Origin of the sequence: Dasania marina DSM 21967, from assembly GCF_000373485.1 — a bacterium.
Lineage (GTDB): Bacteria > Pseudomonadota > Gammaproteobacteria > Pseudomonadales > Dasaniaceae > Dasania > Dasania marina.
Window position 1 is genome coordinate 519,043 of sequence record NZ_KB891576.1, and the last position, 115,343, is coordinate 634,385.

The following is a 115,343-nucleotide window of genomic DNA, read 5'->3' on the forward strand; positions in this document are numbered from 1 at the left end:
TGCGGCCAATCGATACGTAGCGCTTCAGCTTTTTCTTTTAGGGCGGCAACAAATTTGTCAAAGATAGGGCGCTGCACATAAACCCGCTCGGTACACAGGCAAACTTGACCACCGTTAGTAAATACCGATTTAGCGGTGCCGGCGACTGCCGCCTCAAAATCGGCATCGTCAAAAATAATCGCGGCGTTTTTGCCTCCCAACTCAAAGGATAAGGATTTCACATTATCCGCCGCCGCTTTCATAATCGCACTACCAGTACCCGACTCGCCGGTAAAGGTTATCGCATCTATGCCGCTGTGCTGGCTTAAAAATTCACCCGCCGAGTTAGGGCCAAAACCGTGTACTAAATTAAAGGCACCGGCAGGCACCCCCGCTTCGTGCATTACTTCCGCTAATAAAGTGGCGGTAGCTGGGGTATCTTCCGAGGGCTTGGCGATAACGGCATTGCCCACCGCCATGGCCGGTGCCAGCTTCCAGGTTAATAATAGTAAGGGTAGGTTCCAGGGGGCGATAACCGCCACTACACCTAGCGGCTTATTCACCGAGTAATTTAAGGCTTGCTGGCCATCGGCGGTATCGGTTTTAAAACACTCCCCCGAACGCGCCTTGGCTAGGTCGGCAAATACGCGAAAGTTAGCCGCACCGCGGGGTATATCGATATTACTAGCCTGCCACAGCGACTTGCCGGTATCGGCCATCTCTGCCGCCACAAACTCATCAAAGCGGGCCTCTATACCATCGGCCACTTTGTGCATAAGCGCACTGCGCGCATTATCACTAAGCTGGCCCCACTCGCCGGTTAAGGCAGCTTTGGCTGCCACTACCGCCTCATCGACCAATCCTAAGGTTGCTTCAGAGACGCGGTTAATTTCACTGCCATCTACCGGATTAATATTGGCAAAGTGCCGGCCAGAATCGACAAAGCGACCGCCTATGTAATTTTGTAACACGCCACCTAGGTGCGGGATTTGCTGTTTATTGCTTACTGACATACTGTGCCTATATTGCTAATTCTAGGGCTAGCACGGTGATGGCTGGCCTGTGTAACCGTGTTGCCACGGAGGAATTGAACAAACTCTAAGCCAGATACCCATAATGTAAAAATAGTTTTTTATAGATTTGATATATACTTTTTTATATATCTCTGCATAAACATAAAAAACACTTAAATATATTGAATAAGCGGTTGCTATAACTTTTAAATTATACTTAAATCGGTCAAATTATAAGCTGATAAGTCGCCGAGCAGCAGCTAACCTTCCTCTACAGAGATTCTAAAGAGATCCGCCATGACCCCCGACAGCCTAGAAAGACACTTCGTTTCTCGCTTAAAAATCAAGCACTTACGCTTGCTAGTCACGGTAGGCGAGCAAAAAAATATCTTTAAAGCGGCGCAAATCATGAATATGGCGCAGCCTGCCGCGACCAAGACCATACGCAATATAGAGACCGCCTTGGATATGTCGTTATTTGACCGTTCTTCGCGAGGGGTCTCCCCCACCCCCTATGGCGAAGTCATCATCAAACACGCCAAGCTAATACTGTCGCAAATAAAGCATGTCAGCGAAGAGCTAATATCCATACAAGAGGGTATCTCCGGCAAGGTCAGCATAGGCACACTACTAGCCGCCAGCCCCACCCTGCTGCCCAAAAGCCTAGCCACCTTAAAGCGGGAACGCGGCAATATTTCAATTTCAGTGATAGAGGGCACCAATGATATGCTGTTGCCCAGTTTGGAAATGGGCGACATAGACATAGTGGTAGGCCGCCTGCCCGAAATACAAGAGAACGAACGCTTAAAATCAGAAGTGCTGTACTACGAGCCCATAGCCATCGTTGCCCGCAAAGACCACCCACTAAGCAAAAAAGAAAAACTATCGCTAAAAGATTTAGTGAACGAGCAATGGATACTGCCCTCAGAAGGCACCACCCTGCGCCGGGAAATTGATAATGCCTTTCACAAAGAAGGCCTTAACGTGCCGCAAAACTGCATAGAGTGCGTGTCTATATTAACCAACCGCACCTTGTTATTAGAAACGGATATGGTCGCCGCCATGCCCTACCAAGTGATACGCAGTTATGAGGATATGGGGCTACTCACCCAGCTGCCCATTAAAATACAGGCGGCACTGGGGCCGGTAGGTTTTACCGTACGTGCCAATATCGAACTAACTCCTGCAGCCAATTATTTTTTAACTATTTTAAAAAGTACCGCACAACAATTAGAAGACGACAAAGACATCACTCACTAAAGGCCTATTATGACTCAAACTGCGAACCTACCCTTTAACGCAATCGTCGCCGAAGAAATTGACGGAAAACCCCGCTCCGCACTCATAAGCATTAGCCTTAACGAGCTACCCGACGAAGACGTGCTGGTGCAAGTCGCCTACTCCACCCTCAATTATAAAGATGGCTTAGCGGTATCCGGCAAAGGCCGCATCTGCCGCAGCCTGCCCTTGATTTGCGGCATAGACTTGGCCGGCACCGTCGTAGAATCAAAAAATTCAAGCTTTAAAGCCGGCGATAAAGTACTGGTAAACGGCTTTGGCTTATCCGAAATACACAACGGCGGCTACAGCCAATTTCAACGTCTAAAAGCCGAGTGGCTGGTGCGCGTGCCTGCGGCCTTTACCCTAGAACAAAGCATGGCCCTAGGCACCGCCGGTTATACCGCCATGCTCTGCGTGCAAGCCATACAAGATCACGGCATCAAACCTGAACATGGACCAATACTCGTCACCGGCGCCGCTGGCGGCGTAGGCTCGGTGGCCATTAGCCTACTCAGCAAACTGGGGTACTCGGTGACAGCCGTTACCGGCCGTGTAGAAAACAGTAGTGAATTTTTAACAGCGCTAGGTGCCAGTAGTATTCTTAGCCGCGCCGAATTTGTCCGCGACTGTAAACCGCTGGAACGCGAAACTTGGGCCGCTGCCATAGACACCGTAGGCGATAAATTACTGGCCACGGTACTCAGCCAAATAAAGTATGAAGGCCTAGTAGCGGCCTGTGGCTTAGCGGGCGGCATCAACCTACCCACCACGGTTATGCCCTTTATTTTACGCGGGGTAACCTTGCGCGGCATAGATTCAGTCATGGCCTCACAACCACGCAGGCAACGGGCCTGGGATACACTGGCACAATTAACTGATATTGCCGCGCTAGAAAAAATTTACCGCATAGAGCCTATGTCAAAGCTGCCTGAATTAGCCCAGCAAATTATCGCCGGTGAAATTCAAGGCCGCATTGTTATAGATGTAAACCAATAAACCCCAATAAAACTACAGAGGGAGATAACATGAGCTGGACTGTTTACTTATCCGGAGAGATACACAGCGATTGGCGCGAGCAAATTATTGCTGGTGCCGAAAAACTACAACTACCCATTACCTTTACCTCCGCCGTTACCGACCACGATAGCAGCGATGCCGCCGGTGACCACCTAGGCAAAACCGACAGCAACTTTTGGCGCGATCATCAATCCGCCAAAGTGAATGCCATACGCATTAAAAACCTTATTGAGCAGGCCGATATTGCCGTCATCCGTTTTGGCGATAAATACAAACAGTGGAACACCGCCTTTGATGCCGGTTATTGCGCCGCCTTGGGCACGCCCTATATCACTCTGCACAGCGAAGATATTATTCACCCCTTAAAAGAAGTGAATGCCGCTGCGCAGGCTTGGGCGCAAACACCCGCGCAAGTAGTAGAGATTTTACGCTACAGTACCATCCAATAAATCATTAAGCACAATAAGGACGGCTTATGCACACGTTTATATCACTATCGTTAAGCTTACTGCTGCTAGCTAGCAACGCCGTGAGCCAAACACAAAATAAAGATTACGAACGGCAAAAAATTAACGAGAAAAAATTAAAAACGGTATTAGCACAGCAAAGTGATGCCGTAAAAGCGCGCTATACCTATAGACACCCTTTTGAAACGCTGATGTTTTTTGGCATTAAACCCGGTATGACTGTTGTCGAAGTGTTACCCTATAGCGGTTGGTATAGCAAAATATTAGCCGCTTACCTGGGTAAAGAAGGGCATATTATTGCCGCAGATTACCAGCCAGCACTATGGCAGCACTTTTCATGGGCAGATGCGGAATATATACAACAGCGCCAACAAGACACCTTAGAGTTTACCAACAGGATTACGCAATGGCAGCCGCTTAACACCCCTAAAGCCAGTGCTTATACCTTTGACGCTATGCCGGCAAACTTATCCAATAGCGTCGATGCAGTATTGTTTATACGCGCCCTGCACAACCTTGCCCGCTTTAACGCCGAGTTTCACTACCTAGATCAAGCGTTCAGTGAATCCTACCGCATACTCAAACCCGGCGGCATAGTGGGTATAGTGCAACACGAAACATCACAGGCGAATGCCGATGGCGGCAATGGTTATTTAAACCGCATGCAAGTGATACGGACTATGGAAAAAGCCGGCTTTACCCTGCAGGCGGAAAGCAATATTAACAGCAATCCCAAAGACCAACCCTCGGCCAATGAGGAAGTTTGGCGTTTACCGCCCAGCTTAGACGTAAAGGATGAGGCCTTACGGCAGCGTTACCTGGCGATAGGGGAATCTAATCGTATGACATTGTTGTTTAAAAAATAACTCACTAAATTTTATTTTAAAATAACGGCTAATATAGATACAAAAATAGTCTAGCCCCTTTATCAAGCGGGGCTACAGTTTTACCTTTCATCAGGCCTTGCCCATGTCCTCACCTAAACCTTCATCGGCCAACAAACCCGGCATGCTGGCAAAGATTCGCCCACTATTATCGCTAAGCGATCATAAGCGCCCTTGGGGCGCCCATGTAACGGTCGCTTTGGCTGTAGGGCTACCGGTAATTATAGGCGCTTGGTTTGATAATTTTGCAATAGGTAGCGCGGCAAGCATAGGTGGCTTAGCCAGCCTCTATCTACGGCAAACACCGCTATCACATCGAATGATCACCATGGCGCTGGTAAGCTTTGGCTTCTGCGCCAGTTTTACTCTGTCTCTGCTAGCGGGATTCAACCCGTGGACAATAGTAGCAGCACTAGGCTTTGTGGCCTTCTGGGCAACCTTTATCAGTCGCTATTTTGCAGTGCCGCCGCCAGGTAGTTTCTTTTTTATCACGGTGGCCTGTATAGCCAGCGCAATACCGTTTGATCTCTCTTTATTACCGCAGCGAGCAGGCCTGCTACTATTTGGCTGTATGGGCGCAAGCGTACTGACCTTGTCGTACAGCCTTTTACAATTGCTGAGCGGCCACACCAGTGGCATACACTCAGCTGAGCCCACCGAACCCAGAGTCGTCGCCATTTTATTGGAGTCAGCGACTATTGCGGTTTTTATTGCGGCCAGTTATCTATTAGCGCTGTGGCTGGGCTTCGACAAGCCCTACTGGGCACCTATCTCTTGTGCCGCCATTCTGCAAGGCGCGAGCTTTCGTGCTATTCGCCATCGCAATATACATAGAATTATGGGCACCGCGATAGGTTTGGGGCTAACCTGGGGACTGTTCTCGCTAAGCCCAGGGCCATGGACATTAGCGCTGTCAATTATCGTACTGATTTTTATCATCGAACTATTGGTAACCCGCAATTATGGTTTCGCCGTTATTTTTATAACCCCGCTCACCATTATTTTAGCCGAATCGGAAAGCGCATCATTGCACATAAACCAATTAGTACTACAGCGCATGACTGATGTAATACTGGGCTGCTCGGTTGGCTATGTAGGCGGCTGGTTTTTGTATCACCAAAAAGCCTACCGCCTCCTAGAGCAGCATTTACTGCACTTGTTTGAAAAATAATTCATCGTGCGTCGCAAGCCACGCCTTTTTCTAGTTTTTTCCCCAAGCTTGCTTAAAGTTTAAAGCTCCCGTAACACTACTGCCGGAGGCACTGATATCACTTTTCGACAAGCATAAACACCAAAGCCGCCAACGGTAACAGCACTAAGCAAAGGCACAAAAAACCAAAGATAAAAATGAAACGTTACCGACTGCTTAAAAACTAGTGTTTGCAAAGCGATTAACAAGGCCTCACCGCCAATCACTGCTAGTAAACCTGCAAACAATCCCAAGACAGAAAACTCTACCCAAAGGCTTCCCATAATTAAACGTTTGCCACTGCCTAAAGCTCGTAACAAACCAGTCTCTTGTAAGCGCGTGTAAATGCTGGCGTTAACAGCCGCAGCCAACACAAAAAAACCACCCACTAACACCAGCCATAAAATTAACTCTATTACCCGGCTAACTTGTTCAACAATACTTCTTATGCGCTCAATAATCCGATCAGCTTCGATCACCACAATAGTCGGGTAATCTCTAAGTAATTGGTTGAGTATGGTTTTTTTATCGCTAGGTATATACAAGCTAGTCATAAAATTAGGGGTAAATTGATTAAGCGCACCCGGCGAAAATAAAAAATAGAAGTTAGGCCGCATGCTCTCCCAATCTAAAGTTCTAATGCTGGCAACCTCTGCCTGCAACTTTAAACCCCCTATGCTAAAGCTTATTTTATCACCTAGTGTCAGCTGCATATCTTCGGCTACACTCTGCTCAACCGAAACACCCGCTAAACCCGATTGCGTGGGGCTTTGCCAGGCATCCCACCACTGCCCCTTTATTAATTTATTATCTGCAGAAAGACTCTCAGCCCAGCTTAAATTTAACTCCCGCTGTAAGGCATTGACTTCACTACGTAGCTGCTCACTAATAGGCTCATTATTCACTTCGGCTATGCGCCCCAAAACCATAGGGTAAAACGGTTCTAGCTTAAATGACTGCTGTTTAAAAAAATGTTCTATCTGTTCACGATCCTGCATAGAGACATTGACAATAAAATGATTAGGCGCATCAGCAGGGAGCTGCAACCGCCACTCATCAATCAAACTGGTACGTAAAGTTACTATCACCATCAGCAACATAAACGCACAGGCAAAGACAATAATCTGGGTTACACTTTGACCTTTATGCCTTTCTAAACTAGCCAAGGCCAAGCGCCAAATACTCCCGGCCTTCATGCCTAACTTGCGGCCCGTTTTAAGAAAAACTACCGACATCACTGCAGAAGTACTGATTAAAACCGCCAAACCTGCAACAACGGCCAAGGTCAACGTGATACTGCGACTATAAGCAAATACGAGTAATACGATGGCGCACAAGCCGGCTAAACCACGAGCCCATAACTGAACTGTGTTCACAGGCATCTCGCGCCTCAGCACCTTCAATGGCGAAACTGTCGGTAAATGCCAAAGGGGCGGCAACGCAAAAAACAATAAACAAATAAAACCGGTAGAAACGCCGGTAGCATAACTCCATAGATTGGCCTCTAACAACTCCACCTTAAATAAGCTGATAATCGAAGAGGCGATAATTTCTTGCAGTACATTGCCAATAAATAAACCAATCACCGAAGCAATAATAGCCAACGCAGCCATTTGCATAAAATAAAGTTTTCTAATCTTCCAGGCGCTAGCACCTAAGCTTTTTAACAAGGCAACTTGATCAACATGGCGTTCAGAAAACTGCTGGGCAGAAATAGCAATGGCAACACTGGCTAACAACATCGCAATCATGCCTGCTAGTAATAAAAAATTACCGCCTCTATCTAGAGTAGAATTTATATTCTGCTGTGAATCACGAACATTGCGCAATCGATAATGCTCACCCAACAAGGGCAACAGTTCTTTTTCAAAGTCTGCGATATCTTGAGCCTCGCCAGCCAACAACCACCGATAGCTAATACGGCTGCCGGGAAGAACAACCTCGGTAGCAGCTAGGTCAGCAACATTCATCAACACCCGCGGCCCCATCACCGAAAAACCACTGGTTTGATCGGGTTCTCGAACAACAACGCTTGTTACTCGAAAATCAGATTCACCTACCGCCAAGAAATCGCCTAGCTGAATACCCAATAAGGCTAATAACCTTGAGTCCACCCAAACTTCACCCTGAGCAGGCACCTTATCAGTAACCACCACGTCCTCGTTACTGGCGAATGCTGTTGCGCTAACCTCCAAACGGCCTCTTAGGGGGTATTTTTCACTCACGGCTTTAACCGCAGCCAGATGCATTTCATCGCCCGCAAAAACCATGGAACTAAATGAAACCACCTTTGCCTGCTGTAAACCATATTGCTCAGGCATAGCGAGCCAAGCTGAAGGAATATCAAAGCGGCCACTAACCACTCGGTCTGCAGCCAGAAAGCTATTGCTCTGGCGCTCTAGCGATAACTCCATACGGTTAGCAAAAACAGTTATGGCCGTTACCACTGCCACAGCCAAAATCAGCGCTCCAGAAAGAATCTTTACCTCGCCGCCACGCCAATTGCGCAGTAATAAACGCATAGCAAGCATCTACACGTTCTCCGTAGCAGTATCAACGGATAAGCTAGAACTAACGACACGCCCTGCATCTAGTTGCAGCGTATACTGGCAGCGCTGTGCCAAGCGCTGTTCATGAGTTACTAGTACCAAGGTGGTATCATTCAGCTCGTTTAAACCAAATAATAAATCAATCACCTTGGCACCCGTTACGCTATCCAAATTACCCGTTGGTTCATCGGCAAATAACACTTTAGGCTCGCTGGCAAACGCTCGTGCAATAGCTACACGCTGCTGCTCTCCGCCCGATAATTGCTTAGGGTTATGATGCAAGCGATGCGACAAACCGACACGCTGCAAATACATTTCGGCCTTCTCTTTTGCATCCGCTACCCCGTGCAGCTCTAATGGCATCATCACGTTTTCCAAGGCATTTAAGCCCGGCAATAACTGGAATGACTGAAAAACAAAGCCCACTGATGTTGCCCGTACTCTGGCACGCCCCTCTTCATTCATAGTAGACAAGTTATTCCCCGCCAAAATAACCTCACCCGAGGTTGGCACATCAAGCCCCGCCAGAATACCCAGCAATGTTGATTTACCTGAACCCGAGGCTCCCACAATCGCTAAACTATCACCTTTATTTAACGCCAATGACACTTGAGATAAAATAGTTAATTCGCCATCGAGTGTCGGGACGGATTTAGTTAACTGACGTGCTGCTAATATCATGTTCTTTATGCCGTGTTTTATGGGTAATTAGTTACAAGCCGATATGATTGAATGGCCACTATAAAAGAATATTATCTAGACACTGCTAGCCAAAAAACGTTCATAAAACATCTTTTATAAAACATCGTTCGATAAATACTGACTCATCCGATAAGATACCTATAGTGCACCGGAAGATATTAGCATTTTCGCAACTAAATAACTTTTTATCTATTAGCTCTATTAACAATACGAGTACATTTTTTGGATATTAAATCAGCATCATCAAAATCAACTTTGGCATTTATATTGATAATCGCTGGGCTGGTAACAAGCCTTGCCCACGCAAACGATGACAAGCAGCCAACCTTGCTAGTGTTAGGTGATAGCCTGAGCGCCGGCTATGGCTTCGATGCCAGTAAAGGCTGGGTACAATTACTACAGCAACGCATCACTAAAGAACATTTAGCCTATCGCGTTGTTAATGGCAGCGTTAGTGGCAACACCACGGGGGATGGCTTAACTCGGCTACCGGCCCTAATAAAGCGCCATCAACCGGCTATTATCATTATAGCCTTGGGGGCTAATGATGGCTTGCGAGGCTACTCAATAAAAAGCATGCAAAAGAATCTCGTTGCCATTATTAAAAAATCTAGAGAATCTGGCGCCAAAACACTCATCACTCATATGGAAATACCGCCAAACTATGGTCGGCGCTATACCGAAAAATTTAAAAATAGCTTTGCCACAATCGCCGCACAAGAAAACGTGAACACCTTGCCATTTTTTCTTTACCAGCTGGTAAGCAATCCACAATTAATGCTAGCCGACGGCATACATCCTAACGCCAAGGCACAAGACCTTATTCTTGAAACACTGTGGCCGTCAATAAGAGAGCTTTTGTAAAGCCTGATCAAGGTGATCGAGGGGGAAGAGTCATTGAAAAACTAACCTCAACTAATAACCTTCGCTCTACTCACCACAAAACCGACTACGACCCCTCGGGAGGTTTATATGAACACCATCAACCCAAAAAAATTACTTAACAGTAAGTGGACAGCCGTTAAACCTACGAACAAAGAAAAACACTTCATCGTGACTGAAGTTGAATACGATGAAAATGGTACTGTTATTGTTTGTGCTATCGAAGCTGTCATGTCAAAACGACCTTTTCCTATAAATTGGCATGATTTAAAAAATGACGATGTTTGGCTGCATGGCTGGAAACAATAGCGCTGTTAAAAAAGTAACCACCACTAATAACACCCTCCCCCACAACAAAACCAACTACGAAGCACCCAAACTCCCCCTGGAAGTCGCCGAGCAACGGAGATTTTTAACGGGACGACCGTTAATTGTGAGTAGCGCAGGCTTACTTATAAATAAAAGGCGCGTAGCCGACGACGACAAATTGGCAGGATAGCCAATTTGCACAGCAGAAAGTGCTGCCTTTAGGTGAGGCACATGGATGTGCCGAATGAAGTAGGGGTGCCCTTTGGGGTTAAGGGGCCTTTGATTCAAAAATGCTATTGCATTTTTTCACCCTTCGGGCGCCTTTAGAAAAAAGGCGTTAGCATGCCCCGCGAAGCGCTTTGGGTACCAAATTGCGGTGCAATTTGTGGGCACGCAAAGGCCCCTTAACGCCCGGCAAGGCGAAACAAATGCCAAGGAATAAATCTATAAACAAGAAGAAACAAAATCCCATGGATTCCGGCCTGCGTCGGAAGAGCCTACCCCATAAGCAAAGCGAGAGCCTTGGGTATAACTAAGCAAGACTGGCCCATAGATGCCGGATCAAGTCCGGCAAGACTAATAGCACCAAAAGGCTAACAATTACTTATTCCAATGGGTTTTATTTTCCTTACCCGTACGTCTAGCCCGCGCTTCAGCCAATACACAAAACTGCTCAAAGGCGATACCCGCAGCCAAACAGGCCGACATACCGGTGGGGTCGTAAGGCGGGCTTAGCTCCATTAGATCTGCACCCACTACGTCCATGCCTCTGGTGCCGCGTATGATGTCGCGTACTTCTATACCGCTTAAACCAAAAGGCTCGGGCAAGGTGGTGCCGGGCATGCAGCTGCAGTCAAACACATCGGTATCTATAGACAGGTACACAGGGCTATCGCCTATGACTTTTTTGACCTGTTCCATCACCCAAGGAACGCCTTTTTCTTGTACATCGTCGGCATAGATAACTGTCATACCTGATTTGTGTGAGAAGTCAGCACGGGGTACACCGCGGCCGCGTAGGCCTATTTGTATAGTTTTTTCGGGGTCAATAAAACCATCTACCGCCGCTACCTGAAACAAGGTGGCATCGGATACGCGGGTGCCGCCAAAGTTGGTGGCGGTATCGGCGTGGGCATCTAAATGGATTAGCGCTAAAGGCTCAGCACCATTATTCGATAAGCCTTTTAAGATGGGATAGGTGCAAGTGTGCTCGCCGCCTATGGTTAAAGGCACGACATTATTGGCCTTAAAATCTAGGTACACTTTTTCAAAAGCATTAAGCCACGACGCTAAGTTATAGGCATCTTCTTTGGGCTCTATGTCGCCGTAGTCAATGACATTACAAATTTCAAAGGGGCATATTTTGGTGGCGTAATGCACCATGTTTCTATCCAGCGACCAATAGCGTACCGCCTCTGGCCCTTTGCGGGTACCGGGGCGCGGGTTGGGCACACCTAAATCACAGGGCGTGCCTACTAAGGCAATATCCACACCGCTTAAATCGCGAGAGTGCGGCGCCCTAAACATACCTAGAGTATTAAAGTTATTACTAACCGTCTCTACCCCTTCCGCTATGGTGCGCTCAAAAAAAGGCACAAAGGCGGGATCGGCATTTTCATACAGGCTTTTATTGGATAACGCTTGCAGCGCTAGTAAACGCTCTTGCGGCATAGGCTTATTGGCAGACATGCTTAACTCCTCAGTCACACGGTGGATTAGGGCTAGGGTTGTAACTCACAAACAATCACTAACTCATTGCATAGTAGCGCGTTGTTTAGCAATAAATAATCAACTTAAACTGACAACAAACAAGAGAAAAACTAGCCAATAATACCGCCAATCGCCTAGCTCCCCTCGCCTCTTGCAAGAGTATGTGCAAGCCTTGTTATTGCAGGAAGACCAGGAAATCAGTGTCATTAAGAAGTAACCATAACTAATAACACCCCCCCGTCCCCACCACAAAGACCAACTACGAAGCACCCATATTCCCCTTGGAAGTCGCCGAGCAACGGAGAAAAATAACGGCGCGAAGCAGCGAGCACTGTCCGAGCAAAAAACGATTGAGTATCGTTTTTTGTGAGTTGCGCAGCCGCCGTTACTTTTTTGAGTAGCACAGGGTATCGGCGTAGCCGACGGCGGACTAGGGGTGCCCTTTTCTTTGGTTAGCTTTCTTTTGGGCAAACAAAAGAAAGTAACCCGCCCAGCAGGGCGGAAAAGATGCCAAGTACAACCCCATAAATAGGAGCATCAAAAAACCATGGATTCCGGCGTTCGCCGGAAGGGCCTGCCCCATGAGCAAAGCGAGTGCCTTGGGTATGACCAAGATCAGATTGACCCATGAATTCCAAATCAAGTCCGACAGAGCCTGCCCCATAAGCAAAGCGAATGCCCTGGGTAAGACGGAGTCAAACCTAATCCAACACCACCCCCGCCTCTCGCAAAATCTCCTGCAAGCCTTGCAACTGCGGATACCGCCGCCAACGCTGCAACGAACTTTGATACATTTTTTGCCTCACCTGCACCGAGCTAGCCGTGGCCACCCCACTATCACTACGGTGAAAATCCAAGCAAGCTGGCTGCCAAGGCAATTCACAAAAGGCCAATAGCTTTTTGCTTTCCTGCTCTTGATGCTGCACTAGCTGTTCGTAGTGTAGGTTGTAAATACGCTGGGGCATTAGGGTTTGCCAGTGCTGCATGAGGTCGTGGTATAGCAGATAAAAATGCGCGGTATCTTCTAGGTTATAGGAGTAAGAATACATAGCGCCAAACAGCTGTTTAAAATTACTCCAGCAGGTATCCATGGGGTTGCGTTGTACATGAATAAATTTTGCTTTGGGCAAAGCTTTGGCGATTAAGCCTAGGTATAAAAAGTTTAAGGGCAGCTTATCGGTAAAGCGTGCAGTGTTGCCGGTGCGCGGCCTGGTGCTTGCTATATAGTGCTTACCCAACTCACTGGCATCTAAAGCCTGCGCCGCGTTAATTGCCGCTGGGCTTAATACACTGTCGGGATTCACCGACGCCGCCTGTGGGTTTAGCAAGGCAGTGATGGCCATAGGGAATTGGCGCAACTCACCGGCCGCGAACACCTCACTATGGGCGCCTATGATGCGCTCCACCAAGGTGGTGCCGGTGCGTGGCATGCCTATGATAAAAATAGGCTCGGCATTGTCATAGCCCGCAGCCGTTTCAAGGTTTGAGCTGCTGTGTTTGATAGCGGAAAATAATTGCTCTGTGGCCGCTCTATCATAGGGCAAGACTTTGCGGCGCATGGCCGCGCCTAATTGAAAGTGCTGGTAGGCCTGTGGCCACTGCGCCAAGTCTTCATGCTGTTTGGCTAGGGCATAGTGTAAGTAGCAGCTATCCATGGCGGCTAGTTTTGCGTTTTTATTTCGACCTGACTGCTGCGCTAACTGCAGCTCTAATTCGGCTTGCATATTGTCTTCAGGTTGAACGCTAAGCAAGCCGCTCAAACTCCACAGCGCTTTACTAAAGTTAGGTTTAATTGCGATGGCAGCGCGCAAGTGTTGCGCCGCTGCACTTAACTCACCGCACACTCTTTCAGTGCTGGCGAGGTTATATAAAAACTGGGGGTTATTGGGCTGCTGCTCACAGGCTTTAGCAAATAAGGGCAACGCTAGTGCGTGTTCATCCAAGGTGGACAGCACCACCCCCAAGATATCCTGCGACCAGGCATCCTTAACTCCCAGCGTGAGAGTTTTCTCAGCCTCTAACAAGGCCTGGCTAAAATTACCTAGCTTTAATAATAGGGCGCAACGTTGAGCGCGGTAATGCACACAGTTGGGTGCTAGTAATAAAGCTCGGGCGATTATTTGCAGGGCATCGCTAGTGCGATCTAGGCGTTGGTAAATGAGCGATAATAAAAACCAGGCATTATCAAACTGCGGGCATTGCGTTAGTAAAGCCTCCGCCAGTTGCTGCGCTTCGCTAATGCGGCCAGCTAGCATGGCCTGTTCGGCCTGCTGGTATTGGCGTTTATGGCGATGGCTAATCGTTATAGTGCTATTTTGTTGATCACTCATAGTCTACTTTTTATCAGTGTTTGCCTGAGCATTAATCACTTAAGCATAGAAGCAAAACAGGGCAATAACAGCCAGTAAATCATTACCGCTATTATTGCCCTGTAGCAGCATGGGCTATTGCTAGCACACGCTTGTTTTAACAGCCTAAGCTAGGCGCTTAGAAATCGTACGATAAAGCTATGCCTACCGTGCGAGGACGGGTTAGGTAGTAAAAACCACCCTGATCACCGTAACGCTCAAAGCTGCGAATACCGGTGTAGGCGTATTCGTTAGTGATGTTATCGGCAAACAAACGTGCACTCCATTGGTCACCACGCAGGGTTAGGCTGGCGTTGGTAATCATGTGGCTGTCTAAGGTTTCGTTATCGCGGTTAACGCTAGCACCTATGCTGGGGTCTAGTTGATTGATTTGGTTGTCATTCAACTGTGAGTCCATTTTAGCTTTGTAGAAGCTGTCGACATGAGCGGTTAGCTCGTAGCCGCTATCCAGCAACCAAAAATAATCTACCGCTAAGGCGTAAGTGGTTTTGGGTATGCCGGGTAGCTTATCGCCTTTTTGGCCATCTATCTCTGGCGTGCTAACGGTATCTTCGGTTAGCTCGGCATCGGTAAAGGCGGCGTTAAAGGTAATGGTTAGGTCGTCAGTGGGTAGCGCTTTAACTTCTAGCTCTACACCTTGTGAGCGAGCATCGTCACCGTTAATAGTTACCGGTATACCACCTTCCGGGGTTACTGTGCTCAGCTGCACACCTTCCCACTCTATGTAGTACAGCGCACCATTGACTTGCAGGCGACTCTCTAACCACTCGCTCTTGGCACCCAATTCCCAGTTAGTCACAGTATCAGGGTCGTAGCTTTTATAGCTAGCCGGGAAGTCTACTTGGCCACCGGCAGGAATACCGTTAGCACCACCGCGGCGGAAACCTTCGGCCCAGGTGAAGTAAACCATCTTGTCATCATCGAGATCATAAGAGGTGTTTAACTTGAAGAAGGTATCGCTATTATCGCCACCGCCCACTGAGCAGTGATCGGCCTGGTTAATAGGCAAGGCGCTACCGGCCCAACCGGGTTCACCGATTTCAGCAAAATACACGGGGAACACTATGCAAGTATCGGTATCGGTTTTTAAATCGAAGCTGCGCACACCGGCGGTAATTTGCCAGGCTTCAGAGGCGTGGTAAGTCACTTCACCAAATACCGCTTTTTCAGTAATGTCTTCGTTATAGCTTTCGTTATATTCCAACTCATCGGGGCGGTCTATGCCTGCCCATGCGGGGTAACCCGGCACATATTCTTGCGCTAAGTAGTCGTGGCTTTCGTTAGAGTAATAAACCCCCACTACCCAATCGATATCGCCATCACCGTTAGAGGTTAAACGCAATTCTTGGGTAAAGGCATCGCGCTCGTCATAGGTGGGGGCGATGGCTGAAAACTCGGGATAGTCTAGGTAAAAATCTAAGCCTAGGCCTACGGTGAGTAAGTCGGTTTGATCTCTTTCATCTTGCTCAGTAATTTCATAGTAAGAGCTGGATGAGCTTAGGCTGGCAAAATCTAATTCCCAGTTAACTTCTAAGGTGTATAGGTCGCTGTCGCGCTCTAATACTTCTTTATAACGAGTGCCTGAGCTGTACTTGTCACCGGTAAAGTCAGGGGTAACCGCTTGGCGGCCGCCTACGTATTGATCCTGCATAAAGTACGTGGCTGTGATGTCTAGGTCGGCAGTGGGTGCCCACAACATGGCAACGCGGGCAAAGTTGGTGCGCTCGTTGTCTACGTCTTCAGCGGCGCCGGCAATAATATAGTCGGCATCGACAAAACCTTGTTGATCAACATGACCGCCCACAATGCGTAAGGCTAGCCTATCATCTAATAAAGGCAGGTTAAGCATAAAGTCGGTATCGCTGCTAATGCCGTCGCTTTCTTCAGTGCTAGATAAGGTGGTGTTCACTTTCGCGGCAAACTCGGCGGTGTCGGGCTTGTTAAGCACATAGCGTATGGTACCGCCCATGGCGCCAGCACCGTATAAGGTACCCTGTGGCCCACGCAACACTTCTATGCGCTCTAGGTCTTTCATTTTCATGTCTAGCAGTAAGGGGGTATCGCCTACATAGGTAGATACCGTGCCGCCGTAGCCGCCGCCATCATTGGCGCTAAGGCCATCTACTGATAAGCCGCGTATGGCCATGGGGCTAACATTACGAGCACCTGAATCGACACGGGTAATACCGGGCACGGTGCGTACGAATTTTTCTAAGCCCACGATGCCATTACTGCTAAGCTCATTGCCGCTGGTTACTGATAGGTTAATGGGCACGTCTTGGGCGCTGGCCGACCGTTTGGTGGCTGTTACCATCACTTCTTCTAACATGGATGCTGCCATAAGCTCGCTAGCTGGCATAGCCGCAGCGACTGCAAAGGCTAAGGTCTTGAGCCTAAACGCTGTTGATTGTTTATTCATTGTTTGTCCCCGATTTTGTAATGGCTTAGTTTGCAAGTGCTTAGCTGTTATTAGCGCGCTAGGGCTAGGTTTAGGGCACTTGCAAAGTGGCAGGCATATTAGCAAAGTAAAAAAACAGTCAAGGCTGAATCACTGGCCAAAATGGGGTTTAAATTCTGAACAGGGCGGCAAAACCAAATTCACTGCGCCAGCCCTTGCTAAATCACAGATTACTAGGGCACCGGTTAGTTTTAAGGTATAGAATTAGGCCTATAGCGCATAACACAAGAGAAAAACTCACTCATAATGAAAGACTTTCAACGTCTACCCTTAAATGCCCTTAAAGCCTTTGAGGCCGTTGCCCGGCTGGGCAGCTACCGCGCCGCCGCCAGCGAGCTGTTTGTCACCCACGGCGCGGTTAGCCAGCAAATTAAAAAACTAGAATCGCACCTAGGCCTCACCCTGCTAAGCAAGCAAGGCCGCGGTATAGGGCTGAGTGCCGAGGGCCAGCAGCTGTATCAGCAGTTACAGCCCCTGCTAATGGGGCTAGGTGAGTTAAGCCGCAATCTAGACCCGCAAGCCCAAGCCGGGCCACTGCGCATAGCCTGCAGTAGTGATACCGCCGTGCTCTGGCTAGTGCCCGCCTTGCCCAGCTTTTGCCGCGAGCACCCCGAGATAGCCATAGACATACGCCCCATTAGCGATAACGAACCCAACCCTATCGATGTGGATATTGCCATACTCAACCAACTACCCGAGGCCAGCCCCTACCACTGGACGCTATTGAGCGATCAATACTTCTTCCCCGTGTGCAGCCCTGAGTTAGCGAGTGAAGTGGCACTGAGTTCCCACCACACACCCCTGTTACACGCTGATAGGGGCGGGCTGTGGGCGGCTTGGTTTAGGGAGTCCAACACCCCTTATTTAAACCAGCGACCACAACTGTATTTACCCGGCGGCGCGGCAGTGCTTAGCGGCGCCCTAGCCGGGCTGGGCATAGCACTGGCTCATCGCTTAGAAGTGCACCGAGCCCTACAAAGGCAGCAGCTAGTAGTGCTGGGGGATTATCAAATTAAAGCAGCACAGGCTTATTTTATTAGCAGCACCCATCAACCGGTTAGCCAACGAGCACAACTGTTTATCGCTTGGTTAAAGCGCTATTGCGCTACGGCTGCCGAATAAAACATCGCTAAAAAGCCCTTATTAACACCCTTAAAAGCGCAGACGCCAGTAGGGTTTTATAGGTCACTGCTGTATAATTTTTCTTTTTCCATTTTATAGACTCGCCATGACCCCATTAAATATTTCAGACCATATCACCGACGACGTTCACATAGCCAAGCTGCGCGCCCTAATTGCCCCGGCCATTTTAATTGAAGAGCTGCCGTTATCTAAGCAAGCCGCCAGTATGATTTGCGACGCCCGCCTAGCCATAGCAAACGTTTTTAGCGGCGCAGATGACCGCTTAGTGGTAGTCGTCGGCCCCTGCTCTATACACGACACCAAAGCCGCCTTGGAATACGCCCAGCGCCTAAAAGGCATTATGAGCCAGTTCCAATCTGAACTCATTATTGTGATGCGCACCTATTTTGAAAAGCCGCGCACCACCGTGGGCTGGAAAGGTTTAATTAACGACCCCTACATTGATGGCAGCTTTAATATCAATCACGGTTTAAAAGTGGCGCGACAATTACTGGTAGATGTTGCCGATATGGGTATACCCACGGGTTGTGAATTTCTCGATACTATTTCACCGCAGTTTTTTGCTGACTTAGTCTCTTGGGGTGCCATAGGCGCGCGCACCACCGAAAGCCAAATTCACCGCGAACTAGCCTCGGGCTTATCGATGCCAGTAGGCTTTAAAAATGGCACCGACGGCAACTTACAAATTGCCATAGACGCCATAGGTGCTGCCTCGCACCCCCACCATTTTTTATCGGTGACCAAGCAAGGCACCTCCGCCATAGTAGAAACCCGCGGCAATAAAAACTGCCATATTATTTTGCGCGGTTCCAGCAAGGGGCCTAATTACGAAACAAAATTTATAGAACAAACCACCACCCTAGTAGAAAACAAAGGTTTAGCGCCTTACATCATGGTGGATTGCAGCCACGGCAATAGCAATAAAGATTATGCCCGCCAAAGCCTAGTGGCCGACAACCTAGCCCAACAAATTAGTGCTGGTAACAAAGCCATTAGCGGCGTCATGTTAGAGAGCCACTTGGTAGAAGGTAATCAGAAAAATCCCGAGGTTTATGGCCAAAGCATTACCGATGCCTGTATCTCTTGGGATACTACCTTAGAGATTTTAAATGGCTTAGCTGACGCGGTTAAGGCTAGACGTTTAGCCTAAGCAGGCTTACCAAAATACGCACAAAAAAAGGGCGCAGAGTTAAGACTCCTGCGCCCTTTTTTATTGCAGCCGTGTTGATGTATAAAGCTAGCGCACAAAGCTCAATACATTAGCCGAAAAATCTTTTTTAAGTGTCGCTACGGTTTTTTTAATTTCTGAAAAACTAAACCCCAACGTCATCATTTTTTTACTAAAAGACGATTTACTACTACGACATGGGTCGATAACAATCACTTCGCAATGCGGATTGGCGTGTCTGTCTATAAAAGCAGAGAGCTTATCGCTATGGTTTCTTTCATAGAGTAAGTCGGCACCGATAATAACGTCGAAGGTACCTAAGTTATCGGTATCCAGATCCCAGTTGGTGCGTAAAAATGGAATGCCTCTACCGTGATTGAGTTTTACATTTTCAGCTAAATAAGTCCCGGCTTCAGGATGGTAATCCGTGGCGGTAATATCGGCATGCCTGGCATTCAGCAGCAAACTGGGCAACGCCATACCACAACCCACTTCCAATATACGCTTGCCTTGTATTTCAAAGCTCTGCATTTCGCGAGCTAACATTTCCCCCGACTCCCACAACACACCAAACAGCGACCACTGCGCAGAAGAAATACCTAAAGCCTCGGCCACACCAAAAGGATCAGAAAACTGCTGTTTATCAAGTAGCGACCTAAGATGTATATCCAGATGATCAAACTCTATGGTTTGATAGCGTATGCGGGCGGGGATCATAGATGGCTCTGTGCAGGTATAGACGCAACAAGCTCTCTCACTAAGGATTCGCTACGCAGGGTAGCCACTATAACCCATATCAGCCCAATAGCGAATAAACACTGGCGCTGCTAAGCCACTCGCTACTCATCCACGGCGGTTATATTTACCCAGTCTTCTAGGCCATATTTACGCAACAACACTTGTAACTCACCACTGGCACGTAACTGCTGGGTGGCATCGCTAATTAACGCGACATACTCGGCAGAAGATGCCAGCACCGGAGAACAAGCTATATAGGATTTACTGGCGTGATTAAGAAAACCCGCTGGCGCTACCTGCCCCTGCAGCTTTAATTTTTGTAAGGCCGCAGTCACCACCGGTACCGATTCAATAATAATATCAATCTCAGCATTCACTAAAGCACGTAGATTATACTCTAAAGAAAACTTACCCCTACGCAGCAGCACCCTATCGGTATCTTGATATTGCTGTATGTACTGGCCAATATCATCCCTATAGTCATAACCGTCTATTACACCTAAACGCTGCTTGGCCAAAGAAGATACATCGGTAAATTGCCACTGGGAGTCCGCCCGGCGATAAAAAGCCAGGCGATCAACCCCTTGGTGCTCCGCAGGAAACAACAAGTTATCGGCATCGTTTTTATAGGTAGCCACTAGACAGTTTTTTTCACCCTTGCTTACCTGCTCTATAGCTTTATCCCAAGACATAAGCTGATACTTAACCGTATGACCAGCGCGCACCATGGCGTACTCAGCCAGCTCTATCATATAGCCAGGCATAGGAGAGTTAGGTATGCCGTTATAGGGGTAATACCGATCCGCGACCAAGGTAACTTCGTCGGCATAGGCCGTTTTTATGGCCAGTAAAACCATAGGCACAGAGCACAACAATAGGAATTTATTCAACAGAGCGATCACAAGCTAACAACTTTTATTAGTTTCTTATTATAGGTGGCTACTATAAACGAATCTAATAGTGGTTTATAGCCAGCATCGCGCAGAACCTCTAAGAATCAGCTTTTAGCTGTCGAAGTCTGACTGTTTTCGTCTAAAGGCAGTATTTTAAAGTTGATATAGCTATATAAAAGAGCAATGAGTGGGTTAATTAAGTTGAAAAAGGCAAACCAGAAATAGGCGCCGGTGGCCACACCCAAGGTGGCGGCCATAAAAGCACCACAGGTATTCCAGGGGATTAGCACCGAGGTAACCGTACCGGAATCCTCTAAATTACGCGACAGGTTTAAAGCATGTAGGCCGCGTTTTTTAAATTCTTTTTGAAACATGCGGCCGGGCAGTACGATAGAAATATATTGATCGCCGGTCACTATATTAGTGCCAATACAAGTGAAGATCAGCGAGCGTATTAAACCACCGGAGCTGTGCGCCGACGCTACCATCATCGCCACTAAGCGGTTAAGCAAACCGGTTTTTTCCATCACCCCGCCAAAGGTCATGGCGCTAACAATTAACCATATGGTATTGAGCATACTGCTCATACCGCCGCGAGTCAGCAGGCCGTCTATCATCTCGTTACCGGTATTAGAAACATAGCCATTAAAGCAGGCCATCCATACGCCTTTCAGCATAGGCAACACACCCCCCGTAGCCATATCGGCCAAACGCAGCACCGCCTCACCCTGAAATAACAAGGCAAATAGCACACCGGTTAAACCACCGATAACAATGGTGGGTATGGCCGGTACTTTTTTAAAAGCCAGCGCCAATAACACCGCCACCGGCAACAACATATACCAGGCTATGTGAAACTGATCTTGTAAAGTATTGCGCAGGGTTAGCAGCTCGGTTTCGGTGACGTCACTCTCAGCACCTAACGCTAAAATCGAAAATAAAATTAAACTGATGACAAAGCTGGGGATGGTCGTCCACATCAAATTTTGTATATGGGGGAATAACTCACTGCCCGCCACGGAAGGTGCTAAGTTGGTAGTGTCCGATAAGGGCGACAGCTTGTCACCCAAGTAGGCACCCGAAATAATGGCGCCGGCGGTAATCTCTACCGACAAACCCATGCCCTGCGCCACACCGATTAGGCCTATGCCTATAGTGCCCGCTACCGTCCACGAGCTACCTATGCTCAAGGCCACAATGGCACAGATTAAACAGGCCGCTGGGTAAAATACCGCGGGCGACAATAGCGCCAAGCCGTAGCTAATCATGGCCGGTACGGTGCCCGCTAAAATCCACGTACCTATTAACATACCCACGGCTAGTAAGATTAATACCGCCACCATGGCCATCATAATGCTGTCGACTATGCCATCTTGTATGGACTGCCAACTGAGGCCATTTTTTAAACCCACAATGCTGGCTATGCCCGCCGCCATGATTAAGGCAATTTGATTAGCGCCATAGGAAGAGTCGCTACCAAACAAATACACCGAAGTAGACAACATCACTATCAAACAGGCTACGGGTATAGCAGCATCAACCAAGGTGGGATTTTTTACGGCTTGCTGTGTCATCGTTACGGGCCTTTTTTTATTGCTATGGCGATGATAATTAGGCGTCTATTTCTTCAAAGAGTTTGTAGTGGGTTTCTGCCATGCCCACCTGCTTATAGGTTTGCTGGGCTATGTGGTTATCTTGCTCTACGTATAACCTAAAGCCACAAACATCACCCTGCTGCTGCGCCAACTGTTTAACCTTGTTATACAGCCTAGTGTACAGCCCCTGCCTACGCCATGCGGCTTGCACATAAACACTTTGCACCCACCAAAATTCGCCGTTGCGCCAGTCGCTCCATTCGGTGGTGACCATTAGCGAGGCTACCACTTTATCCTCTACCTCAGCCACCAAATAAAAGCCGCGATGCGGGTTAGTAATTAAGTTGCGCACCCCCGCCAAAATCACCTCGGGGGCCAGCGTCATGTGTTCCGTTTCCATGGCCATAGCGCTATTAAAATCAGCTAAGGCCTGGGCATCGTTTAGGGTGGCTGGGCGTATTGCTAGAGTTTGTTCAGTCACGGGCTCTCCCTTGTTATTTCTTATCTATTATTTTAAGGCTACGACGCCGCTGCCAGCAGCTCGCCCACCGCTAAAATATCACCGCAGCGGTCGCTTTGGTAACCGGGCAGCTTAGCGACCGCCTGATGAAAGGCCTCACTCTGTATTTCATTAATAAAACGAATCAGGGCCACATCGTTTAGCGCCTTACGATTACACACCATAATATAGTCTTCGCTGGCGATGGGGATAAACTCCAAACCAAACTGCTTAGCGGCCGCCTTGACCCCAAATCCCACATCAGCCATGCCCGCCGCCACATAAGCGGCAATGGCGCCATGGGTAAACTCTTGATCGCTATAACCCTGTATACCCGCCACCGCTATGCCTTGGTTTTTTAACAGCTGATCTAATAGCGAGCGGGTGCCCGAATCTTTTTGTCGATTAATAAACTTTAAGCCCGGCCGCAATAAATCGGCAAAGCCCTGCACTTTTTTAGGATTACCCGGCTGCACCATTAAACCCTGCTCGCGGCTGATAAAGCGTATCGCCACATGCGCCTGCGGTTTAATTAAGGTGCTATAGGCCTGCATCAACTCGGGTATCACCACGCCAGTGGGTATATGAAAGCCCGCCACATCACAGGCACCGCGGTTAAGTGCCGACAGCGCATCCAAGGGGCTTTGATACTGTAAATCTAATTGAAAGTCGCTGGCAAAATCCGGCAGCAGCGCCACCGCATAGCCGTGGCTGGCATGCAGGCGCAATAACGGCGCCACATCGGACAAGGCCCGGTGCAGCTCTATATTAATTTCTGAGGCTAGGTTATCCATTTGCGGCTTTAGCCGCGCCATGACCCGTTGCTCGGCCCACACCAACTTTTCACCCAAAGGCGTTAACGTAGCGCCCTTACCCTTCTCTAATTTCACTACCTCGGTGCCAAAAAAACTGGCCCACTTATTTAGCAAGTTCCAGCCGTGCCTATAGGACACCCCTATGGTTTTGGTGGCCTGGGTTAATTTGCCGTGCTCGCGTATGGCCTGTAACAGCTTAAACAGCAGAGGGTCTATGTGATTACCCGCATCGTCGTGGAAGGACCAAGCCGGGTCTATATGGATACGTTTTATGCTCATAATCACCACTACACTTAGGCTTATTATTACCCCATTGGTTACCCTAAAACTACCTATGTACTTACGTACATATTTGGGGATTACAGGGGCGATGGTACTATACTTCAACGGTTACAGACCATTAATTCCTTTAAATATGCAAAGCATTACATAACTTGAGTGTAATTTAATGACCCAAACTAGCAATGGCAGCGAATTGGCAGCCACCATTAACAGCATTATTGCCGAGCACAAAACACTGGAAGGCCCGCTACTGCCCATACTGCACGCCAGCCAACAGGCGCTGGGGTATATACCCAGCGAGGCGGTGCCCATGATTGCCGAACAGCTGCAACTCACTAAAGCCGAGGTGCACGGGGTGATTAGCTTTTACCACTTCTTCCGCAGCAGCCCCGCGGGCAACAACACTATACAAATTTGCCGCGCCGAATCCTGCCAATCCATGGGCAGCCGCGAGCTAGAAGCCGAGATCAAACAACGCTTAAAAGTGGATTACCACCAAACCACCGCCGACGGTGAAATCACCCTAGAGCCAGTTTACTGCCTAGGCAACTGCGCCTGCTCACCGGCAATACGGGTTAATGACGACATACATGGCCGCGTTGATATGAACAAATTCGAAAATATTGTAGACGAGCTACTCACCGTCGCCGTGGAGTTAAAACTATGAACCACTCTTCTAACTCCCCCACGGTTTACATACCCCGCGATACCACCGCACTGTCTTTAGGGGCCGACAAAGTCGCCAGTCAACTGCACAGCCAGCAGCCAGACATCAATATCGTGCGCAACGGCTCGCGCGGCCTGTTTTGGCTAGAGCCCATGATTGAAGTTACCACCCCGCTAGGCCGCGTTGCCTACGGCCCGGTGCAGCCAGAAGACGTGGCCAGCCTGTTAGCCAACGACTTTTTACAGGGCGACAGCAGCCACCCGCTGTATTTAGGTCTTACCGAAGAGATACCCTATTTAGCGCAACAACAACGGGTAACCTTTGCCCGCGTCGGCATTACCAACCCCGTATCACTGGCGGATTACCGCGCCTACGGCGGCTTAGTCGGCTTACAAAAAGCCTTAACCTTAACCCCACAAACCATCGTCGACGAAGTCAAAACCTCCGGCCTGCGTGGCCGTGGTGGTGCCGCCTTCCCCACCGGCATTAAATGGCAAACCGTACTAAATGCCCCCAGCAACAAAAAATACATAGTCTGCAACGCCGACGAAGGCGACTCCGGCACCTTTGCCGACCGCATGCTAATGGAAGGCGACCCCTACTGTTTAATAGAAGGCATGATCATCGCCGGCTTGGCGGTAGGTGCCGACCAAGGCTATATCTACCTGCGCGAAGAATACCCCGTAGCCCACCAAATATTGAACGAAGCCATAGCCACCGCCGAAAGCGAAAACATACTGGGTGATAATGTGCTGGGCTCGGGCAAAGCCTTTAACTTGCAGGTTAGGCTAGGAGCGGGCGCTTACATTTGCGGCGAAGAAACCTCGCTGCTGGAAAGCCTAGAAGGCAAACGCGGCATGGTGCGCGCCAAGCCGCCACTGCCCGCCATTGTCGGCTTATTTGGCCAACCTACCATCGTTAACAATGTGATTTCACTGGCCAGCGTGCCCGATATTATGGCCAACGGCGCCGAGCAATATCAGGAGTTTGGCACCGGCCGCTCACGCGGCACCCTGCCCTTTCAATTGGCGGGTAATATCAAACAGGGCGGCTTAGTCGAGCTAGCCTTTGGCGCCACCCTAAAAACCCTGCTAGAAGATTTTGGCGGCGGCACCCGCAGCGGTAAACCCATGCGCACGGTGCAAATAGGCGGGCCTTTGGGCGCATACTTGCCAGAGCATTTATGGGACACCCCGCTAGATTACGAAGCCTTTCTCGCCATAGGTGCCGGTGTGGGCCACGGCGGCATCGTCGCCTTTGACAACAGCGTTAACCTGTCGCAACAAGCGCGCTTCTCTATGGAGTTTTGCACTATTGAATCCTGCGGCAAATGCACCCCTTGCCGCATAGGCTCTACCCGCGGCGTGGAGGTAATCGATAGAATCACCAACAACGAACAACGCGAAGAGAACCTTGAGCTGCTCGAAGAGCTATGCGACACCATGGTGCACGGCTCACTTTGCGCCATGGGCGGCATGACCCCCATCCCCGTGACCAGTGCACTCAAGCACTTCCCTGAAGACTTTTCACCCGCTGAAGGCGCAAACTCTAGCAGCCAACAGCAAGGAGCCGAACATGCTTAATCACTGGACACCTAATAGCGAAAACCGTGATCGCTGGAGCCCCAAAGACCTAGACATCAACAAAGATTACGGCACCCCGGCTCCCTTCCCCGAATACTCCGAGGAATACGCCAGCCTCAAACCGGTAACCCTCACCATAGACGGCCAGGAAGTTACCGTGCCCGAAGGCACCTCGGTCATGCGCGCCGCCGCCATGAGCGAAATACATATACCCAAGCTCTGCGCCACCGACTCGCTGGACGCCTTTGGCTCTTGCCGCATTTGCTTGGTAGAGATAGAAGGCCGCCGCGGCTACCCGGCCTCCTGCACCACCCCTGTGGAAGCGGGTATGCAAGTACTTACCCAAACCGGCAAGCTGGCCAAGCTGCGCAAAAACGTGATGGAGCTATACATCTCCGATCACCCCCTAGATTGCCTCACCTGCCCCGCCAATGGCGACTGCGAACTACAAGACATGGCCGGCACCGTAGGTCTGCGCGATGTGCGCTACGGTTTTGAAGGCGAAAATCATTTAGACGCCGAAAAGGACAAATCCAACCCCTACTTCACCTTTGATGCCAGTAAATGCATAGTTTGCTCGCGCTGCGTGCGCGCCTGTGAAGAGGTGCAAGGCACCTTTGCGCTCACCATCGATGGCCGCGGTTTCGACTCTAAAGTCGCTGCCGGCCAAGATGAAGATTTTATGGACTCCGATTGCGTGAGTTGTGGTGCCTGCGTGCAAGCCTGCCCCACCGCCACACTAATGGACAACTCCATTATCGACCAAGGCCAACCCGAACACAGCGTCATCACCACCTGCGCCTATTGCGGTGTGGGCTGCGCCTTTAAAGCCGATATGAAAGGCGACCAAGTGGTGCGCATGACGCCCTACAAAGGCGGTGCCGCCAACCGTGGCCACTCCTGCGTAAAAGGCCGCTTTGCCTTTGGCTACGCCACCCACGGCGACCGCGTCACCGAACCGATGATACGCGACCACATAGATCAACCTTGGCGCACGGTAAGCTGGCAAGAAGCGGTAGACTTTGCCGCCCAACGCATACGCGGCATACAAAGCAAATACGGCCAAAATAGCGTGGGCGGTATTACCTCATCGCGCTGCACCAACGAAGAAACCTACCTAGTCCAAAAACTGGTACGCGCCGCCTTTGGCAACAACAACGTCGACACCTGTGCCCGGGTTTGCCACTCACCTACCGGCTATGGTTTAAAACAAACTTTGGGCGAATCCGCGGGCACACAAACCTTTGACTCGGTAGAAAAAGCCGATGTGATTATGGTGATAGGTGCCAACCCCACCGATGGCCACCCGGTATTTGGCTCACGCCTGCGCAGGCGTTTACGCGAAGGCGCATCACTGATAGTGGCCGACCCCCGCGAAATTGATGCACTCAAAACCGCCCACGCCAAACACACCGCGCACCTACCGTTGCGCCCCGGCACCAACGTGGCCTTTATTAACGCCATGGCCCACACCATTATCGAAGAAGGCTTAGAAGATAAAGCCTTTATTGCTGAGCGCTGCGAAGGCCCAGCCTTTGAAGAGTGGAAGGCGTTCATCATGGAGGCCAAAAACTCACCCGAGGCCAGCGCCGACATTACCGGCATTAACGCCGCCAAACTGCGCCAGGCCGCCCGCGATTATGCCAACGCCCGCAACGGTGCCATTTACTATGGCCTAGGCGTAACCGAACACAGCCAAGGCTCCACCATGGTGATGGGCATAGCCAACCTCGCCATGCTTACCGGCAACATAGGCCGCGAAGGCGTGGGGGTAAACCCACTGCGCGGCCAAAACAATGTGCAGGGCTCTTGCGATATGGGCTCGTTCCCCCACGAGCTGCCCGGTTACCGCTCGGTGAGCGACGATGCCGTGCGCGGCAGCTTTGAACAAGCCTGGGGCGTAACCCTGCAAGCCGAACCCGGTTTTCGCATTACCAATATGCTCAATGAAGCCGTGGCCGGTAACTACAAAGGCCTGTATTGCCAAGGTGAAGATATCGCCCAGTCCGACCCCAACACCCATCACGTTGAGGCCGCGCTGCGCAATTTGGAATGCCTAATCGTGCAAGACATCTTCTTAAACGAAACCGCCAAGTTCGCTCACGTGTTTTTACCCGGCTCATCGTTTTTAGAAAAAGACGGTACCTTCACCAATGCCGAGCGCCGCATCTCACCCGTGCGCAAAGTCATGAAGCCCTTAGGCGGTTTGGCCGACTGGGAAGCCACCGTGTTGCTATCCAACGCCCTGGGCTACCCTATGAGCTACGCTCACCCATCAGAAATTATGGATGAGATAGCCAGCCTGACCCCCAGCTTCGCCGGCGTAAACTACCAACGCTTAGATGAAGAAGGCTCTATACAGTGGCCCTGTAATGACGCAAGCCCCAACGGCACACCCATCATGCACACCGATGAGTTTACCCGCGGCAAAGGTTTATTTATTAACACCGAGTACGTGCCCACCACCGAAAAAGTCACTAGGCGCTTTCCGCTGCTACTCACCACGGGCCGCATCTTGTCGCACTATAATGTGGGCGCACAAACTCGCCGCACCGACAATGTGGCCTGGCATACGCAGGATATTTTAGAGCTACACCCGCACGACGCCGAAGACCGCGGCATACGCGATGGCGACAAAGTAGAAATCGCCAGCCGCGCCGGTAAAACCGCGCTCACCGCAAAAATATCGGAACGCATGCAGCCGGGTGTGGTATACACCACCTTTCACCACCCAGAAAGTGGTGCCAACGTGATTACCACCGACAACTCCGACTGGGCCACTAACTGCCCCGAGTATAAGGTAACGGCGGTGCAGCTCACTAAGGTGACGCAAAAATCACAATGGCAACAAGAGTTTGAAGAGTTCACTGAAAAACAGTTAAACTTTTTAGACCAACGCATAGCCAGCAACAGCGACGAGAGCCTTAAAAGCTAATGCCCGACTCTAGCGACAACAACGCCAACGATAAAACCCAGACTATCCGCGGCGCTGTTACTCGCCCAGTTACGCCATGGCCAGAGCTACAACAGCAAGACGACTGGGTGATAGAAGAAGTGCCCGTCGCCCTAGCCTACAACGGCATCTCCCATGTGGTGATGATGGCCTCGCCCATATTGCTCAAAGAATTTGCCCTAGGCTTTAGTTTTAGCGAAGGCATAATCAATAGCGCCGCGGATATTTACGACTGCGACATACAGCAACACACTAACGGCATAGAGATTAAGCTAGAGATTAGCCAACACTGCTTTAGCGCCTTAAAAAATCGGCAACGACAACTCAGTGGCAAAACCGGCTGCGGTATTTGCGGATTGGAATCACTGCAAATGCTAGAGCGCAGCTTTAAGCCCATACACAGCGAGCTACAGTTTCAACACCGCAGCTTACAAAAAGCCATTAGCAGCCTAAAACAAAAACAACCCCTGCAAACGCTCACCGGCGCCGTGCACGCCGCCGCCTGGTGCGACCCACAAGGCAACATACTACACATCGCGGAAGACGTAGGCCGCCACAACGCTTTAGACAAACTGATAGGTATTTTACTAGAGCAACAAATAGATAGCCGACTAGGTTTTATCAGCATCTCTAGCCGAGTCAGTTTTGAAATGGCGCAAAAAACCATCGCCATAGGTGCGCCTTTATTAGTCGGCGCTTCCGCCGCCACCTCGCTAGCTTTAAGCGAAGCCGATAAATATGGTTTGTGTGTGGTAGGTTTTGCTAGGCCCGGTAGGCAGGTGGTTTATAGCCAATTGGATAGAGTGGTTGAGGGTTGAGGGTTGAGATCCTAGCTTTAACCCGCAGTTACATTCTTTAAATATACCCGGCAAAAAATATCTCCCCTTAACCCCCCCTAAAATAAGAATAAGACACCCACTTTAAGAATCCAAAAAATATAACAAATTTGGGCAAGTTCGCCCTTCGGGCTGGACAATCGGCTGCGCCGCTTGCCCCTGCCAAAAGCGTCATGCTTTTTTGTGCAGTTAAGGGCATGTCATATCGATCTCAGCTTGGAATTCCACTGACTCTAAGAAAAAGGTAGACTGATACAAGTTTCGGTTTCATAAATAGAGGAGACAATGCAATGCTGAGTCACGTAATGATTGGTTCAAACAATATTGAGAAAACAAAGGATTTTTACAATGCTACCCTTGGGGTTCTAGGTGCTGGAGATCCCATGGAGCACGTGAATGATACAGGGCAGACTCGCCTTTTCTACATTCATGAAGACTCTACCTTTTGCATAAGCGAACCGATTAATGGAGAGCCTGTCAGTATCGCTAATGGCTCCACGATTGGATTTGCCTGCAATTCTCCAGAGCAAGTGAAAGAGTTTCACGATGTTGCTGTAGCAAATGGTGGCACTAGCGTGGAAGAATCTCCAGGTCCACGTGAAGGCACGATGGGCGTTATGTACCTATGCTACTTTTTGGACCCAGACGGTCATAAGATATGCGGTATTTACCGACCAAGCTGAGTTTGACGAAGCGATATTTCACATCATTCCAATTCAGCGCATAACAAATAAAGGCATTGGACGTAGCAAAAGCTGCGCCCATGCCTTAAGCGCTATGCCCCACCCATAATTACCGGCTAACCACATGTCAACAAACGTCACTTTTAGACCATACTCTCCCACCGGTAAGTTGACCTGCCTAGGCCTCTTTGACGCGAATTGCCCGGAGTTCTTCGCACCAAATGAACGGCTCGACTATATGAGCTTTCTTGACTCCAGCCCACTCAGCTACGAACTATGCTTAGCTGAAGCAAAGGTCGTGGGAGCATTTGGGTTGGCCTAGTTATCGCTCGAATGCTTTTGGCCAAGCGTCAAAGCTCTGGACTCCACATCAGGCGTATTTGTCGCTAGGTAAGGCCATTGCTTTGAGGTGTAACAACTACCGATCTTTGTTTCTACATGAAATTGAGACATTAAATCATAGAAGGCAGCGACTGATGAAGCGAGGCCCAAAAATAAGAGAGTAGTTTTTACTCTGACCCTACTGAGTGTTGCCGTTTTATTTATTATAGCGACATTTTTAGTCAGTAGGCCCGAGCCCAGTAATAAGTAATCATAATTATACCTGCTATGGCATTACCCACTAACGCCTGCACGGCTATAGAATCTCAAAATAATTAGCCATGCTATTTTATTACACACAAACAAGATAAATCACCGCCTCCCTATTATGACAAGATTTATTAGGTGGCTATTATGAAGCAGATTAGGCTTTTATTACTCTATTTTTACCTTCTGACTTTGCTTGATATAAAGCGCTATCAACTCGCTTAAAAATATCATCGATATGGTCATCATTCTTAATTGAGGTAACACCAAAGCTTGCCGTAACGGGGAAATCAACCAAGCTCTGTAATGACTCACAGCTTTCGATAACAGACCTTAACTTCTCCGCAATTAAGCTAGCATTATCGACATTGGTATCTGCCAACATAATAATGAACTCTTCTCCGCCCCAACGAGCTACAAAATCACTACTACGCACTGTTGCGTTTAATAATTTCGCCAATTTCTTTAACACCTTATCGCCAACATCATGCCCTTTAGAGTCATTGATATTTTTAAAGTTATCTACATCAAGAAAAACAATAGACAAAGGAGATTTATTACGTTTAATAAGCAGTAAAAAATACTCCAACTTGTCATTGAAGGTTCTACGATTTGGCAGACCAGTTAAAACATCATTATTAGCCAAGTCATTTAAACGTCTGTGCATTTTTCTAACGTAAACCAAAACAATAATTGTAATAATTAATGTAAGAAGAAGCGTGACAGCAATATTAAAATAAAAGGTTTCTTCTAGCTTTGAGGTAAAATCATCTATTTTTGCTTCAACGATCAAATACAAATCTAACTCTGGTATGTATTTTCTATTCAACAAATACATATCATTATTCTTTGTGTATTCATATATCTGGCTACCATTACTAACAAAACTCAGCCCTAGCTGCTTTAAATCAGGCATTTTATCGAGATAGCTAGGTGAGTTTTCACGTTTTTCAGAAATAATAAGTTGACCAACATCATCAACAAAATAGACATTGAACTTATAATCCTGCCTGAAACGTTTGAGCATGTCGTCTATATACGAAGTCTTTAAACCAACTCCTATCACACCTAGAAGATGAAAGTCTTCATCGAATATTTTGTGATTGATAAACATAAATAAAGACGTACCCATAAACTCATTATGATCGATATTAATCTCATTGACTTCTGGGATGTTTTTAAAATCGAAATACCAAGCATTATTTGGATTATCCGATTTTATTTTTTCAATTAAACCTTTTGCCGTGTAGTAATTCATGGTTTTTTCAGAGACAAGAAAGGTAGTCGACATTTTATACTTGTTTTGAATGGTATCTAGATACCTAGCAATTTTGTCGGTTTCGCCCTCCTCATGGGACAGCCAGTCCTTCATAAAGGTGTCATTCGCCATCATCGATGAAATAAGATTAGGCTCAATAATTTGCTTTTGAATAACGGTGTAAATATTATCGACCGTTAAAGGCAGAGAGCTATCTTTTAACTGTGAGCGGATATTTTCTACCGACACAAAGTAATTAACCACTGTCAAACTAGTCGACAGCGTAAAAAGTAACCCTGTAATAATAAAGACGATACGGTAATCGAAACGCATAATTTATTTCATCTACGAGCAACAGTTATAAACATAACGTTGCATTCACTAATTAATCGGCTAAAAAAACGTTAAGCATCTGGTTCACCAAGGCAAAACCCAAATACCTACTTTATGTAGAAATCTATATATGGCCATCCATTCAAGCCCCATACCGCAACAATATAGGCATGGTAAATACACAGCATGCCCCCAATTTTAAAGAGTCTATGGCTGTAAATCCATTAATTACAACCAATCTCACACATAATGCTGTACTTAATTTGACCAGTTGATTTGCTGTAGCTTTAACGCCAACCAGTCAGCACTGACGTTATCTTGTAATATCTTGTAATAGTAACATTTAGGGAACATTTAGGGTCAGAGTAAAAACGCTCAACATGGTTTTTGTTCATGGTTGATACCCGCCCTCAGCTTTAAGAGACCAGTAAACAACATCCATTTGTTCAAGAAAGAACGATATGGCACGGCTTGGACGATATAGCCCTGTAGGCATACCTCAGCATGTTATACAGCGGGGCAATAATAGGCAGGTTTGTTTTGCGACTGAGGAGAAGGTGGCAGCTTATGCACATTGGTTGTTTGAAGGGCGATTCAAATCTGCGCTGTTGAGCAAGATGACTATTATCTAATTGACCAACGCCATATTGAACTAAACCCTGTTAGGGCGGGAATGGTTGCTGACCCGGCAGATTATAGTTGGTCTAGTTATCGCTCGAATGCTTTTGGCCAAGTGTCAAAACTCTGGACTCCACATCAGGCGTATTTGTCACTAGGTAAGGCCATTGCTTTGAGGTGTAACAACTACCGATCTTTGTTTCTAGATGAGATTGCTGGTAATTTACTCAACGACATACGGCGATCTGCGAATAAGGGATTGGCCCTTGGTTCAGAAAAATTTAAGGATGAAATTTAGGCCTTAGGTCATAGAAGGCAGCGACGGATCAAGCGAGTCCCAAAAATCCGAGAGTAGTTTTTACTCTGCCCCTACTGAGTGCACACTTAACCTTCCACAGACTGATGGAGAAACACAATGGCACATCTTAAACCGCTTGAATATTGTGATATTGAAGATCAAGACGTTCGACAATCAATCGAAAAGTATGAAGAACTGCGAGGCTTCGTACCCAACAGTATTCGGACTATGGCACGTCGACCTGAGATAGTTAAAGCCTTTATGGCTCTTAACCAAGCAGTGCTATATGACGGCACGGTGCCCGAAGCAACTAAAATGCTCGTTAGCCTGGCTACCAGTTTATCGTCAGGCTGTTTGTACTGTCAGTCACACATGACGAATCTGTCATCAATTTACAATGTTTCAGATGAAAAGATTGCCGATTTACTTAACTATCAAGAGAGTGAGAAATTTAGCGCCGCAGAAAAAGCGGCGTTGACGATTGCATTTAAAGCGGCAGGCGTGCCTAACGAAGTTGAAGAAGCTGACTTTACGATACTAAAACAACATTATGACGACGGCCAAATTGTAGAAATCGTAGCAACAATAGGCTTGTTCGGTTACTTAAATCGTTGGAACGACACCATGGCTACACAAATTGAAATGGTCCCAAGCAACACCACAAAGCGCATCCTCACGGATTGGCAAGAAGGCAAGCACGCTTAGACACCGGCGAGTTAGCATATCTGCCTAGTCAGGCGGTTAATCACAGCTTGCTTAGTGCTAACGGCGACTTTGTTTTAGCAACTACCAAAATCGTCATAAGCTTATAAAATGTGGTTCTTAGACAATTATGTAATAAGCAAATATGATGGCCGCCATTAATAGCCGATGAACATAGCATCGGTATTCATTGTGGGGGTTATCGTGAAAGTGATTAACAAAAAATTATTGGCGGCCGCTGTTTTGGCGACACTGCCTTTGTCTGCCTTTGCCACTAACGGCTATTTTCAGCATGGCTATGGCATCATCGCACAAGGCATGGGTGGCGCCGCAACGGCTATGACTAAAGATGCCATGGGTGGCGCTAATAACCCTGCATCTATGGTTTGGGTAGGCAATCGCATAGATCTAGGAGTCACAGTTTTCAGCCCTAAGCGTGAAGCTGAGCGCAGGGACAACGCCATGGGGCTAAATGGTTCTAGCGAGAGCGGCAAGAACTACTTTTTACTGCCCGGTTTTGGCTATAACCGCCTGGTAAATGAAAAGGTCTCACTCGGTGTCACGGTTTACGGTAATGGTGGCATGGATACGCACTATGCAAGCGGTACGCTGTTCGGCGGAAACGCTAACTTGTTGGCTGGCCAAGGGCGACTGGGAGTGAATCTCGAGCAAATCGTGTTTGCTCCGACTGTTGCCTTCAAACTGGGTGAGCATCATTCCATAGGGGTATCACCGCTGCTGACCTACCAGCGCTTTAAAGCCTATGGCCTAAGTGCATTCAAGGGCATGTCGGCTAGCCCCAACAATGTTACTGATAAGGGGCGTGATGATTCTACTGGTGTCGGTGTACGCATCGGCTGGCTGAGCAAGATAAACGATAGCGTTAGCCTGGGGGCAAGTTATTCCCCACAAACACGGATGAGCAAGTTTAATGATTATAAAGGCTTGTTTGCTCAGCAGGGGCGCTTTGATCTGCCTGAGAACTACAGCCTAGGGCTAGCTGTTGCTGTTACGGACACACTGAGCTTCGCCTTCGATTATCAGCGTATCAACTATTCCAATGTTCGTGCGGTGGGTAATGCCAGTTCCATTCTCGCGCCTTTGGGCTCCGATAACGGCCCTGGTTTCGGCTGGCATGATATCAATATCTACAAGGCCGGCGTCGAGTACGCCGTTGATACACAATTAACTCTGCGTGCCGGTTACAGCCACAGTGATAACCCGATTCATGCCGATGATGTGACGTTCAATATTTTAGCGCCTGGCGTCATAGAGGATCACGCTACGCTGGGGGCGAGCTGGAGCTACGACAATAACAGTGAGTTAAGCGTGGCTTATACCCATGCGTTTTCTAACAGTGTATCGGGTACTTCCATATTCGGTGGTACAGAAACCATCAAGATGTATCAAAACTCAGTAGGCATCTCTTATGGTTTGCGCTTCTGAAGCCCTACTCTTTGGCGTAGAATAGATCAGACACTTGCAAACAATGTAGAGGCAGCATGACTATAACCACTTTTACCCCTTGGACTGGCCTCCTTGGCGGCATACTCATAGGCCTTGCCGCAGTAGCTTGGCTATGGCTTTACGGACGTGTTACCGGCATCAGCGGCATACTGGGTGGTTTAACGCTTGATCGACAACCCGGTGAGCGCAGCTGGCGTGGCTGGTATTTGCTGGGGCTCATTGTGGGCGCCGTCATTTACCAATGGCTGGCATCAGCAGGCCTGCCGGGCGAGCATTACCAAGTCGATTTGCAGGTGGGTTGGCCGTTAACCATTGTGGCGGGTCTATTAGTAGGCTTTGGTACTCGCATGGGTAACGGCTGCACCTCAGGGCACGGTGTTTGCGGGCTGGCAAACACCTCTGTTCGATCGTTGGCAGCAACAGCTACTTTTATGGCCACCGGCTTCCTTACCGTTTTTATCGTCCGCCATGTTGTGGGAGCATAATATGAAACACAAACTTCCCCATGCGTTTATTGCTCTGTTAGCGGGTAGCCTATTTGGCCTTGGCTTGGGTGTATCTGGCATGATTAGCCCGGCCAAGGTACTCAACTTTTTAGATTTAGCCGGTCATTGGGACCCGTCTTTGGCCTTTGTCATGGGCGGCGCTGTGCTGGTGGCTTTTCCCGCCTTTCAATTGGCCAAGCGTGGTAATCGTCAGCCGCTGCTAAGTGACGGCTTTCAATTGCCCAGCCGTAAAGACATCGATGGCCGTCTGTTGGGCGGCGCTGCCATTTTCGGTATAGGCTGGGGGCTGGGCGGCCTCTGTCCGGGGCCGGCGATTGCCGCTCTCTCTAGTTTACAGTGGCCGATAGTGGGTTTTATTTTGGCCATGATTGCAGGGCAATGGCTGGCTGACCGCTGCAGCTAAAGCGTTGTTATCCTTTTTTGCGAATTTTGTGAAAGTCGATCACCAGCCATAACGCCTGCTTGGTGAAAAACTTTCCTCTTCGCAAGTCGTTATGCCCCTTGTTCACACCATTGAGTAAATCTAAGTCATTAACTACTTTATGCATAATAATGATAAATAATAGGTTGTTCATATGACGCGTTTACTGGCTTTAATTCTTGCCTATTTTTTCTTGGCTTTGGCGATAGTAGGCGTATTTCTCCCGGGTTTACCCACGGTTCCTTTTTTGCTTTTAACAGCGTGGTTTGCCGCTAGAGGTTCTGACCGTTTACATGGTTGGCTATACGCACATCCACATTTAGGTAAGTTACTTATTGATTGGGAGCAACAAGGGGCGGTGTCGCGCACCAGTAAAGTAATCGCCGTATTGATGCTGATTATTAGCTGGGCTGTAATGCTTAATCGTTTAGATAATATTTGGCTACTAACAGCTATCGCCATTTTATTTATTACCATAGCGATGTATTTAATCAGTAGGCCAGAGCCCCATAAAGCGGGGTAGTTTATATGCCTGAAGAATATTTATACTATTTCAAAAAAACGCGAAAACAACGATCTGCGCTGTTTATTAGAATGGGCGTGGCTGCTTTAGGCTATATAGCCGCACTTTATTGGGTTGAATATTACACGGACTTTACTGTACCTGAGGATTTTCACACTATAGCTGTTATCGCATTCTCATTAGCATCCCTCATCTTATTTTATATTGCATGGTGACATATCAAGCACCCAGCAACCTATGAGGCATACATTACCAGTAAAGAACTTTCAGTAAGCTACCCCGAATCTCTGTCATGGTCTTTCAAGGTGAACGTTGCAGATATTAAACGTATTGAACATAGACAAACCCATGCTAGCGGTGGGAAATCTATTGTAAGGACAGGGGCGCTGATGAAAAACAGGGATTTTCATCAGATAAGTATGAACTATGGCAACAACGTTAATGAGATGTTTAAAGTTCTTCAGTCTATTAATCCAGAAATAACCTTCCCTAAAACCATCAAAACAACTTTTCATCTGTTTGGTAAAAAATAAAGTAATACCTAACAGCTGCTTAAACAACATAGTTGCCAACAGACAAGACCTACCGGATGCGTTAAAGCCCGCTATTTAGCCACCCGTTCGCTACTGAGGTGCTTAGTCTGTTAAACCAGCTCACGCTTCTCACGTCGGGCAGCTCGAATGTCTTTCACTGTGGCCACGCCAATAACCGCCAGCACGGCCAGCGACACCAACGGCCAGATAAGTACATATAACGCCAATATAAATGTTTCCATATTTATTCCTCTTTCCTAGTTGCTGCGCAAGCAGCGCAGCAACGGATGGATTGAATGCAACTCAAGCCTGAACGGCCGGTTTAACCGGGTCGTAGTTAATGACTTGCTGATCGATCTGGGAGAAGTCAAATTTGCTAGAACTCAGCAGGCTAACAACAACGCAGACTATGGTGCTGACACCATAAGCCATTAACGATGCCAGCAACACGGTGTAGTCCCGCAGAAACCCGACGCAAAAAATCGCCAAACCTATAGCACCGAGCGCGCCGATAATTAGCCCTACACGGCGCCCGCAAAAACCAAATGCCATTAAGCCCAGCACTACCCCGCCGCCTACGGCTGCCAGTAACTCGAACAGTACCGGGATTACGCTAACCATTGGCAGCAGCTCAAAACGGGCGATGCAAAACATCACCAGCCCGGTAACAACCGATGAGGTGAAGGCTGCGTTGGTGACTCGATTCCAGAAACAGCTGGCGATTACCGGGAAAACAATCGCACCCCAGAGTGCGCCAACAAAGACTAGTAAGATCAATATATCCATTGAAAAGCTGGCGAGAATCACCCCGATCAGCGTTGCAACTATCATGGTTAGCCTACCAATGAACAGCATTTTGGTGGGGTCAGGTTTGTTTTTGGCAATATTCTTGCCATACACATCGGCCATCACAATCGCCGACATGGCGGAAAGATCCGAGTCGGCGGTTGAGGAAAGTGAACCAATAACCAAAATAAAGAACATCCCAATAAACACCGGGGATAGGTACATTGAAACCATTTGTGGTATCAAGTTGTTCATGTCGCCATCAATAGGCTCCATGCCGGTCATCAGGGCCATCAAGCCAATCATACCCAAGCCAATAACAATGGCGCCGTAGCCAATAGTAGCGGTGATAAAGGTCGGTTTGATATGGTCTTCACGCACGGCGAATAGACGCTGGGAGATGGTTTGGTTGCCTATGGCATAAGCCAGCACCGCAACAAAGAAAGGCGCACCCTGATTGAGGATGGCGTCCATAGAGAATAAATTCGCCTGCTCTGGCGTGAGCAGGCTCATGCCGTCCGCTAGTGTTTGTGGCCCGCCTAGCGAGAATAGCACTGCAGGAATAATCAGAATCGCAACTGCCATCATGGCCATTAGCTGGGCAAAGTCCGTGAGTACCGAGGCGCGAAAGCCCGACCACAACGTGTAGGACAACACACCGACCCCAGCAACTATTACCCCAGTTTGAAAGGACAAGGGCGACAGTACTGAGACCAATGCACCTGAAGCGGTGAAGTTGACCATCAGGCTAATGATACTGCCCAAAATATTGGACGATGCGAGTATCAACTGGCTGGATGAGCCATGCCGGGCATGGATAAGCTCACCTAGGGTGTGCGCATTGGGTGCCAGCTCACGGAAGCGGCGACCAAAGGGATAAATAAATAAAATCATCAGCGCGCCCCACAAGCCGTAATGCAAGGGGCCGGAAATACCGTAGGTATAACCCGAGGTGGCGGCACCATAGAACGAGGCTGCCCATATCCAGGTAGCTGTCATACTGGCGGCACCGAGACCAAAGCCGATCTGATGATTGGACACCATGAAGGCGTCAGTATTTTCCTTTTTCTTCTTGATCAGCAAGGTTAAAAGATAAGTGCCGCCGTAAAAGGCGACCAGTAAAACGATGACTGTTAACGTCGAGAACTGATAGAAACTTTCTTCGTTCATTGAATACCTATAGGCTTTGCAGCCCGATCATTCTTTACAGCAACCAGTATTCCATGTGCGAAGCGGCCACTAAAAGACGTAAAAAACAGTACATCTTTCTAGATATATCTGTAGTGAGATGACGACCGCGATTGGCGGCCTATATACTAAAAATGCAAGAGTTCGGCGTTGCAAACGCCGTGGTAACAGCGGACCAGATTAACGTACACCGTGAATAGTAATAATGCACTGGCACGGCTGATCCGGTGGTGTACCCTACACTTTCAAGCTAGTTCCGTCCACACATGCCCCCAATAGGCCCGGCATGCGTACATAAAAATAAGTACTCTGTATTGCTGCAAATTCGTTAAATAATGCTATTTATTAAGTCACTGAATGGCTTATGTCGTTATACTAAAAAACAAACTACTAGAAAAATATATGTTAATAATATCTGCCACAGCTACGCTATTCATTGTGATAGCCACTGCACTACCGCTGCTGAAACACACCCATTGGCTAGTCAGGGGGATGGATTTTCCGCGCCTACAAATTGCGTCAATTGCTATGGGCGTGCTTATTGTTGAGTTTATTTTTCTCGACCTGCAAAGGCCTATCACTGGGTTGCTAATCGCTACCACAGCCTTATGCTTTTTTTGGCAGCTATGGTGGATATTACCTTATACCCTGATCTGGCCTAAGGAGGTTAAAGCCACCAACGCTCTTGACCCTAACAGCCAGCTTAGCGTCATCACTGCCAACGTACTGAAAACAAATCGCAATAGTGATGCGCTAATTGATATTGTTGCAGCCTATAAGCCCGATATTCTGGTAACTTTAGAATCAGATACGTGGTGGCAAAACAGGCTTAAGGTATTGGAAGCTGATATGCCTTACAGCGTTAAGTGCCCGCTGGATAATCTCTACGGCATGCACGTTTATTCTAGGCTGCCTTTTAGCGAAGAAAAAATATCTTATCTGGTTGAAAAGGATATTCCATCCATACATTTAGCGCTGGAGCTACGCACAGGTGATAAAGTGCGTATGCATTTTGTCCATCCGGCACCACCCAGCCCAACTGAAAACGCTGAATCGACAGAGCGAGATGCTGAGTTGATTACCATTGCTAGAAGTATCGCGGAAACCGCACAAGCCGTTATCGTAACGGGCGATCTCAATGATGTTGCTTGGTCCGCCACCACCAGACTTTTTCGTAAAATTAGCGGCCTACTTGACCCTCGCGTAGGTCGCGGTATGTTTAATACTTTTCATGCAGCTTATCCTTTTTTGCGCTGGCCATTGGATCATATCTTTCACAGCTCGCACTTTACGGTAAAAAATATACAGCGGCTGCCATCAATGGGCTCCGATCATTTCCCATTATTTACCCTGCTTGTGTTTAACCCTGCAGTGGAAGGAAGTCAAAAAGGATTAACCGCTAATCACGTGGATCATGCTCAGGCTAAAACTGTCTCTGAAGAAAAAGGCGCACGTAAGCAAGATGTGCCAACGCCAAATAAATAAAACCCCTTGAAATTTTATTGCTTAAACTGAGATTATATATGTGCTGCAACCATGTCTCGCAATCGCATATCGCCAGATAGCAAAACACCAACAATTACCTACTGTTAAAAATTTCTGCAAGCGCATCATTCTGGGCGGCTCTGCCCTTAAAGGTTTTCCAACAAACCAGGACGGCGCTTATATAAAACTGCTCTTGCCTGATAATCACCAGCATTCAGCGGCGACACGAACATACACTGTTCGCAACTACCGAGAAGCCATTAATGAGCTAGATGTCGATTTTGTGCTGCACGGCGACGGCGGGCCGGCTTCAGCCTGGGCTGGAAGGTAACCCTTCAATTTGGGCTGCTTGTGAATTTAGCGAAATGCGTGCTCTGCGCCGCTATTTTAAACAGCAGAAAGAGGTAGCGAAAAAAGCACTTTATGTCTCCAGTTACTGGAAACGCGGGCTGAGTGAAGAGCTGCATAAAAAGGTGAAGCGCACAGGCGCCGAATCATCTGGCTGAGCGCCGTGTTAAGCAATAACCGTAATCGACCTCTAGCAACTACACCTAACAGCTACACCGGGATTATCTATTAAGTAGATAATAATCAATATTTAGAACGTAGAGCTAACCGTGAGAGTGATGCTAAAGGGCTACCCGCTACATGCAATGCCGCTGTTATCTGCAGCTTCGAGTAGATATTTCATCTTAACGGCACCCATAACGCTTTGCATAATACATGCGCACAAAGCAAAAATAACAATATACTCACTGCTTGTTACCCTAGGTATAGCGGCCTATTAACCCTAAGCAGACTCCTAATCTATAGGCTATGCTTAACAAATGGCTTATATGAAATAGATATTGCCTAAATAGTAAGCATCTGTGGTATCGTTGGGTACGCTAAGATGAAAGGCCAAAAACGTGTATAATAGCGGCGATATGTTGTTGTATACCCGCCACATGTCTTTCTCCAAGATTTTAGCTTTATATTCGAACTGGTGAATTCGGATGTAATTTTTATATTTCACCAACAATTATGAGTAAAGAAGATGAGTAAAGGTACAGTTAAGTGGTTCAATGCCGATAAAGGTTTCGGTTTTATTACACCTGAAGATGGCAGCAAAGATTTGTTTGTCCACCATTCAGAAATTCAAGCTGGCGGCGGTTACGCAACATTGAATGATGGCCAAGCTGTTGAATTTGAAGTTGGCCAAGGTCAAAAAGGCCCATGTGCTAATAAAGTGGTTCCAATTTAAGCTCCGGAACATTACTAACAAAGGCAGTCGGGCGGTTTTTCGTCCGCTGCCTTTGATTTTAAGCTAGCCCCCCCTCCTCATCTCTACCGAGATTCGCTTGCTGATACTCAGCAGCACTTGCAACATATCATAAAAAAATAGTCCTATTGGCGAACAGGGTAATTCGTTGATGCAGTCACACCTATTGGTTTTTAAACATAAGTAACGACGAGATGAATACCTCAACTGTAGGCGTTATTGGCACGTCAAGAAAAGAGGATGAACGACGCTAGCTTATCCATCCTGAGCATTTGCTACGTATTCCTGAAGCGCTACGCCACCAACTCATATTTGAGCAAGGTTACGGCCTCCCCTTTGGTATCACCGATTCGGAAATTGCGGCCCTGACCGGCGGTATTGCCACCCGCCACGCGTTACTGGCCGATATAGGCATGGTTTTATGGCCAAACCCGTATTAGCTGATTTACATCAGCCGTGGTGCCATATACGCGTCCAAGGCCCATGGGCTTCTTTTTTGCCAAACCCACTACCTTCAAGCACCCTATGCTCACCTATGATCACCTATGAAACCACCGATTACTACGCCGTGGATCATGCCCCTAGCTATTTTTAGGAAAGCGTCACACGGTCAATTTCTGCGGCGTTCATTGTAAATTTACCGACGGTACTAGCGGGCCGTGATAGCTGGCATGAAGATGACACTATTCGACAGGCTATCAAGATTAAAGATGGTGTAATTCAAAACACCGCTATACTGTCATTTCAAAATCGTGCAGCGACTTACCCCCATCAGTTGGTAGGCCCAACGGATATTATCCCCCCTAAGCATGTTGCATGATCACTATCAGCCGCCACTAGGGCTTGTGGCTGAAACCTCTATTAGAGATTAACCAACGGTAGCCATATGAAAAAAGTATTCGTCGTTGGCGCCAGTGGCGCTACCGGTAAGCTACTCGTTGCGGACTTACTGCAACAAGGCTTGCAGGTTGTGGCTATCGTCCGCCCTTGCAGCTCTTTAATCAGCGCCGTTGAAAATCATGCTAACTATTGTGAAATACCCGCCAGTATTACCGAGCTATCAGAGCAACAATTGCTTAGCCACCTTAACGGTTGTGATGCGGTATTTTCCTGCTTAGGCCACAACTTAACGCTCAGAGGTATATTTGGCGAGCCACGGCGCCTAGTCACCGACACGATCAAAAAAGTGTCTCGTGCTATTGAATCCTTAGCGCCAGCTACGCAGCTTAAAATTATCCTGATGAGCAGTTCAGGGAATAGTAATCGTGACATCCCCGAAAATCCTCCGCTATCGCAGAAGCTTGTTATCGCAGTGTTACGTGTATTGCTTCCCCCTCATGTTGATAACGAGCAAGCGGCTGATTTTTTACGGATCAGTATTGGCCAGAATCATCCGTATATAGCTTGGGCAGCAGTAAGGCCTGACAACCTTTGCGATGAAGTAGCGGTGTCTGCTTATAGCATTCACGCCTCCCCAACCAAAAACGCCATTTTTGATTCAGCGCCCACCAGCCGTATTAACGTCGCCAACTTCATGGCTAACTTAGCCACTAACACTGATTTATGGGCAGCATGGAAAGGCAAGATGCCCGTAATTTACAATGATGTATAAAAATGAGGCCGCATCGTCATGAGAGGACAATTATTTAAGCTCTGGGACCGCATTCGCTCCAGTTTCTGGTTTATTCCAGCGCTGATGGCCGCTGCCGCAGTGGCGCTGGCCTGCTTGAGCGTCATCATAGACGAGCCAATAACTCAGTGGCTGGCGCTCCATTTTAGCTGGACCTTCACCGGTGGCGCAGAAGGGGCTAGCGCCGTACTAGGCGTTATCGCCGGATCGATGATTACCATCGGTGGCGTAGTTTTCTCAATGACGCTGGTCACCCTCTCCTTAGCCTCATCACAATTGGGCCCTCGCCTACTGCGCAGCTTTATGCGCGATACCACCACACAGCTTGTGCTTGGCACGTTCATCTCCACCTTTTTATACTGCCTGATTGTCCTCCGCACCATCCGCCACGGGGAGGATATCCTTTTCGTACCTCACCTATCGGTCACCCTAGGCGTGCTACTCGCGGTGATGAGCGTGGGGGTATTCATTTACTTTATCCATCACGTATCCGTATCTATCCAAGCCAATGAGGTGGCTGGGCGTATTGGTAGCAAATTGATCGAGGGCATAGACTCGCTGTTCCCAAGCAAATCCGGACAAGAAGAACCACAGCCGCCGGTGAAGCTTCCCGATGCAGCCTTCTTCGAGGCGTTCGATCAGGAAGCTCGGCCTATCAGTGCTTGTGGTGACGGCTACCTCCAGTTTATCGATGCGGAAACCTTGCTTGCGCTGGCCATAGAGGAGGACCTCATCATTCAACTGCAGCAAAGGCCGGGAAACTTCGTCATCGACAGCTGCCCGCTGGCGCTAGTTTGGCCGGGACACAAAGTAACCGATAAGCTCATAGGGCAGATCCAGCTTCTCTTCGTTCTGGGACGCCAGCGGACTTCGGGCCAAGACATAGAATTTGAGGTAAACCAATTGGTAGAGATTGCCGTTCGAGCCCTCTCCCCAGGCATAAACGATCCGTTCACCGCAATCACCTGTGTAGATCACTTAGGGTCCGCGTTGTGCCGCTTGATATCACGTGATATACCGTCACCTTATTTACACGACCACCAGTATCAGCTACGGGTGATCACAGCTGTCGACACCTTTCCGGGGATAGTCGCTGCCGCCTTCGATCAAATCCGGCAATATAGCCGCTCTAGCGCCGCGGTAAGCATACGCTTGCTAGAAGTTATCGCTGTGGTCGCAGGGTTTGCACAGCGAGCCGAAGACCGTGCCACGCTCTTACTGCACGCTGATATGATTGCCCGAGGCGCTAGTGAGGGTTTGCCCGAACCACAGGATAGGCTAGCAGTGGAGCAGCGCTACCAAAAGGTAAAAACCTCATGCCGTGAACAGGCTTAGCGCTGCCACCGAACAGCAACGGATACAGCACCACTGTAAAAACCCTATCACTTTGCCGTTACCCAAAAAAATTTATTATCAAAAAAACGTAACGCTATAATCAGTAATATTAAACACCACACAACGGTCAATAATTATGAAACATTTCTTCCTATTATTCGCCTTAACCCTTTTCAGCCTCTGCAGCTACGCCCAAAACGAACACAGCGCAGCCAGCGCTTATGTCAGCCAAGCCAGTGACGTACAAGTTAGCGGCAGCGGTGTGGTGATAAAACTATTGGCCGACGATACCGTAGGCTCACGCCATCAACGCTTTATACTTAAACTGCCCGATGGTCAGACCTTATTAATTGCTCATAATATTGATTTAGCGCCCAAGCTTAGTAGCCTTGCCATAGGTGACCACGTTGAGTTTTACGGCGAGTACCAATGGAACCGCAAAGGCGGCGTTGTACATTGGACTCATCACGACCCCGCAGGCCGCCACCCCAATGGCTGGCTAAAGCATAAAGGCATGACTTACCCTTAGCACCGTTTATATAGCTGCCACCGTCGCAACTAGCGCGCCCATAAACGCACTAGGTATTTCTCTAGCTCTACAATAATTAACACCGGCAAAGCCGATAAAATAATGATTAACCAGTCAAAGCCACCAATGGATGCTAGGCCGAATAATTGTTGGGTATAGGGCAGGTAGGTAAAGGCAACTTGCAACACTAACACGGTAACAATGGCGTATGCCGCAGGCTGTATACCCTTCAAAAAATGCTTATTAAAAATAGATAGGCTGAGAAAGCGGCAATTAAGCAAGTAATATACTTCTATCATCACTAGGGCATTAATGGCGATGGTTCTCGCGAATTCTATAGTCACACCTTGGCTGCGATAATAATAAAATAATGAGAACACCACTGCCGCACCCGCCACCCCCACCAACAACATACGCCCCAATAAACTGGCACTAAAAAACCCTAGCCCATAAGGCCTAGGGGGGTTATTCATAATATTAGGTTCTGAACGTTCGAAGGCTAAGGCCAGGGCTAAGGTGACGGTGGTAATCATATTAACCCACAGTATTTGCGCAGGCGTAATAGGCATGATGCTGCCCAGCATAATAGCGCTAATAATCACCAGCGCCTCAGCCAAGCTGGTGGGCAATATAAAAATAATGGACTTAACGATGTTGTCATAAACGGTGCGCCCCGCTTCAACAGCGCGGGTAATGGTGCTGAAATTATCATCGGTTAAAATAAAATCTGCCGCCTCTTTTGCGGCATCGGTGCCTTTGCCACCCATGGCAACGCCTATATTCGCTTTTTTTAATGCGGGCGCATCGTTAACACCATCACCCGTCATTGCCACTACATGCCTATTGCGCTGCAAGGCTGCCACCAGTTGTAATTTATTGGCTGGGCTGGTGCGCGCGAACACATCGGTATTTTCTACTGCTAGGGCTAGGCTGGCATCGCTGAGCTTATCGAGATCACTACCGGTCAGCACCTTAGTGGCGTTTAAGCCTAGCTCATTAGCGATGGCGGCGGCGGTAACGGGGTTATCGCCCGTTATCATTTTGACCTGTATTCCCGCCGCCCGACACAAGCGAATGCTGGCGATAGCTTCCGGGCGGGGCGGATCACTAATCCCCACTAACGCCGCCATCACTAAACCCTGCTCTACATCTTGCGGGCACAAAGCCTCGGGGCGTTTGTTGCAATCTTTATACGCCAAGGCCATAACCCGCATACCGCGCTGCGCCATATCATCGATAGCCTGCTGCCATTGCTCGCTAGCTATCGCTACCAGCCCCTGCGGCCCTAACTCTTGTGTGGCATAGCTAAGCAGACGTTCTGGCGCACCTTTAACCATTAAACGGTTCAGGCCGGCATTATTATGATGCAGCGTTGCCATGTAACGGCGTTCACTATCAAAGGGCAGTATATCGAGGCGCGGCCAATCATTGAGCGTCTGCTGTAACTCCAGGCCGTGCTTCATCGCCATCACTAATAAGGCGCCTTCGGTGGGGTCGCCGTGCAGTAACCACTCACCCTGCTCGCATAACACATTGGCATCGTTACAGAGCATGGCAATTACGCTGGCTAGTGTGAAACTGCTAGCGTGATCCAGTGACAGCTTTTGCTGTGTATCAGCGTTAGCTATGTCTCCTTCCGGCTTATACGCCTCACCGCTGATGAGGTAGCGTTGATGTTGGCAAACCGCTACACGTGCAGTCATTGCATTGGCGGTTAAGGTGCCGGTTTTATCGGTACAAATTACATCCACCGAACCCAACACCTCTACCGAAGGTAGGCGCCTCACCAAGGCATTGTTGGCGGCCATACGCTGCACACCTATAGCTAGAGCAATCGTCACTATGGCTGGCAAACCTTCGGGTATAGCAGCAACGGCAATACCTATGGCCGCCTGAAACATATCGTCAAGGCCATAACCATGTAGATACACGCCCCAGCCTACCGTGACCAGCGCCACCAACACGATGACTACGCTTAGCTGCCGGGCAAAAACGCTGAGTTGTTTTTGTAGTGGTGTCAGCGGCATTTCTACTTGCCCGACTAAATCGCTAATAGCACCAATTTCTGTTTGTAAACCGGTGCGGGTAACCACCGCTCTTGCTAAACCAAAGGTCACCATGGTGCCCATATAGGCCATGTTTTTACGCTCGGCCAAGGGGGTTTCTACCGGTAGTGGTTGCAGATGCTTATCCACCGGTTGCGACTCACCAGTTAACGCTGACTCATCGCAGCGTAGGTCTTTGCAAAAAAACAGGCGCATGTCGGCAGGCACTCTATCCCCCGCCTGCAGCATCACCACATCACCCGGCACCACATCGGCACTATCTATAGAAACTAACACCCCTGTACGCATCACCATACAACGGGTTTTGGCCATGGTCATAATGGCCCTAAGGGCATCTTCGGCTTTACCCTCTTGAATAAATCCCACCAAGGCATTAACCACTACCACCGCCACAATCACCCCGCAGTCAACATAGTGCTGCAAGGCGGCACTCACCAGCGCACTCACCATCAGCACATAAATAAGTACATTGTGAAATTGTAATAACAAGCGTCGCCATGCGGGGTTGGCAGCGGCTAAAGGCAAGCTATTGGCACCGTGTTGCTGCCTACGCCGTGTTGCCTCGGCATCGGTTAAGCCCTGCTCTGAACTTTGCTGCACGCTAAGAACTTCAGCCGCTGGCTGGGCATGATCGACTAGCTGGTTTAACTGACTATCGCTGTGCATACGCCCGCCTATAGACTGTAATGAATATACAAGTTTAACCATTGCACCAAAAAAATAGTTTGATGAGAAACAAATGACTATCGAAATGTGGGCTTAAGCAATAAGCCCTTACCCAGCTATAACAGTGCTGCTAGGTTTTTAACCGTAACCGACTATTGCCACCACTGATATAACTATAAAATAGCGCAGGCCAAATTGCCTATGCACAAACTTGAGAGTACTTCATGATTAGCGCTTCCACACTAGCCGTTTTTATACCGACATTTTTCGTGGTGTCAGCCACCCCCGGTATGTGTATGGCGCTGGCCTTAACCCTGGGTATTAGCCTAGGCCTGCGGCGCACCCTGTGGATGATGTTGGGTGAGTTAGCGGGTGTGGCAATAGTGGCTGTTGCGGCGGTGACTAGTGTGGCCTCTATCATGCTGCTATACCCCATGGCCTTTGCCGCGTTAAAAATACTAGGCGGTAGTTATTTACTTTTTTTGGGCTGGCAATTTTGGCGCGCCCACAGCAGCGTTGCTATACAACTTGATGGCAGCAGCAGTAACTTAAGCGCAGGCAGCTTAATGATGCAGGGCTTTGTTACCGCCATAGCCAACCCCAAGGGCTGGGCTTTTTTTATTGCCCTGCTACCGCCTTTTATTAATCAAGATCTGGCTCTGCTACCGCAGCTGAGCATACTGGTGGCCATTATGTTGAGCATGGAGTTTATCTGCATGATGCTTTACGCCTTGGGCGGCAAAACCCTACGCCAAGTCTTAATGAAAGAAGGCGGCCTAGACTGGCTTAACCGCATAGCCGGTAGCCTAATGCTGGCGGTTGGCATTTGGCTAATGGCCAGCTAGGCTTTTATAGGCACAACTATAGATGCAACGGCCTAGGCCCTATTAAGGCAGCAAGTTTAGCGATAAAAAAATTAGGCAAGGATGCTAACAATGAGCTTACTCCCCTCCCCTTAAACCGATGAATGAATGTAAATACGCAAGCTATAACCCTGGCCATAAATAAGGTTATAGCCATGACATTCGCTGACTAAGTGCACATCCCAATTGCAAAAAACTTTGCTATTATAGGCACTGTTTTTATGTGGCGTTTTTACTAATAAGGAATAGGTAGCTCTGCAATGATCAAAAGAATGACCCTCATGTTAGTTGCTGTCACCATTATCTTTGGTGGCATTTTTGGATTTAAATGGTATCAAGGGGTCATGATGGGCCAGTACTTTGCCAGTTTTCGCCCCCCTCCGGTTACCGTTTCTACCGCTACCGCGCAGCAACAAAGCTGGCACCCCTATCTTACCGCCATAGGCACACTGCGAGCCCGTTACGGGGTGAATATCAGCGCCGAAGTTGAAGGCATCGTTAAGGCTATACGGTTTAACTCTGGCCAAGAAGTTGGCAAGGGCGAGCCCTTACTAGAGCTGGACGATGAAGTAGAGCAAGCCAACCTGCGTATTTTTCAAGCCCAGTTAAAACTCAATCAATTAAATTACGAGCGCGATAAAGCCCTAATCAAAAAACAGCTAGTGTCCCAAAATCAATTTGACCGCAGCTTTGCCGAATACAAAGAAACCCTAGCCAAGGTTGAGCAAACCAAAGCCAGCATCGCCAAGAAAAAAATTCTCGCGCCCTTTAGCGGCCGCATGGGTATTTTGCAGGTGGACTTGGGCCAATATATCGATTCAGGCACTAGCATAGGCTCGCTGCAATCTGCGCAAACCATGTACCTAGACTTTAGCCTGCCCGAAAAAAACCTTACCCATCTTTTTATAGGCCAAACGGTGAAGTTTGCGGTGTCGGCTTACCCTGGCGAAATATTTGAAGCGCAGCTAGCGGCGATAGATTCCAAGGTGGATATTAATACCCGCAGCCTGCAAGTGCGCGCCCATGTCGATAATAGCCAGCAGCAATTAGTGCCAGGCATGTTTGCCGATGTCACCCTAATACTAGAACCTGCGCAAGCGGTGGCCGTGCTACCCGCCACCGCAGTGAGTTACTCGCTGTATGGCAAAGAGGTATTTATTGTTAGCGAGCAACAAGGCGACGATGGCAGCAGCCAGTCAATCGTCAATCGTCAGCGTGTCACTACCGGCCAACAACAGGGTGATTTAATCGCCATTACCGAGGGCGTGCAGCCCGGCCAGCAAGTAGTTATCGATGGCCAACTCAAACTCAATAACGGTACCGAGATCGCCATAGCGCCAGCATTGAGCAGGGAGTAGCGCCATGAAATTTACTGACGTATTTATTACCCGGCCGGTATTGGCCAGTGTGGTGAGCTTTTTTATTTTGTTAATAGGCTTTAACGCTTACGAGCAACTAGGCATACGAAAATACCCCAAAATTGAAGACGCCGCTATTACCGTTAGCACCAGCTATGTAGGCGCCAGCGCCGACCTAGTGCAGGGCTTTATCACCACCCCTACCCAGCAAGCCATAGCCAGCGCCGAAGGCATAGCCTATATCACCTCTACCAGTAACAGCGGTGTTTCTACGGTAGTGGCCCATATACGCCCCGACTACAACGCCGACAAGGCGCTCACCGAAATCGTCGCCAAAGCCGCCGAGATACGCGGCGAGTTACCTGACGGAGCTAAAGACCCGGTCATCACCAAAGGCAACCAGGAAGGTACAGCGCTGATGTACCTCAGCTTTAGCCACCCCAGCATGGCACCTGAAGAAATCACCGACTATTTAAAACGCGTGGTGCAACCGCAGCTGTCGACCATAGAAGGCATGGGCGCGGTACAGTTTTTTGGGGGCCGTAATTTTGCTATGCGTATCTGGTTAGATCCCACCCGCATGGCCGCTTACAATATTACCGCCGCAGAAGTTAACAGCGCCCTGCGCCGTAATAACTTTTTATCCACCGCCGGTGAAACCCGCGACCAACTCTCGGTCACCCAGGTTAAAGCCGACACCAACCTCAGCAGCATTGCCGAGTTTGAAAACATCGTGCTGCGCAATGAAGGCGATCGCCTAGTACGTATTAAAGACATTGCCGAGGTTAGCCTCAGTGCCGACAGCTTTGATATGTCGGCCTTTACCAAAGGTGAGCCTGCGGTGATGCTGGGGGTTAGCCCCACCCCCGGCGCCAACCCCTTAGACGTAGCCAAGCTGGTGCGCAAGGAAATGCTCAACATACAACAACAGGTGCCCGACGGCATGATTGCCGGCATCAGCTATGACGTATCCTTATTCATTGAGTCATCCATTAAAGAAGTACTTACCACCTTGGTAGAGGCCTCACTTATTGTAGTGGTGGTGGTGTTTTTATTTTTAGGGCAACTGCGCTCGGTGATTATTCCGGTGGTGGCGATACCCCTATCCTTGGTGGGTACCTTATTTTTAATTTGGATGCTGGGTTACTCCATCAACCTGCTCACCTTACTAGCGCTAGTATTGTGTATAGGCTTGGTGGTGGATGACGCCATCGTGGTGGTAGAAAACATACACCGCCATATAGAAGAAGGCCATAGCCCCAAGCAAGCGGCATTAATGGGTGCCCGCGAAATTGCCATGCCGGTCATCTCTATGACCTTAACCCTAGCGGCGGTGTATGCCCCGCTGGGTTTTTTGGCGGGCTTAACCGGTACCCTGTTTAAAGAGTTTGCCTTTACCCTAGCGGGCTCGGTGATCATCTCGGGCATTATCGCCCTCACCTTGTCGCCTATGATGTGCTCTAAGCTACTGGTCAAAACAAACCACCAAGGTTTTGCTGGCCGCATAGACGATGCCTTTGAGCAGCTAATGGCCAAATACAAAAGCCTACTGCGCGGCAACTTACGATACCGCCGGGTTACCTTGGTATTTGCGATACTCATTTTATTAACCATACCGCCGTTAATGATGGTGTCGCAATCGGAGCTGGCCCCCAACGAAGATGAAGGCTTTATGCTTATTGTCAGCGCTGCGCCACAATATTCTAACCTAGCGTATATGGAGCAAAACACTCGCCAGTTTGAGCCTATCTATCAACAGTTTCCTGAATACCAAAGCTCATTTTTATTAAACTCTGGTGCCAATGTAGGTGACACCTTTGGCGGCATGCTGCTGAAAGATTGGAGCGAACGCGAGCGCAGTATTTTTGACATGCAGCAGGAGCTACAAGGCAAGGTCAGTAAAATTCCCGGCATTAATGCCTTTGTTATTTTACTGCCACCCCTGCCCGGCTCCGGTGGCGGTGCCGCTGTGCAATTGGTGATTAAATCCGTGGCCGATCATAAGCAACTGGCGCAGGTTAGCGACCAGCTATTAGAAGCCGCCCGCAACAGCGGCCTATTTATGTTTATTGATAGCGACTTAAAATTTTCTAAGCCCGAGCTGCAAGTGTCCATAGACAGAGACAAGGCCGCGCAGCTAGGTATTAGTATGGAAGAAATTGGTACTACCCTGTCCACCCTGTTGGGTGAAGGTGAAATAAACCGCTTTGCCCTTAGCGGACGCAGCTATAAAGTGATCGCCCAAAGCGCGCCTGAATCCCGCAACGATAAAGACTGGCTGGGCCGCTATTACTTGCGTACCGCCTCCGGTGAGCAAGTACCACTGTCGGCGGTTATCGACATAGACACCACCGTGCAACCGAAAAGTCTTAACCAGTTTCAACAACTTAATGCCGTTAAACTGGAAGGCGCGCCCGCCGCGGGGGTAAGCCTAGGGGATGCCTTAGACTTTTTAAACCAGCAAGCCCAAACCCTATTACCTACCGGCTTCCAATTGGATTATGACGGCCAGTCGCGGCAATACTTTCAAGAAGGTGGCCAGCTATACGGTATCTTTTTCATTTCGTTAATCGCCATTTATTTAGTATTGGCGGCGCAGTTTGAAAGCTACCGTGATCCTTTTATTATTTTAGTGAGTGTGCCGCTATCTATATGCGGGGCGTTAATCCCTATCGCCTTAGGTTTTGCCTCGCTGAATATTTACAGCCAAATTGGTTTAATCACCTTAATCGGTTTAATCAGCAAGCACGGTATCTTAATTGTTGAATTTGCCAACCGCTTAACCCAGCAAGGCTACAACGTGCAAGAGGCGGTGATAGAAGCTGCTACCGTGCGCCTACGGCCCGTGCTAATGACTACCGCCGCGATGGTGTTAGGTGTTATGCCGCTAATCTTTGCCAGCGGTGCCGGTGCGGTTAGCCGCTACAGCATAGGCTTAGTGATCGCCACAGGCATGACTATAGGTACCTTGTTTACCTTGTTTGTAGTGCCGGTGATGTACAGCTATTTAGCGCGTGAGCATGAGCCGGTTGAGGTGTTAGATGAATCATCTGTAGCTGCCCATTAAAAAATGGCTAGGTAATTATTGAGGACCAATAATATCGCGTAGCAAGCACAACATTATATTTCACTTCCAAGTTGTCGTACCGGCCTCGAGCCGGTACCCAGAAAGCTAATAGTCAGAAACACATTTTAGCGAGCACACATCACCTGCAATTTTTAAATAACACGTGAATTTTATCTATTTATGGCGCCACTATTATTATAGTTTTATACCCAAAGCGCTAAAGGTCGAATAATCAGGATAGCCATCCGCAACTAAGCCCTGTTGTGCTTGAAAATTTTGTAAGGCCTTTCTAGTCATAGAACCGATAATGCCGTCAGCCTTGCCTACCTCAAAGCCTTGCTCATTCAAAGCTGATTGCAACTCGGTGACTAGCGCCGGGGTTATACGAGGTGTTTTTGTCTGCAAAGAAACATGCAAGCTGCCCCCCCCTATGGTTCTATCCGCGAGATGGCCCACCGCAATCGCATAGGACTCTGAATTATTCCAGCGCATAATCACTTTAAAGTTGTCATAGGTAATAAACGCGGCCCCGGTATGGCCCATGGGCACTAGTATAGAAGCAGACATATCATAGCCGCCCAAGGCTGCGCCATTAGTGCGCGTAACGCCTTGTTGTTGCCAAGCGCTTAAAACCTCTGAATGTTTTAAGCCTGTTAAACGATAATCAAAAGCCGCGGGTAAGATTACCTCCCTACCCCAGCGCTGTTCCTTTTGCCAACCTAGTGCTTTTAAAAAATTGGCCGCCGACGCCAAGGCATCTTTTTGACTACGCCACAAATTAATTTGGCCGTCGCCATCACCATCTATAGCGTAGCGCTCGTAAGCCGAAGGCATGAATTGGGTGTGGCCCATAGCACCCGCCCAAGACCCCTGCATCTCATCAACGCTGAGTTTTTCGCGGTTAAGCACACGCAAAGCCGCCATTAATTCGGCGGTAAAATACGTTTTTCTACGCTCATCACAAGCCAATGTCGCCAGTGAATTTAAGGTAGGCATTTTACCTAGGTAGCCGCCAAAGTTTGTTTCCAACCCCCAAAAAGCAATAATGTATTGCCCCGGCACACCATACTTTATGGTTAATTGCTGTAAGAAATCACGGTGCTCAGCAAATTGTTTTCGTGCCTGCTGTATGCGCTGCGGAGTCACTCTTTTGTCAAAGTAATCCGCGAAGGTTTGGGTAAACTCTGGCTGGGCGCGATCAAACTTAAGCACACGGGGTTCAAGCTGCAGCTGCCCCACCACGGTAGTCACCAGCCACTCTGGCAACTGCTCCGCACGGGCCTGCTGTTGAAACTCCACAATACAGCTGGCAAATGATTGTTCTTGAGCACGCAGCGGTAAGCTAACACTCAAAATAAAGCTGGTTATCAATAAAACTATAGGTTTCACTCTGTAGCCTTTTTACGTTTATGGATTAATAAAAATAAGGTTTACCATACTGACAGTGATACTAGCTATGCGATGATAAGTAAGTCGCAACCGCAGCATCTATATCGGCTTGATAACGCAGCTCCAGCGCTGATCGCTCATCATCAAATGCCTGTTGCTGTGAAGGCGTCAGGGCCTTCCAATTATCTAAGATAGGAATATGGGCGGTAGCCAATGCTAATGCATCAAAGGGCTTAAAAAAGGCCTGTTGTTGCTCGCCTACAGGCAATGCTAGGCGATAAGACATAATACGAATGGCAGCTTCCGTAACAGACACCTGGCCTTGCGCTACAACACGTAACATGGTCAGGATATTTACCCTAGCGGCATCCTCAGCTTCACATTGCTGCTGCGAGGTAACCTTAAGCGCCTCGGCCTGTGCCTTTTTTTGCTTAAACACCAAGCGCCATGAATAAATGGCGTAGGCAGTTAACGCAATAATAATGACTGCAGCCAGTATCAGATACAACATAACGGACATTTACAACAACCTCTTTTAGCAAAGCCAATCACAGCGACTTATCACTGTAAAACCCTGCTGCCAGCTTATCGCAATACGCCGGTAGGGTCGATGCTCTTTACTAACCCGCCACATCAACATTGCGACTCACTATAAACAAACTAAAATGACTGCACGGATTATCATTAAAGGCCTAGCCATAGCTTATGAATACGCAACAACTCCATTTCAGCACAGCGCCTACTATAGCGCCGGCATTGCTAAAAGCACTGCTAATGCCACGCAAAGGCTTTAACAGCCAGCAAGGCCTACCGCCGCTAGAGGCCCACTGGCAAAATGCTACGGTGGACAAAGGCAAGCTAGACCATTATCTAGCCCTATTGGCCATAGCCCCAGCAAGCACACTGCCTATTTTATACCCACACGTCTTGGCCGGTAGTATGCATATGCATTTATTAACCCATAGGGATTTCCCCATACGCTTGCTAGGTGCAGTACACCTAAAAAATCGCATTATTCAACAACAGGCCATTAGCATAGACGCGGTGATGGACATACATTCCAAAATGGCAGCCTACCGCATAACCGAGAAGGGTTTAGAGTTCGACTTCACTACCGAGATCAACGTGGCAGGCCAACAGCAATGGCATGAAACCACTACCTATTTTAAAGCCGGCCCCTTTAGCCGCCACGATCCTGTTAGCAGCGACAACAGCTTCGAATTAAATAAGCTAGAACACGCTAACAAAATAGCGGAATGGGCCATCCCCAAAAATAGGGGTAAACGCTACGCGAAAATCACTGGCGACTACAACCCCATACACATGTCATCTTTGCTGGCAAAACTCTTTGGTTTTAAAAGAGATATTGCTCACGGCTTTGGTGTATTGGCTCAAGCCTTAGATCAGGCCAGTAAACACAATGAAAACATTAACCATGATGCGATCAACCATCAAATCACACAAGTAGACGTCATCTTTAAAGGCCCCGTGTATCTGGAAAGCAAGGTGAATTTACAGCAAGGCAAAGCGCTTAATGATTCGCGCTTTGATGCGTATTGTGGCGAAAACCCAAAACCTAGTATTTGTTTGGCCATCACCAACACGCAAGTATAAATAGCTCCACGAACAAGACTGCTTGTTACAAGAGACTCTGCGCCTATGCCCCATAGGTTAGGTGACAGGCATATAGGCTTGCAGGATCAGGTTTATTGGTCATCGTAAGCATTCATGCCACCTGCCATAGCACAAGCGGGCAGCGCTCATCCGTCTCTCCTACAGACACAAGCCCTAGCAATGCGTGCAGCCCCGGTCATTTTGGCTATATTTTCAGCAATCACAGCTCATGGCTGCACTAAAAACAGAAAAAATATTCTTTTCATGGTTAATATTTAACCTTTTGCTCGCAAAATCGAGTATCATGCGCACCCCGATTTTTGACTGGCCTAGTAAAGGCCGATACATTGCTACCACCCACAGGACAGACTTAATGCTTGCAGTAAAAAACCTAGAAAACCTTATTAAAGTAGAAAACGAATTAAAAGCGCAGTACGAAGACAAGCTTAGCAACCAAGCCGCAGAGATAGATAAAGGCCTAGCCAGCATTAGTGCGCTAGAAGCCACCATCGCCAAGCAGCAAGAAAGCCTACTAGAATTATCCAGCAGCGTCGCTGACAAGAAACGCTTAGAGCAAAGCAATCGCGAGCTAAGCAACCGCACCAGCAAGCAGCAAGACGAAATAGACGAGCAGAAGAAACGCATCAAAAGCCTGCAAAAAGAGTTGGCTGACGCCCGCGCAGACGTTAAAAAGCTTAACCAGCTAGATGCCGAAAAACTGAAGAAGAACCTGGTTGCCAACAAGAAAAAACTGGCTGAAAAAACTACCAGCAATGATTTACTGCAAAAATCTATTAACAAAACTAAAAGCGAAAACAACGAGCTAGTACGTGAAGTTGCCGAGCTAAAAGCTAAGTTAGCTGAGCTAGAACCTGAACTACAGCCCGAACAAGAAGCTGAAGAAAACGCTGCTTAAGCTAAGCGTCTAACTATTGTTTGATAACGCCAGCTTATGCTGGCGTTTTTATAACTGAAGAATACTATGAGCAAAAGCTACGCCTGTATAGGCTTACAAAATCCTAAGTCCCCCGAAAATGTCGGCTCAGTCATGCGCGCTGCAGGTTGCTATGGGGTAAACTCAGTATTTTATACTGGCCGCCGCTATGATGTAGCCAAACCCTTTTATACCGACACCCAAAATGCCTACCAAAAATTGCCCTTAATAGGCGTGGAAGACTTAGCCAGCGTGGTGCCTTTAGGCTGTGTACCGATTGCAGTAGAATTGGTGGCTGGCGCCAAACCCCTGCCCAGTTATAAGCATCCACCCCGCGCTTTTTATATTTTTGGCCCCGAAGATGGCAGCCTAAGCAAAGCAGTCACAGATTTTTGCAGCGAAACCATTTATGTGCCCACTGATGGCTGCATGAATTTAGCCGCCACGGTCAATGTTATTCTATATGACAGGCTGGCTAAAGGTGACGACTTTTCCTACCACCATGCAGCGCTGAAGCATCAGTCCTAGGCCGCTAAGCGTCTAGTCATATCCATACTGATACTAACACCCCTATTGACCACAACACTAAGGCCAAACTATGCGAGACGTAGCCATTACCCACCAGCCGGTAGAGTTATATAAAATTCTGAAGTTTGAAGGCATGGTACGCAGTGGCGGCGAAGCTAAAATGTTTATCGCCGAGGGAAAAGTGTTGGTTAACGGAGAAATAGAAACCCGCAAGCGCAAAAAAATTGTTGCGGGTGACAGCATACAATTATTTGATGAATGTATACGGATCTGTTTAGACGAGTAAGCTGCTAGCTAGCACGCATCCGCATCAAACCTTCCTGGGCGCTAGAGGCGATCAACTGGCCGCCACGGGTATAAAAGCTACCACGATTAAAACCTCTGGCATGAGCCGAGCACGGGCTGTCCATGTGGTAGTAAATCCAATCATCCACTCTAAAGTCGATGTGAAACCACATCGCGTGATCTAAGCTCGCGGCCTGTAAGCCTTTGCTTAAAAACCCTATTGGATGTGGATATAAGCCCGTTTCCATCAAGCCCCAATCAGAAATATAGGTCAACAAGGTGCGATGCAAAGCCGGATCATTGGCCAGCTCGCCATTAAACTTTAACCAAAAGCCACGCTGAGGTTTTTCTATAGTCGGATCTATCGGGTTGCGTGGGTTTACCGAGCGCAAATCCACCACACCATCGGGGATGATGGCTAATACTTTTTGCAACCCGGTATTGGGAAACAGCCGCCCTACCAACTCATTATCGCCCTCCAGATCTTCCGGTGGCGGCACCTCTATAGGTAAATCTATTTGGTGCTCTAAGCCCGGCTCTACTGTTTGAAAAGAAACCGCGCAGTTGAAAATTGCTTTACCGTTTTGTATGGCGACTACCCGGCGAGTAGAAAAACTACCGCCGTCGCGTATGGGGTCTACGTCGTAAATAATAGGCCTATCTTGATCGCCTCTACGTAAAAAATAGGCGTGCAGGGAATGTGGGTGACGCTGTGGATCTACTGTGCGAGAAGCAGCATTGAGTGCCTGCGCTAATACCTGTCCACCATATACCTGTGGCAGTGGTAGCTTCAGGGTCTGCCCTCTAAATAACAGGGTATCTAGCTGTTCTACCTGTAAGTTTTTTAATAAGTCATCGATACCAAACATAGTAAGCCTTTGCAATTAGCCGTTCATTATCATGTAAAGCGGCTTACATCATACGGAAGCGAGTAATCAACGACTAATGAAAAAACAATTTAGCGAAATAAAAATTTATTTGGTTAATTTTGCCAATAGCTCTGTGATTATTTGCTCTTGATTTTTACCATTACAATCAATTATCAAGTCGGCATACTGCTTATATAGTGCTTCGCGCTCGGCAAATAAATCTTGCAGGCTTTGCCCAGGTAAACTGGCAATGCCACGGGTATCAAAATTATGGATACGCCTACGCAGCTCATCTAGGTCGGCATGCAAATACACCACGGGACCTAAGCTTTTTAATTTTTTCATACCCCAAGCACTATAGACGGCACTGCCGCCGGTAGCAATCACGTGGTGCGACAAGTCCACGCTGAGTAATACTTCTTCTTCTATACGCCTGAGATTGAGATAATCCGACTCATCTAAAATATCTTGTAGGGTTTTTCCTTCACGCAATTGAATCAATACATCGGTGTCGACAAAGTCTCTGGCGGTTTCCTTTGCTAACAAAACACCTATGGTGCTTTTGCCCGCACCAGGCATACCAATTAAAATAACACTGCCCTGACCTATCACGACGACAACTTCCTCATTTTCAAAAACATCAACATTCAATAATACTCACCGGCACCGCCAGCACATTAACCGCTAAACCGCCGCGTGAGGTTTCTTTATATTTGTCCTGCATGTCACGGCCGGTGTCACGCATGGTTTTTATCACCTGATCTAAACTCACAAAGTGATTGCCATCGCCGCGCAAGGCCATACGCGCAGCGGTTATCGCTTTAACCGCCCCCATGGCATTGCGCTCTATGCAAGGTACTTGTACCAAGCCCCCTATAGGGTCGCACGTTAAACCTAGGTTGTGCTCCATGCCTATCTCGGCGGCATTCTCTACCTGCTCTGGCGTGCCACCTAAGGCATCGGCCAATGCGGCGGCGGCCATAGAACAGGCCGAACCCACCTCACCCTGACAGCCCACCTCAGCACCACTGATAGAGGCATTGGTTTTATACAGTATACCTACTGCCGCCGCGGTTAATAAAAACCGTGGCGCATCGGCTACGCTGGCACCCGGGGAAAAATCCAGATAATAACGCAATACCGCCGGAATAATACCCGCTGCACCATTGGTAGGCGCGGTCACTATGCGGCCACCCGAGGCGTTTTCTTCATTAACAGCCAGGGCATACAGGCCCACCCAGTCCATTACATTAAGTGGGTCATCGGCCATGTTGCAGGTTTTTAACTGCCTATATAAATGGGCTGCACGACGTTTAACTTTTAAGCCGCCGGGCATTATTCCCTCGGTGCGGCAGCCCTTCTCTATGCAGGCATTCATCACCTGCCAGAGATAGAGCAAACCTTCATTGATCTCAGGTTCAGTGCGCCAGGCCTTTTCGTTCTCCATCATCAAGGCGCTAATCGATAAACCCGACTCAGCGCAGCGCTGTAGCAATTCGGCCCCAGAACTAAAGGGATAAGGCACCGGTGTATCGTCCTCAACAATAAACCCTTCCTCCGCTGCCGACTCGTCTACCACAAAGCCGCCACCCACAGAATAAAAGCAGCGCTCAGACAACACCGCACCCGCGCCATCGTAGGCGGTAAAGGTCATACCATTGGAATGAAAAGGTAGCGATTTATTGCGGTGCATAAACAAGTCTTCGGCGTAATTAAAGCCTATCTCATGCTTACCCATTACGTTGATGCGACCACCTTCACGCACCGCACTGAAGCGCTGAGCTATGCTGTCTATGTCTACGCTTTCAGGGCTATCACCCTGCAAACCTAAAATCACCGCCTTGCCCGAGCCGTGGCCGGCGCCGGTAGCACCCAAAGAACCAAACAGCTCCGCCTTTAAGCGCGCGACTTGGCTAAGCTGGCCGCTGTCATCTAAGGCCTGCGCAAAGGTTAGCGCCGCTTTCATGGGGCCAACGGTATGCGAGCTGGACGGCCCTATGCCCACTTTAAATAATTCAAACACACTGATGGCCATCGATCTTATCCTCTTTTTTATTATTGACCCTGCCTCAGCACAACGAGACAGCAGTAATTGTCAGGCACACAAACACCAAGCGCACTATTGTGCACCCTAAAAGCGCTGCACCACAAGTGCCTATTTTTTATGACAAGATATTGATTTAAAAGAAGTTTTAACAAAAACAACAGGAAAAAGACTATTTCTGAAATGCACGACTAAAAAGTCGCTATACAGCGGGGAAGTAGATGAACAGCAGTAACAACAAGTATTTTATATGAGATAGAGTAGCAGATTAAAATAATGCCCGGTCCAAATCTGGCCCGGGCATTACTAGTGATCACTGCTTGTCATAAGCGAATTCTTTAGCAAATTTCTCTTCAAGTTGCTTATCCAAAGCGGCTGAAATATCTTCCAGGCTTTTAGAAACTTGCAACTCTACTTTTTTAGCAATGGTGCCTGCATCGACATTAACAGCCGCAGGAGCTAACCACTGATTATTTGCAGTGATGCTATTCATTGCCAAAATCATAGTAGACCCTTTACTGATTCCAGTTTCAGCGACGGCGGTGGTACCACCAAAAAGACCTACGATAACGGCTAGCACAGCCACATTTTTCATTTTTACTCTCCAAATTTTGAGCGTTTACAATAATGGGCTTTTGGCCCGAATTTGCGATCACTGGCTAAACTTCAATCAATCTCAGCAAGTGTTACCGCAACGAAACGAATAGTAACACATGTTTAAGAATCGTCCAGCTTTTTAGCTGAATTTTTTATGTATTAGCTGAAATAATTTAATAAAGGGTTATTAAAAGCACCAAAATACGGGGCGCTTAAACTTGCAGTTCATTTATTGCCCAATAAAGTAACAAACTATGAAAAAAGGTAACATATTGTCGCAGCCCCACTTTATAACGCTTACCAGATAAGCAAAGTGGCTGAAATTTAATCGCCCAACGAATAAAGCAAATACCACCCCGGTAACACAAGCCTCATTAACAATGCTTATGCAAAATACATCATCATAAAAGTAACGAATACATCTGTCATGATCAAAAACCAGCCCCACTCGCCTATAACTCAAACACTTATGCAGGCCGCACAGGCAATAACAATCCACCGCATGATAAGCTGGCCGCCATATTTTTGCCGCATCAGCCATGAACTCGCGCCAAACACGGCTTATCATGCTAGCCTCAATATAAACCGCACTCCAATTAACCACTTCTAGTATTAAGCGCTTATGGAAACCCTGGACGCAGCCGTCGTTATCAAGCAACACGGGCTAACTTATTTTCGAGAATTAGCCACTTTTGGCGCTCTTTCAGACCAAGTTATCCAATACATACTCAGCGAAGGCTGCATTACCCACTATAAACAAGGTGAGTATTTACAGCGCCAAGGCACCGCCAATGACTTTCAGGTGGTTTTGAGCGGCAGGATTGCCTATTACAAACATTATGGCGGACAGGACGTACTCACCCGCTATTTTAACGCCGGTGAGCAAATGGGGTTTGACTTAATGCTGGGGATGATTCCGCACAACGGCACCGATGTAGCAGAAGCCGACAGCCAAATATTAGATATAGACTGCGGCTTGTTCTATAGGTTACACGAGCGATTTCCCGCCGACTTCGGCCTGTTAATGATTAACCTCACCCGCGAGCTGTCCCGTGAAATTGCACTATTAGAGGACGTCATAGGTGAGAGCTACAACCACACACTACCAGAGCAGTGACGGAGATTAGCCATGCCGGCATAGTGCTCTACACTTAAATTAAACCCATGGTAAGCGTCCGTGGAGAAGAGATGTAGACTGGGCCAAGGAAAAGCTCGCGGTAAAGGAGTCCATTATGAGTTCTGGTACTATCGCTTTTATAGGCCTAGGTAATATGGGTGGTAGCATGGCCGCCAACCTGGTTAAAGCCGGTTTTACTGTACGCGCCTACGACCTCAGCCCCACCGCCTTAGCTCAGGCCGAAAAAGCGGGCTGCATCGCCACTAGCTCCGCCTTAGATTGCATAGCGAGTGCCAACACCCTTATCACCATGCTCACCAGCGACGACATCGTTACTGAGCTTTACCTAAAAAACCCCGGCCTGTTTAATCATCTACCCAGTCACTGCTTGGTCATAGACTGCTCGACGATAAACCCACAAAGCTCACAGCAACTGGCCAGCGCCGCCCATGCCAAAAACCTACACTGCATAGACGCCCCCGTTTCAGGTGGCACAGCCGGTGCGCTAGCCGCCACACTCACCTTTATTTGTGGTGGGGAAGCGAGTGACGTGGAGCAAGCTAAGCCTATTTTGTTAAGCATGGGCTCGCAGGTGTTTCATGCTGGCGGCGCCGGCGCAGGCCAAATCGCCAAGGCCTGTAACAACATGCTGCTAGCCATACAAATGGCAGGCACCGCAGAAGCCTTACAAATGGGGGTCAACAGCGGCCTAGACGCAGGCACGCTTTCAGAGATTATGCGCAACAGTTCTGGTAGCAATTGGGTATTAGACAAATACAATCCCTACCCCGGGGTCATGGCCCAAGCACCGGCCAGCCACCAATACCAGCCTGGTTTTATGGTCAAGCTGATGCTGAAAGATTTGGCTATCGCCAAGCAAACAGCCCAACTAAGCCAATCCGACACCCCACTGGGCCAGCACGCCCAACAATTATTTGAACAGCTAATGCACAACTACCCTGACTACGGCAGCAAAGATTTTTCCAGCATACAGCAGCTATACCAAGCGCCCCGCTAAACCTAGCAAGCTGATCTGCACTATCATTGTTAATCCAATACCACTAAGCATTGCTATATAAAAATATGCTGTACCAACGCTTAGTTGCTATCATTGCCTCTCATTAACATACATGGACAGTGCGATAAGCAATAGCCGTTTGCAAACCATAGCCAAGGAATCGCCACTTGAAACAAGCCGTAAGCTCACTCACTCTCACCCTATTATTACTCAGCCTAGGCATGGCAACGCAAGCAGCAATTCCGGCCATGCCCGCCACCATAGAGTTTCATGTCTACCCTTTGTACAGCGCCAAACTACGCCAAGTTTGGGCCAGTGGTTATCAACAGCAATTGGCCTCAGAGGCCGGCATTAAAACCCAGTTTAAAACTGCAAACTCCTTAGCTGAGTTCATCCACAACACGCAAAGCCCTAGCCACAAATTAGTGGCCAGCCCGCTACACGTTGCTTTATACCTGCAAAAAACCTACGGCTACACGCTGCTTATGCAACAAATATATAGTACGGAATGGGTGCTGATCAGCAAGAAAAGTACAGCCTTTAACGGGCCAGACTCCTTAAACGGGCAATGCCTAGCGGTACCCGATCAACTGGACGCACTTAGCATTGCTGCACTAGCGGAAATCAATCTGTTAAAAAAATCGCAAACGCAGTTTCAAGTGATAGATAAAACCACCCAAGATCAAAGCCTATTCGCCGTTGCTAAAGGCGAATGCGCCTTTGCTATTGTCGCCGACTTAGTGGTAGAAAAAGCGCTGCGCTCATCATTGCAAAACATAAAATACGATATGCGCGGCGGCAAAAAATCTATGTCCTTGGTGTTTAGCCTATCTCCACAAACGCCTGCCGCTCTACAACAAGTCATACAGCAGTCGCTACTCGAGATAGGGCATGGGCCGAAACAAAATAGCAACTTTCTTAGCCCGCCCGCACAGACCATAAGCTCACAGGGTGATGATATTCAGGCTAATAACACGACCCTGAATGCACTAGACGTTATAGAGCAACAGCTAGATGCAAAAAAACTTTAACGCCATACCAGTGATATTAATCTTTTAGCAGAGGATGATCTTCAGGTAACTGCCTAGCTATCCACAGGGCTAATTTATGGCGCATATTAGGCTCGTTATCTTGCCCTTTAGCCAAGGGCTGTATGAGTTTATCGTGAGCCAACAAGCGATAAAGATAGGTCACTTTATTTTTTGCCGAGTCGCTAGCTTCAAATTCACCTACGCCCCGCTTTTTAATATACACCGCGCCAACTCTTAAGGCTTCGGTGACTAACTCGGGTTCATTTTTTATTTTTTTCATAGTAGCTGTGCCTTAATAGTAGCTGTGCCTTATTAGCCAGTGCATAGCCTTAGTTATGACCCGCGTAACTGACGTTGTAGGTTGTTATGGACATGACTTAATCGACTAACTCTATCTCAAGGCTATCAAGTAGCCTAACAGCCTCAAAACGACTAAATTTAGCTTGTTTAATGACGTTTTGGTAAATATTTATATCGTAGTTAGACGCTTCTGAAAAATCCGCCCCCGACAAATTACTGTTAGAGAATAGACTCCCCGATAGATCGGTATAGGTGAAATTTGAACAGCTGAAATCGCCTTCTCGAAAGTCAACATCGTGCGCCTTACACTCTTCCAGCACTAGATCTTTCATAGCCAGCCCATAAAAGGACGAGTCATTCAGTATTGAGCGGTAAAACTTAATGGGCGAGCTTAATAGCAACCCTGACCACCAAGCCTTAGTCCAATTCACCCCTATGAGCTTTGACTCGCGAAAATAAACCTCAGAAAACTTACTGTAGGCTATGTTGACAAGGCTTAAGTTGCAGTTAATAAATTCACAATCAACAAAATTGCATTTATTAAACGTCGCTTCGCTAAAGTCACAGCCTTTAAATGTACAGCCCTCAAAGTCTATGGCAGTAATTGCCTGTGCAGAAAAATCTAAGCCTTTAAAATGCTCTGACCAGTATTCACTTTTTTCTGCCAAATTCACCAAACGTCACCACTATATAAATATGACTCACCTGCAGAAACAGATTATCGCCTACCGAAAATATCAAGAACAGGCACTTAGGCCTCGTCTATGGGGCCACGGTATTTAATCTGCACGCCCTTTAAAAAGTGCCGCAGTATTTGATCTTTACATTCTCTATAGTGCTTATGTTCCGGCTTCCTAAAAAAGGCACTGAGCTCATGTTTACTCATACGAAAATCGGCAGAACTCATCACCTCTAGCATATCCTCAGCTTGTAAGTTGAGGGCTATTTTCATTTTTTTCAAAACAATATTGTGATTAAGACGCGATTCGGGCTCAGGCTGCGGGCCATCTTTTTTGCCGCGCTTATCTATAATCAAACCATTGAGAAAAGTTGCTAGGCTGCGATCATTGATTGTTTGGTAGGCGGGGTCATCGTCTTTTTTTAACCAGTCGCTGATCTCCTCGCGGCTGACAATACTATCGGCCAAAGCAAAAATGGCGATCATTTTGGTATCGTTAAAATCAAAAGCGTAGCGTATACGCCGCAACACATCGTTATTGGTCATGCAAAAGTCCTAGGTAAACGTTCAAAATAAGCCTGCGAAAGCGGCCTAGCTTTCTATGCTTTCAGTATCTGCTGTGCCTGTAGTGCTATCACTATCCTGCTCCAGCTTTAACCTTTCCGCTTTCGAGATATAGCGCGGTTTAGCCTTGCCATTGAGCCTAGCATTAGCCTGCTTCACTTTCTTTTTAAATACTTGATTGATTTTCTTTTTACGGTTCATAGGGCAAACAATGCTAAGCCGAGGAAGATAAGGCTGCGAATAATAACATTTGCAGAGCCTCTACGCATCGCCTTGCCCCACTAACAGCCGTAAACAAGCTGTGCTAGACTTACGCAAGTAATAGCTTACAAACACAATAAAACGATTACACAGGGATCACTAGCATGAACCTCAAAGCATTCACTGCGGCATTACCGCTGCCCAGCCTACTCATCACCAGCTTATTGATAACCGCCTGCGGCAGCCCCGCAAGCCCGCCCGCAGATAGCGCCGACCTGATACTGCAGGGCGGCCAAGTTTACACCCTAGACCCACAACAACCATGGGCCGAAGCCGTTGCCATCAAACAAGGCAAAATCATCTATGTGGGCGACAGTGCCGGGGCTGCAGCCTATAAAGGCAGTAACACCCAACTCAGCGAGCTCAACGGTAAGATGCTATTACCCGCCTTTCAAGACAGCCATATACACCCCGTTAGCGGCGGTTTGGCCTATGGCAAATGCCCACTGTTTGGCCTCAAAAAGCTAGAGGCCGTGCTGGCCGCGGTAGCAGATTGCGTGAGCCAAACCCCCGATGATAGCCCCATCTTTGCACGCGGCTGGGGTTGGGAGGTATTTAACGGTGAGCAGCCTCACAAACAACAATTAGACGCCATCAGCAGCACACGCCCCATCATCACCAAAGACACCGATGGCCACACCCTATGGGTTAACTCTGCCGCCTTACAACTGGCGGGCATCACCCGCAGCAGCCAAAGCCCCGCGGGTGGCGCCATAACTAAAGATAAAAAAACCGGCGAACCTACAGGCACCTTAATGGAAGGGCCAGCGATGAAACTGGTCACCGACAAACTACCGGCAGTAACCACTGGCCAGGTAGTGGACGCTTTGCGCTATACCCAAAACTATCTTCATGGCCTAGGCATTACTGCCATGCAAGACGCCAACGTCAACATCTCCGGCAGCAACCCCAACACCACTCTGGACGCCTATGCGCAAATGCGTGACAGCGGCGAACTAAAATTGCGAGTGTCAGCCGCACTGGGCTGGAACCCCGGCGCAGGGCTAGACCAAATCGACAATATCATTAAGGCCCGAGACAACTATTCCGGCGGCAGGCTGCAAGCCAACACGGTGAAGTTTTGGGCCGACGGTATTATCGAAACCCGCACCGCCTATATGCTGGATCCCTATAGCGACGCCCCCGATAATCGCGGTTTCTTAATGATACCTGACAAGGAATTAGTAGAAGGCGGCCGCCTACTCGATGCTGAAGGCTTTCAGCTACACATACACGCCATCGGTGATGGCACCGTTAGAAAAGCCCTGGATGTGATAGAAAATGCCCGCAAGCATAACGGCAAGCGCGACAGCCGCCACCTCACCGCCCATACCCAAATCGTACATCCCGATGACATTGCACGCTTTGGCCAACTGGATGTGATCGCCGGCTTTTCACCCTACTGGGCCTACGCCGACGACTATGTGCTTAACATCAACCCACCGCAATTAGGGCCTGTGCGCATGGGCTGGATGTACCCCATCAACAGCATTCAACAAAGCGGCGGCCGCATTGCCTTTGGCAGCGATTGGTCAGTAAGCACCGCCGACCCACTGCTAGCCATTGAAACTGCCGTCACCCGCATTAGCCCCCACAACGGCGAAGACACACCCGCCCTCATACCCAAAGAGCGCATCAGCTTAGCGCAAGCTATAAGCGCTTACACCTTGGGTGCCGCCTACGCTAACTTTCTAGACCAGCAAACCGGCTCTATACAAGTGGGCAAATACGCTGACTTGGTAGTGCTTAGCGATAATCTATTTGAAGTGGCGCCCGCAGATATTTCTGAAGCCAAGGTAACGGCTACTATTATGGAAGGTGCAGTGGTTTACGGTGAACTGAACTAATGATGATTGTAGGCAAGGATGCCTAAACCCTTTCTGCCCCCAAGCAAGCCTATACACTTCGACAGTTCTTGCCCCTCTCTCTTTTTTGCTAAAAGCTTTACCTATAATTAATAGAGAGGATTTTTAAAACTTCATATCAGAACAATCTTCCTAGCTAGGTTGGTGTAAGCGTTTACCACAGCTGAGCCTAACAATGGCCAGCCCCCCTCTCAATCTACTCTCTAGCCACATAAAACCCTCTAAAGAATATTGGCGAATTATCAAAGCCGCTTTTTTTAAATACATTGGGCCCAAAGACTCAGCGCTTGGTCAGCCCTCACCTCCACACCTCACCTTCAGACCTCACCGGTATGAAATCAACCCTATAGGTCAATTGGCAGTCATTTTTCAATCACTTACCGTTAAAAGTAGAGAAAGGTAATTTTTATTATTGTTGATATTCACCACAGTATAGAATTTTTACCGCCACCGGATCACTAGGCTCCCCCAATAACCAGAATCGCCATAAAAGGCTATATTATTCAAATAGATAAGGATATTGATCATTAAAAAAGCGTTTCTAAATAGAGGCTATGACTAAAGCCTACACACTCAACCCGCAGAGCAACGTTAGAATGGCGCAAAAACATACCTCCATTATTAAAATAATCTAATACACCGCCAATAATGTTGTCGATTTCTTGTTGTTTGTGTCGCAAAAAAATAATTAAACCTACGCCCAAAACAACATGATGTATAAACGTTGATAGCAACAAGAAATAAACAATAGCCAATGTTGTAAGTAACATTATTACGACTCAAGTTTAAAACCACTACAGCAATAGAAGTCATCACCTAGAAGGAAGTCAGTATGTCTGAGCCCGTTAAAGTCACACGAAATGGTCGAGTGCTCGAAATTGTCCTCGATAACCCTAAAGCCAATGCCATAAATATCACCATTAGCCAGCGCCTGGGGGAAGCCTTTGTTCTGCTGCGCGACGACCCAGAACTACGTGTCGGTATTATTACCGGTGGCGGCGACCGTATATTTTGTGCGGGCTGGGACTTAAAAGCGCTTAACGCGGGCGAAATGTCGACTAACAATTGGTGGGAGGATGACTACGGCCCAGGTGGTTTTGCCGGTTTAACCGAATTATGGGATTTAAACAAACCCGTAATCGGCGCCCTTAATGGCCTTACCATTGGTGGTGGCTTTGAACTCGCGCTTGCCTGTGACCTACTGATTGCTGGTGACAACGTTGAATTTTCCCTACCTGAATTACCTCTAGGATTAGTACCAGACGCTGGCGCCATCCAACGCCTCGCTAAACGCCTACCTTATAACAAAGCTATTGAAATGTTTCTGATTGGCGAACGTATGAGTGCGGCCGAAGCGGCTAGCTATGGATTGGTCAATAAGGTCGTACCTCAAGATAAACTGATGGAAACTGCCAGAGCCTGGGCTAATCAACTCGCTGAATCAGCGCCATTGGCGGTGCAATCTATAAAAGAGCTTATGCGCGCAACGGAAGGTGACACCATTAAGGAATCATTCAACACCGTTCGCACAGCAGACCTACCGACTTACCGTGCGCTATTAACATCCGAAGATGCTCAGGAAGGCGTGCAAGCGTTTGTCGAAAAACGCGACCCTAGCTTTAAAGGTGAATAATTTACCAGCGTAATTTATCCATAGTCTTTGACGTTTTAATGTGGTGATTGAAGTCAATCAGCACATTAAAAGAAGATATAATAATACGGAGTTTTCACATGTCTCAAAAATTTTCTCCAATAAAGCCTAGTGACGTTAAATATGTCACTTGTATTGGTGCCGGCCCCATAGGTGCAGGTTGGGCTGCCTATTTTTTAGCCCACGGCTATCACGTCACCAGCTACATCCACGATCTTAAAGAAGAAAAGCTATTGCGCGCGTTAATTGAAAATGCCTGGATTAGTTTAGAAGCATTAGGACTTTCTGAAGGCGCTTCATTAGAAAACTTTAGCTGCACTAATGATTTAGCAAAAGCAGTGGCCAAGGCTGAATTTATTCAAGAAAGCATTCCAGAAAACCTCGGTTTAAAGCAAGCGCTCTATACCAAACTCGGGGAGCTAGTTGCTGCTAATGTAGTTATAGCCTCCAGCACCTCCGGTCTTTCCATGACTGATATCCAAGCGCAGTGCTCAACCCCCCATCGCACAGTCGTTGGCCACCCCTTTAACCCTCCCTATCTACTCCCCCTTGTGGAGATGGTTAAAGGCGAAAAAACCCTTCCCGAAGCCGTAGACTGGTTGGTTGAATTTTATAAATCGGCCGGCAAAGCTCCTTTAGTTCTCTCAAAAGACATCCCAGGTTTTATTGCCACCCGCTTGCAAGAAGCTATTTGGCGCGAAGCTTTGCACATGGTAGATAACAACGAAGCTACCGTAGAAGAAATAGATTTTGCCATCACCAACGGCCCCGGCCCCCGCTGGGCACTGATGGGCCCTTGTTTAACCTTCCACAATGGTGGCGGCGAAGGCGGTATGGCCTATAACCTAGACCAGTTTGGGCCTACTCTTAAAATCCCCTGGACTCGCCTTGTAGCGCCTGAACTCACACAAGAGCTTAGGGACAAAATGGTAGATGGTTGTATTCGCGAAGCCGGTGAACACGATTACATCAGCCTAAGCCGCGCAAGAGATGCTGGTTTAGTCGCCATTCAGAAAGCCTTGAAAGGAATGACCTTACCGCTAAGCTAGTCATTTACCTGACTACCCAGTAGCAGTATTTGCAAGTAAGAGGCATTATATAAATAGTATCTATTTGCAAGTTATTGCTAGCTGGGCAGCAATACCGTCCATTAAAAATGGCCGGAAATTGATAGTAATTTTCTGCACCCCCTCTAAACATAAGCAAACAGTACAATACAGCAAGTCATTAACTGTTTGGCCACTCATCAAACAACAGCTAAGCCTTACACTCTAATTGCATTAGATTTCCGCATCATTCAACAATTAATTTATCGCAGCAAATCTATTATAAAAACTAATAATACCTCCCTAGGATAGGCTATCGATATAAACTACCCAGCGAAATCAACAACCAAAAAAAACCGCTATCTAACAAGTAGATAACGGTAAAGTGTGTTCGGGTATTACGGACGGGAGCTCCAATCCCTATGTGTAAAAATATTACTAAAGGTCGTCCAGCACTGCGCGAGCAGTCCTAAAGCTATCAATAGCTGCAGGCACGCCACAATAAATAGCCGTTTGTAACAACGCCTCCATAATTTCCTCTTTGCTACAACCATTATTAATAGCGCCTACCAAGTGTAGCTTTAATTCATGGGGACGGTTTAAAGCCGTAAGCATAACTAGATTCAATAAACTACGCGTTTTACGTGGCAAGCCATCGCGGGCCCATACACTGCCCCAGCAGTACTCTGTGACTAACTCCTGTAACGGCATGGTAAAGTCATCGGCATTGTTTATCGAGTCATTAACATACTCTTCACCGACAACTTCTTTTCGTATTTTCAAACCCTCTTCAAATTTTTTAGATGACATATTATTCCTCCAATAAATTAGTAATGATGACTAATACCTAGATCGAATGTTGATTCATATTTATGGGGCGCTAAAATAACGCTAGCTATATTGCCTCTAAATGAGGCAATGAACTCATTGTTCCACGATGGAACATCAGTGGTTGCTGCTCAGCACTGGAAGATTCCATATGGATAACTTCGCCTACCAAAATATGATGATCACCACCTTCATAAATTTCCCACAGCCGACACTCAATTAGCGCTAGGCAATCATTCAGCACAGGGATACCGCTATCACTCATATGCCAAGCTATATCCCCAATATCAACATCCCGTTTAGCAAATGCCCAAGCTGTTTCAGCTTGAGATGCCGTTAATATGTGTACCGCAAATTTTTTGTGTTTAACAATATGCTGACAAGAAACCGATGTTTTTTGCGGGCAAACCATGATTAAAGGCGGGTCCAAAGAAACCGCGCTAAAAGCATTGACCGTTAAGCCGGTGAGCCCGCCATCGCCATCCGCCGCCGTCACTACGACCACCCCTGTGGCAAATTGCCCAAGAACTGATCGATAGAGTGTTTGATCAACCATGCTAATTCCTTACTGTAACAATCATACGGACTAATTTTTCTTTAAAATCATTGCATGCGGAAAGGATCATCAATCGGCTCAACGGAAGTATTGATCCAAATAGTTTTCTCACGCGTATAATCATAAATAGCCTGTAAACCAGACTCGCGCCCATGCCCACTATCTTTATAACCACCAAAGGGCGCCATAGGAGAGACTGTTCGATAAGTATTTAACCAGACAATACCGGCACGTATCGCCTTAGACATGCGTATACCCCTGCCAAGATCGCTGGTAAACACGCCTGAGGCCAGACCAAAATTGGTATCGTTGGCAATTTTAATCGCATCCTGCTCATCACGGAAACGAAGCACACTGACAACGGGACCAAACATTTCTTTATTTGCCACTTCCACATCCATACTGGGGCATTCAATAATAGTCGGCTCATAATACAAGCCACCGTTATCTAAATGAGGAGGGCGTCGACCGCCGTGAACTAGTTTACCGCCCATCGCCAATGACTTGGCGACACTGGCTTCAATGTTGGCTAACTGATTACGGGTTGCTAACGGCCCCATTTGACTCTCATCATCCAGCGGACAGCCTATTATTATTTCACTGGCACGTTTGGCGACCCGAGAGAGAACCTCATCATAAATACTGTCTTGAATTAATAACCGAGATCCAGCCACACAACTCTGGCCACTAGCACTGAAAATACTCAGTAAAATACCATTTACCGCGCTATTGATATCCGCATCTTCAAAAATAATCATCGGTGACTTACCACCAAGCTCTGTCGACACTTCAGCAAAATTATTAGCCGAGTTATGGATAATATGTCGCGCAGACTCAAGCCCACCCGTAAAACTTATACGGTCGACTAGGCGGTGAGAACTTAGTACTTTGCCACAAGGGTCACCAAAGCCTGTGACAATATTGACCACACCTGGGGGGAAACCCGCCTCTTCGAAAACTTTTGCGAATTCTAACATCGCCGCCGACGCATGCTCAGAGGCCTTTAATACAACAGTATTACCTGTCGCTAAAGCGGGGGCTATTTTCATGGCTGTTAGAAACAGCTGTGAATTCCAAGGCACAATTGCCGCCACTACACCCAGGGGCTCACGCACTGTCATCGCGAACATATTAGGTTTGTCGATAGGTAATGTCGCCCCTTGAACCTTATCGGCTAAGCCAGCATAGTAATGGTAATATTCCGAAATATACCCAGCCTGCCAACGCGTCTCTTTTAATAACTTTCCGGTATCTCGCGTTTCAATTTCACCCAAAGTCTCTGAGTGTGCTGTTAAAATATCACCCAGCCTACGCAACAACTTACCGCGTTGAGTAGGAAGCATTGTACTCCATGGGCCACTAGTAAAGGCCCTGTGAGCAGCCTCTACAGCGCGCTCAACATCAGCGGCACTAGCTTCAGGTATAAGCGCCCAACTTTCCCCTGTAGCAGGATTTATGCTTTCAAAAGTCTTGCCGTCTTCAGCATCAACTCTCTGCCCGTCAATATACATTTGGTATTTTATTAGTTCAGTCATGTTTTTTTCCTGATTTAAACTCATTTACAGAGGTTTATTTCATCAATCACTAAGGTAAGCAACGCACTCTATCTCTACTTTTATATCTACCAAAAAATCAGAGACCAAGGCCGAACGTGCAGGAGGATTATCAGCAAAATACTCACCATAAATAGCATTAAAGCCGGCAAAGTCTTCCCGACTTTTTAACCACACCATAGATTTCACTACATTTGCTAAGCTACAGCCACAGTCGCGAAGCGTTTCTTGAATATGTTCAATACAATTACGGGTCTGCTCTTCAATAGTCCCTTCGGTTAATGGCTTATTATCTTTCATGGGGATTTGCCCGGTTAGAAAAATAAAATTACCAGCCTTCACCGCTTTTGAAAGTGATAAGCGCCGACCATTAATAATAATCGGCTCACCTAATGTTTGTATTCCCTTCATAATATTCCCACTCCAATAGCGATTATTTGTCAGCTAGGCTAAGTGCATCCTCTAAAAAATTAATAAGTAATTTATTAACTTGTACTGGACTTTCAGCCAACGCCATATGTCGCAGTCCTTTTAGAATCTCTAGTTGGGAATTGGGTATTAACGAAGCCATACCCTGAGCCATTTCAACAGAATTACCAAAATCCTCCTCGCCAGTTAGAATTAAGACTGGACACTGAATATTGGCAATATTGTCTTCCAATCCAATGTCCGCCATAGCTAAAAGCCGATATAATTCCGGATAGACCTTAGGGTTATTAGCAATCACCCACTGACGAACCTGCGCCAATACCTCTGGATTTTTATCTGCATAATCTTCGGTAAACCAGCGTGTTAACGCATCCGTTACCGTAGCGCCAGGGCCAGACTCGCGGCACTGCTCAACACGTTTCATTATTCCAGCTCGCTGTTCATCGGTTCTAGCATGAGCAGCGTTTAATATAGCTAACGCGGAAACAAGATCGGGGTGTGCCAGAGTGAAGGCCTGAACAATTAAACCCCCTAGGGAAAAGCCCACTAAAGCACACTGCCCATACCCCTGAGTGGTAATTAAGCGATAAAGCTGATCGACCATTTGCTCCATAGAATAAGGGCCGTTTGGCTTTTCACTGCCACCATGACCGAGTAAGTCATATCGAACAACTCGGTAATGCTTTTGTAAAGCATCGAGTTGCCATTGCCACATATCTTGGTTAAGCCCAAGCCCATGCACCAATATAACAGTCGGCCCTTCTCCATCTTCACTAAACACGGTGTCGGCCATCATTCCAATATCATTTTTCATCGTAGCTCGTCGTTGTTGGTTTTTATAATTCTAGCTAATATACTTGTGAACCTTCGAATTCGACATTAAGTAAATTGCGGCATTACTTTTTCTGAAAACATTTTAACACTCTTCATTACCTGCTCATGAGGAACGCCCGGGAAATTAGACCAGACCTGAAGATGCTCAACACCTAATTCCGTTTGTAATTCATGGATTTTTTCGGCCACATAATCTGGCGTGCCAAATAAAAGGTTTCTAGGATGTAAAAAGTCGTAATCTAATAAATCTAATTTATTAGGTGTTTTAATCAGTTCTTCCCCAGGATTCATGTGATTCCCCAAACCACGCCAATGCGCAATCCAACGAATATAGGTAAGAATTCCCTCTGCGGCTAATTCTCGTGCCTCATCCATACTGTCAGCGACAAACATATCCCTTACTAGAGAAATACCTTCACCTAAGGGGACTTGGTGACCTTTAAATTCTGAACGAGCCTTTTGAAAAACTTGGAACCGCTCTTTTAAAGCGGCCACAGTGGGAATCCACATAATCGTATTCATCCCTTTGAGACCCGCTAGCTCAATGGAGTTTAAACCGTCAACTACCTGCCACAAAGGCGGATGAGGTTGCTGCAAAGGCCTGGGAACCAGGCCTATTTTTGTTAAGGTATTATCCTCAATATTCATAAAATCAGGATTTGGCGGGCTCATATCATGCTCCCATTTAAAATCTGGGGCTGGATAAGTATAAAACTCACCTTTATGATCAAATAAATCTTGAGTCCAGGCTTTCTTAATTACCTCAAGCGACTCATCAAACACGCGATAGTTTTTCGCCTGATCAGCCACATCCGCCTCAGGGTTCATATGAATGGCCTCACGACCATAAACGCCACGACCGACACCGCAATCTACCCTACCATTAGACAAATGATCCAACATGGCCACATCTTCTGCGAGGCGCAGTGGATTCCAAAAAGGTACTATGTTCGCAGCTTGGCCTAACCTAATCTGCTTAGTTCTAGCAGCGATGTCGGCACATATCATCAATGGGTTTGGGCAGGCATCCATACCCTCATGATTAAGGTGGTGCTCGGTCAGCCAGATTGAATCCCAACCAGCCTCATCACAGTGCTGAGCTATCTCACGAGTTTCAGTAAGTAACTGACCGTAAGGCTTGTTATTCCAGTTTGTTAAATTACAAAAGTATCCGAATTTCATTATTTTTCACCTAATCGATCAAAGTAATTCCAACGCAGTAATTGCATTACATTCTTTTTCTGACCATGGGTAAAGTTTGAAAATCGCCACCTTCACGTAACAAAAAAATCACGCTAATCATAAGCAGGAGAATTATTGGTAGCTTATCATTCTGGCACTATCGAAAGTCTATCAGCCGATGAATAGAGGTGTTACTTAGATTATCTATCTGGTGTATAGCGATAACCGAAGTCACCGCCAACCTTGTGGACTGGAGGAAACCTCTCTGATCTGAGCACAAGTACATTTCTTCGCTCGATAAGATCGGATAAAAACATGAGTTTAGCTATTTTTAAATACGCTTGTTAACGCTGAAAAATATAGATAGTAGTGGTATAGAGATATGATTAAGTTATGTCGTAGCCGTATCAGATCACTTAACAACAAATTCTAACGTTTATATGTCAAATATATATAAATAATCCATTAGATTTCAACCTACCAGAGAGTGCTTTATTGCTACCACCACCCTTAGCATGGTGCTATATAACAACAAGTTAGCCATCTGTTAGCCAACACTTTATCTCGATATAAGACCAGTTAGAGAGCTTCACACGGGATAGGGCATGCGGGAAGTCATATCCGTGCTTAGAAAAATAACGCTTTATTACTTCTCACTATGAAGAACGCCATTTCTCCCCCAATCTTCATCTTGAAGATCTTGAAAAATGATCATTACACCCTCAGCAGGTACTTGATAAACATCGACAAAGGCCTCTGTTATTTTCTTCATCACTTCAGATTTTTGCTGCTGGGTTCGACCAGCGATTTGTTGAATAGTAATAACAGGCATAAAAACCCCTATGTATTGATAGTAATTGTGATAACTACGCGAATATTTCTCTATTATTTATACTTGATTAGTGCAGGCCCGTATCTTCTGACTACTTTATTAAGCAGGGACTAAAAAAAACCCCTACATTTTTACTGCCATATAACTTCAATAAAGCACTTAAACGCGCCGCCTCATTAAAATTATTGACTTTATATAATTTAAATTAACATTATCGTATACCGGCTTATAACAGCACATAAAATGGGAATGACTTTATCAATGAACCTAGCACGACAACTAGATCAAACCGGCTTCTTGTAACCTTTTCTGTAATGGCTGCAACGGTTCTTCAAAGTGACGCCACTTTTGCACTGATGTTTTATAAATTGGCCTACGTACTTGCGCGGCACTAGCCGTTGTAGAAGCTGCCGTTGAACGATGAAAATCTAAACACTCAGGCTGCCAAGGTAACTGACAATACTCCAGCATTTTTTTAGCTTCAAGCTCTGGAGAGTCAATAACATCTTCGTAGCAAACATTTAAAATCTTACCTGGCATCACCTTATGCCAATGATCCATCAGTTTTCGATAGGCAATATAGTAAGTGGCTAATTCATCAAGGTCATATGAAAAAGGATATGCTTGACCGAATAAGGTCTTATAAACCGCATAACAAGTATCCATAGGATCTCTTGTCATATGGATAATTTTTGCATTCGGCAAGGCTCTATTGATTAAACCACAATATAAGAAATTAAAGGGTAGCTTATCGACAAAGTAACGATTACTACTACCGGCCACCTGATTTGCACCATTGACATAGTGCTCACCCACTGTTTTAAAGTCTATATTTAATGATGCTTCAACCATAAGCTCTTTTCTTATGGGCTTGCCTTTGGCAAAAGTCCTGATACCGTTAATCATCTCTCTGGAAAAATCATCTAACTCACCGACCGCGACAACCTCAGAGTGACAACCTAAAATACGCTCAATCATTGTTGTTCCTGTGCGAGGCATACCAACAATAAAAATGGGAGCACTACTGTCACAGCTCATAGCCTGACTGCATTGCTCATAACTATGATAGTGATATCGAATATCATCTAACAGTGAAACGTCGCGTGTAATATCATATTGTAAGTGTTTACGACGAAGTGCAGAACCAGTACTTAATGCAGAAAATGATTTTTTATAATCACCAACATTTTCTGTTTCTTTAGCCAGGGCATAGTAAAGATTTACTTCGCTATTCCACGATCGATTACATCCATTATTAATTCTCTTCTCTATTTCATCAATATGATTATCAACCGCAGTTTGCCCCCTTAAGTCCGAGCGAAATAGTAATGCATTATCGTCCTCAGGATTTAATTTAATTACGTGATTGATAATAACCTCGGCCTCATCAACATTACCCAAATAGCGTAGCGTAGTCGCTACATTAAATAATACACTGACATTATCAGGCTCTAGATCCCTTGCCTTTAGAAACACCTCTAATGCGGCTTGTATATCTTCACATTTAGTTAATAAGCTCCCAGCAGCAACTAAAATAAGACTATTTGTTGGCGCCTTTGACACCGCACAGGCCACGGTTTTACGAACCTGATCCCGCTGCCCCATCACCCACTGGCATTGAGCTTTTTGAATAAAAAACTCTGCTTTAGCACTAATGGCAATAGCAAGATCTGCATGTTTCAAGGCTAACTCTGCCTTACCTGTTTTCAACACCACCTTGCTGGTCAAATACTGCGCAGCATCAAAGTTGGGTGCTATATTCAACAGCTTTTCACAAAGCTGCAATGCCTTGTTAATTTCTCCCTCTTTAAGTAATTGCCAGCCAACTTGGGAAAGTTTTTTTGGGTCATTCTCTACAGCTTCTTGCATGGCTTAATATCTACTTATTATTTTACATTTTCACTCACTAAAAACTTACCACAGTTACATTTACTTAAGTAGCAATTAAGTTAAATTCAAACCATTAAAGGCTATAATTTTTCATAAAAAAAGGCTCAGCTCAAGCTGAGCCTTTTTAAAAAACCATATATTACTGAATTTTATAATTGAATCGTAGACCGATACTACGTGGTCTAGATAGAAAGTTATAAGCATACTGTCCATAACCTTCAGCCGTTTGCCCTCCGGTAGTTCCTTCTTCATTAGTTAGATTATCAATAAATATTTTCGCCCCCCAGGTTTCTGTTTCCAAGCCAATAGAAGCATCAAACATTGAAAAGCTATCAATTTCTTTGAAATTTTCCCATGATTCATTTGGCGCTGTATCTGCATCACTTCGGTAAAATCCGTTTAAGTGAAAAACCACTTCACCCATTGACACAGGCAAATAATAGTCTGTAGAAAAAGTTGCCATATGTTTAGGGATTCCAGGTAAAGTCCCTCCTTTTTTCAGCGGAGACCTACCAACAAATCCATCCTCAGCCCACTCTGAGCGAGTATAGTTATAACCGAAGCTATAGGATAACCGCTCACCAATGAGACCCTTTAACTCTAACTCAAACCCCTTAGAAACAGCATCCGGCCCATTGACTACAGACGAAAAATGGAAATCCTGAGTAAATGTATCGAACTGCGGCTTATCCCAATCAATATGGAATATAGACACGGTATAGCTATGGCGTGCATCAAAAAGCTTTCCCTTTATACCAATCTCTTTGTTTAAGGCCTCATCTGCATCAAAGGTATCATAGAGCCCTATCTCTTCGGGCCAAGGCCCAGCAGTAGGCACGGCATTGGCTCCGCCGTGCCGAAAACCTTCAGCAACAGTCATGTAGACCTTGGTTTCGTAAGTGATGTCGTAGGACGTATTAAATTTAAGGATATGATCAGAGACATCCTCATCTAAAAAGGTCGATGTTGAAATACCATCAGCATCACTACCACAAGTTCCTGTGGCAGGCTGATAGTAAAGTGATGGACAAAAAGGTGCATGGAAAACAAAACTTTGATCAAATTCCTGCTTAAAGAAACGTGCGCCACCCGTCACCTGCCACTCATCGCTGATATGAGTAGTTAATTCACCAAATACAGCCATATCTTTATAATCAACTTCGCGCTCAGCAGCATAAACCAAATCAGTGGTTGGGGTAACTAAGGCATAGGTATAGGGGTCGCTGGCAATATGCTCCGTTAAACCGGGAATAAACTGTGCCTCGTCAACAGTGAAATCCTGATCCATATAAAAAGCACCGACAACCCAATCTAGAGTCTCACCTCCTGTAGAGGCTAAACGAAACTCTTGTACGATTTTTTCATCTTCAGATTCGCCATAACTAACATTTGTCGCAAAGGGATAATAATACGTTTTATACCAATAAAATGCATTGTCGTATAAACCTGTTGCATCACGAGTCCATTCGGCTTTCTGTGTAGCTACTGATGTAGAGGAAGATAAAACTGCAAAACCGAAATCAACTTCAACATCCAAACTCAACAAATCAGTTTCAGATGTCATCGGCTCTTCATATGCTAGGCGTTGTACATATTTGTCAGTACTGTCAACACCAATATCATAGCTATGGGCTTGGCGACCTTTTGTGTCGACATCTTCATGTTGATAACTAAGCAAGAAACTTAATGTATCGCTTGCTTCATATAAAGCACTGGTGCGTAAATACCAATTATCGCTTTTGTTACTGTCTTTCTGCTTGGACTTAACACGGTAGCTACCATCACCATTATCGGTTGGATAACCATTACTATCCGGATCAATCAAGCCAACACTATCTACAAAACCGGCTAATTCCCGATAACCGGCAACAACTCGAAAGGCTAATTGGTCACTAACAGGTAAATTAAAGATGCCACTAACGTTGTAACTTAAATCATCACCTTCATCTACGCTTGAAATCTCAGCGGTTAAATCTGCTGAAGTTTCCGTTAGTGCAGGTTGATTGGGTATAAACCGTAATGTGCCACCCAATGACCCGGAACCATACAAAGTGCCTTGAGGACCACGTAAAATCTCAACTCGAGCTAAATCAGTCATGCTAAAGTTTGAAAAGATAGGCACGCTGCCCATATAAACAGAGACTGCTGGCGCGCTAATCAGAGGCACATCCGCTGCACCACTTTGGGTATTAGCATTCAAACCACGTAAAATAATATAATTATTACCTACAACACGAGGGCCTTGATCCATAAATGCAATGCCGGGGGCGACACGGCTAATATCGGATAAATCGGCTACACCCGCTGCCTCTACTGCCTCACCCGATACCGCAGAGATATTGTAAGGAATTTCATAAATACTACTATCGCGCTGAGTTGCTGTAACTATGAGCTCTTCCAGCTCTGGACCTGCTGCTGAGGCACCTATCGATGACATTAATGCTGTTGTACCAATAACGGTAGACAAGGTTTTTTTCTTAAATTTCATTATTATCCCCTATGTAATATTAAACTATGCACAACAACTAAAAACCACCCATAGTCTGTATAGAATATGATCTATTATTTTGTTAATTATAGTTAGTTATCTACACACCTCTTGAATGTAAATATTCGAAAGAAATATTGATTTTTCGTTAATCATGGCAAGTTATAATTTTTATTTGATACCTGTTAGCTATCAATAATTCGACAAAAATAACACTACAAGAAACGAAAAATCGACATTTACTATTTTAAATAGTTAAGCACCTAATGGTCGCAATATAGACCTTGCAATAATATGTCGCTGTATCTCAGAGGTACCATCCCAAATTCTTTCAATCCGGGCATCACGCCATAAACGTTCGACTGGCATCTCTTCCATTAAGCCCGTGCCACCAAAAATCTGCACAGTATTATCTGCAACCCTACCCACCATTTCTGAGGCAAACAGTTTGGCCATTGCGGCATCTTCTGGCTGCATAATTCCCAAGTCAGCTTTTTGGCAGGCGTTCATCACCAGCAAATCCGCCGCTTGTAATTCTGTGACCATATCTGCAAGCTTAAAAGAGGTTCCCTGAAAGGATCCGATCGGCTTGCCAAATTGTTTCCTAGTAGCAGCCCAATCTTTAGCCAATTCAAAAAGTCGCTCAGCTTTGCCGCAACTTTGCGCCCCCACCCACACACGCCCCATCCCTAACCATTTATCGGCAAGTTCAAGTCCTTTACCTTCTTCACCTAGTATTTGCCGTTTGTTAACCCGACATTCATCAAAATTAAGCTCGTAGGTTCGATAAGCACGCTGGGCAGCACACAGCGGCCCTAAGTTCATTTCAAAACCTTTCTCATCACGATCTACTAAAAATGCAGTTATACGCTTACGAGGACCGCGCGGCGTCTCATCCGTGCCGGTTACCGCAAATAAAATGGCGAAATCTGGCAAACAAGGGCTGCTGATAAAATGCTTATTACCGGTGATAAGATAATCATCACCATCAGCTACAGCTCTCGTTGTCATAGCCATAATATCTGAACCAGCACCTGGCTCTGTTAAGGCGAAACACTCATGCTTCTCACCCGTCACACACTGCTTTAGGTACTGTTCTATCTGCTCACCTTCACAGGCCATCAGAAGCTCTGTAGGCCTGGCAATATTACCACCCAAGCCATAACTTGCCTTCCCCAGTTCACGCTCCATTAACCCCAGAGTCGTGTAATCTAGCCCGGCACCACCAACAGACTCCGGTAAGTTAACCGCATAAAAGCCCATTTCAATTGCTCGCTGCTTAATTTGCTCACAAAGCTCAACAGGCACTATCCCCGTGCGGTCGGCCTCAGCCTCATAAGGAAATATCTCTTTTTCAATAAAAACTCTTAAAGAGTCTTGAAACATTCTCTGCTCTTCAGTCAACTGAAAACTCATCACCGCTCCTAATTTAGCTGTCTATTATTTATAGCTCCATCATCAGAAATCTCCCCCTAAGGTTGTTATAAAAATTCGACGATAAACAGAATTATTCGTCACATCTTGCTTTCTCATATAAATGATATATCTCAGCACTTGCTAACAACCTTCCCCTAACCACCTTCGTCGAAAAACTAGCCACTAATGTCAAAAATATTGCATCCGGTGTTAATTAAGCCTCCTAAAATAACAATTGAACAGAAATGATGATAAACACAAATTATTGAATAAATTTAACAAACTATTTTAGAAAAACTATTATATATTTTATTGGGAATATCACATGAAAATATTAGTAACTGTTAAACGGGTTATTGATCACAACGTAAAAATAAAAATAAAAACAGACAAAAGTGACGTTGATCTTAGCAACACAAAAATGGCTATTAATCCATTTTGCGAAATAGCGATAGAAGAAGCTATACGCATTAAAGAAAAAGCAGAAAAAGAAGGTATTACAAGTGAGGTTATCGCTGTATCCGTCGGCACGAGCCTCTCACAGAGTGAATTGCGAACAGCGCTTGCACTAGGCGTTGACCGGGCAATATTGATAGAAACTGCAAGTAATGTTGAGTCACTGAACGTTGCAAAGATTTTATCTAAAGTTGTTGAAAATGAACAACCTGATCTAGTTATCCTCGGCAAACAAGCCATAGATACCGACAATAATCAAACAGGTCAAATGCTCGCGGCTCTTACCGGCATGCCCCAAGGTACATTTGCATCAGCCATTAGCATTAATAACTCAAAAATATCAGTAACACGTGAAATAGACGGCGGCATGCAAACCCTTGAGCTCAACTTACCCGCGATAGTGACAACTGATTTACGGCTTAACGAGCCTCGCTATGCATCTCTACCCAACATCATGAAAGCAAAACGCAAGCCTTTACTTATCAAAACACCACAGGACTACGGCGTTATTATTAAACAACATTGTAAATTATTAGGTGTCGATTCACCCGCAAAACGCCAAACAGGGATTATGGTAGAAAGCGTTTCTGAACTTGTCAATCAACTTAAAAACGAGGCGAAAGTAATATAATGGCTATTCTTATTATTGCAGAACACAACTCACATGTATTAAATGATGCCACCTTACAGGCCATTAACGCCGCCTCTCAAATAGACACTGAGTTACATTTATTAGTGGCAGGAAAAAACTGCCGGGACATTGCTAACACTGCCAGTAAAATACCCGCCTTGCATTCAGTATTATTGGCGGATAACCCAGCCTATGAGCATCAACTAGCAGAAAATATGGCTGCCTTAATCAGCGCGCTAGCTGTTTCATACAGCCATATTATGGCCGCAGCTACCAGTGACTCAAAAAACGTTATGCCTAGGGTAGCGGCCCTATTAGATGTGGCACAAATATCAGATATCATACAAATTGATAGCCCAAGCATTTTTTTACGGCCTATTTATGCAGGCAACGCCATTGCGACGATTGAATCGCTAGACCCCATTAAAGTAATAACCGTACGAGCCACCAATTTTGAGGCTACAGTTGCTACCGGCGGTGACGCTAAACTGGTTGAACTTGCTGAAGTCTATGATATGGGGATATCCCGCTATATCAGCGAGGATCTCACGGTTTCAGAGCGGCCGGATTTAACCGCCGCTAAAACGGTCATATCTGGTGGTCGAGGCATTGGCAGCGCAGAAAACTTTGCTATCCTTGATGGCGTGGCAACAAAACTAGACGCCGCAATAGGAGCCTCCCGTGCCGCAGTCGATGCAGGTTTTGCGTCCAACGACCAACAGGTTGGCCAAACGGGTAAAATTGTCGCTCCCGAACTTTACATTGCTGTAGGTATCTCAGGTGCCATTCAGCATTTGGCAGGCATGAAGGATTCAAAAGTGATAGTCGCTATCAACAAAGACCCCGAGGCCCCTATATTTCAAATTGCCGATTACGGTTTGGCCGCTGATTTATTTCAAGCGATACCAGAGCTAGAGCAAGCGTTGTAGCTGAAATTTACTGCTTAATCGGTAAAGCTCCTGTAGGCAGTTAAAAGTGCCAAGTGACAAACTTTTGGTTAAAGATGCACCTTAGTGCCTTTTAATGATGGTGCGCCGGGCCTGTGCCGGCCACAAAAAAATTGTCCTGTGATCTACTGTAGACTTGACGCATCTAAAACGTATCACGGGGTATGCCTAGTACAAAGCATAGCCCGCTACGGCCATCCATTACAAAAGCAATAATTAATAAAAAGCCCGGTCAGAACACTGACCAGGCTTTTTCGTTATATAGGTATTTAAAATTAGCTTATAAAACCGAAACAATAGAGTTCGATAAATAAGCTATGTTCGCTTCGCTAATGCCCGCCACATTTATGCGGCTCGAATTAACAAGGTAAACAGAGTATTCCTTGCCGAGTCGCTGAACCTGCTCAACGGATAAACCCAAGAAGGAGAACATGCCATTTTGCGCAGCAATATGATCGAAACGTGACCCGGCACCCTTAGCGGTAAGTTGATCAACTAACAATACACGCAAGCTATTCATACGCTCACGCATTGCAGTCAATTCGCTTTTCCATTCAGCGGTTAATGCTTCATTTTGAAAAATAGTACCTACAACCGCAGCACCATGTGAAGGTGGCATGGAGTAATTACCACGAGAAAGATTGAGAACTTGTGATAGGGAGGTATCGGCTTGCGTAGGAGTTGAAGAGACAAGACTCAAGGCCCCTACTCGCTCACGATAAACACCAAAGTTTTTTGAACATGAGGCCGCAACAATAAGTTCGGGCAATCGATCAGCCAATAACCGCACGCCAAAGGCATCATCATCTAAACCGCTACCAAAACCTTGATAGGCAATATCCACTAACGGTAAAAAACCTTTAGCCTCAGCCAAGTCGGCAATAGCTAACCATTGCTCATTATTCAAATCAGCTCCGGTGGGGTTATGGCAACAGCCGTGTAATAAGACCACATCATTAGGCCCAAGCTTTTGCAAACATGCCATCATCGCATCAAAACGTATGCCTTTGGTTTCTGCATCATAGTAAGGGTATGTTTTGATCGTTAAACCGGCATTGCTAAACAAGGGAATATGATTGGCCCAGGTTGGGTCACTAACCCAAAGAGTGGCAGCGTCGTTACAGCGATGAATAAACTCGCCCGCTAAACGCAATGCGCCACAGCCACCGGGGGTTTGCACCGTGCGTACGCGATTTTCAAGTAGCGCCTTATGGCCAGCACCATAAAGTAACTGCTCCATCCCTTGATTAAATGCGGGGTCACCGGCTGGGCCGACATAGGCTTTGCTATCTTCTTGAGCAATATAAAGTGCTTCGGCGCGCTTAACGCTTGCCATAATTGGCGTTTGTCCGGCTTCATTTTTATAGACACCAACGCCCAAATCGACCTTGCTGGGGTTAGTATCCTCACGGAAAGCAGCCAACAGCCCCAAAATAGGGTCCTGTGGCAAAGGGGACAACGAGTCAAACATTACAAACTCCTAGGGATTACAGTTTCGATTCTGAAACTGATTATACGATGCCTTGTTCTAAAATGACTGGTGTAAAACGGCTGCCTAGTCAAAACGATCTGTATCGCTGGCAATAAGGCGTGCAATCCTGCCACGTGTCCCGCCTTGGATCAAGATAAAAACAGTCACTAGTCGCCAGTATGACAGTAGATTTCACCACCGACTAGGAGCGAGTAACGCCCTACTAACGACTATTCACTTAAAACTAGAGACTAGAAACTTCTCTTTAGCAACTATCTCTTCTGCCATTGCAATGATCTCCCTAGCCCTAGCCACTACCGGCTCATCAATCATTTTGCCTTTAAACTCGGCAGAGCCTCTGCCCTCACGTAAACTTATCTCAAACACCTTGAGTAAGTCGCGGGCATTATCAAGCTCCTCTGTACTGGGGCCAAATTCTTCATTCATAATAGTGACTTGATCGGGATGAATACAAAATCCCCCCCTCAACCCTAAACGCCGAGAAAATTTAATCATTTCCCTAAACGCCTCAGGATCTCGAAAATCACCGATAGACCCCACAAAGCCCAAAGGCAATATTCCCGCCTGCCTGGCCGCAAAAACAATTTGCTGATTGGGAAATAGTAAGCCTTCTCTATCCGTTTCCATACCGACGGATGCGGTAAAATCTTCTGGCCCAAGAATCATTCCCTGCATCCGCAGGCTACTACTGGCGATGGCATCCAAGTGTTTCAAAGCAGCCGCAGATTCGATCAATGCAATTAATTTTGTGTGGCCTATCGGTAACTTTCGCTCTACTTCAAGCTCGGTAATCACTTCAGCAATAAATTGCATATGAGCCGCACAACTTACCTTTGGAACACAGATCGCTTTCACATGCTCGCCGATCACTGCTTCTAAATCACGAACGGCTAAACGCCAGGGTTGATTAATTCGAACAATTACATCTGCCCCATTACTAGCGACTCTTACTGCAGCTGCACCTACATTGTCTCTAGCATTCGATTTTTGCGACAGAGGAACACTATCCTCAAGGTCGAGAATAATGGCATCAGCTTGACGCAAATGCGCCTTGGCTATAAAACGCTCAACATTAGCGGGTACAAAAAGTGATGATCGCCATAGCGGCAATTGTGTATTCATAGCGGCATCCTAAATTATCTATCACAATAATTACCTATCAAACTATAGATAATATTAAATCAGGGTGGCTTGAGCATCCATGGCAAGAGCGCCCGAACAATCCAGAGCCCAAAGAAGAACAACTCTACCCTCTTGGCGCCCCTCTATTTTCAAGGGGCCGGTATCTGTTATGGGACGGATACCGCGAAAGGAAAAGGTTTTTACGCTTTCGTTAGGTAATTTTTTGCGCAGTAAGTCCAATAACAATGTCGCTGTTAATGGCCCATGCACCACTAAGCCGCCATACCCTTCCTCCTCAACAGCATATTTATAATCATAGTGAATACGATGACCATTGAAGGTTAATGCCGAATAACGAAATAACATTACCGCATCGACGTTAATAGTATCTGACCATTGTGGCTTGGCAGGCACAGGGGCAGGTTTTGGCGACGGTGAAGCATTTGCAGCTGCGGATGGGGCTGCATCACGATAAACAATATCTTGCTCTTCGCTAATAGCGAGACACTCTGAATTGGCTTCGGCGTTATCTTTATTATTGATAACATAAATCTCATGAAGAACGGTCACAATAACCAATTGACCGGACTTTCCATTTTTTATTTTAATATCTTTTATGGTAGATAAACGTCGCGTACTATCACCAATACATATAGGCGCTATAAAGTTAATACGACTGCCCGCCCACATTCGCCTAGGTAACGAAATTAAGGGTAAGAATCCACCTCTTTTAGGGTGGCCATCGATATCAATCTCAGATGATTTTGGTGTGGGTAAAAAATAAAGCCAATGCCAAGGCGCAGGCAGAATATCCCCGCTAATCTGCTGCGTATCTTTCCAATCAAGAATAGCGGCTAAGCCACGCGCCTGCGTAGGGGTAATATCATCAAAACAAATCTCTTGCCGACCAATTGATGACGCCAAGTTCTCGGCACTAACTTCAACTTTTTTACTTTCCAAAATACCTAGCCCTATCAATTATTATTTAACTGCCCGCACACATAATTCACTATTTCAACCGAGGCATGCTCTTTCGCTAAATCTAATACACCCTCGATTATTTTTTCAGCTTGCTGCTGACTATAACCGCCGTGATTTAAAAGCATCTTCGCTTTAGTAATCATCTCATCATTGCTTAAGGCAAGTTCTGGATCACCTTTAGCAGCCGTACGGGTGGCCACTAATCGATCGCCATTTGTGCAGGCGACGCTAACCGCCGAACCCCAAGAATCAGGATAATCTTCTGCATAAGGATTAGCCACTACAGACGTAATCCGATCACGCAGTGATCCCAAACGCAAACGATTAGCTTCAGAAAAAGAATCAAAAATGACTTCACCTGCATCCAGAGCGGCTGCCACACAGTGAAAAATTGAAAACTTAGCTGCGTACTCACTATCGGGATTGGGGCGATCACATACATCCATAGCCGCTTGGTATGTATCTATATGCACAGATTTTATTTCACGCCCTGCCAATTCGTTGTGTAACTCTAAAGCGGCATCAATAGCTGGATGAGTGTGCCTACAGGAGGGCCAGGGCTTTATTGAGGTTGTTGTTAATTGCCAAGGAGCTTCAGATGCTGCAGTCACGTTCTCTGGTTTGGCATCAGCACAGGTTGCCACAAAGAAGCCTTTTTCCCCTTCGAGAATAGCAGGCGGACCAGTAAAATCTAACAGTGCTAAATCTGCCGCAACAACACCCGCCTCAGCGGCTCGCCCCGCGTGTAGGTGCTTACTCATTGCTCCGGTTTCAAGAAACTGCCACAAGCCTGAAGATTGCGTGCCGGCATTACCCAATGCAAACATTGCTTGCTCATCGCTCAATGCTAGCAAGCTTGCTGCGGCCATTGCAGAACCAAACGGACCACAGGTCGCGGTATTATGCCATATTCGATAATGTGCAGGACCAACTGCGGACCCCACACGACACATCGCTTCAAAACCTTGCAATACCGCTTTAAGAATGTCTACGCTATTACTTTTTTCTCGTTCAGCTAAAGCAAAAACAGCGGGCACAACTACACAGCCTGGGTGAGTCACAGATGCACGGTGTAAATCATCAGTTTCTAAAATATGAGTCAAACCACCAATCACAAAGGCCTTGCGGCCGGCATCATTCCCCTGACATGCCCCCCACTGTAATAACTTTTTACCCGGCAGACTATTTCTCCCCGCTAACGCATTAGCAATGGCATCTAAGGTAAAAAAAGCAGCGCGCTCTAAATCATTGTTACCTATTGGTTTGTTGCGAATTAAGCTTATTAACTGCTGTGTTAGGGTCATAAATTCTTCTCTGTAGGGTTTTCTCTAAATCTTTCTTAGAATGTAAATGCTTACTGATTGAATTCCTGTTTAATAGCATCGGTATGCTCACCCAAAGCGGGTACTGCTCGCAATGTTAACGCCTGATTACTAGCGATGACGGGGGGTGCAACAAAACTCACAGGACCTGTTGGAGTATCAACCTGTGTACGTCTCAATTGTTGATGTTCAGATAAGTCGGCGATTGAATTAAGCGAGCCAAAAGCAATCTTTCCTTTATTAAGGCGTTCAATTAACTGACTTTTTGTTAATTTAGAAAATACTGAATTAATGACTTCATCTAGTGCTGGTCGATGCAGGCAGCGGTCGACATTGTCTCGATAGAGTGGATCTTCCACCAGCCCAGGTTTTTCCAATACTATTTCACAGAAATTTTTCCATTCACGATTACTTTGGATTGAAATAACTACCTGAGGCCCATCCTTTTTCTCCCCGCCAACAACAGGCTCTTCACTCAAGCAATGATAGGCCCCGTAAGGTGCAATTGAGGGATGATTAAGCCCGACTCGTTCGGGTGCTTTGCCTGCATAATCCTGATGCATTAAAGGAACTGCCAACCAATCGGCGATGGCATCAAACAAGGAAACACTCAAGCCCTTACCAAGCCCAGTTTGCTGTCGCTCTACCAACGCCTCCAAAACAGCTGCATGCGCATACATGCCACAGGCAATATCACAAATAGAAACACCGACCCTGCCAGGTTGCTCAGCGGCACCGGTAATAGATGCTAACCCCGATTCACATTGCACCAATAAATCATAGGCTTTCATATATTGATAAGGGCCAGATTCACCATAGCCGGATATATCCACAGTGATTAATTTTTCATTAGTTTCTCTAAGCTCTTTAGAGTCAAAGCCTGCACGGGAAGCGGCACCCGGCGCTAGGTTTTGAATAAACACATCAGCCTCTAGAATAATCGCCTGCAGTAACCCCCTATCTTTTTCATCTTTGATATTTAAACAGAGAGATTCCTTGCCACGATTAACCCACACAAAATACGCACTTTCACCGTGAGCCACATGATCGTAACCACGAGCAAAATCCCCTTCAGCACGCTCTACCTTTATCACCCGCGCACCCGCATCGGCCAAGCGTGATGAACAATAAGGCGCAGCGACGGCCTGCTCTAGCGCAACGACTAACAATCCTTCCAAAGGTAAACTCATTAAAACGACCTCGGTAAACCTAATTCACTGGTGGCTATAAACGACAGAATTAAATTCGTTGATATAGGCGCTACTTGATAAAGTCGTGTTTCACGGAATTTTCGTTCCACATCATATTCTTCAGCAAAACCAAAACCTCCATGAGTTTGAATACAGGTGTCTGCAGCCGCCCATGACGCTTCCGAAGCTAGCATTTTAGCCATATTGGCTTCGGCCCCCGGACGCTTACCTTCATCATACAAATCTGCAGCTTGGCGTACCATTAAGGCAGCGGCTTCTGTTTGGATATGCGCTCGCGCAATAGGAAATTGAACCCCTTGATTTTCGCCTATCTGGCGACCAAACACTTCACGATCTCGCGCATAGGCCGATGACTTTTCAGTAAACCAACGGGCGTCACCAATACATTCAGCGGCAATCAAAATGCGTTCAGCATTCATGCCGTCGATAATACATTTAAAACCGTTACCCTCTTCACCGATTAAGTTTGCAACAGGCACCCGTAAATTATCAAAAAATAACTCGGTAGTGGCATGATTCATCATCGTTTTTATGGGGCTAATGGTGAGCCCATTACCTACCGCATCACGTAAATCAACTAACAATACCGACATGCCATCAGTACGCTTTTCACAATCATCCCTAGGCGTTGTGCGTACCAATAAAATCATTAAATCGGAGTGTTCAGCGCGTGAAATAAATACCTTTTGACCGTTAACCACATAATCATCACCATCGCGAACGGCCATGGTACGTATGCGGGTAGTATCGGTACCACTACCAGGCTCAGTGACACCAAAAGCCTGTAACCGTAATGTGCCATCAGCAATATCGGGCAAATACTTTTCTTTTTGAGCCACTGAACCATGACGCAACAATGTCCCCATGGTGTACATTTGTGCATGGCAGGCGCCACCATTGCCACCGCTACGCTGTACTTCTTCTAAAATGGCGCAGGCTGCACTTAGGGGTAAACCACTGCCACCATATTCCTCAGGGATTAGTACTGAAAGGTAGCCTGCATCACTAAGGGCCTGAACAAACTCACTGGGGTAGGCATGGTCTTTATCTAGCTTGCGCCAGTATTCTCCGGGGAACTGCTTGCATAATTTGCCTACCGCATCCCGAATTTCACAATGATCTAATTCAAAAGCCACAACTATCTCCCCTTTTATTAATACTCATAGTCAGCTTGAGAACTTTTTATAAATTTGTATTTGCTAAAGCCCAGCCAAGATGATGTTTTTGTAGGCTTATTTAATTCGAATCACTTAAGTGGGTAAAGGCAAATAATCACCCAAGTCGCGTAACCAATCGGTCATGCCAATAAGTACTCAGCCTTTGATGTGTAAAAACGGCTAATGCTTAACCAATGCTTTCAGATCCCTCTAAGGAATAATTGATATAAAACGACCAAAACTTTCAATTTATGACGAAAATCTTTCATTTATGTCGAAAATATTCTATAACTAAGCTATTGGAAGGATGACTATGGTGGCACAGCAAACCACCCACTTAGTGGTATTAGCCTTATAAAATGCCTAAAACTCGGCTCTTACACTGCTAGGTTTACCCCCATAGGGGAGATACCGCTAGGAATTTTGTTTCTTTTGCAAAAAGTGCTTTATAGCTATCGATTGACACAAAAGGTTAATCGACAATAACAATTAAATGTGGCACCTAGGTTATGCACTATCTAGCCTTAGTGCTTCTCAATCCAGTTGGAGGATTAAGTGTTAAATACCAGCGCTGCCAAACCGACGTTTACATTTGCTTTTGTAATATTACCCAAATTCAGCTCCTTTACTCTCTCATGTTTAGTTGAACCGCTACGCATTGCTAATTATTGCGACGGTAATAAAATTTATGACTGGAAGTTTCTTTCCGTAGCAGGAGACGCCGTCCCTTCAGCCAGCTGCATACCTGTCCAAACCCAGTCAATCAACGAAGAAACACAGCAATTCGACGCGATTATTGTTTGCGGTGGCTGGAACTCTGAAAGATATGACCACCCCGATCTACTGCGCTGGTTACGCTTGATGGGACGGAAAGGAACCATACTAGGCGCAGCAGAAATTGGTACCTACGTACTTGCCCGAGCGGGCTTATTGGAAGGCTACCAATCGACTATACATTGGCACTGCCACTCCGCCTTTAAAGAAAGCTACACTGAACTTATCGTCAAAGAACAACTCTTTGTCATCGACCGCAAACGCATGACCTGCGCTGGCGGAACGGCCTGCCTTGATATGATGCTAAGAGACATTGAAAAAAGACATAATAAATCTCTTGCCATAGAAGTTGCCGACCAACTCGTTTACAACAGTATAAGAGATAGCGAGCTTCCCCAAAAAGAAGTACAAGGCCAAGCTAACACAGCACCTCCGCCAGCGCTGCAAGGCGTTATCGAATTTATGGAAAATAATATTGAAGAACCCATCTCTATTCCAGAAATATGCGGATTTCTTGACCTTACGCAACGTAAACTAGAACGTTTATTTAATCGTTATTATGATTGTTCTGCTGTAGCCTTCTACCGTGCTTTGCGGCTACAACATGCCCGCACCCTGCTCACTCAAACCAATATGTCTGTGTTGGATATTGGCGTTGCTTGTGGTTTTTCTAGTTCATCGTATTTCAGTAAATCCTATACCGATATGTTTGATGTTCGTCCCAGAGATCACCGAACCTCTTGGCCTGAACACGACGCAACGCCCTTCTGGCCTGGCGTATCAAAGGCTATGACTACAGCACGACCAAAACATGCCAAACGGATCTTAGCAATTAAACCGTAAATACTTCAAAGCTTAGCTGGCCAACCCATTAATTAGCCTCACCAAAACCTGATGCCAGCGAGCATACTTGAAGTAATAACGGATATCACATCTACTGTTAAAACATCCTGCCAACACAGCGAAACGCTCACAATAGCTTATTGTGCTTTTTATAAGCGCCCGTATTTGTTATTTCACACGTCGAAAATACACAAATCTATAACTAAAAAATTACAGTGACTTATTCGTTGAATCCTACAATGGCTACTACTACGAACATATTTTCTATTTGATTATTTGTACTAAGGGGAAAACATGAACAACGATGTCATTATTACTTGTGCGGTCACCGGAGCAGGCAATACCTTAGCCAAGCACCCGGACATTCCCGTCACACCTACACAAATTGCTGATTCTGTCATCGCTGCGGCCAAAGCAGGTGCCGCGGTTGCTCACATTCATGTGCGTGACCCAAAAACAGGAGCGGGATCTCGAGATGTAGAGTTATTTAAAGAAACCGTAAACCTGATACGTGAAAGCGATACCGATGTCATTATCAATATCACTGCAGGCATGGGTGGCGCCTGGTTTCCCAGTGATGAAGACCCTAGCTTACCCGGCCCCGGCTCGGATGTTATCAGTGCTGCAGAACGCCTCGCCCATGTGAAAGCCGTAATGCCTGAGATCTGCACCCTCGATTGTGGCACTATGAATTTTGGAGACAATGAAATATACGTCAGCACACCTGACTGTTTACGCGCTATGGCAAAACAAGTCATGGAATGGGGAGTGAAGCCCGAGTTAGAAGTTTTCGATTTAGGCCATATTCGCTTTGCTCAACAAATGATAAATGAAGGGCTGATAACCGGAACGCCACTTTTCCAAATTTGCCTAGGCCTAACCTGGGGCGCCGGTGCGGATTCTGAAAGTATGATTGCAATGAAAAACGCGCTACCCGCCAACACAAACTGGGCCGGCTTTGGTATTGGCCGTATGGAAATGCCAATGGTTGCTCAAGCGGTGCTATTAGGTGGCAATGTTCGGGTAGGCCTAGAAGACAATATTTATCTAGACCGAGGTGTACTAGCCAGTAATGAACAACTGGTACAGCGTGCAGTTGAAATCATAGAACGCTTGGGGGCTCGTGTTGTAGGCCCAGCAGAAGCTAGAGAAAAATTGGGTTTAGCCGCTGTGTAATTAACCATATAGAGCGCTATGTTTATTTAGCCCTAGTACAGGATAAACTGTATTAGGGCTTGTTTTATTTATACAGCTGAATACATAAATCCATATCACTTTACAGCCATTAGATAAAAGGCATGGCTACAGGGAGTATATAATGATTCTAAAAAATAAATATAAAGCCCAACGTCTATTACTGAAAATTATAATAATTTCAGCAATCAGTTTTAATATCACTGCCGAGACAGTTCATCAGAAACCACATCAAAGAACAGCTCTAAGCTTTGAAAATCTTACTGATATGTCAACAAAATATACCAAACATAATTCATCTCCTGTTAATAATGACAATTACTTACCTAATCCCCATTCAAAAGCAGCAAAACATACCTTTTCAGGAACTATAACTATTTCAGAAACAGAGATGCTATCCATTCCTGAAAAAATACTACCAACTATCGTTAATAACAAATACACTCAATTATTCCCAGGCTTAAACTTAGCGTTTTTTAGCGATAAAGATCGTCTAATTCCTGTTAATCGAGACATAGTCGTTGCTAAAAAAAGTGAAAGTTTTTGGCAGCTACAGGCTTCTCCTGGTAAAACTTGGTCAGAGCCCGGTGACAACGGTTATTCCAGAGCATCATTCCCATTTATTCTCACTAGTAATATTGAAAACGAATCCTACAACGGCATCGCTAGTTTCATTTATACAGATAAAAAAATATCTCAATTACACTATCAAATTGTTCACCAGCTAAGCCCCTATATGATTCAAACACGGTTCGTTGCCTGGGGTAAAATAGCCGCCAGCTACCAGCCAGAAATATTCTCAAATGCCGAACAACTAAAACGTCAATTTTCAAAAGAGTTAAAAGATCGATTCAGCGTACGCCCATGGTCAGAGCTTACTGACAAATACCCCGCCAAGTTATTAGCTGAGTTTGACTCAGGCATTTCCTCAGACAAAACGGTATCTAGCGGGCTAATTATCGACAACACCATCTATGCCAAACCCCATCTCACGCCTTATGGAAATTACCCCTATCCGGAAGAGATGCGCCACGGGGTCTGGTCAGCGAGTAAATCAATGCTAGGCATGACTACCGCCCTACGCATGGCTCAAAAGTACGGCGACGGCATCTTTGATTTAAAAATTAAAGATTACCTTACCGTAACCGCAGAACATGATGGCTGGGACCAGGTAACCTTTGGCGACGCTTTAAACATGGCAACAGGTATTGGTGCCGGCAGCCATAATATTCAAGCTAATGACATTAGCGATGGCTATCTTGCTGTAGAAAACCAGACAGAATATCTAGCTTGGTATTTTTCCGAAACTGCTGAAGAAAAAATAAAGTATGTGTTTAAAAACCCCAACTATCCTTGGGGACCCAATCAATATGTTCGATATCGCGATCGTGACACCTTCACACTGGCAGTCGCACTTGATGCCTTATTAAAAGAAAAAGAAGGACCTGACGCTAACATTTGGACCATGATGGTTAATGAAGTTTTTACGCCCATAGGCATTCACCATTTAACATCAAATATGACCAAGGAAGCTAATGGTGCTAATCCTATTCCTTTTATGGGCTGGGGTTTATATATGACTATGGATCACATTGCTAAAATATCTACCCTATTACAAAATGAAGGACGACACAAAGGTCAACAAATATTAAGTCAGGAAAAGTTGGCAGAAGCGCTCTATAAAACCGAGAAACGCGGATTATTAACGGGAAGAGAAAACCGCTATGGTAAAAAGTCTTATCACATGAGCCTCTGGCACACGCCTTATGAAACGGAACCCGGTGTCGCCATTAGTATTCCAGAAATGCATGGCTTTGGCGGTGTTCTTATAGCCTTATTTCCTAACAAAATGACGGGGTTTCGTATTGGTAATGGCGGTTATTCTTCACTTGGCATGATAGACACCGCTAACAAGCTAAAACCATTTAAATAATATTATTTTTAAATACGTAGACAAATATCTATTTATCATTTTTAACGAGCTATAATTTAACTATGAATAAACCACTTTGGCGTCCCAAACAAGAAAGCATTGCAAGCGCGCAAGTCACTCAATTTGCACGCCTTGTGGAATCTCATCAGCCTAAACTCGAACTAAACAATTACTCTTCACTATACGATTGGTCAGTAGCCAACCCTGAAGATTTTTGGCGAGAGCTATGGGATTTCTGTGACGTAAAATCACAGAGAAAAAGCACACAGGTATTGGTGGATGGCGATAAAATGCCTGGCGCAAAGTGGTTTCCCGAAGCGAGACTTAATTTTGCTGAAAACTTGCTACAGCTACAAGATGATAGCTTGGCCATTATCTCCTTATTAGAAAATGGCCAGCGTACTACACTAACTTATAGGGAGCTTTATCGTCGTGTAGCACAATTGGCTGGCAGCCTTAGATTACAAGGTATTAGCGCTGGCGACAGGGTCGCGGGATTTATGCCCAACATTCCAGAAACCATTATTGCCATGTTGGCCACGACCAGTATTGGCGCTATCTGGTCCTCCTGCTCTCCTGATTTTGGCAGCCAAGCGACCATTGACCGATTTGATCAAATTAAACCCAAAGTACTAATTGCCGTTGACGGTTATTTTTATAATGGCAAAAGCCACGACTGTTTACAGCGCTTAGCCGAAATAACTCAAAAAATTGATTCCATCGAAAAAACAATTGTTGTTTCGGTGGTGAGTGAAAATCCGGACATTGCTAACATCCCCAGCGCTGAGCACTATTGCGACTTTCTTTCAGAGACAAGCCATATTGATTTTGCCCAACTCCCCTTCGACCACCCCATTTACATTATGTATTCCTCGGGAACAACGGGAAAACCTAAATGTATTGTTCATGGCGCCGGTGGCACGTTATTGCAGCACTTAAAAGAACACCGTCTAGCGGTAGATTTAAAAAAATCAGATGTGTTTTTTTATTTTACTACCTGTGGCTGGATGATGTGGAACTGGTTAGTTTCTGGGCTAGCCAGTGGCGCCACCCTAGTTCTCTATGATGGTTCCCCATTTGCAAAAAAAGGTTTGTTGTTGCTGGACACTATCGACTCTGAGGGCATTACTATATTCGGCACTAGTGCAAAATATATTGCTGCAATTGAGGCCGCAGATATAAAACCGAAACAGTCTCACAATCTATCCAGCTTAAGAACTATTCTTTCAACGGGCTCACCACTATCACATGAAAGTTTCGAGTATGTTTACCGCGACTTCAAAAATGATGTCTGCCTATCCTCTATTTCAGGAGGCACTGATATAATCTCCTGTTTTGTTTTAGGAAGCCCAATCTTACCGGTTTACGTTGGCGAAATTCAGTGTCGCGGTTTGGCTATGGCTGTTGAATTTTGGGACGATGATGGCAATCCTCTCAAAACCGGTAAAGGTGAGTTAGTTTGCGTAAAGCCTTTTGTCTGCATGCCCGTAGGTTTTTGGAATGATCACGATGGTGAAAAATACCACAGCGCCTACTTTGAGAAATACCCTAATATTTGGCATCAAGGTGACTATGGTGAGATCACCGAAAATGGTGGGGTAATTATTCATGGCCGTTCCGACACCGTTCTTAACCCTGGCGGGGTTCGCATCGGCACTGCTGAAATATATCGTCAAGTAGAAAATATGCCGGATGTTTTAGAAAGTATTGCTATTGGCCAAGAGCGGGATGGCGATGTTCGCGTTGTATTATTTGTTGTATTACGTGAGGGAATAACCCTTGATGACGAATTAAAAAAACAGATTAAAACTAGAATCCGAAAAAATACAACGCCACGCCATGTACCAGAAAAAATTATTCAAGTTAGTGACATACCACGAACATTGAGTGGAAAAATAGTTGAACTCGCTGTACGTAATGTGGTGCACGGCAAACCGGTAAAAAACACTGATTCCCTTGCCAACCCGGAAGCATTAGCGCTTTACAAAAACCTGAAGGAGTTAAGCTAAGCAAAACAGAAACAACAGCTCTAAGTTTTTTAAAGCTGTAAGCCAGTAATCAAGCGAGGCCATTGCTCTACCCAGCAACAATCGTGATCAACCCCTTCAATAATATCTAGCACAATCCATGGCGACAACGGCATGGTAGCTAGAAATTTTTTGGTCAGTACTGCGGGCACGATAAGGTCATTGGCACCGACAAAGTGATGTTGCGGAATCGCAGATAGCCTATCACGGTACACTTTAAGGCTTAGGGACTTTGCCAAGGGTGAAATGTGATGATAATCAGTCCAGGCGCGGTGATCTAGGTTTGCAGCCACGGTTATCAACTGTTTAACATCTTGACGTCTAACCGCCACCAATGCCGCTAAGGTGCCACCACCGGAATAACCCACCAAGACTAAGGATGTAGCTTGGTATTGCGTTTTCAACACATCTATCGCCTTAGCCGTGCTGGCAATTACCGCTTCCGAAAAACGGCCGGCGGTCCAAACTTGCTGCTGGCAATGGTGACCATTAGCCGCCCTCACATACTGGCAAGGCCTAGCCAAATAAACAGCGTTGTTGGTTGGATGCTGTAATGCAAGCTTTAACGCGGTAGGGGTGATAGGCGTGGGGTTATACGACGCCGTATAGTGATTGCGCCACGCTAAACCATCACCCTCTATATAAATAATAAGTTGCCGCTGCGGTGCTGACGCCTGTGGCAAAAAAGCGACTAAATCAAATTGCTCGCCATTAATCAGCTGTTGCTGCCAATGGCTTTTTAAGGCCAATTGCACAACCGCATCAGCTCGTAGTTCAGGCGCTTGCACAGCGTTACAGCCCGCTATTACAAACCCAGTAAAAACTAACAGCAAACAACGCGCTAATAACAACAAACTATTTACAGCGTTTTTTTGCTTAGCAAAAAAACGCTGTAATAACTCGCTAAACCTTTCAGCAAACACGGCTATAGCCTGATCAGCCTATTGCTGACCATCTCTTATCCACGCCTTAATGATATCGATTTCACTGGCACTTAAAGGCGTCACTTCAGACCCTCCACCGCCGCTAGGCCCCATAGAGGCACTACAGGTTTGAATGTTGGTTTCTATACAGGTGTAGCTACTATTTATTAAGCTGATTCTTGATTTTATAGTGCCTTCACTGTGGCAGCTAGCACAAGTATTAGTATCGCCTACGGTACCTCTCACCCTATTAATTAAACCCTCACCGGCACCATCACCATTGCTAGCAGCGATATTATCGGCATAGGAAACATCGGTAGTTACCGACGCTGAAGCGGCCGATGCCGCAGAGCTAATACCATTGCAGCTTGCGGTAACAGTAAATGTGTAAGCCTTATTACCCGTTAATCCCGAAACAGCATCGCTAGCCGCCGTAGTGCTGGCGTTAGCACGTAAGCCCGAAGGCTTGACGATATAGCTGGCTGTGTTATTACAGCTTACCGCATAACTAGCCACAGTAATTTGGCTGGCACTATTCACCGTAGCGCTAATAGTGGTGGGTGCTGCCGGTTGTGTGGCACCGGTATCCGCAGCGGCGGCCGACTCATGCCCACCGGCAACAGCTGTCACCGTATAGCTATATTGATTACCACTAGATCGGGTATCTGTGTAAGTCACAGTGGGTGCTGTAACCGTGGTTGCAAGAGTACCATCGCGATAAATATTATAGCTGTCTATATCGCCACCGGGCGATGTCCAGCTTAAGTCTATTTGTGTAGTGCTGGTACCGTCAGATGCGGTGAAGCTGGTGGGGGCTGCAGGAGTAGTGGTTGCTGTTGCCGCCACGGTATCGTTTGACTCAACGCTGTTGTAAACCGCCCTCACTGTGTAGCTGTAGTCAGTGCCTGAAGACAGGCCAGTGTTGCTATAGCTAACGGTGGGCGCGCTAACATTCGCCACATTTACACCATCCCTATACACATAATAACTATCGACATTACCGGCAGCTGCCGACCAACTTAAATTGATTTGGCTAGTGCTTATTGTGGTAGCGCTTAAACCTGAAGGATCGTTAGGCTGGGTGGTGATGTTAATAATACTAGTAGCGGAATCAATTCCTTGCCTTGCTTTAATGCTATAGCTGTAATTGGTAGCCGGGCTAACGGTGTTATCGCTAACACTACAGCAAGCTACTGTGGTTAAACTCGCAAAGGTGCCACCATTAACCCTACGCTCAATAACAAAGTTTCTATCTACCTTGGCGACGGGTGTAGTCCAGTGAAAATCCACTTGGCTGATCGTGGCCGCATCTTCTGTTAATGCGGTAGGTGTTAGCGATAACGTGGTGTCGGTAGCTAAAGCCGTCTGTGCGGTTAACCGCGGCTCCTTACCTGGCTCAGCACTAGTGTAGATGGCTTCTATTTGGTATTGGTAAGTAGAACTATTCTTCAAATTACTGTCGGTATAACTTGTTGACCCTGCTGGAACGGTTACTAAAAGCTCCGCTGCTGCACCATCTTTACTACGATAAATATTGTAACCTTCATCCGTAAACGCAACGGGAGGCCCCCAACTTAGATTAATCTCAGTAGCATCATTAATATTATCTATAATGGCGGTTAAGTTAGTTGCTTCGGCAGCAGTAGCAGCATCAGTAGTGTAACTAACGCCCGGATTATCAGAGACTGCCGATTCTTTTTCTAATGAGCCGCCATTATCACTGACTGTGGTGACGTAATAGCTATAACTGGTATCAGATGCACGGTTTGTATCTGAATAATTGGTTTGCGTTTTTGGCACAGGACTAATCTTAATATCATCCCGGTAAACCATATACGCATCAAAGTTGCCTCCTGCTGCATTCCAACTCAGATTTATATCACTACGGCTATCGTTACCCGGCGTTAGCGTTAAACCGCTAGGTGCTAAAGGCCTGGTGCTTTGCGTAGCGCTATTAGACAAGGGCGATTCTTGCACAACATCATTGGCGGTAACTGTGTATGTATAGGTTGTACCTGAATTGAGACTAGTGTCTGAATACCTATTAGCATCAGTAGTCGTAATCGTAGTATCTGGGAAGGCTGGGTCTCGGTAAACGGTATAATTCACAATTGACTTTTCACCTGCCTCAGGTACTTCCCATGTTAGGCTTATTGTTGTTTCATCAGCAGTACTGCTGCCATCGTTGCTTGCCTCTAAATTGGTTGGTGTCAATGAAGCCGTACTTGCTGATGCCGTAGAGGGGTTGGAGCTAAAAGCGCCCACCACGGTTTCAACGCTGTAATCATAGGTTTGGCCAGCTTCTAGGCCGTCTCCTGAATCATTATCAGTAAAACTAGTGCCGGTAATTAATGAACTGCCATTAAGCGGTGATCCCGTTGCTGTGGCATTACGGTATACGTTATAGCCATCAACATTACTAATGCCGGTTACTGCAGACCAAGCAATATCTATCTCCGTGGTGTTTGCAGTAGCATCCACCGTTGCTGTGACATTACTCGCCGCCAGCGTGCCCGATGGGGTAGAGTCTATAATAATAGAGCCAAAACCTGCCGCGGGCGCACTAGAGATACAATTGGCTGAGCTAGACGTGGTTGATAAACTGCCATCAAAATCAGCCACCTGATATTCAATAACATCAACACCACGCACAAAGGGGTCGTTAAGCTGATAACTAATGGTTTGGCCACCCGCCTCGATACTGGCACTGCCATAAGTATCATCAACAACAGAGTCTATGCTCACACCACCGTCACCCAAATCACTAAGCAATGCTACAACGGAAATATTAGATAAGCCTATAGACGAATATAAACCCGAACTATTCGCCGTAAAACATTCTGCCACAGGAACTTTATCGTTTATAACAACGCTTTGAGTGATTGATGCTTGTGCGCCATAGGCATTGGTAGTAGTTAAAGTAATGTCGTAACTGCCACCAGGCATGTCGGCGATGAATGAACTCATTAAGCCGCCAGTGTTATTTAATTGCGAACTTGAGCCACTGGGAGAAACCATAGACCATTGATAGCTTTCAGAAAACACACTATCGCTGGCCTCAACAATAATCAGCTCATTAATATCCGGTGTCGACAAATTAACGCTAAAAGCTGGCACCGGAAACATCGGTTTTAAGGGCACGGTATCACCCAAGCCCATTAAATGCTCGCGCAATAAAGTCGCTGAGGAATCGGCGCCAGCAGTTAATGGCACCCAAAATCTATCCATGGATAAACGCGCGCCCGGCATTTTTCCCATCTCATAAATACGAGCAATCACTTGATCTTTATCGGCTAAAACTTTGGCGTAGCTATCGTAGTTATTATTTTTATCCGCTAACTGAGTATGACAAATACGGCAGGTTCTAGTGAATACATTGTGATATAAATCTTCCTGACCCTGCCAACCGACTGGCACATATTCACCATCAAAGTTGCTATTAGGTAGTTTGTCGACAGCGTAACTCATCGCACTATCACCATACCAGCCATGAACTAAGGCTATAGATGCCTCATGGCGGGTAGGGTCATCTTTATAAGTAGCCAATGCACCTAAGTTAAGTTTACGAAACGCTTTTTCTTGTGACTCACGGCTGTATTGTTTAATTTCACTGTCGGTGAAGTTATCGCTATTTAACGTAGGCTCAATAAGTTGGGCATTATTGGCATGGCTATATAAAAATGAATCTAAATCCCAGGGGATAAAGGTAGCGTTGAGATCAGCATCGGCGATATTGGTAAAATCTCTATCACCAGGGTGACTTTGGTGGCAAATAGTACAGGCGCCAGGAATAAAACGCTCGCCATTACCGTCAAAATTTAAACTGCTTACCCGTATATTTTCACCGGTTCTCTCATCCGGCACATAGGCAAAAAACTTAACGATTTTTGCATTGGCACCGCCGCTATCAGGATTCTCACTATACTCCATCGCCACCACAGCAAAATCACCTTTCTGCTGCATGCCATCCTCTATCGTGGGGTAATTAACAACATAGCTATATACGTTGCCGTTACTGGCTTTGCGCAAATACATATCGCGGCCAAAACCCAAGTCATAATTATTAACATATAACGCATGAGCAATATTAGGGTCATCAATCTTATTGCCTTGGGCATCGATGAAACCGGCATGCTCTAACCAACCATCTAGGGTGGCTAAGTCGCCACTGGGGTCTAGCAAATTATAATAAGCATTGGCTGTTAAAGCGGTATCTAAACCCAGCTGACGGCGAACATTCGTGGTTGACAATTCAACAGCACTGGCACTAGTCCATGTTTGTAGTAAGGCGCCATTGGCTGCAGCTACCGCGCCTATCGTTGTACCTATGGCATTAATAGCAATAATTTGTCGTGTGTCGACGTTAGTCGCAGCAGGGCTATTATCCATAGCCAGTAATTCAAAATCGACGACCGCTGGCGAGCTAATAGTAATTTTTAATTTTAAATAGGCATTTGGAATCTCATAAGCTTCCACCCGACGGTCACGATTATTTTTTTCAAAATGTTGGTTAATATCATCAGCATCAAAGCGAACTAAATCAACCGTTAATAAAGGGTTGCGGGGGTCCGCTAAAGGGTTATAACTCGCCGCTGGATTGAAGTTAGCAGGAAACAAACCCGCGATCCGCTGTGTGTTAACAACCATCTGATCCATCTTGCCTAAGCGGTTGCGCCAGTGGGCTATTGTTTTGACCGTTACAGTGAAAGGCCGTGTATTAGCGCCGGTATCTTCAGCTTCACGCAATGCGGCTAACAAAAGCAGTTTACTCTTAGGCGTGGCAGGGTCTTCTAACAGCTGACCGGCATCATCAACAGCGATGACATCAACAAAAACCTCATCACTCGCCGTGGTACCATTGGCATCGGTTACCGTTAATTTAAAACCCAAGGTATCCTTATTAGCGCTAGCTGGTGTATTAAACGCAACGGCACTAGCTGTACGTTCAATTAATTGAACCGCAGGGCCTTCGGTTTGCTCCCACTTAAAAGAAAGTATAGGCGCGTAATCACTGTCGCTATCTTTACCTGTTAAAACCACCTCACTATTAGAGCGTGTTTGGTAATTTTTGGTAGGTGCGTTTGAGACTTTAGGAATACCTAAAGCTTCAGCATTAGCCGTAGGTGGTAAGTCATCGTCTTGATAGCCAACGCCACTACCTCCACCACTACCGCAGGCACTAAGCATTAACGCCCAAGAAACCAAGAATAGTTTTGCTAGCGGCAGAAATTTAATTATTATTGTTTTGAGGGAGCTGATCATTATTTTCTCAAAAATAAATAGCTCTTAAAGCGCAAGAGCATGGACATTAATATGAAATTTACTTATCGGCGATGGCTAATCAAACAATAAACACACAACTAGAACTCATAACGTAAACCGCCAGATAGTATTTTCTGGCTATAATCGCCAATATCTTTAATCTCGCGAAAATTCAAATACACTTGAATACCACCACTAGCCGCTGAGCCAAAAGTCGTTTGCTGTGCGCCACGAATAACAGCCGCCACCCCAAAGCTATAAATTTTGTAATCTACCTCAACACTATTAGTGGGCAGCAAAAAATAAGCATCTGAAGTCAGCGTTTCCATTGCCCCTACATAGGCTGCCTCAATAAATCGCTGATCACTTTTATGCTGGGAATAATATTGCAAATCAACAAAGGGCATAAACACCCCATACTGTGTCGTTAAGGTATATTGCGTTTTTAACGATGCCACCGTTTCTAGCGAATCAATATTTTGCTTACTAACAACAAAATCAAAGCCATCATTATTGATATCTTTTTCTCTGTATTCATCAATGCTGACATCTTGATAATTAACACTAACAGAAGGCTCTATTGTTATCGTATCCGTCACAAAAAATGAATAACCTGCCGACATATTAGTTGTGAGGGTATGAGCATCATTACTACTTCTTGCCTCAGTGTTAGTACTTGTTGTATTAGGATTAAATGATGGATAGCGAATACTTCTGGTCGTGGTGAAATCACTATACTGGTAACCTATAGACGCACTATAAAACCAACTATCTGACTGATATAAAACAAAGGTAGAAAGAGACAATCCATCCATGGTGACGCCACCATCGACTATACTTTTTTCAGCATCGAAATCGACTTCTTCAGAAATGTAACCTAATAAACCACCCACCACCCAATGATCATCTAATCGATAATCGAGCCCGGCATTAAGTTCTGCGCCATCAAAATCAAAAGCATCCTCTCGCTCGCTACCTTCCTGATCGCCATAGGTATAACTGCCATTAATAAAGCCGCCTAAGCGAGACCATAGGTCAGATGTTTGATCACCGGCGTTAAGCCCGCTGCTATACTTTGATATTCTCGCCAATTCGCCGTTGCCATCAACGTCCACGCCGGCAATATTAAAACCCCTAGCACCACTACGTAGCGCTGTAATACGTGAAGCCAGGCCTGACAGCTGACCACTCACAAAGCTATCAACTAGGGATTCTTCACTGGCGAATTCTTCGCCAGCCGTCCAACGTAGTGCAAAACCTAAACCTTCTAGATTTGAATCTAAGCTAAACAGTGTTGGGCCGCTATTGGTTAATTCATTGGCGGTATGAACCAACTCTCTAACATTATTCCAAACCACAAAGGTTGCGCCACTACAGCTAGACGTAGCAGCTCTTTCCACATCATCGCAACCAGATGCTTTTAATTGATCATAAACTGCTTGATTGGAAATGGCTGAACGTTCTTCCAGCTCGCTTTGGTATTGACCCTGAAAGCTCAATAAGTCAGCATCCGCATTTTGCTGTAAGCCTAATGTACATGCAGTGACTAATAATAAGCGAAAGCCAGTGGATTTATTGTTTTTCATAATCGCGTCCTTTGCAACAAATGCAGTAATTTTAAATTTTAGATTTAGGCACAAAGAAGAAGTCACCGACCTCATGCCCAGCCCCTTTAATTGTTTTATACTCTGGCATTTGATTAAAATTAACTTTTTTAGCCATCTCTTCAACGGAGCCTCTAACCTTCAAAAACAATTGTGGCCCCGACATGATTTCATCATTACTTTTTAAGGCCGCTAAAAAAGCCTTGGTAAATACCGAATGACTACCGCCAACGCTATCTAACACGGGCTCATCACCACCCGACGCCAACAGCAGGCGTGAGCGTTTTGACGCCTTATATTTAATATACTCATTGGTATATTTGGCATCTTCACCCATCATCAAAAAACCTGGCGAACTAGACAGCAAGCCCGAATAACATGAGTCAGACACAACCAGCACACGCTTAGCGTTAAACCTAGCCAAGTGGCGTGTAACAAATTCATTAGCAACCCAAAAGGTATCCCTAGGTGGCGCTTCAGCATTAGTTGGCAGCCAATAACCCGATTCAATATCACCTGTTTTTAAACGTGCACCATGGCCCGCATAAAAAATCAGTAAATTATCATCCTCTGTTAACTGACTATTGATATTATTAATGGCCTCCATCACAGCCACGTCATCAGCATTAATGACTTTTTGAACTTGAAAGCCATACTGATCGGCTAGGACAGATGAAATAGCATTGATATCATTGATCGGGGTATCGAGGTTATTAATTTTGTCATAGTTTTGCACGCCAATGACCAAGGCATAATATTTACCAAAATTAATATCTAACGCTTTAACATCCTCACCCTTACTTTCGAAGCTAGCTTGCGCCACCATTTGCGTAGGCGTTCTAAGCTTTAAATTATCAGTTCGCTTCTGAACAATGATCTTTTTAGCTTTTACTTTTTTATTTTCCTGCTCAAGCTCGTAAACTAAACTTTTAAGATCTTCAACTTGTCTTTGTAACGCTTCATCATTCGATAAGCCAGCACTAGCATTTAGCGCAGAGAGCTGTTGATTCATAATATTGATTTGCAAATCTTTTTTACGAATGGATGCATTTAGCTCAGTTAAAGCAACCGAATTTTGCTTATCAACAGCAGACTGAAAGACTAAACCATCTTCAGGCAGGCCCCATGCCTGTCTATACCAGCCCAAAGCGGTAACTTTATCTTGCTCCACCCCTAAGCCTTGTTCATACAGCGTACCCAGATTAAATTGCGCCCGCTTATTACCTTGTTCAGCCGCCTTGGTGTACCAAATAATGGCCGCTTCATAATTAGGTGCAGCGCCTGTGCCTTTCTCAAAAATCTCACCTACGTTGACTTGCGCAGCTGCATCGCCGGCTTGCGCGGTTTCCATCCATACATTTAACGAGGTCTTATAATCAGCCCTATCGTAAGCAACATATTCACCGCCGCGAATCTGACACTCAGCTGCAGACAGTGTAGCTGGGCGTCTAGGCGTCATATAGGGGCGAGAGCCTAGCATTCTCATCTGCCCTGGCAGCAGGCAATCCACCACTTGCAGCTCAGCAATACGTTGCTCACGACTTTTAGCCGCATCTGCGACCATGCCTGTTGGCGCGGCAGCCATACAGCTCACCAAACTAAGCACCAGCACAGAAAATAACGCCATAGAAAAACACTTTCGTATAGTGAAAATAAAATTCAACACAGTAACAACCTTACTTTTAATTATTTAGTCCATTAACTCATTACGCGTTTAGCTGCCGCATAAGCACTCACAAAAACCTTTATTTTTCTTCTTTAAGTAAATCTTTATAATTATCATTATTAGCAATGAACTTATAATTGCCTATCTCAGTCAATTGCTTGATGAAAAAGTCATGCTGCTCACCGCTTGCTGACGCTAACAAACCGGCCTTAAACGCATCTAGAACAACATCAACTTTATCTTCAATATCATTATTACTAGGATGAACTTGATAAGCCCTATCCAGATAAACCAAGGCGCCATTATAATCTTTGAATTTCAGTGCAATATCAGCCTCTGCTAAATTCTTCAAAACCAAGGTTTGATCAGCTATAGGTAACTCTGAAAGCGGAATATCGTCATCTACCGCATCAATAATAAAAGCATTTGCCACTAATACGGTCAGTACAAAAAAAGCTGTTATTAATAATCTGCGCGGACCTTTTTCGGCCCACTGTAAGCTGGAAATAAACCGCGTAGCTGTTTGCGTGCGATTCTCACGCTCAACGGCCAAAGTTTTACCTAATAATTTTTTATACAGCAGCCCTAGAGATTTATCTAGCTGTGGCTTAAGCGCTTGCGCCTTAACCTCTAAGGCCGTTTCACCTTGATAGGGGTGAAAGCCACACAGTAGCTCGACGGCAATAATGCCCAAGGCATAAATATCATCCCTAGGGTCGGGCTGCTGCCCTTTAAACATTTCCAAGCTAGCATATTTAGGTGTTAGCGCGTTTAACTCACCAGCATCATAATTATCTTTATACAGTTCATTATTAAGCGCTCTCGCGATACCAAAATCTAAAACTTTAGTTTGACCGTTATTAGTGTAAAAAATGTTTCCTGGTTTTAAATCTGAATGGATAATACCTTTGGAATGTGCGTACTCTAAGGCTAACGCAATTTCGCGAATGATTTTCAACGCTGTTTTTCTATCTAAAACAACGTCGGTGTTACCCTTAAGAATCGCATCCAGTGGGTAGCCATCTAATTCTTCCATGGTCATAAAAATAGTATCGCCATCACGATCGAAATCGTAGACAGTAATAATATTAGGATGCGCTAGGGCTTGAGTTTTCTTCGCTTCGCGCTGTAAGGATTTAAAAGCGCTGGCGTGCTGCTGAAAAGCCCCTGTTAACAATTTTATCGCTATGTGCGGTTGTTCATCATCGGCTTCAACCTTACGTAAATCTAAAGCCTGGCAGACCATGCCCATACCACCCTGGCCAAGAACCTTTTGCACAATAAAACGATCTTTTATCGCATCGCCACCCATGGTAAAGGGTTTATGCAGGGTATTGGTTAATGGGTTACGCGTAATAGTGCCATCCACAGCGCTAGCTTTAGCGGGCTGCGGGGAGGGGGAAGACGGCGAGTTAACAACCGTTGCGTAGGGATCGTGACTAGTAACTACGGTGGCGTCAAAGTCCTCAATGATTACTGTGGGCTCAACGCCCTCTGGAATAACTTCGGTGGGCAGGGAATCATCTATTAATATAGCGGTAGCATCATCATCCGACTCAGGGCGAGGCTGATCTAAGCCAGCCTTTTTAGTATTTGTAGTCGGTTTATCTGTCATTAGTACGCAACCTCAGTCCCAAATCATGTGGTTAATTATATAGGCGCTGTTTGAAGGGCGCCATTATACTGTTTTTTTGCTGCCCATATCTGTAAAAAAGCCATCATAAAATGAGCATATACAGCACAGCAGCAGCTATCAAAAATCCTGCCCCAGCGAAAACCCAGGTCATTAATGCTGATTTTTTACCGGGCTCAGCTTCAGTTACAGTCGCTCTAGCAGCGGTGACTGCTTTATCAGCCTCACCGAGACTAAATTGAAATTCCACTTGCCCAAATCGAACCATATCACCTGATTTCAGGTAACTGGACAAACCTTTATTATCATTAACAAAGGTGCCATTGGATGACATCAGGTCTGTTAGCTTCCAACGCTTGGCTTCATGTATTAATTGGGCATGGTTAGTCGACACGCTGCCATCATCAATACACACATCACAATCGGCTGAGCGACCAATTTCCCACTTAGTGATTTTGTCACGGGTAGTAAACTTAAAGACTTTACCCTTCATATCCCCGTTTAGACAGATCAACACAGGCTCGTCATGTACAATATTCTCAGCAGTAATAGCGTCTTTATCTTCTTCGGCATGCTTCTTTAGCTCATCTAAAGACATCACTAATGTGCCATCCGCTGAAGGCGTATCATCTAACGCCCAGCTCTTAGGCGCCGCATAAGCTTGCGTATTAGACTCTACCAGCACTTCAGCATCACTCGATGCTGCAACAGTAGAATCCTCTTCATCAAGCCCCATCACTGTCACTCTGTAAGCAAAACTATCAAACTTTATAATATCGCCGTGCTTAGCGGTAACAGCCCCTACAGTTTTAACATCGTTGACAAAGGTACTATTGGTTGAGCCCAAGTCTTCGACCAACACCTCATTATTGTTAACGGTGAGCTGGGCGTGTTTTCTCGACAAACGCTCCTGCTCAATAACCACATCACAAGCCGCTCCACGACCAACGATGACTACAGCGGTTAATTCAATGGGATCTGCCCCATTTAAAGGCTTCAACAATATCGTTGGAGTAATCTCACTTGAAGTCATTAAAATTCACCTATCTTTATGCAGTTAAAATATATAATTTACGATCTTACTTTGCTAATAACTAACGTAGCGCTAACATAATCAACGCCATTATTGTTGCAGCCAACATACCGGCTAGCAGCGGTAATAAAACAGGCTTATTCGCCAGCCACACTTTACCCAATTTGGCCCCTAAAGCAGTGTTATTCACACACCGTCTTTGTTCGGGATCAATATCAATAACAATCACGCTAACATTATCCCTGCCACCATGATGTAAAGCTCGCTCTACTAAGGTATCGATAAGCTCTGGTGTATTTTGCTCTGAATTCAAGATAGTCTCAATCTCATCGTCAGCTAGCTCATCATTTAAACCATCACTACACAATAAGTAGCGATCACCAGACTTAAACTCACCCTCAACAGTATCGGGGCTTAATTCACCAACCCCCACAGCTTGAACAATAATATTGCGCTTAGGGTGTTCTCTGGCAGCCTCTTCTGTTAAGCCATTATCTTTTAGCAACTCAAGATAGGAATGATCGCGGGTTAACAGCTGTAACTTTTGCTTGCGCAAGCGATAGGCTCGGCTATCCCCCACCCACGCAACCGTATAACTATTACCAGTGTAGGACATAGCCACAACGGTGGACCCCATCCCCTTAGCATTAATATTGCTTTCTGCCGCCGCCTTTACATCCGCATGGGCTTTTTGTATAGACTCAACCAAGCCCTGCCCTATTTTTGCAGATGCTTTAATTGTTTTGAGGACGATAGCACTCGCCACCTCGCCGCAGGCATGACCACCCATACCATCAGCAACCACCCACAGTTTAGCATTAGCATCCGCTAAGATGGCGTCTTCGTTGTGATCCCTAACAACACCGGTATCGGTTTTAGCATCAAACTCTATCAGCGTCATAATACCTCTTATTTAAAAGCTTTCTTAATCTGATTCGCTAAGTTTTGAAATTTCAGCGGGCTAAACAGCGCCTCATTTTCTAGGCTACCGTACAGTAAATTGAGCTGTGTCTCTAACGCGGTACCTTGCTGTAAAGAGATCGTAATACTTTCAATGGCTAAGAAGGCCTGCTCGGCAGTGACAAAATCACGGTATTCACCCAGCGACGCCTGAGCTAACAAGTTATTTCTTACTGCCTTTAATTGTTGATCGGTGTATTGCTTAGCGACTAACTGGCCATCCAACTCCAGCACTAGCGCCTGCAATTTAATAATGGCAGCGTTAAGTGCAGGCCTATTAACTAATGAGGCTTTATGCAGGGCAATCAATGCGGCCTTCAAGGCTTTATGCTGCTCTGGCGCTATAACGTCGAGCAATGATAGCAGCATCATCGCACTGGCATCATTCAGCCGCACAGCCCCGGGAGGCATGCCCTTTTTAGCACTGGTTGGCTGCCAACGCGTATCACTCATAGCGTGGTGGCAGGCATGACAATCATAAAAAAACAGCTCAGGCACCACGGCCTCACTATTCACCAGCTTTTCTTGCATCAGATTTAAGCTAGATTTCAGCATTTCAACTTGGCCAACAACCCAAAGTTTAAACCCGCTAATATAGGGTTTACGGGTTTTATAATCAGCATCGACGGTAAAGTGCGCGGGCTGATTGGCGGAAAAAGTCTCTAACTCAAAGCTTAATCGTGGATGGCCAGCGCCCATGATTTCGTGGCTAGCCATTTTATTGCTAGTACCATAATGGCAGGAGATACACAGCTTAGCTCTGGCCACGCCATCTTCTGTTGGATACATATTTTTATCTAAGTTCTGCTGGTGCGTCACGCCCTCTTCGGTATGGCTTTCTATCCATTGTTGCGAGCCGCCATGGCAGGCCTCACAAGCTACACCGTCGTTAATTTGGAACTTAGGACCACGTTGCTCTTTCGCCACATTATCGGTATGGCAATCCAAGCATATCTTTGCTGTATGAGCACTAGGCAAACCTAGATTTTTAGCTATACGTTTTGATTCTGATGACAGTAATGTTTTGTAGGCTCTAGCATGCCGATCTTCGGTAGACCAAATGCGATACTCATTAAGCATCACGTTTTTATCTTCAACCGCTTTGCTTTTACCATGGCAAACACTACTGGCACAACTAGCCACCCCTAGATGCTGATCCTCATCATATTGCGGCAAGGCAACAGCCTGCACAGATATAAGGGCGAGTAAAATAACAGCGACCCTTGTGTTTAATAATGCCACGGTGTTGAAAAAAGCCACTGCACATTCACTCCTTTATTTTTGTTTTATACATCACTGCTATTACAGCGACGGTTGTTAATGTCTTAGCGCCTAATCTTCCACAAACCAAAGTTCGCCATTTTTATTTAAATACATTTTCTCCATTTCCATTTTATTCAAGGGCCGCGAGCCACGACGACCAAACACCGCAATTTGACCACCGGTTTCATCAACACCGCGATCACGCTCCAAGGGCCTAGATAAACTGAGCGCTGGCTTACCAGTTTGATAGTGAGCAATCAATTGCGGCTTAGGATCTGGACTAAAGCCATAAAACTTAGGTTGTGACTCAGGCGAGGTTAATTGCAACACTTTCAAACCGCCACTACCATCAGCCACATAGCCTATGAGTGAAGCGTTAGTGGTAGCCACCACAACATCCCGACTGTCTTTCAGAGCACCCTCGGCATTAAAGCGTTGATACTCAACCATGGCATCGGGTTGGGTAATATCGACAATCACTATACCTTCATCACCAGCAGCAACATAGGCGTAGGTTCTGGCCAAGTGCATTTTATACGCTTTATTAATGGCGATGGTATTGTTGGCAACCAACACAGGTTTAGCAACGTTAGTAATATCAATGGCTTTTAAACCTTCTACATCTGTCACCAGTAAATAGCGAAACTGTATCGCCGTTGCTTGTGCGCCCTGCATAGGCACTACAGCAACTAGCGTGGGTTGTAATGGCTTATCTATATCGACAATCACAACACCTTTATCGGCACTAATATAAAGATAGTGACCACCGATGGTGACATGCTTAGCGCCCTTTAATACATTGCCCTCGTTCCACGTTACCGCGCGGTTTAAAAAGTTATTTCTAGGCTCGCCATCGGCAAAGGTATTGATATCAACCAGTATCAAACCCTCTTCGGCATCGGTAATAACGGCGTAGTTATACATGGGATGAAAAGGCTGCTCCTGGTTATCAACTCGCATCAAA

Annotated in this window: 100 protein-coding genes (2 of these 100 only partly in view); 48 read left to right on the top strand and 52 right to left on the bottom strand. The window is 46.3% G+C overall.

Translation table 11 applies throughout. The features are described from left to right. Positions 1-992, bottom strand: partial view of a 2-hydroxymuconic semialdehyde dehydrogenase gene (locus B067_RS0106895; RefSeq protein WP_019529342.1) — the 5' portion only. It extends 502 nt beyond the left edge of the window; 992 of the gene's 1,494 nt are visible here — the first part of the coding sequence; its start codon is at positions 990-992; the stop codon falls past the left edge of the window. Between the two features lie 297 nt (positions 993-1,289). On the opposite strand from B067_RS0106895, the gene B067_RS0106900 reads away from it, so the two are divergent. The 5 genes from B067_RS0106900 to B067_RS0106920 all read left to right on the top strand — a co-directional run bounded on the left by B067_RS0106900 (position 1,290) and on the right by B067_RS0106920 (position 5,812). Then, on the top strand, positions 1,290-2,252 hold the full coding sequence (locus tag B067_RS0106900; protein ID WP_019529343.1) for a LysR substrate-binding domain-containing protein: 963 nt from the start codon (positions 1,290-1,292) through the stop codon (positions 2,250-2,252). A gap of 9 nt (positions 2,253-2,261) precedes the next feature. Next, positions 2,262-3,269: an MDR family oxidoreductase gene (locus B067_RS0106905; protein WP_019529344.1), complete on the top strand. Its 1,008-nt coding sequence runs from the start codon at positions 2,262-2,264 to the stop codon at positions 3,267-3,269. A 29-nt stretch (positions 3,270-3,298) separates the two neighbouring features. Beyond that, on the top strand, positions 3,299-3,739 hold the full coding sequence (locus B067_RS0106910) for a YtoQ family protein (protein WP_019529345.1): 441 nt from the start codon (positions 3,299-3,301) through the stop codon (positions 3,737-3,739). 26 nt (positions 3,740-3,765) lie between these two features. Continuing rightward, complete coding sequence (locus tag B067_RS0106915; RefSeq protein ID WP_019529346.1) at positions 3,766-4,623, top strand: class I SAM-dependent methyltransferase; 858 nt, start codon at positions 3,766-3,768, stop codon at positions 4,621-4,623. Positions 4,624-4,726: 103 nt separating this feature from the next. Continuing rightward, positions 4,727-5,812, top strand: coding sequence for an FUSC family protein (locus B067_RS0106920; RefSeq protein ID WP_019529347.1), 1,086 nt, complete (start codon positions 4,727-4,729; stop codon positions 5,810-5,812). A gap of 59 nt (positions 5,813-5,871) precedes the next feature. On the opposite strand, the gene B067_RS0106925 is transcribed toward B067_RS0106920, so the two are convergent. Both B067_RS0106925 and B067_RS0106930 read right to left on the bottom strand, forming a co-directional pair. Beyond that, the gene (locus B067_RS0106925; RefSeq protein WP_240472832.1) at positions 5,872-8,352 is read right to left on the bottom strand and encodes an ABC transporter permease; all 2,481 of its coding nucleotides are present in this window, start codon (positions 8,350-8,352) and stop codon (positions 5,872-5,874) included. 9 nt (positions 8,353-8,361) lie between these two features. Then, positions 8,362-9,060, bottom strand: a complete 699-nt coding sequence (locus B067_RS0106930) for an ABC transporter ATP-binding protein (RefSeq protein ID WP_019529349.1) — start codon at positions 9,058-9,060, stop codon at positions 8,362-8,364. A gap of 354 nt (positions 9,061-9,414) precedes the next feature. On the opposite strand from B067_RS0106930, the gene B067_RS0106935 reads away from it, so the two are divergent. Both B067_RS0106935 and B067_RS0106940 read left to right on the top strand, forming a co-directional pair. Then, positions 9,415-9,945, top strand: coding sequence for an arylesterase (locus tag B067_RS0106935; RefSeq protein ID WP_240472840.1), 531 nt, complete (start codon positions 9,415-9,417; stop codon positions 9,943-9,945). A 108-nt stretch (positions 9,946-10,053) separates the two neighbouring features. Then, positions 10,054-10,272: a TIGR02450 family Trp-rich protein gene (locus B067_RS0106940; protein WP_019529351.1), complete on the top strand. Its 219-nt coding sequence runs from the start codon at positions 10,054-10,056 to the stop codon at positions 10,270-10,272. 600 nt (positions 10,273-10,872) lie between these two features. Here the strand turns inward: B067_RS0106940 and B067_RS19845 are convergent. From B067_RS19845 to B067_RS0106965, 3 genes are all read right to left on the bottom strand, one after another. Continuing rightward, a complete protein-coding gene (locus B067_RS19845; protein WP_019529353.1) occupies positions 10,873-11,961 on the bottom strand; it encodes an arginase family protein in 1,089 nt (362 codons plus the stop codon). Positions 11,962-12,683: 722 nt separating this feature from the next. Continuing rightward, a complete protein-coding gene (locus tag B067_RS19850; RefSeq protein WP_019529355.1) occupies positions 12,684-14,312 on the bottom strand; it encodes a tetratricopeptide repeat-containing sulfotransferase family protein in 1,629 nt (542 codons plus the stop codon). 157 nt (positions 14,313-14,469) lie between these two features. Next, the gene (locus B067_RS0106965; RefSeq protein ID WP_083921373.1) at positions 14,470-16,770 is read right to left on the bottom strand and encodes a TonB-dependent receptor; all 2,301 of its coding nucleotides are present in this window, start codon (positions 16,768-16,770) and stop codon (positions 14,470-14,472) included. 285 nt (positions 16,771-17,055) lie between these two features. Between B067_RS0106965 and B067_RS21190 the strand changes: the two genes are divergently transcribed. Continuing rightward, positions 17,056-17,931, top strand: a complete 876-nt coding sequence (locus B067_RS21190; RefSeq protein ID WP_019529358.1) for a LysR substrate-binding domain-containing protein — start codon at positions 17,056-17,058, stop codon at positions 17,929-17,931. Positions 17,932-18,037: 106 nt separating this feature from the next. Then, the gene (locus B067_RS0106980) at positions 18,038-19,102 is read left to right on the top strand and encodes a 3-deoxy-7-phosphoheptulonate synthase (RefSeq protein WP_019529359.1); all 1,065 of its coding nucleotides are present in this window, start codon (positions 18,038-18,040) and stop codon (positions 19,100-19,102) included. Positions 19,103-19,189: 87 nt separating this feature from the next. On the opposite strand, the gene B067_RS0106985 is transcribed toward B067_RS0106980, so the two are convergent. The 5 genes from B067_RS0106985 to B067_RS0107005 all read right to left on the bottom strand — a co-directional run bounded on the left by B067_RS0106985 (position 19,190) and on the right by B067_RS0107005 (position 23,939). Next, entirely contained in the window at positions 19,190-19,837 is a 648-nt protein-coding gene (locus B067_RS0106985) for a class I SAM-dependent methyltransferase (protein WP_019529360.1), read from the bottom strand. Positions 19,838-19,959: 122 nt separating this feature from the next. After that, positions 19,960-20,760: a substrate-binding periplasmic protein gene (locus B067_RS0106990; RefSeq protein WP_156820772.1), complete on the bottom strand. Its 801-nt coding sequence runs from the start codon at positions 20,758-20,760 to the stop codon at positions 19,960-19,962. A gap of 95 nt (positions 20,761-20,855) precedes the next feature. Continuing rightward, positions 20,856-22,325, bottom strand: a complete 1,470-nt coding sequence (nhaC, locus tag B067_RS0106995) for a Na+/H+ antiporter NhaC (RefSeq protein ID WP_019529362.1) — start codon at positions 22,323-22,325, stop codon at positions 20,856-20,858. Positions 22,326-22,362: 37 nt separating this feature from the next. Then, positions 22,363-22,827, bottom strand: a complete 465-nt coding sequence (locus B067_RS0107000) for a GNAT family N-acetyltransferase (protein WP_019529363.1) — start codon at positions 22,825-22,827, stop codon at positions 22,363-22,365. A 38-nt stretch (positions 22,828-22,865) separates the two neighbouring features. Then, positions 22,866-23,939 carry a substrate-binding domain-containing protein gene (locus B067_RS0107005; RefSeq protein ID WP_019529364.1) on the bottom strand — a complete coding sequence of 358 codons (1,074 nt, stop codon included), beginning with the start codon at positions 23,937-23,939 and terminating at the stop codon, positions 22,866-22,868. A 169-nt stretch (positions 23,940-24,108) separates the two neighbouring features. Between B067_RS0107005 and B067_RS0107010 the strand changes: the two genes are divergently transcribed. The 5 genes from B067_RS0107010 (at position 24,109) to B067_RS0107030 (ending at position 30,664) form a co-directional block, all read left to right on the top strand. Next, on the top strand, positions 24,109-24,609 hold the full coding sequence (locus B067_RS0107010) for a formate dehydrogenase subunit gamma (RefSeq protein WP_019529365.1): 501 nt from the start codon (positions 24,109-24,111) through the stop codon (positions 24,607-24,609). Continuing rightward, the gene (locus B067_RS0107015) at positions 24,606-26,192 is read left to right on the top strand and encodes a formate dehydrogenase beta subunit (protein ID WP_019529366.1); all 1,587 of its coding nucleotides are present in this window, start codon (positions 24,606-24,608) and stop codon (positions 26,190-26,192) included. The genes B067_RS0107010 and B067_RS0107015 overlap by 4 nt, the downstream gene beginning before the upstream one ends. After that, positions 26,185-29,127, top strand: a complete 2,943-nt coding sequence (gene fdhF / locus B067_RS0107020) for a formate dehydrogenase subunit alpha (RefSeq protein ID WP_019529367.1) — start codon at positions 26,185-26,187, stop codon at positions 29,125-29,127. The genes B067_RS0107015 and fdhF overlap by 8 nt, the downstream gene beginning before the upstream one ends. Beyond that, a complete protein-coding gene (fdhD, locus tag B067_RS0107025) occupies positions 29,127-29,963 on the top strand; it encodes a formate dehydrogenase accessory sulfurtransferase FdhD (RefSeq protein WP_019529368.1) in 837 nt (278 codons plus the stop codon). Before fdhF ends, fdhD begins: the two co-directional genes overlap by 1 nt. A gap of 308 nt (positions 29,964-30,271) precedes the next feature. Next, positions 30,272-30,664 carry a VOC family protein gene (locus tag B067_RS0107030; RefSeq protein ID WP_019529369.1) on the top strand — a complete coding sequence of 131 codons (393 nt, stop codon included), beginning with the start codon at positions 30,272-30,274 and terminating at the stop codon, positions 30,662-30,664. A gap of 745 nt (positions 30,665-31,409) precedes the next feature. Here the strand turns inward: B067_RS0107030 and B067_RS0107035 are convergent. Beyond that, on the bottom strand, positions 31,410-32,843 hold the full coding sequence (locus tag B067_RS0107035; protein ID WP_019529370.1) for a sensor domain-containing diguanylate cyclase: 1,434 nt from the start codon (positions 32,841-32,843) through the stop codon (positions 31,410-31,412). A gap of 1,033 nt (positions 32,844-33,876) precedes the next feature. Here B067_RS0107035 and B067_RS0107045 point away from each other — a divergent pair. The 4 genes from B067_RS0107045 (at position 33,877) to B067_RS0107060 (ending at position 36,837) form a co-directional block, all read left to right on the top strand. Continuing rightward, the gene (locus tag B067_RS0107045; RefSeq protein ID WP_019529372.1) at positions 33,877-34,464 is read left to right on the top strand and encodes a carboxymuconolactone decarboxylase family protein; all 588 of its coding nucleotides are present in this window, start codon (positions 33,877-33,879) and stop codon (positions 34,462-34,464) included. Between the two features lie 201 nt (positions 34,465-34,665). Next, positions 34,666-35,907 (top strand): OmpP1/FadL family transporter, encoded by a 1,242-nt coding sequence (locus B067_RS0107050; protein ID WP_205619944.1) that lies wholly within the window; start codon positions 34,666-34,668, stop codon positions 35,905-35,907. 56 nt (positions 35,908-35,963) lie between these two features. Further along, positions 35,964-36,413: a YeeE/YedE family protein gene (locus B067_RS0107055; protein WP_019529374.1), complete on the top strand. Its 450-nt coding sequence runs from the start codon at positions 35,964-35,966 to the stop codon at positions 36,411-36,413. 1 nt (position 36,414) lies between these two features. Further along, positions 36,415-36,837, top strand: a complete 423-nt coding sequence (locus B067_RS0107060) for a YeeE/YedE family protein (protein ID WP_026244490.1) — start codon at positions 36,415-36,417, stop codon at positions 36,835-36,837. Between the two features lie 7 nt (positions 36,838-36,844). Here B067_RS0107060 and B067_RS21780 read toward each other — a convergent pair whose 3' ends face one another. Continuing rightward, the gene (locus B067_RS21780; protein WP_019529376.1) at positions 36,845-37,009 is read right to left on the bottom strand and encodes a hypothetical protein; all 165 of its coding nucleotides are present in this window, start codon (positions 37,007-37,009) and stop codon (positions 36,845-36,847) included. Here B067_RS21780 and B067_RS0107070 point away from each other — a divergent pair, their 5' ends adjacent. The 3 genes from B067_RS0107070 to B067_RS0107080 all read left to right on the top strand — a co-directional run bounded on the left by B067_RS0107070 (position 37,010) and on the right by B067_RS0107080 (position 37,911). Continuing rightward, positions 37,010-37,378 carry a YbaN family protein gene (locus tag B067_RS0107070; protein ID WP_019529377.1) on the top strand — a complete coding sequence of 123 codons (369 nt, stop codon included), beginning with the start codon at positions 37,010-37,012 and terminating at the stop codon, positions 37,376-37,378. It begins immediately after the preceding gene. A 5-nt stretch (positions 37,379-37,383) separates the two neighbouring features. Then, complete coding sequence (locus tag B067_RS0107075; protein ID WP_019529378.1) at positions 37,384-37,593, top strand: hypothetical protein; 210 nt, start codon at positions 37,384-37,386, stop codon at positions 37,591-37,593. 90 nt (positions 37,594-37,683) lie between these two features. Continuing rightward, positions 37,684-37,911, top strand: a complete 228-nt coding sequence (locus B067_RS0107080) for a hypothetical protein (protein WP_019529379.1) — start codon at positions 37,684-37,686, stop codon at positions 37,909-37,911. 110 nt (positions 37,912-38,021) lie between these two features. Here the strand turns inward: B067_RS0107080 and B067_RS22110 are convergent, their stop codons facing one another. Both B067_RS22110 and B067_RS0107090 read right to left on the bottom strand, forming a co-directional pair. Further along, complete coding sequence (locus B067_RS22110; protein WP_019529380.1) at positions 38,022-38,153, bottom strand: putative transporter small subunit; 132 nt, start codon at positions 38,151-38,153, stop codon at positions 38,022-38,024. 61 nt (positions 38,154-38,214) lie between these two features. Beyond that, complete coding sequence (locus B067_RS0107090) at positions 38,215-39,867, bottom strand: sodium:solute symporter family protein (RefSeq protein ID WP_019529381.1); 1,653 nt, start codon at positions 39,865-39,867, stop codon at positions 38,215-38,217. Between the two features lie 420 nt (positions 39,868-40,287). Here B067_RS0107090 and B067_RS0107095 point away from each other — a divergent pair, with 420 nt between their 5' ends. The 8 genes from B067_RS0107095 to B067_RS0107135 all read left to right on the top strand — a co-directional run bounded on the left by B067_RS0107095 (position 40,288) and on the right by B067_RS0107135 (position 46,125). After that, positions 40,288-41,370, top strand: coding sequence for an endonuclease/exonuclease/phosphatase family protein (locus B067_RS0107095; protein ID WP_026244491.1), 1,083 nt, complete (start codon positions 40,288-40,290; stop codon positions 41,368-41,370). A 40-nt stretch (positions 41,371-41,410) separates the two neighbouring features. After that, on the top strand, positions 41,411-41,701 hold the full coding sequence (locus B067_RS22010; RefSeq protein ID WP_205619945.1) for a siderophore-interacting protein: 291 nt from the start codon (positions 41,411-41,413) through the stop codon (positions 41,699-41,701). 34 nt (positions 41,702-41,735) lie between these two features. Continuing rightward, complete coding sequence (locus B067_RS22320; protein WP_420806523.1) at positions 41,736-41,876, top strand: hypothetical protein; 141 nt, start codon at positions 41,736-41,738, stop codon at positions 41,874-41,876. Between the two features lie 530 nt (positions 41,877-42,406). After that, entirely contained in the window at positions 42,407-42,613 is a 207-nt protein-coding gene (locus B067_RS0107110; RefSeq protein ID WP_019529385.1) for a cold-shock protein, read from the top strand. Between the two features lie 439 nt (positions 42,614-43,052). Further along, positions 43,053-43,226 carry a hypothetical protein gene (locus B067_RS22020; RefSeq protein ID WP_019529387.1) on the top strand — a complete coding sequence of 58 codons (174 nt, stop codon included), beginning with the start codon at positions 43,053-43,055 and terminating at the stop codon, positions 43,224-43,226. A 291-nt stretch (positions 43,227-43,517) separates the two neighbouring features. Beyond that, positions 43,518-44,243, top strand: coding sequence for an NAD(P)H-binding protein (locus tag B067_RS0107125; RefSeq protein WP_019529388.1), 726 nt, complete (start codon positions 43,518-43,520; stop codon positions 44,241-44,243). An 18-nt stretch (positions 44,244-44,261) separates the two neighbouring features. Further along, positions 44,262-45,596 carry a DUF2254 domain-containing protein gene (locus B067_RS0107130; RefSeq protein WP_019529389.1) on the top strand — a complete coding sequence of 445 codons (1,335 nt, stop codon included), beginning with the start codon at positions 44,262-44,264 and terminating at the stop codon, positions 45,594-45,596. A gap of 136 nt (positions 45,597-45,732) precedes the next feature. Continuing rightward, the gene (locus tag B067_RS0107135) at positions 45,733-46,125 is read left to right on the top strand and encodes a DUF3465 domain-containing protein (protein ID WP_019529390.1); all 393 of its coding nucleotides are present in this window, start codon (positions 45,733-45,735) and stop codon (positions 46,123-46,125) included. 29 nt (positions 46,126-46,154) lie between these two features. On the opposite strand, the gene B067_RS0107140 is transcribed toward B067_RS0107135, so the two are convergent. Further along, a complete protein-coding gene (locus B067_RS0107140) occupies positions 46,155-48,899 on the bottom strand; it encodes a cation-translocating P-type ATPase (protein ID WP_156820773.1) in 2,745 nt (914 codons plus the stop codon). Between the two features lie 182 nt (positions 48,900-49,081). Here B067_RS0107140 and B067_RS0107145 point away from each other — a divergent pair, with 182 nt between their 5' ends. The 3 genes from B067_RS0107145 to B067_RS0107155 all read left to right on the top strand — a co-directional run bounded on the left by B067_RS0107145 (position 49,082) and on the right by B067_RS0107155 (position 54,145). Further along, entirely contained in the window at positions 49,082-49,702 is a 621-nt protein-coding gene (locus tag B067_RS0107145; RefSeq protein WP_019529392.1) for a LysE family translocator, read from the top strand. A 299-nt stretch (positions 49,703-50,001) separates the two neighbouring features. Beyond that, the gene (locus B067_RS0107150) at positions 50,002-51,078 is read left to right on the top strand and encodes an efflux RND transporter periplasmic adaptor subunit (RefSeq protein WP_169335556.1); all 1,077 of its coding nucleotides are present in this window, start codon (positions 50,002-50,004) and stop codon (positions 51,076-51,078) included. 4 nt (positions 51,079-51,082) lie between these two features. Next, positions 51,083-54,145, top strand: coding sequence for an efflux RND transporter permease subunit (locus B067_RS0107155; protein ID WP_019529394.1), 3,063 nt, complete (start codon positions 51,083-51,085; stop codon positions 54,143-54,145). 195 nt (positions 54,146-54,340) lie between these two features. Here the strand turns inward: B067_RS0107155 and B067_RS0107160 are convergent, their stop codons facing one another. Both B067_RS0107160 and B067_RS19860 read right to left on the bottom strand, forming a co-directional pair. Beyond that, positions 54,341-55,534 (bottom strand): lytic murein transglycosylase, encoded by a 1,194-nt coding sequence (locus B067_RS0107160; RefSeq protein ID WP_019529395.1) that lies wholly within the window; start codon positions 55,532-55,534, stop codon positions 54,341-54,343. Between the two features lie 61 nt (positions 55,535-55,595). Then, positions 55,596-56,054: a DUF2489 domain-containing protein gene (locus B067_RS19860; RefSeq protein ID WP_083921377.1), complete on the bottom strand. Its 459-nt coding sequence runs from the start codon at positions 56,052-56,054 to the stop codon at positions 55,596-55,598. Between the two features lie 185 nt (positions 56,055-56,239). On the opposite strand from B067_RS19860, the gene B067_RS0107170 reads away from it, so the two are divergent. The 4 genes from B067_RS0107170 to B067_RS0107185 all read left to right on the top strand — a co-directional run bounded on the left by B067_RS0107170 (position 56,240) and on the right by B067_RS0107185 (position 58,896). Beyond that, complete coding sequence (locus tag B067_RS0107170; RefSeq protein WP_019529397.1) at positions 56,240-57,148, top strand: MaoC/PaaZ C-terminal domain-containing protein; 909 nt, start codon at positions 56,240-56,242, stop codon at positions 57,146-57,148. A 373-nt stretch (positions 57,149-57,521) separates the two neighbouring features. Continuing rightward, positions 57,522-58,064, top strand: a complete 543-nt coding sequence (locus tag B067_RS0107175) for a hypothetical protein (protein WP_026244494.1) — start codon at positions 57,522-57,524, stop codon at positions 58,062-58,064. Between the two features lie 66 nt (positions 58,065-58,130). Beyond that, positions 58,131-58,610, top strand: coding sequence for an RNA methyltransferase (locus B067_RS0107180; protein ID WP_019529399.1), 480 nt, complete (start codon positions 58,131-58,133; stop codon positions 58,608-58,610). Between the two features lie 70 nt (positions 58,611-58,680). After that, positions 58,681-58,896, top strand: a complete 216-nt coding sequence (locus B067_RS0107185; protein ID WP_019529400.1) for an RNA-binding S4 domain-containing protein — start codon at positions 58,681-58,683, stop codon at positions 58,894-58,896. Between the two features lie 4 nt (positions 58,897-58,900). Here B067_RS0107185 and B067_RS0107190 read toward each other — a convergent pair whose 3' ends face one another. The 4 genes from B067_RS0107190 to B067_RS0107205 form a co-directional block, all read right to left on the bottom strand. Then, a complete protein-coding gene (locus tag B067_RS0107190) occupies positions 58,901-59,764 on the bottom strand; it encodes an acyl-CoA thioesterase (RefSeq protein ID WP_019529401.1) in 864 nt (287 codons plus the stop codon). Positions 59,765-59,869: 105 nt separating this feature from the next. After that, a complete protein-coding gene (locus B067_RS0107195; protein ID WP_019529402.1) occupies positions 59,870-60,415 on the bottom strand; it encodes a shikimate kinase in 546 nt (181 codons plus the stop codon). Continuing rightward, positions 60,405-61,799, bottom strand: a complete 1,395-nt coding sequence (locus B067_RS0107200) for an L-serine ammonia-lyase (RefSeq protein ID WP_019529403.1) — start codon at positions 61,797-61,799, stop codon at positions 60,405-60,407. The genes B067_RS0107195 and B067_RS0107200 overlap by 11 nt, the downstream gene beginning before the upstream one ends. A 322-nt stretch (positions 61,800-62,121) precedes the next feature. After that, positions 62,122-62,403: a hypothetical protein gene (locus tag B067_RS0107205; RefSeq protein WP_019529404.1), complete on the bottom strand. Its 282-nt coding sequence runs from the start codon at positions 62,401-62,403 to the stop codon at positions 62,122-62,124. A gap of 624 nt (positions 62,404-63,027) precedes the next feature. Between B067_RS0107205 and B067_RS0107215 the strand changes: the two genes are divergently transcribed. From B067_RS0107215 to B067_RS0107225, 3 genes are all read left to right on the top strand, one after another. Continuing rightward, positions 63,028-63,522 (top strand): Crp/Fnr family transcriptional regulator, encoded by a 495-nt coding sequence (locus B067_RS0107215; RefSeq protein ID WP_019529406.1) that lies wholly within the window; start codon positions 63,028-63,030, stop codon positions 63,520-63,522. A 115-nt stretch (positions 63,523-63,637) separates the two neighbouring features. Further along, positions 63,638-64,540 (top strand): 3-hydroxyisobutyrate dehydrogenase, encoded by a 903-nt coding sequence (gene mmsB, locus B067_RS0107220; protein ID WP_019529407.1) that lies wholly within the window; start codon positions 63,638-63,640, stop codon positions 64,538-64,540. Between the two features lie 167 nt (positions 64,541-64,707). Continuing rightward, positions 64,708-65,571: a PhnD/SsuA/transferrin family substrate-binding protein gene (locus B067_RS0107225; protein ID WP_019529408.1), complete on the top strand. Its 864-nt coding sequence runs from the start codon at positions 64,708-64,710 to the stop codon at positions 65,569-65,571. Between the two features lie 16 nt (positions 65,572-65,587). On the opposite strand, the gene B067_RS0107230 is transcribed toward B067_RS0107225, so the two are convergent. From B067_RS0107230 to B067_RS21620, 4 genes are all read right to left on the bottom strand, one after another. Then, positions 65,588-65,851: a DUF5062 family protein gene (locus B067_RS0107230; protein ID WP_019529409.1), complete on the bottom strand. Its 264-nt coding sequence runs from the start codon at positions 65,849-65,851 to the stop codon at positions 65,588-65,590. A gap of 97 nt (positions 65,852-65,948) precedes the next feature. After that, on the bottom strand, positions 65,949-66,545 hold the full coding sequence (locus B067_RS0107235) for a pentapeptide repeat-containing protein (protein WP_019529410.1): 597 nt from the start codon (positions 66,543-66,545) through the stop codon (positions 65,949-65,951). A 77-nt stretch (positions 66,546-66,622) separates the two neighbouring features. After that, entirely contained in the window at positions 66,623-67,096 is a 474-nt protein-coding gene (locus B067_RS0107240; RefSeq protein WP_019529411.1) for a YehS family protein, read from the bottom strand. A 45-nt stretch (positions 67,097-67,141) separates the two neighbouring features. After that, positions 67,142-67,315 (bottom strand): DUF2986 domain-containing protein, encoded by a 174-nt coding sequence (locus B067_RS21620; protein ID WP_019529412.1) that lies wholly within the window; start codon positions 67,313-67,315, stop codon positions 67,142-67,144. A 164-nt stretch (positions 67,316-67,479) separates the two neighbouring features. Here B067_RS21620 and B067_RS0107250 point away from each other — a divergent pair, with 164 nt between their 5' ends. Further along, positions 67,480-69,222, top strand: a complete 1,743-nt coding sequence (locus tag B067_RS0107250; protein WP_019529413.1) for an amidohydrolase — start codon at positions 67,480-67,482, stop codon at positions 69,220-69,222. Positions 69,223-69,767: 545 nt separating this feature from the next. Here B067_RS0107250 and B067_RS0107255 read toward each other — a convergent pair. Next, positions 69,768-70,010: a hypothetical protein gene (locus B067_RS0107255; protein WP_026244497.1), complete on the bottom strand. Its 243-nt coding sequence runs from the start codon at positions 70,008-70,010 to the stop codon at positions 69,768-69,770. A gap of 62 nt (positions 70,011-70,072) precedes the next feature. On the opposite strand from B067_RS0107255, the gene B067_RS0107260 reads away from it, so the two are divergent. After that, positions 70,073-70,873, top strand: a complete 801-nt coding sequence (locus B067_RS0107260; RefSeq protein ID WP_019529415.1) for a carnitinyl-CoA dehydratase — start codon at positions 70,073-70,075, stop codon at positions 70,871-70,873. Between the two features lie 98 nt (positions 70,874-70,971). Beyond that, a complete protein-coding gene (locus B067_RS0107265; RefSeq protein ID WP_019529416.1) occupies positions 70,972-71,940 on the top strand; it encodes a 3-hydroxyacyl-CoA dehydrogenase NAD-binding domain-containing protein in 969 nt (322 codons plus the stop codon). A 435-nt stretch (positions 71,941-72,375) separates the two neighbouring features. Here B067_RS0107265 and B067_RS0107270 read toward each other — a convergent pair whose 3' ends face one another. The 10 genes from B067_RS0107270 to B067_RS0107315 form a co-directional block, all read right to left on the bottom strand. Next, positions 72,376-72,747, bottom strand: coding sequence for a carboxymuconolactone decarboxylase family protein (locus tag B067_RS0107270; protein ID WP_019529417.1), 372 nt, complete (start codon positions 72,745-72,747; stop codon positions 72,376-72,378). Positions 72,748-72,832: 85 nt separating this feature from the next. Then, complete coding sequence (locus B067_RS0107275; RefSeq protein WP_026244498.1) at positions 72,833-73,321, bottom strand: flavin reductase family protein; 489 nt, start codon at positions 73,319-73,321, stop codon at positions 72,833-72,835. A gap of 47 nt (positions 73,322-73,368) precedes the next feature. After that, positions 73,369-74,880, bottom strand: coding sequence for an aldehyde dehydrogenase (locus B067_RS0107280; protein WP_019529419.1), 1,512 nt, complete (start codon positions 74,878-74,880; stop codon positions 73,369-73,371). 18 nt (positions 74,881-74,898) lie between these two features. After that, complete coding sequence (locus B067_RS0107285) at positions 74,899-75,285, bottom strand: RidA family protein (RefSeq protein WP_019529420.1); 387 nt, start codon at positions 75,283-75,285, stop codon at positions 74,899-74,901. A gap of 22 nt (positions 75,286-75,307) precedes the next feature. Next, a complete protein-coding gene (locus B067_RS0107290) occupies positions 75,308-76,117 on the bottom strand; it encodes an alpha/beta fold hydrolase (RefSeq protein ID WP_019529421.1) in 810 nt (269 codons plus the stop codon). 65 nt (positions 76,118-76,182) lie between these two features. Then, entirely contained in the window at positions 76,183-77,319 is a 1,137-nt protein-coding gene (locus B067_RS0107295; RefSeq protein WP_019529422.1) for an LLM class flavin-dependent oxidoreductase, read from the bottom strand. 646 nt (positions 77,320-77,965) lie between these two features. Further along, positions 77,966-78,151 (bottom strand): tautomerase family protein, encoded by a 186-nt coding sequence (locus B067_RS0107300; RefSeq protein ID WP_019529423.1) that lies wholly within the window; start codon positions 78,149-78,151, stop codon positions 77,966-77,968. A gap of 279 nt (positions 78,152-78,430) precedes the next feature. Next, on the bottom strand, positions 78,431-80,020 hold the full coding sequence (locus B067_RS19865; RefSeq protein ID WP_019529424.1) for a tetratricopeptide repeat-containing sulfotransferase family protein: 1,590 nt from the start codon (positions 80,018-80,020) through the stop codon (positions 78,431-78,433). 160 nt (positions 80,021-80,180) lie between these two features. Then, positions 80,181-82,529: a TonB-dependent receptor gene (locus B067_RS0107310; protein WP_019529425.1), complete on the bottom strand. Its 2,349-nt coding sequence runs from the start codon at positions 82,527-82,529 to the stop codon at positions 80,181-80,183. Positions 82,530-82,784: 255 nt separating this feature from the next. Then, the gene (locus B067_RS0107315; protein WP_019529426.1) at positions 82,785-83,945 is read right to left on the bottom strand and encodes an acyl-CoA dehydrogenase family protein; all 1,161 of its coding nucleotides are present in this window, start codon (positions 83,943-83,945) and stop codon (positions 82,785-82,787) included. A 325-nt stretch (positions 83,946-84,270) separates the two neighbouring features. On the opposite strand from B067_RS0107315, the gene B067_RS0107320 reads away from it, so the two are divergent. Next, complete coding sequence (locus B067_RS0107320; protein ID WP_019529427.1) at positions 84,271-85,032, top strand: electron transfer flavoprotein subunit beta/FixA family protein; 762 nt, start codon at positions 84,271-84,273, stop codon at positions 85,030-85,032. Then, positions 85,032-85,961 carry an electron transfer flavoprotein subunit alpha/FixB family protein gene (locus tag B067_RS0107325; RefSeq protein ID WP_019529428.1) on the top strand — a complete coding sequence of 310 codons (930 nt, stop codon included), beginning with the start codon at positions 85,032-85,034 and terminating at the stop codon, positions 85,959-85,961. Before B067_RS0107320 ends, B067_RS0107325 begins: the two co-directional genes overlap by 1 nt. Positions 85,962-86,259: 298 nt before the next feature. On the opposite strand, the gene B067_RS0107330 is transcribed toward B067_RS0107325, so the two are convergent. From B067_RS0107330 to B067_RS0107355, 6 genes are all read right to left on the bottom strand, one after another. Then, complete coding sequence (locus B067_RS0107330; RefSeq protein WP_019529429.1) at positions 86,260-87,450, bottom strand: amino acid aminotransferase; 1,191 nt, start codon at positions 87,448-87,450, stop codon at positions 86,260-86,262. 234 nt (positions 87,451-87,684) lie between these two features. Further along, on the bottom strand, positions 87,685-88,593 hold the full coding sequence (locus B067_RS0107335) for an HpcH/HpaI aldolase/citrate lyase family protein (RefSeq protein ID WP_019529430.1): 909 nt from the start codon (positions 88,591-88,593) through the stop codon (positions 87,685-87,687). A 54-nt stretch (positions 88,594-88,647) separates the two neighbouring features. After that, entirely contained in the window at positions 88,648-89,553 is a 906-nt protein-coding gene (locus B067_RS0107340; RefSeq protein ID WP_019529431.1) for an HTD2 family dehydratase, read from the bottom strand. 14 nt (positions 89,554-89,567) lie between these two features. Then, positions 89,568-90,878 (bottom strand): MmgE/PrpD family protein, encoded by a 1,311-nt coding sequence (locus tag B067_RS0107345; RefSeq protein WP_019529432.1) that lies wholly within the window; start codon positions 90,876-90,878, stop codon positions 89,568-89,570. 50 nt (positions 90,879-90,928) lie between these two features. Beyond that, positions 90,929-92,086 carry a CaiB/BaiF CoA transferase family protein gene (locus B067_RS0107350; RefSeq protein WP_019529433.1) on the bottom strand — a complete coding sequence of 386 codons (1,158 nt, stop codon included), beginning with the start codon at positions 92,084-92,086 and terminating at the stop codon, positions 90,929-90,931. Next, positions 92,086-93,243 (bottom strand): acyl-CoA dehydrogenase family protein, encoded by a 1,158-nt coding sequence (locus B067_RS0107355; protein ID WP_019529434.1) that lies wholly within the window; start codon positions 93,241-93,243, stop codon positions 92,086-92,088. Before B067_RS0107355 ends, B067_RS0107350 begins: the two co-directional genes overlap by 1 nt. A 576-nt stretch (positions 93,244-93,819) precedes the next feature. On the opposite strand from B067_RS0107355, the gene B067_RS19870 reads away from it, so the two are divergent. The 4 genes from B067_RS19870 to B067_RS0107375 all read left to right on the top strand — a co-directional run bounded on the left by B067_RS19870 (position 93,820) and on the right by B067_RS0107375 (position 100,017). After that, the gene (locus tag B067_RS19870; RefSeq protein WP_019529435.1) at positions 93,820-94,881 is read left to right on the top strand and encodes a GlxA family transcriptional regulator; all 1,062 of its coding nucleotides are present in this window, start codon (positions 93,820-93,822) and stop codon (positions 94,879-94,881) included. A gap of 294 nt (positions 94,882-95,175) precedes the next feature. Beyond that, complete coding sequence (locus B067_RS0107365; protein ID WP_019529436.1) at positions 95,176-96,057, top strand: beta-keto acid cleavage family enzyme; 882 nt, start codon at positions 95,176-95,178, stop codon at positions 96,055-96,057. A 142-nt stretch (positions 96,058-96,199) separates the two neighbouring features. Then, positions 96,200-98,008, top strand: coding sequence for a serine hydrolase domain-containing protein (locus tag B067_RS0107370; protein ID WP_156820775.1), 1,809 nt, complete (start codon positions 96,200-96,202; stop codon positions 98,006-98,008). A gap of 62 nt (positions 98,009-98,070) precedes the next feature. Continuing rightward, positions 98,071-100,017: an acetoacetate--CoA ligase gene (locus B067_RS0107375; RefSeq protein WP_019529438.1), complete on the top strand. Its 1,947-nt coding sequence runs from the start codon at positions 98,071-98,073 to the stop codon at positions 100,015-100,017. Positions 100,018-100,046: 29 nt separating this feature from the next. On the opposite strand, the gene B067_RS0107380 is transcribed toward B067_RS0107375, so the two are convergent. From B067_RS0107380 to B067_RS0107425, 9 genes are all read right to left on the bottom strand, one after another. After that, positions 100,047-100,958, bottom strand: coding sequence for an alpha/beta fold hydrolase (locus B067_RS0107380; protein WP_019529439.1), 912 nt, complete (start codon positions 100,956-100,958; stop codon positions 100,047-100,049). 18 nt (positions 100,959-100,976) lie between these two features. Continuing rightward, positions 100,977-106,220, bottom strand: a complete 5,244-nt coding sequence (locus tag B067_RS0107385) for a fibronectin type III domain-containing protein (protein ID WP_019529440.1) — start codon at positions 106,218-106,220, stop codon at positions 100,977-100,979. Positions 106,221-106,318: 98 nt separating this feature from the next. Beyond that, complete coding sequence (locus B067_RS0107390; RefSeq protein ID WP_019529441.1) at positions 106,319-107,806, bottom strand: autotransporter outer membrane beta-barrel domain-containing protein; 1,488 nt, start codon at positions 107,804-107,806, stop codon at positions 106,319-106,321. Positions 107,807-107,837: 31 nt separating this feature from the next. After that, positions 107,838-109,451 (bottom strand): caspase family protein, encoded by a 1,614-nt coding sequence (locus B067_RS0107395; RefSeq protein ID WP_156820776.1) that lies wholly within the window; start codon positions 109,449-109,451, stop codon positions 107,838-107,840. A 118-nt stretch (positions 109,452-109,569) separates the two neighbouring features. Continuing rightward, positions 109,570-111,105, bottom strand: coding sequence for a serine/threonine protein kinase (locus B067_RS21195; RefSeq protein ID WP_019529444.1), 1,536 nt, complete (start codon positions 111,103-111,105; stop codon positions 109,570-109,572). Between the two features lie 103 nt (positions 111,106-111,208). Further along, on the bottom strand, positions 111,209-112,156 hold the full coding sequence (locus B067_RS21200; RefSeq protein ID WP_083921379.1) for an FHA domain-containing protein: 948 nt from the start codon (positions 112,154-112,156) through the stop codon (positions 111,209-111,211). 61 nt (positions 112,157-112,217) lie between these two features. Then, complete coding sequence (locus tag B067_RS19885) at positions 112,218-113,057, bottom strand: PP2C family protein-serine/threonine phosphatase (protein WP_019529446.1); 840 nt, start codon at positions 113,055-113,057, stop codon at positions 112,218-112,220. Between the two features lie 8 nt (positions 113,058-113,065). Continuing rightward, positions 113,066-114,376 (bottom strand): multiheme c-type cytochrome, encoded by a 1,311-nt coding sequence (locus tag B067_RS21205; RefSeq protein WP_019529447.1) that lies wholly within the window; start codon positions 114,374-114,376, stop codon positions 113,066-113,068. Positions 114,377-114,448: 72 nt separating this feature from the next. Further along, positions 114,449-115,343: the 3' end of a hypothetical protein gene (locus tag B067_RS0107425; protein WP_019529448.1), read on the bottom strand. The gene runs 2,870 nt beyond the window's last position; only the last 895 of its 3,765 coding nucleotides appear in the window; its start codon lies beyond the right edge, outside the window; the stop codon is at positions 114,449-114,451.

Coding starts and splice junctions, on each gene's coding strand:
- B067_RS0107335 (WP_019529430.1), bottom strand. CDS start 88,593: ATGAATACACAATTGCCGCTATGGCGATCATCACTTTTTGTACCCGCT.
- B067_RS19865 (WP_019529424.1), bottom strand. CDS start 80,020: ATGCAAGAAGCTGTAGAGAATGACCCAAAAAAACTTTCCCAAGTTGGC.
- B067_RS0107345 (WP_019529432.1), bottom strand. CDS start 90,878: ATGACCCTAACACAGCAGTTAATAAGCTTAATTCGCAACAAACCAATA.
- B067_RS0106905 (WP_019529344.1), top strand. CDS start 2,262: ATGACTCAAACTGCGAACCTACCCTTTAACGCAATCGTCGCCGAAGAA.
- B067_RS0107290 (WP_019529421.1), bottom strand. CDS start 76,117: ATGAAAAATGATATTGGAATGATGGCCGACACCGTGTTTAGTGAAGAT.
- B067_RS0107005 (WP_019529364.1), bottom strand. CDS start 23,939: ATGAGCATAAAACGTATCCATATAGACCCGGCTTGGTCCTTCCACGAC.
- B067_RS0107155 (WP_019529394.1), top strand. CDS start 51,083: ATGAAATTTACTGACGTATTTATTACCCGGCCGGTATTGGCCAGTGTG.
- B067_RS0107075 (WP_019529378.1), top strand. CDS start 37,384: ATGCCTGAAGAATATTTATACTATTTCAAAAAAACGCGAAAACAACGA.
- B067_RS0106925 (WP_240472832.1), bottom strand. CDS start 8,352: ATGCGTTTATTACTGCGCAATTGGCGTGGCGGCGAGGTAAAGATTCTT.
- B067_RS0107265 (WP_019529416.1), top strand. CDS start 70,972: ATGTCTCAAAAATTTTCTCCAATAAAGCCTAGTGACGTTAAATATGTC.
- B067_RS0107185 (WP_019529400.1), top strand. CDS start 58,681: ATGCGAGACGTAGCCATTACCCACCAGCCGGTAGAGTTATATAAAATT.
- B067_RS19850 (WP_019529355.1), bottom strand. CDS start 14,312: ATGAGTGATCAACAAAATAGCACTATAACGATTAGCCATCGCCATAAA.
- B067_RS0107170 (WP_019529397.1), top strand. CDS start 56,240: ATGAATACGCAACAACTCCATTTCAGCACAGCGCCTACTATAGCGCCG.
- B067_RS0107375 (WP_019529438.1), top strand. CDS start 98,071: ATGAATAAACCACTTTGGCGTCCCAAACAAGAAAGCATTGCAAGCGCG.
- B067_RS0107130 (WP_019529389.1), top strand. CDS start 44,262: ATGAGAGGACAATTATTTAAGCTCTGGGACCGCATTCGCTCCAGTTTC.
- B067_RS0107190 (WP_019529401.1), bottom strand. CDS start 59,764: ATGTTTGGTATCGATGACTTATTAAAAAACTTACAGGTAGAACAGCTA.
- mmsB (WP_019529407.1), top strand. CDS start 63,638: ATGAGTTCTGGTACTATCGCTTTTATAGGCCTAGGTAATATGGGTGGT.
- B067_RS19860 (WP_083921377.1), bottom strand. CDS start 56,054: ATGTCCGTTATGTTGTATCTGATACTGGCTGCAGTCATTATTATTGCG.
- B067_RS0107095 (WP_026244491.1), top strand. CDS start 40,288: ATGTTAATAATATCTGCCACAGCTACGCTATTCATTGTGATAGCCACT.
- B067_RS0107030 (WP_019529369.1), top strand. CDS start 30,272: ATGCTGAGTCACGTAATGATTGGTTCAAACAATATTGAGAAAACAAAG.
- B067_RS0107280 (WP_019529419.1), bottom strand. CDS start 74,880: ATGAGTTTAAATCAGGAAAAAAACATGACTGAACTAATAAAATACCAA.
- B067_RS0107125 (WP_019529388.1), top strand. CDS start 43,518: ATGAAAAAAGTATTCGTCGTTGGCGCCAGTGGCGCTACCGGTAAGCTA.
- B067_RS0107300 (WP_019529423.1), bottom strand. CDS start 78,151: ATGCCTGTTATTACTATTCAACAAATCGCTGGTCGAACCCAGCAGCAA.
- B067_RS0107200 (WP_019529403.1), bottom strand. CDS start 61,799: ATGGCCATCAGTGTGTTTGAATTATTTAAAGTGGGCATAGGGCCGTCC.
- B067_RS0107250 (WP_019529413.1), top strand. CDS start 67,480: ATGAACCTCAAAGCATTCACTGCGGCATTACCGCTGCCCAGCCTACTC.
- B067_RS19845 (WP_019529353.1), bottom strand. CDS start 11,961: ATGTCTGCCAATAAGCCTATGCCGCAAGAGCGTTTACTAGCGCTGCAA.
- B067_RS0107285 (WP_019529420.1), bottom strand. CDS start 75,285: ATGAAGGGAATACAAACATTAGGTGAGCCGATTATTATTAATGGTCGG.
- B067_RS0106915 (WP_019529346.1), top strand. CDS start 3,766: ATGCACACGTTTATATCACTATCGTTAAGCTTACTGCTGCTAGCTAGC.
- B067_RS0107015 (WP_019529366.1), top strand. CDS start 24,606: ATGAACCACTCTTCTAACTCCCCCACGGTTTACATACCCCGCGATACC.
- B067_RS0107330 (WP_019529429.1), bottom strand. CDS start 87,450: ATGTTTGACTCGTTGTCCCCTTTGCCACAGGACCCTATTTTGGGGCTG.
- B067_RS0107395 (WP_156820776.1), bottom strand. CDS start 109,451: ATGGCGTTATTTTCTGTGCTGGTGCTTAGTTTGGTGAGCTGTATGGCT.
- B067_RS0107260 (WP_019529415.1), top strand. CDS start 70,073: ATGTCTGAGCCCGTTAAAGTCACACGAAATGGTCGAGTGCTCGAAATT.
- B067_RS0107275 (WP_026244498.1), bottom strand. CDS start 73,321: ATGGTTGATCAAACACTCTATCGATCAGTTCTTGGGCAATTTGCCACA.
- B067_RS21200 (WP_083921379.1), bottom strand. CDS start 112,156: ATGACTTCAAGTGAGATTACTCCAACGATATTGTTGAAGCCTTTAAAT.
- B067_RS0107135 (WP_019529390.1), top strand. CDS start 45,733: ATGAAACATTTCTTCCTATTATTCGCCTTAACCCTTTTCAGCCTCTGC.
- B067_RS0107090 (WP_019529381.1), bottom strand. CDS start 39,867: ATGAACGAAGAAAGTTTCTATCAGTTCTCGACGTTAACAGTCATCGTT.
- B067_RS0107150 (WP_169335556.1), top strand. CDS start 50,002: ATGTTAGTTGCTGTCACCATTATCTTTGGTGGCATTTTTGGATTTAAA.
- B067_RS0107390 (WP_019529441.1), bottom strand. CDS start 107,806: ATGAAAAACAATAAATCCACTGGCTTTCGCTTATTATTAGTCACTGCA.
- B067_RS0107140 (WP_156820773.1), bottom strand. CDS start 48,899: ATGGTTAAACTTGTATATTCATTACAGTCTATAGGCGGGCGTATGCAC.
- B067_RS0107270 (WP_019529417.1), bottom strand. CDS start 72,747: ATGTCATCTAAAAAATTTGAAGAGGGTTTGAAAATACGAAAAGAAGTT.
- B067_RS0106910 (WP_019529345.1), top strand. CDS start 3,299: ATGAGCTGGACTGTTTACTTATCCGGAGAGATACACAGCGATTGGCGC.
- B067_RS0107215 (WP_019529406.1), top strand. CDS start 63,028: ATGGAAACCCTGGACGCAGCCGTCGTTATCAAGCAACACGGGCTAACT.
- B067_RS0106930 (WP_019529349.1), bottom strand. CDS start 9,060: ATGATATTAGCAGCACGTCAGTTAACTAAATCCGTCCCGACACTCGAT.
- fdhD (WP_019529368.1), top strand. CDS start 29,127: ATGCCCGACTCTAGCGACAACAACGCCAACGATAAAACCCAGACTATC.
- B067_RS0107110 (WP_019529385.1), top strand. CDS start 42,407: ATGAGTAAAGGTACAGTTAAGTGGTTCAATGCCGATAAAGGTTTCGGT.
- B067_RS0107370 (WP_156820775.1), top strand. CDS start 96,200: ATGATTCTAAAAAATAAATATAAAGCCCAACGTCTATTACTGAAAATT.
- B067_RS0107230 (WP_019529409.1), bottom strand. CDS start 65,851: ATGAAAAAAATAAAAAATGAACCCGAGTTAGTCACCGAAGCCTTAAGA.
- B067_RS0107180 (WP_019529399.1), top strand. CDS start 58,131: ATGAGCAAAAGCTACGCCTGTATAGGCTTACAAAATCCTAAGTCCCCC.
- B067_RS0107310 (WP_019529425.1), bottom strand. CDS start 82,529: ATGAAATTTAAGAAAAAAACCTTGTCTACCGTTATTGGTACAACAGCA.
- B067_RS0107175 (WP_026244494.1), top strand. CDS start 57,522: ATGCTTGCAGTAAAAAACCTAGAAAACCTTATTAAAGTAGAAAACGAA.
- B067_RS0107365 (WP_019529436.1), top strand. CDS start 95,176: ATGAACAACGATGTCATTATTACTTGTGCGGTCACCGGAGCAGGCAAT.
- B067_RS22110 (WP_019529380.1), bottom strand. CDS start 38,153: ATGGAAACATTTATATTGGCGTTATATGTACTTATCTGGCCGTTGGTG.
- B067_RS0107055 (WP_019529374.1), top strand. CDS start 35,964: ATGACTATAACCACTTTTACCCCTTGGACTGGCCTCCTTGGCGGCATA.
- B067_RS0107325 (WP_019529428.1), top strand. CDS start 85,032: ATGGCTATTCTTATTATTGCAGAACACAACTCACATGTATTAAATGAT.
- B067_RS0107255 (WP_026244497.1), bottom strand. CDS start 70,010: ATGTTACTTACAACATTGGCTATTGTTTATTTCTTGTTGCTATCAACG.
- B067_RS22320 (WP_420806523.1), top strand. CDS start 41,736: ATGCGTGCTCTGCGCCGCTATTTTAAACAGCAGAAAGAGGTAGCGAAA.
- B067_RS0106900 (WP_019529343.1), top strand. CDS start 1,290: ATGACCCCCGACAGCCTAGAAAGACACTTCGTTTCTCGCTTAAAAATC.
- B067_RS0107240 (WP_019529411.1), bottom strand. CDS start 67,096: ATGACCAATAACGATGTGTTGCGGCGTATACGCTACGCTTTTGATTTT.
- B067_RS0107045 (WP_019529372.1), top strand. CDS start 33,877: ATGGCACATCTTAAACCGCTTGAATATTGTGATATTGAAGATCAAGAC.
- fdhF (WP_019529367.1), top strand. CDS start 26,185: ATGCTTAATCACTGGACACCTAATAGCGAAAACCGTGATCGCTGGAGC.
- B067_RS0107070 (WP_019529377.1), top strand. CDS start 37,010: ATGACGCGTTTACTGGCTTTAATTCTTGCCTATTTTTTCTTGGCTTTG.
- B067_RS0107315 (WP_019529426.1), bottom strand. CDS start 83,945: ATGAGTTTTCAGTTGACTGAAGAGCAGAGAATGTTTCAAGACTCTTTA.
- B067_RS0106985 (WP_019529360.1), bottom strand. CDS start 19,837: ATGATCCCCGCCCGCATACGCTATCAAACCATAGAGTTTGATCATCTG.
- B067_RS0107010 (WP_019529365.1), top strand. CDS start 24,109: ATGACCCAAACTAGCAATGGCAGCGAATTGGCAGCCACCATTAACAGC.
- B067_RS0106965 (WP_083921373.1), bottom strand. CDS start 16,770: ATGAATAAACAATCAACAGCGTTTAGGCTCAAGACCTTAGCCTTTGCA.
- B067_RS21620 (WP_019529412.1), bottom strand. CDS start 67,315: ATGAACCGTAAAAAGAAAATCAATCAAGTATTTAAAAAGAAAGTGAAG.
- B067_RS0106940 (WP_019529351.1), top strand. CDS start 10,054: ATGAACACCATCAACCCAAAAAAATTACTTAACAGTAAGTGGACAGCC.
- B067_RS0107035 (WP_019529370.1), bottom strand. CDS start 32,843: ATGCGTTTCGATTACCGTATCGTCTTTATTATTACAGGGTTACTTTTT.
- B067_RS0107060 (WP_026244490.1), top strand. CDS start 36,415: ATGAAACACAAACTTCCCCATGCGTTTATTGCTCTGTTAGCGGGTAGC.
- B067_RS0107385 (WP_019529440.1), bottom strand. CDS start 106,220: ATGATCAGCTCCCTCAAAACAATAATAATTAAATTTCTGCCGCTAGCA.
- nhaC (WP_019529362.1), bottom strand. CDS start 22,325: ATGACACAGCAAGCCGTAAAAAATCCCACCTTGGTTGATGCTGCTATA.
- B067_RS19885 (WP_019529446.1), bottom strand. CDS start 113,057: ATGACGCTGATAGAGTTTGATGCTAAAACCGATACCGGTGTTGTTAGG.
- B067_RS21780 (WP_019529376.1), bottom strand. CDS start 37,009: ATGAACAACCTATTATTTATCATTATTATGCATAAAGTAGTTAATGAC.
- B067_RS0106980 (WP_019529359.1), top strand. CDS start 18,038: ATGACCCCATTAAATATTTCAGACCATATCACCGACGACGTTCACATA.
- B067_RS0107205 (WP_019529404.1), bottom strand. CDS start 62,403: ATGAAAAATGTGGCTGTGCTAGCCGTTATCGTAGGTCTTTTTGGTGGT.
- B067_RS22020 (WP_019529387.1), top strand. CDS start 43,053: ATGGCCAAACCCGTATTAGCTGATTTACATCAGCCGTGGTGCCATATA.
- B067_RS21190 (WP_019529358.1), top strand. CDS start 17,056: ATGAAAGACTTTCAACGTCTACCCTTAAATGCCCTTAAAGCCTTTGAG.
- B067_RS0106920 (WP_019529347.1), top strand. CDS start 4,727: ATGTCCTCACCTAAACCTTCATCGGCCAACAAACCCGGCATGCTGGCA.
- B067_RS0107295 (WP_019529422.1), bottom strand. CDS start 77,319: ATGAAATTCGGATACTTTTGTAATTTAACAAACTGGAATAACAAGCCT.
- B067_RS0107320 (WP_019529427.1), top strand. CDS start 84,271: ATGAAAATATTAGTAACTGTTAAACGGGTTATTGATCACAACGTAAAA.
- B067_RS0107350 (WP_019529433.1), bottom strand. CDS start 92,086: ATGAGTTTACCTTTGGAAGGATTGTTAGTCGTTGCGCTAGAGCAGGCC.
- B067_RS0107145 (WP_019529392.1), top strand. CDS start 49,082: ATGATTAGCGCTTCCACACTAGCCGTTTTTATACCGACATTTTTCGTG.
- B067_RS21195 (WP_019529444.1), bottom strand. CDS start 111,105: ATGACAGATAAACCGACTACAAATACTAAAAAGGCTGGCTTAGATCAG.